This window comes from Paenibacillus sp. BIC5C1 (assembly GCF_032399705.1).
Lineage (GTDB): Bacteria > Bacillota > Bacilli > Paenibacillales > Paenibacillaceae > Paenibacillus > Paenibacillus taichungensis_A.
Map to the genome: position 1 here is coordinate 1,384,119 of NZ_CP135922.1, position 115,343 is coordinate 1,499,461.

General features: G+C 45.4%; 100 protein-coding genes and 1 other annotated feature (2 of these 101 cut by a window edge). Of the genes, 86 read left to right on the forward strand and 14 right to left on the reverse strand.

From position 1 onward, the window contains the following. On the reverse strand, positions 1-475 hold the 5' portion of the coding sequence (locus RS891_RS06215) for a 3'-5' exonuclease (RefSeq protein ID WP_315794783.1). Its footprint begins 197 nt before the window's first position; only the first 475 of its 672 coding nucleotides appear in the window; the start codon lies at positions 473-475; its stop codon lies off the left edge, out of view. Between the two features lie 443 nt (positions 476-918). On the opposite strand from RS891_RS06215, the gene RS891_RS06220 reads away from it, so the two are divergent. Beyond that, positions 919-2,865, forward strand: a complete 1,947-nt coding sequence (locus RS891_RS06220; protein WP_315794784.1) for an FAD-dependent oxidoreductase — start codon at positions 919-921, stop codon at positions 2,863-2,865. A 415-nt stretch (positions 2,866-3,280) separates the two neighbouring features. Then, positions 3,281-5,050: a proline--tRNA ligase gene (locus tag RS891_RS06225; protein WP_315794785.1), complete on the forward strand. Its 1,770-nt coding sequence runs from the start codon at positions 3,281-3,283 to the stop codon at positions 5,048-5,050. 587 nt (positions 5,051-5,637) lie between these two features. Here the strand turns inward: RS891_RS06225 and RS891_RS06230 are convergent. From RS891_RS06230 to RS891_RS06240, 3 genes are all read right to left on the reverse strand, one after another. Continuing rightward, the gene (locus RS891_RS06230) at positions 5,638-7,437 is read right to left on the reverse strand and encodes a 5'-nucleotidase C-terminal domain-containing protein (RefSeq protein WP_315794786.1); all 1,800 of its coding nucleotides are present in this window, start codon (positions 7,435-7,437) and stop codon (positions 5,638-5,640) included. 191 nt (positions 7,438-7,628) lie between these two features. Beyond that, a complete protein-coding gene (locus tag RS891_RS06235) occupies positions 7,629-8,036 on the reverse strand; it encodes an ImmA/IrrE family metallo-endopeptidase (protein WP_113051763.1) in 408 nt (135 codons plus the stop codon). 42 nt (positions 8,037-8,078) lie between these two features. Next, the gene (locus tag RS891_RS06240) at positions 8,079-8,525 is read right to left on the reverse strand and encodes a helix-turn-helix domain-containing protein (protein WP_113051764.1); all 447 of its coding nucleotides are present in this window, start codon (positions 8,523-8,525) and stop codon (positions 8,079-8,081) included. A 790-nt stretch (positions 8,526-9,315) separates the two neighbouring features. Between RS891_RS06240 and RS891_RS06245 the strand changes: the two genes are divergently transcribed. The 34 genes from RS891_RS06245 (at position 9,316) to RS891_RS06410 (ending at position 47,501) form a co-directional block, all read left to right on the forward strand. Further along, positions 9,316-9,798: an ArpU family phage packaging/lysis transcriptional regulator gene (locus tag RS891_RS06245; RefSeq protein WP_113051765.1), complete on the forward strand. Its 483-nt coding sequence runs from the start codon at positions 9,316-9,318 to the stop codon at positions 9,796-9,798. A 95-nt stretch (positions 9,799-9,893) separates the two neighbouring features. Then, positions 9,894-11,564, forward strand: coding sequence for a GAF domain-containing sensor histidine kinase (locus RS891_RS06250; protein ID WP_315794787.1), 1,671 nt, complete (start codon positions 9,894-9,896; stop codon positions 11,562-11,564). 18 nt (positions 11,565-11,582) lie between these two features. Beyond that, the gene (locus RS891_RS06255) at positions 11,583-12,305 is read left to right on the forward strand and encodes a response regulator (RefSeq protein WP_315794788.1); all 723 of its coding nucleotides are present in this window, start codon (positions 11,583-11,585) and stop codon (positions 12,303-12,305) included. Between the two features lie 182 nt (positions 12,306-12,487). Beyond that, positions 12,488-13,063 carry an NADPH-dependent FMN reductase gene (locus tag RS891_RS06260; RefSeq protein ID WP_315794789.1) on the forward strand — a complete coding sequence of 192 codons (576 nt, stop codon included), beginning with the start codon at positions 12,488-12,490 and terminating at the stop codon, positions 13,061-13,063. 18 nt (positions 13,064-13,081) lie between these two features. Further along, positions 13,082-13,552, forward strand: coding sequence for a VOC family protein (locus RS891_RS06265; RefSeq protein WP_315794791.1), 471 nt, complete (start codon positions 13,082-13,084; stop codon positions 13,550-13,552). Continuing rightward, a complete protein-coding gene (locus RS891_RS06270; protein WP_315794792.1) occupies positions 13,549-14,184 on the forward strand; it encodes a VOC family protein in 636 nt (211 codons plus the stop codon). The genes RS891_RS06265 and RS891_RS06270 overlap by 4 nt, the downstream gene beginning before the upstream one ends. 144 nt (positions 14,185-14,328) lie before the next feature. Beyond that, positions 14,329-15,282 carry a hypothetical protein gene (locus RS891_RS06275; RefSeq protein ID WP_315794793.1) on the forward strand — a complete coding sequence of 318 codons (954 nt, stop codon included), beginning with the start codon at positions 14,329-14,331 and terminating at the stop codon, positions 15,280-15,282. 594 nt (positions 15,283-15,876) lie between these two features. Further along, positions 15,877-17,730, forward strand: coding sequence for a DUF4127 family protein (locus RS891_RS06280; RefSeq protein WP_315794794.1), 1,854 nt, complete (start codon positions 15,877-15,879; stop codon positions 17,728-17,730). A gap of 301 nt (positions 17,731-18,031) precedes the next feature. Continuing rightward, positions 18,032-19,135 (forward strand): matrixin family metalloprotease, encoded by a 1,104-nt coding sequence (locus tag RS891_RS06285; RefSeq protein ID WP_315794795.1) that lies wholly within the window; start codon positions 18,032-18,034, stop codon positions 19,133-19,135. A 54-nt stretch (positions 19,136-19,189) separates the two neighbouring features. Further along, positions 19,190-19,549, forward strand: coding sequence for a hypothetical protein (locus tag RS891_RS06290; RefSeq protein ID WP_113051773.1), 360 nt, complete (start codon positions 19,190-19,192; stop codon positions 19,547-19,549). Between the two features lie 384 nt (positions 19,550-19,933). Further along, a complete protein-coding gene (locus tag RS891_RS06295; protein WP_315794796.1) occupies positions 19,934-20,839 on the forward strand; it encodes a hypothetical protein in 906 nt (301 codons plus the stop codon). Positions 20,840-21,036: 197 nt separating this feature from the next. Further along, positions 21,037-21,237 (forward strand): YqzN/YkzM domain-containing protein, encoded by a 201-nt coding sequence (locus RS891_RS06300; RefSeq protein ID WP_083679086.1) that lies wholly within the window; start codon positions 21,037-21,039, stop codon positions 21,235-21,237. Then, positions 21,237-22,700 (forward strand): phage tail sheath family protein, encoded by a 1,464-nt coding sequence (locus RS891_RS06305; RefSeq protein WP_315794797.1) that lies wholly within the window; start codon positions 21,237-21,239, stop codon positions 22,698-22,700. Before RS891_RS06300 ends, RS891_RS06305 begins: the two co-directional genes overlap by 1 nt. Before the next feature lie 243 nt (positions 22,701-22,943). Next, entirely contained in the window at positions 22,944-23,351 is a 408-nt protein-coding gene (locus tag RS891_RS06310) for a phage tail tube protein (protein WP_315794798.1), read from the forward strand. A gap of 180 nt (positions 23,352-23,531) precedes the next feature. Continuing rightward, positions 23,532-23,966, forward strand: coding sequence for a phage tail assembly chaperone (locus tag RS891_RS06315; RefSeq protein ID WP_053783415.1), 435 nt, complete (start codon positions 23,532-23,534; stop codon positions 23,964-23,966). Positions 23,967-24,149: 183 nt separating this feature from the next. Beyond that, positions 24,150-25,943 carry a hypothetical protein gene (locus RS891_RS06320; RefSeq protein ID WP_315794799.1) on the forward strand — a complete coding sequence of 598 codons (1,794 nt, stop codon included), beginning with the start codon at positions 24,150-24,152 and terminating at the stop codon, positions 25,941-25,943. A gap of 54 nt (positions 25,944-25,997) precedes the next feature. After that, the gene (locus tag RS891_RS06325; protein WP_064641062.1) at positions 25,998-26,627 is read left to right on the forward strand and encodes a LysM peptidoglycan-binding domain-containing protein; all 630 of its coding nucleotides are present in this window, start codon (positions 25,998-26,000) and stop codon (positions 26,625-26,627) included. After that, positions 26,624-27,610, forward strand: a complete 987-nt coding sequence (locus RS891_RS06330) for an XkdQ/YqbQ family protein (RefSeq protein WP_315794800.1) — start codon at positions 26,624-26,626, stop codon at positions 27,608-27,610. Before RS891_RS06325 ends, RS891_RS06330 begins: the two co-directional genes overlap by 4 nt. Continuing rightward, the gene (locus RS891_RS06335; protein WP_315794801.1) at positions 27,603-28,013 is read left to right on the forward strand and encodes a hypothetical protein; all 411 of its coding nucleotides are present in this window, start codon (positions 27,603-27,605) and stop codon (positions 28,011-28,013) included. The genes RS891_RS06330 and RS891_RS06335 overlap by 8 nt, the downstream gene beginning before the upstream one ends. After that, on the forward strand, positions 28,006-28,461 hold the full coding sequence (locus RS891_RS06340) for a DUF2634 domain-containing protein (RefSeq protein WP_315794802.1): 456 nt from the start codon (positions 28,006-28,008) through the stop codon (positions 28,459-28,461). Before RS891_RS06335 ends, RS891_RS06340 begins: the two co-directional genes overlap by 8 nt. A 4-nt stretch (positions 28,462-28,465) precedes the next feature. Beyond that, positions 28,466-29,605, forward strand: a complete 1,140-nt coding sequence (locus tag RS891_RS06345; RefSeq protein ID WP_315794803.1) for a baseplate J/gp47 family protein — start codon at positions 28,466-28,468, stop codon at positions 29,603-29,605. Between the two features lie 212 nt (positions 29,606-29,817). Beyond that, entirely contained in the window at positions 29,818-30,408 is a 591-nt protein-coding gene (locus RS891_RS06350; RefSeq protein ID WP_315794804.1) for a YmfQ family protein, read from the forward strand. Beyond that, positions 30,408-31,328, forward strand: a complete 921-nt coding sequence (locus RS891_RS06355) for a hypothetical protein (protein ID WP_315794805.1) — start codon at positions 30,408-30,410, stop codon at positions 31,326-31,328. The genes RS891_RS06350 and RS891_RS06355 overlap by 1 nt, the downstream gene beginning before the upstream one ends. A 12-nt stretch (positions 31,329-31,340) precedes the next feature. Further along, positions 31,341-31,592: a hypothetical protein gene (locus RS891_RS06360; RefSeq protein ID WP_315794806.1), complete on the forward strand. Its 252-nt coding sequence runs from the start codon at positions 31,341-31,343 to the stop codon at positions 31,590-31,592. Between the two features lie 373 nt (positions 31,593-31,965). Next, complete coding sequence (locus RS891_RS06365; protein ID WP_397386901.1) at positions 31,966-32,439, forward strand: phage holin family protein; 474 nt, start codon at positions 31,966-31,968, stop codon at positions 32,437-32,439. 442 nt (positions 32,440-32,881) lie between these two features. Further along, a complete protein-coding gene (locus RS891_RS06370; protein ID WP_315794807.1) occupies positions 32,882-33,829 on the forward strand; it encodes a glycoside hydrolase family 25 protein in 948 nt (315 codons plus the stop codon). A gap of 823 nt (positions 33,830-34,652) precedes the next feature. Next, on the forward strand, positions 34,653-36,305 hold the full coding sequence (locus RS891_RS06375) for an ABC transporter substrate-binding protein (protein ID WP_315796199.1): 1,653 nt from the start codon (positions 34,653-34,655) through the stop codon (positions 36,303-36,305). Between the two features lie 155 nt (positions 36,306-36,460). Beyond that, positions 36,461-37,465, forward strand: a complete 1,005-nt coding sequence (locus tag RS891_RS06380; protein WP_024632912.1) for an ABC transporter permease — start codon at positions 36,461-36,463, stop codon at positions 37,463-37,465. Between the two features lie 24 nt (positions 37,466-37,489). Next, entirely contained in the window at positions 37,490-38,389 is a 900-nt protein-coding gene (gene nikC, locus RS891_RS06385; protein WP_315794808.1) for a nickel transporter permease, read from the forward strand. 1,106 nt (positions 38,390-39,495) lie between these two features. Continuing rightward, positions 39,496-41,376 (forward strand): molecular chaperone HtpG, encoded by a 1,881-nt coding sequence (gene htpG, locus RS891_RS06390; protein WP_315794809.1) that lies wholly within the window; start codon positions 39,496-39,498, stop codon positions 41,374-41,376. Positions 41,377-41,965: 589 nt separating this feature from the next. After that, positions 41,966-43,381 carry a deoxyguanosinetriphosphate triphosphohydrolase family protein gene (locus tag RS891_RS06395; RefSeq protein ID WP_315794810.1) on the forward strand — a complete coding sequence of 472 codons (1,416 nt, stop codon included), beginning with the start codon at positions 41,966-41,968 and terminating at the stop codon, positions 43,379-43,381. 21 nt (positions 43,382-43,402) lie between these two features. Beyond that, the gene (locus RS891_RS06400) at positions 43,403-44,407 is read left to right on the forward strand and encodes an MsnO8 family LLM class oxidoreductase (protein ID WP_315794811.1); all 1,005 of its coding nucleotides are present in this window, start codon (positions 43,403-43,405) and stop codon (positions 44,405-44,407) included. Between the two features lie 362 nt (positions 44,408-44,769). Further along, positions 44,770-46,482 (forward strand): methyl-accepting chemotaxis protein, encoded by a 1,713-nt coding sequence (locus RS891_RS06405; protein ID WP_315794812.1) that lies wholly within the window; start codon positions 44,770-44,772, stop codon positions 46,480-46,482. A gap of 44 nt (positions 46,483-46,526) precedes the next feature. Then, on the forward strand, positions 46,527-47,501 hold the full coding sequence (locus RS891_RS06410) for a TRM11 family SAM-dependent methyltransferase (RefSeq protein ID WP_315794813.1): 975 nt from the start codon (positions 46,527-46,529) through the stop codon (positions 47,499-47,501). A 135-nt stretch (positions 47,502-47,636) separates the two neighbouring features. On the opposite strand, the gene RS891_RS06415 is transcribed toward RS891_RS06410, so the two are convergent. Beyond that, complete coding sequence (locus RS891_RS06415) at positions 47,637-48,593, reverse strand: D-2-hydroxyacid dehydrogenase (RefSeq protein WP_113051789.1); 957 nt, start codon at positions 48,591-48,593, stop codon at positions 47,637-47,639. A 189-nt stretch (positions 48,594-48,782) separates the two neighbouring features. Here RS891_RS06415 and thpR point away from each other — a divergent pair, with 189 nt between their 5' ends. Both thpR and RS891_RS06425 read left to right on the forward strand, forming a co-directional pair. After that, positions 48,783-49,391: an RNA 2',3'-cyclic phosphodiesterase gene (thpR, locus tag RS891_RS06420; protein ID WP_113051790.1), complete on the forward strand. Its 609-nt coding sequence runs from the start codon at positions 48,783-48,785 to the stop codon at positions 49,389-49,391. Positions 49,392-49,521: 130 nt separating this feature from the next. After that, the gene (locus tag RS891_RS06425) at positions 49,522-50,379 is read left to right on the forward strand and encodes a cell wall hydrolase (RefSeq protein WP_315794814.1); all 858 of its coding nucleotides are present in this window, start codon (positions 49,522-49,524) and stop codon (positions 50,377-50,379) included. 277 nt (positions 50,380-50,656) lie between these two features. Here RS891_RS06425 and RS891_RS06430 read toward each other — a convergent pair whose 3' ends face one another. Then, on the reverse strand, positions 50,657-51,877 hold the full coding sequence (locus RS891_RS06430; RefSeq protein WP_315794815.1) for an MGDG synthase family glycosyltransferase: 1,221 nt from the start codon (positions 51,875-51,877) through the stop codon (positions 50,657-50,659). A gap of 357 nt (positions 51,878-52,234) precedes the next feature. Here RS891_RS06430 and RS891_RS06435 point away from each other — a divergent pair, with 357 nt between their 5' ends. The 4 genes from RS891_RS06435 (at position 52,235) to RS891_RS06450 (ending at position 60,956) form a co-directional block, all read left to right on the forward strand. Then, on the forward strand, positions 52,235-52,816 hold the full coding sequence (locus RS891_RS06435; RefSeq protein ID WP_090894209.1) for a TetR/AcrR family transcriptional regulator: 582 nt from the start codon (positions 52,235-52,237) through the stop codon (positions 52,814-52,816). A gap of 207 nt (positions 52,817-53,023) precedes the next feature. Then, positions 53,024-55,306 (forward strand): YhgE/Pip family protein, encoded by a 2,283-nt coding sequence (locus tag RS891_RS06440; protein ID WP_315794816.1) that lies wholly within the window; start codon positions 53,024-53,026, stop codon positions 55,304-55,306. Positions 55,307-55,980: 674 nt separating this feature from the next. After that, positions 55,981-60,579 carry a glutamate synthase large subunit gene (gene gltB / locus RS891_RS06445; protein ID WP_315794817.1) on the forward strand — a complete coding sequence of 1,533 codons (4,599 nt, stop codon included), beginning with the start codon at positions 55,981-55,983 and terminating at the stop codon, positions 60,577-60,579. 221 nt (positions 60,580-60,800) lie between these two features. After that, entirely contained in the window at positions 60,801-60,956 is a 156-nt protein-coding gene (locus tag RS891_RS06450; RefSeq protein ID WP_157258495.1) for a hypothetical protein, read from the forward strand. A 101-nt stretch (positions 60,957-61,057) separates the two neighbouring features. Here the strand turns inward: RS891_RS06450 and RS891_RS06455 are convergent, their stop codons facing one another. Further along, a complete protein-coding gene (locus RS891_RS06455; protein WP_113051794.1) occupies positions 61,058-61,426 on the reverse strand; it encodes a helix-turn-helix domain-containing protein in 369 nt (122 codons plus the stop codon). A gap of 332 nt (positions 61,427-61,758) precedes the next feature. On the opposite strand from RS891_RS06455, the gene RS891_RS06460 reads away from it, so the two are divergent. The 28 genes from RS891_RS06460 (at position 61,759) to RS891_RS06595 (ending at position 90,261) form a co-directional block, all read left to right on the forward strand. Next, positions 61,759-62,193 (forward strand): hypothetical protein, encoded by a 435-nt coding sequence (locus RS891_RS06460; protein ID WP_113051795.1) that lies wholly within the window; start codon positions 61,759-61,761, stop codon positions 62,191-62,193. A gap of 151 nt (positions 62,194-62,344) precedes the next feature. Beyond that, positions 62,345-63,103, forward strand: a complete 759-nt coding sequence (locus RS891_RS06465; protein ID WP_315794818.1) for a tyrosine-protein phosphatase — start codon at positions 62,345-62,347, stop codon at positions 63,101-63,103. 67 nt (positions 63,104-63,170) lie between these two features. After that, the gene (locus tag RS891_RS06470; protein ID WP_315794819.1) at positions 63,171-63,923 is read left to right on the forward strand and encodes a YveK family protein; all 753 of its coding nucleotides are present in this window, start codon (positions 63,171-63,173) and stop codon (positions 63,921-63,923) included. Further along, a complete protein-coding gene (locus tag RS891_RS06475) occupies positions 63,904-64,584 on the forward strand; it encodes a CpsD/CapB family tyrosine-protein kinase (RefSeq protein WP_315794820.1) in 681 nt (226 codons plus the stop codon). Before RS891_RS06470 ends, RS891_RS06475 begins: the two co-directional genes overlap by 20 nt. Positions 64,585-64,830: 246 nt before the next feature. After that, entirely contained in the window at positions 64,831-65,739 is a 909-nt protein-coding gene (gene galU / locus RS891_RS06480) for a UTP--glucose-1-phosphate uridylyltransferase GalU (RefSeq protein ID WP_064640125.1), read from the forward strand. Then, positions 65,736-66,404 carry a sugar transferase gene (locus tag RS891_RS06485; RefSeq protein WP_315794821.1) on the forward strand — a complete coding sequence of 223 codons (669 nt, stop codon included), beginning with the start codon at positions 65,736-65,738 and terminating at the stop codon, positions 66,402-66,404. The genes galU and RS891_RS06485 overlap by 4 nt, the downstream gene beginning before the upstream one ends. A 33-nt stretch (positions 66,405-66,437) precedes the next feature. Then, a complete protein-coding gene (locus tag RS891_RS06490) occupies positions 66,438-67,406 on the forward strand; it encodes an NAD-dependent epimerase/dehydratase family protein (RefSeq protein ID WP_315794822.1) in 969 nt (322 codons plus the stop codon). 11 nt (positions 67,407-67,417) lie between these two features. Beyond that, on the forward strand, positions 67,418-68,356 hold the full coding sequence (locus RS891_RS06495; protein WP_315794823.1) for a GDP-L-fucose synthase family protein: 939 nt from the start codon (positions 67,418-67,420) through the stop codon (positions 68,354-68,356). A 27-nt stretch (positions 68,357-68,383) separates the two neighbouring features. Next, positions 68,384-69,364, forward strand: a complete 981-nt coding sequence (gene gmd / locus RS891_RS06500; protein WP_315794824.1) for a GDP-mannose 4,6-dehydratase — start codon at positions 68,384-68,386, stop codon at positions 69,362-69,364. A 7-nt stretch (positions 69,365-69,371) separates the two neighbouring features. Continuing rightward, positions 69,372-70,796 (forward strand): oligosaccharide flippase family protein, encoded by a 1,425-nt coding sequence (locus RS891_RS06505; RefSeq protein ID WP_315794825.1) that lies wholly within the window; start codon positions 69,372-69,374, stop codon positions 70,794-70,796. 38 nt (positions 70,797-70,834) lie between these two features. Next, the gene (locus RS891_RS06510) at positions 70,835-71,770 is read left to right on the forward strand and encodes a glycosyltransferase family 8 protein (RefSeq protein ID WP_315796203.1); all 936 of its coding nucleotides are present in this window, start codon (positions 70,835-70,837) and stop codon (positions 71,768-71,770) included. A gap of 51 nt (positions 71,771-71,821) precedes the next feature. Further along, positions 71,822-73,015: an O-antigen ligase family protein gene (locus RS891_RS06515; protein ID WP_315794826.1), complete on the forward strand. Its 1,194-nt coding sequence runs from the start codon at positions 71,822-71,824 to the stop codon at positions 73,013-73,015. Positions 73,016-73,027: 12 nt separating this feature from the next. Then, the gene (locus RS891_RS06520; RefSeq protein WP_315794827.1) at positions 73,028-74,149 is read left to right on the forward strand and encodes a glycosyltransferase family 4 protein; all 1,122 of its coding nucleotides are present in this window, start codon (positions 73,028-73,030) and stop codon (positions 74,147-74,149) included. Between the two features lie 11 nt (positions 74,150-74,160). Beyond that, positions 74,161-74,766, forward strand: a complete 606-nt coding sequence (locus tag RS891_RS06525; protein ID WP_315794828.1) for a WcaF family extracellular polysaccharide biosynthesis acetyltransferase — start codon at positions 74,161-74,163, stop codon at positions 74,764-74,766. Continuing rightward, positions 74,763-76,049, forward strand: a complete 1,287-nt coding sequence (locus tag RS891_RS06530) for a glycosyltransferase family 4 protein (RefSeq protein WP_315794829.1) — start codon at positions 74,763-74,765, stop codon at positions 76,047-76,049. Before RS891_RS06525 ends, RS891_RS06530 begins: the two co-directional genes overlap by 4 nt. Before the next feature lie 33 nt (positions 76,050-76,082). After that, positions 76,083-77,459 (forward strand): sugar phosphate nucleotidyltransferase, encoded by a 1,377-nt coding sequence (locus RS891_RS06535; RefSeq protein WP_315794830.1) that lies wholly within the window; start codon positions 76,083-76,085, stop codon positions 77,457-77,459. A 1-nt stretch (position 77,460) separates the two neighbouring features. Next, positions 77,461-78,606 (forward strand): hypothetical protein, encoded by a 1,146-nt coding sequence (locus RS891_RS06540; RefSeq protein WP_315794831.1) that lies wholly within the window; start codon positions 77,461-77,463, stop codon positions 78,604-78,606. A gap of 45 nt (positions 78,607-78,651) precedes the next feature. Beyond that, positions 78,652-79,989 (forward strand): UDP-glucose dehydrogenase family protein, encoded by a 1,338-nt coding sequence (locus RS891_RS06545; RefSeq protein ID WP_315794832.1) that lies wholly within the window; start codon positions 78,652-78,654, stop codon positions 79,987-79,989. 129 nt (positions 79,990-80,118) lie between these two features. Beyond that, positions 80,119-81,039: an LCP family glycopolymer transferase gene (locus RS891_RS06550; RefSeq protein WP_315794833.1), complete on the forward strand. Its 921-nt coding sequence runs from the start codon at positions 80,119-80,121 to the stop codon at positions 81,037-81,039. A gap of 19 nt (positions 81,040-81,058) precedes the next feature. Beyond that, a complete protein-coding gene (locus tag RS891_RS06555; protein WP_315794834.1) occupies positions 81,059-82,147 on the forward strand; it encodes an acyltransferase family protein in 1,089 nt (362 codons plus the stop codon). 48 nt (positions 82,148-82,195) lie between these two features. Further along, the gene (locus RS891_RS06560; RefSeq protein WP_315794835.1) at positions 82,196-82,741 is read left to right on the forward strand and encodes a VanZ family protein; all 546 of its coding nucleotides are present in this window, start codon (positions 82,196-82,198) and stop codon (positions 82,739-82,741) included. 101 nt (positions 82,742-82,842) lie between these two features. Next, the gene (locus tag RS891_RS06565; RefSeq protein ID WP_315794836.1) at positions 82,843-83,361 is read left to right on the forward strand and encodes a hypothetical protein; all 519 of its coding nucleotides are present in this window, start codon (positions 82,843-82,845) and stop codon (positions 83,359-83,361) included. A gap of 527 nt (positions 83,362-83,888) precedes the next feature. After that, positions 83,889-84,797 (forward strand): ABC transporter ATP-binding protein, encoded by a 909-nt coding sequence (locus RS891_RS06570; protein ID WP_113051811.1) that lies wholly within the window; start codon positions 83,889-83,891, stop codon positions 84,795-84,797. Further along, positions 84,790-85,584: an ABC transporter permease gene (locus RS891_RS06575; protein WP_315794837.1), complete on the forward strand. Its 795-nt coding sequence runs from the start codon at positions 84,790-84,792 to the stop codon at positions 85,582-85,584. The genes RS891_RS06570 and RS891_RS06575 overlap by 8 nt, the downstream gene beginning before the upstream one ends. Before the next feature lie 219 nt (positions 85,585-85,803). Beyond that, the gene (locus RS891_RS06580) at positions 85,804-86,877 is read left to right on the forward strand and encodes an AI-2E family transporter (RefSeq protein ID WP_315794838.1); all 1,074 of its coding nucleotides are present in this window, start codon (positions 85,804-85,806) and stop codon (positions 86,875-86,877) included. Positions 86,878-87,100: 223 nt separating this feature from the next. Further along, positions 87,101-87,496 (forward strand): GntR family transcriptional regulator, encoded by a 396-nt coding sequence (locus RS891_RS06585; RefSeq protein WP_315794839.1) that lies wholly within the window; start codon positions 87,101-87,103, stop codon positions 87,494-87,496. 23 nt (positions 87,497-87,519) lie between these two features. Then, positions 87,520-88,620 carry a DUF1648 domain-containing protein gene (locus RS891_RS06590; protein WP_315794840.1) on the forward strand — a complete coding sequence of 367 codons (1,101 nt, stop codon included), beginning with the start codon at positions 87,520-87,522 and terminating at the stop codon, positions 88,618-88,620. A 48-nt stretch (positions 88,621-88,668) separates the two neighbouring features. Beyond that, a complete protein-coding gene (locus RS891_RS06595; protein WP_315794841.1) occupies positions 88,669-90,261 on the forward strand; it encodes an alpha/beta hydrolase family protein in 1,593 nt (530 codons plus the stop codon). A gap of 130 nt (positions 90,262-90,391) precedes the next feature. Here the strand turns inward: RS891_RS06595 and RS891_RS06600 are convergent, their stop codons facing one another. Beyond that, complete coding sequence (locus RS891_RS06600; RefSeq protein WP_113051816.1) at positions 90,392-91,750, reverse strand: hemolysin family protein; 1,359 nt, start codon at positions 91,748-91,750, stop codon at positions 90,392-90,394. Positions 91,751-92,126: 376 nt separating this feature from the next. Here RS891_RS06600 and cls point away from each other — a divergent pair, with 376 nt between their 5' ends. Both cls and RS891_RS06610 read left to right on the forward strand, forming a co-directional pair. Continuing rightward, positions 92,127-93,566, forward strand: coding sequence for a cardiolipin synthase (cls, locus tag RS891_RS06605; protein WP_315794842.1), 1,440 nt, complete (start codon positions 92,127-92,129; stop codon positions 93,564-93,566). A 347-nt stretch (positions 93,567-93,913) separates the two neighbouring features. Continuing rightward, complete coding sequence (locus RS891_RS06610; protein ID WP_053783466.1) at positions 93,914-94,822, forward strand: YitT family protein; 909 nt, start codon at positions 93,914-93,916, stop codon at positions 94,820-94,822. A gap of 59 nt (positions 94,823-94,881) precedes the next feature. On the opposite strand, the gene ligD is transcribed toward RS891_RS06610, so the two are convergent. From ligD to RS891_RS06635, 5 genes are all read right to left on the reverse strand, one after another. Then, positions 94,882-95,772, reverse strand: coding sequence for a non-homologous end-joining DNA ligase (gene ligD / locus RS891_RS06615; protein WP_315794843.1), 891 nt, complete (start codon positions 95,770-95,772; stop codon positions 94,882-94,884). 79 nt (positions 95,773-95,851) lie between these two features. Then, the gene (locus RS891_RS06620) at positions 95,852-96,817 is read right to left on the reverse strand and encodes an ATP-dependent DNA ligase (RefSeq protein ID WP_315794844.1); all 966 of its coding nucleotides are present in this window, start codon (positions 96,815-96,817) and stop codon (positions 95,852-95,854) included. Between the two features lie 70 nt (positions 96,818-96,887). Next, complete coding sequence (locus RS891_RS06625; protein ID WP_181586455.1) at positions 96,888-97,985, reverse strand: GerAB/ArcD/ProY family transporter; 1,098 nt, start codon at positions 97,983-97,985, stop codon at positions 96,888-96,890. Between the two features lie 219 nt (positions 97,986-98,204). Continuing rightward, positions 98,205-99,074, reverse strand: a complete 870-nt coding sequence (locus RS891_RS06630) for a VOC family protein (RefSeq protein WP_315794845.1) — start codon at positions 99,072-99,074, stop codon at positions 98,205-98,207. 314 nt (positions 99,075-99,388) lie between these two features. Then, positions 99,389-100,300: a non-homologous end joining protein Ku gene (locus tag RS891_RS06635; protein WP_113051822.1), complete on the reverse strand. Its 912-nt coding sequence runs from the start codon at positions 100,298-100,300 to the stop codon at positions 99,389-99,391. Between the two features lie 195 nt (positions 100,301-100,495). On the opposite strand from RS891_RS06635, the gene RS891_RS06640 reads away from it, so the two are divergent. The 7 genes from RS891_RS06640 to RS891_RS06670 all read left to right on the forward strand — a co-directional run bounded on the left by RS891_RS06640 (position 100,496) and on the right by RS891_RS06670 (position 107,132). After that, positions 100,496-100,792: a hypothetical protein gene (locus RS891_RS06640; RefSeq protein ID WP_113051823.1), complete on the forward strand. Its 297-nt coding sequence runs from the start codon at positions 100,496-100,498 to the stop codon at positions 100,790-100,792. Positions 100,793-100,797: 5 nt separating this feature from the next. After that, complete coding sequence (locus RS891_RS06645; RefSeq protein ID WP_053783520.1) at positions 100,798-100,974, forward strand: H-type small acid-soluble spore protein; 177 nt, start codon at positions 100,798-100,800, stop codon at positions 100,972-100,974. Between the two features lie 193 nt (positions 100,975-101,167). Further along, complete coding sequence (gene tsaE / locus RS891_RS06650; protein ID WP_315794846.1) at positions 101,168-101,650, forward strand: tRNA (adenosine(37)-N6)-threonylcarbamoyltransferase complex ATPase subunit type 1 TsaE; 483 nt, start codon at positions 101,168-101,170, stop codon at positions 101,648-101,650. A gap of 2 nt (positions 101,651-101,652) precedes the next feature. Further along, positions 101,653-102,501: a tRNA (adenosine(37)-N6)-threonylcarbamoyltransferase complex dimerization subunit type 1 TsaB gene (gene tsaB / locus RS891_RS06655; RefSeq protein WP_113051924.1), complete on the forward strand. Its 849-nt coding sequence runs from the start codon at positions 101,653-101,655 to the stop codon at positions 102,499-102,501. 238 nt (positions 102,502-102,739) lie between these two features. Then, entirely contained in the window at positions 102,740-103,261 is a 522-nt protein-coding gene (gene rimI / locus RS891_RS06660) for a ribosomal protein S18-alanine N-acetyltransferase (RefSeq protein ID WP_315794847.1), read from the forward strand. Next, the gene (gene tsaD, locus RS891_RS06665; RefSeq protein ID WP_315794848.1) at positions 103,258-104,313 is read left to right on the forward strand and encodes a tRNA (adenosine(37)-N6)-threonylcarbamoyltransferase complex transferase subunit TsaD; all 1,056 of its coding nucleotides are present in this window, start codon (positions 103,258-103,260) and stop codon (positions 104,311-104,313) included. The genes rimI and tsaD overlap by 4 nt, the downstream gene beginning before the upstream one ends. A gap of 701 nt (positions 104,314-105,014) precedes the next feature. Continuing rightward, positions 105,015-105,358: a binding site (T-box leader), on the forward strand. Between the two features lie 217 nt (positions 105,359-105,575). Next, positions 105,576-107,132 (forward strand): 2-isopropylmalate synthase, encoded by a 1,557-nt coding sequence (locus RS891_RS06670; RefSeq protein ID WP_079695244.1) that lies wholly within the window; start codon positions 105,576-105,578, stop codon positions 107,130-107,132. A gap of 565 nt (positions 107,133-107,697) precedes the next feature. Here the strand turns inward: RS891_RS06670 and abc-f are convergent. Continuing rightward, positions 107,698-109,656, reverse strand: coding sequence for a ribosomal protection-like ABC-F family protein (gene abc-f, locus RS891_RS06675; RefSeq protein ID WP_113051826.1), 1,959 nt, complete (start codon positions 109,654-109,656; stop codon positions 107,698-107,700). Positions 109,657-109,934: 278 nt separating this feature from the next. On the opposite strand from abc-f, the gene RS891_RS06680 reads away from it, so the two are divergent. From RS891_RS06680 to groL, 7 genes are all read left to right on the forward strand, one after another. After that, entirely contained in the window at positions 109,935-110,573 is a 639-nt protein-coding gene (locus RS891_RS06680; protein WP_315794849.1) for a 5-formyltetrahydrofolate cyclo-ligase, read from the forward strand. A gap of 15 nt (positions 110,574-110,588) precedes the next feature. Beyond that, complete coding sequence (gene moaC, locus RS891_RS06685; RefSeq protein ID WP_309304310.1) at positions 110,589-111,092, forward strand: cyclic pyranopterin monophosphate synthase MoaC; 504 nt, start codon at positions 110,589-110,591, stop codon at positions 111,090-111,092. A 37-nt stretch (positions 111,093-111,129) separates the two neighbouring features. Further along, a complete protein-coding gene (locus tag RS891_RS06690; RefSeq protein ID WP_024630749.1) occupies positions 111,130-111,615 on the forward strand; it encodes a MogA/MoaB family molybdenum cofactor biosynthesis protein in 486 nt (161 codons plus the stop codon). Positions 111,616-111,816: 201 nt separating this feature from the next. Continuing rightward, positions 111,817-112,065 carry a twin-arginine translocase TatA/TatE family subunit gene (locus RS891_RS06695; RefSeq protein WP_064640077.1) on the forward strand — a complete coding sequence of 83 codons (249 nt, stop codon included), beginning with the start codon at positions 111,817-111,819 and terminating at the stop codon, positions 112,063-112,065. A 78-nt stretch (positions 112,066-112,143) separates the two neighbouring features. Then, positions 112,144-112,926 (forward strand): twin-arginine translocase subunit TatC, encoded by a 783-nt coding sequence (gene tatC / locus RS891_RS06700; protein ID WP_063564478.1) that lies wholly within the window; start codon positions 112,144-112,146, stop codon positions 112,924-112,926. Between the two features lie 455 nt (positions 112,927-113,381). After that, positions 113,382-113,663 (forward strand): co-chaperone GroES, encoded by a 282-nt coding sequence (gene groES, locus RS891_RS06705; RefSeq protein WP_024630746.1) that lies wholly within the window; start codon positions 113,382-113,384, stop codon positions 113,661-113,663. Positions 113,664-113,736: 73 nt separating this feature from the next. Further along, positions 113,737-115,343 carry the 5' portion of a chaperonin GroEL gene (groL, locus tag RS891_RS06710; protein ID WP_113051828.1) on the forward strand. Its footprint extends 25 nt past the window's final position, so the window shows 1,607 of its 1,632 coding nt (coding positions 1-1,607); its start codon is at positions 113,737-113,739; its stop codon lies beyond the right edge, outside the window.

Consider the following 115,343-nt stretch of genomic DNA (forward strand, 5'->3'; position numbering starts at 1 on the left):
GGGTGCCATCGAATTCAATACCGCACAGTTCAAGAGCCTGAGCGAGTCCAAGCTGACGGAATTTTCCTTCCTTGCGTACTGTGCGTGACCATTGCTGCTGAATATCATTGTGGTTGGTGATCCAGGCTACATCGAGCTGATGAGTGCGACAATGAGAGAGCAGTTTGGTGCGGTCATCTGGTCCCCAGGAGCACATGTAATAGGATTCAGTCCCCATCCAGGCAATAAATTGATTCAGCGCTTCCGGAAAAAGAGGGGCTGCGTCGATGTCTTTCTGCGTAATCCCCGTAAACTGAATCGTATCGGCGGACAGCACCGATTTATTGGATGGACGAACATAAGTATGGAACGTGTCCGACACGAACAGGCCGTTCTCACCTTCCGTTACTTTGACGGCACCTATATCTATAATTTCAGAAGAGTAACGTGTATTGCGACTTACCGTGAATTCAAGATCATAAATAATATATGGCATAGGACAAACTCCTTTATCAATTAATACATGGTTTCTATTTCTCTATATTACAGGGAACGCACGGCCATGTCAGCCATCGCCCAGCAATTCATGGAGAGTGAGTAAAAACCGTTGGGGAGTGTTGAAGTCTCTTTTTATATGAAGTGTATAGGTTTACTATGCCTTTACATTGCAAAAAGGGGTCTTTATAATGGATAAAGTTAGGATGCAGTCCAAGTTTTTGTTGTCATTGTTATGCACAATCGTAGGATCTTAATCATGACATGAGGCCAATATAATCAACATTTCCTGACATGGTGAAAACCGTTGGGGAGTGTTTTTTTTATGGATATTTTTATGGTTAGAGAGGAGGGCGTAATAGCTTTTTGTTGGAAGAATATACGAGTTAGTGATACATTAATAGCTTTTATGAATTTACATTACATAGTGGAGGATTAATTATTTTGGTTAGCAAAAAAATGAAAGTAACAGTAATTACGGTCGCTGTATTTATTATTTTATTTAGTGTAGCTTATGCTGCCTTTTATATCTGGAACAAGAACTATAAATTCAATAATAATTATGTATGGCAGCCATTGGAGACTGTCCAATCGAGCACAACGCTGTCCGATTCTTATAACGTTATTGTTGCTGGAACTGATCCGGAGGGAATTACGGCTGCGTTATCTGCTGCCCGCAATGGGATGAGGGTATTGTTGGTTGAAGCAAGAGATCGCAACATGCTGGGAGGTTTGATGACCGAAGGGGGGCTTAATACGTTAGATTTGAATTACTCCCCTAATCAGCCACAATGGTTGAGCAGTCTTCGACAGCCTGATTTTCTGAATAAAGGGATTTTCCAGGAATGGTTTGACCAGATTGAGGGCAGTTCATTTGATACCCATACAGCGGCTAACGTTTTCTATCGAATGATTCATTCCGAACCTAATATTGATCTTCTGATGAATGTTAAACATTTGGAGCCCATTACTGAGTCTGTCTCGGGAGGGCAAACTACAATTATGGGAATGAACATAACCAAAGAAGATGGAACCATTATAAAAATTGCAACACGTTCAATCATTGACGCTACTCAGGATGCAGATATTGCGGCGGCTGCTGGGGTTCCATATTCCATAGGAAGACAGGACATTGGAGATGGCAAGTCCAAGATGGTCTCTACGCTCGTATTTAAGCTAAGTGGTGTTACAGATGAAGTATGGCAAAAGTTCAGGGAAAGAGAAGGTACGGGTGTTGATAAAATGAGTGCCTGGGGATACGGTGATGCGCGAAAATATGAATCGACTGATCCGCAACGCATCAAAATTCGCAGTCTGAACATTGGGAGACAAAACGATGATACCATCCTGATCAATACGATGCAGATCTTTGGAGTAGATCCGCTGGATCCGGCATCAGTGAAAGATGGGTTGGAAATAGGGCGGAAGGAAGCACCTTTGATCGTTGATTTTTTGAAGAAAAATTACGAGGAATTTGCAGGGCTTCAATATGCCGGAACGGCGGATGAGCTCTACGTGAGGGAATCACGTCACATCTATGGGGAGTATCGTCTGACACTTGCCGATGTTATGGAGAATCGTGATCATTGGGATGCTATTGGATATGGTTCATACGATATCGATATTCAGAGTACGAGTGTGGGCAATCCTGGCACAATTATGCTGAGTCCGGTTCAATATGGCGTGCCTTTCCGTTCGCTTGTTCCGTTGAAAGTTGATGGTCTGTTAGTAGTGGGACGAGCAGCAAGTTATGACACGATTCCACATGGGAGCGCAAGGGTCGTCCCTCTGGGGATGGCTACTGGAGAAGCTGCTGGAGCAGCGGTCAAACTGGCATATGTGCATAAGGAGTCCTTCAGGGAAATCTCAGCTTCTGAGGAGCGTGCAGCCGAATTGCGTAAGATGCTGGAGAAACAGGGCATGGATCTATCGATGCACAGTTTTGAGAAGCCCGAGTACATGGAGCATAAGGATTATAGGGGGTTACTTGCAGCCGCGAGTATGTACATGGCCTCAGGTAATTATAATAATGATGGTTGGGATCTGGATACGGCTATGAATCCGGAACGCTACTTGAGTAAATTGAAAAGACTGCAAGCCATGTTTCCAACCTTTTATACAGGCAGTGCAGATAAAGTTGTTGTGAGTATGAAGAATGCTTCCGCTTTACCTTTAACTCTGGATCAGGCTGCGTATATGCTATGTTTGGCAATGGGAGTTACTGAAGCTGAAACTACACCTGAATTGGCACTTACTCAATTGCAAAAGCAGAACTTCTTAAGTGAGAAAACGCTTGCTGGTATAGCAAACAAAAACGAGCTTACGAACGGAGAAGCGTACATGCTCATCCGTGATGTGGTGGAATATTATTCGGGGGTAGTATTCGAGTGAATGGTTGACAATTTCTTGTAGATACACTATGTTGATCAAAATGATAACAGCGATCAACGAGGACATAATTACGTCAGCCAGCTTCTACAGAGAGGAAACCGCTTAGTGCAAGGTTTCTGTTGCTGTTTCGTTATTCCTACCTCGCGAGCTGCGAAGGAGAAGGCCTGAACTGGCCTGTAACCTTCGCCGGATGGGCCCGTTATGCCTTAAAGGACTGCACATTCACGTTGCATAGGTTGCAAACGGAGAACCGGTTTATGGCCAATGCCTTGATGTTTTGATGGCAGGTCAGCCAGCAAAGTGCAGTTAAATAAGGGTGGTACCACGACACATTCGTCCCTTGACGGATGTGTTTTTTTGCTGTTTACAACCTGATTTACAATAAAATGATTAAAAGTATAAGGGGTGTGACAAGATGCGTCAAAGTGAAATGCTTGTTCCAACATTACGTGAAGCACCAGCAGAGGCAGATGCAACTGGGCATCGCTGGTTACTGCGCTCAGGAATGATTCGCCAACTTGCTGCAGGGATATATAGTTACCTGCCCTTAGGACGTCGTATCTTGCTGAATGTCGAACGAATCGTTCGGGAAGAAATGGACCGTGCAGGATGTCAGGAAGTATTGCTGCCAATCATGCAGCCTGCTGAGCTATGGGAAGAATCCGGAAGATATACACAGTATGGCCCTGAGTTGATGCGTCTGAAGGATCGCCATGCACGAGAATTCGCCCTGGGTCCAACTCATGAAGAGGTTGTGACTGCACTGGCTCGTGACGAGGTTAATTCCTATCGGAAGCTGCCGTTTACACTTTACCAGATTGGAACCAAATTCAGAGATGAACGTCGCCCAAGGTTTGGGTTACTGCGGGGACGGGAGTTCATCATGAAGGATGCGTACTCTTTTGCTTCCGATTGGGAAGAGTTGGACCGCACCTATCAGGCCATGAATACGGCGTATTCGCGTATTTTGGAGCGTTGTGGACTGGAATATATTCGAGTGGAAGCTGATGCGGGCACCATTGGTGGTCAGGGGGAAACCCACGAATTCATGGCACTTGCTGATGTGGGAGAAGATACGATCGTAACCTGCAAACATTGTGGATATGCCGCAAATCTGGAGAAGGCGGGATATCAGACTTCTGGATCTTCCGTGAATAATTCAGGACAAGCGGAAGCTTCTGCTGAGCTAGAAACGGTTGATCAAGCTGATGAGAATGCCGAAGGGGATACCTTGGTTCGTATCCAAACGCCAGGTGTACGAACAATCAATGAGTTAAGTGCATTTGTGGGCGTGGATGCTCAGCACATAATCAAAACATTGCTTTATCAGGCCGATGGTCAACTGGTCGCTGCGCTTGTTCGTGGGGATCATGAAGTGAATGATATTGCGCTGAAGCAGGTATTGGGTGCAGAGGAGCTGATTCTGGCTGATGAAACAGCCCTTGCAAGTCATCCGAATTTAACTGTAGGTTTCCTGGGTCCTATTGGACTGGATCTGCCGATTGTAGTAGATGCGGATGTAGCTGCAATGGAACGTGCCATTACAGGCGCGAATGAAGTTGATATGCACTATTCCAACGTAGTTCCAGGTAAAGATTTTGCTTTGGACAAAGTAGATCGAATTCGTTTCGCTGCTGAAGGTGACGGCTGCCCAACCTGTGGAGAATCGCTGGTATTCACAAAAGGAATAGAAGTCGGGCATATCTTCAAGTTGGGAACCAAGTACAGTGACGCTATGGGAGCATCCTTCCTGGATCGCAATGGACGGCAGTGCGCACCTGTAATGGGTTGTTACGGTATTGGTGTGTCTCGTCTGATGGCCGCTATTGCTGAACAATATGCCGGAGAGGATGGCATCCGTTGGCCGGCAGCCATTGCACCTTATCATATACATCTGATCCCAATGAGCTGGAAAGATGAACAGCAACGCGAACTCACGCTGGAACTGGAACAACAACTATTAGATGCCGGATACAGCGTATTGATTGATGATCGGGATGAACGGCCAGGGGTGAAGTTCAAGGACTCGGAATTGATCGGATTGCCTGTCCAGATTGTTATTGGCCGAGGTGCGGCCGAGGGACAGGTGGAATTTGGATCGCATGTTCTTGCAGCACGAGGTGAATCCAAACGAATCAGTATGTCGGCACAAGAGGCTGTAAGTCAGGTGAAGGAACAACTATAGTCCGGAATTAAAAACTTATTTCCTTATGAAACCGTGCTACGTGTCTCTATATAATAGACCGATGTATAATAGGTCCGGATATTATGCGATAAGAAATGTTTGTGATTATGTAACGGATTAAAGCATTAAAAAGAGGGCTATAGTCATGTAAGAATGCAACACTATTTGCGTATTGTCATACCAAATAACTAGAATTTGAAAAATTGTATTCTGTATACAGTCGGTTTGTTCATAAGAGCTTCAGATGTGGTGTGCCCGTTACGTATACGTGTGCAAATATGCAAAAGATGGACGAAAAGTATGTCGATTCAAATGTGAAAAATCCGCATGAGAGTGGCAATTATGTGGATTTCTTCTATAGTCCGAGGTTGGAGACAGGCAATAAAGTGGTTTCTCAAAGTGAACCCTGGGATTTATTTTTGCAGCAAAGCTATATTCAGGCAGGCGGGGAATGTTGCACATCTTTAGGTGACCGTTTGTTGATAGGAATGATTGGAAAATAGAAAAGGGTGTCCATCAGCTGTTATGGCTTGAGGGACACCCTTTCTTTGAATTTTAATGGTACAACTATCTGCTCGTCTCTGAACTTAAGAAGCTGCAGGCAGTTTCAATTGTTGACCTGGATAAATCCAGTGTGGATTTTTGATCTTGTTCAGCTTTTGCAGAGCTTGCCAAGTGGTGCCGTATTGTTTGGAGATGGAATACAGGGAGTCTCCGGATTTTACAACATGCACTTTGGCTGGAGCTGGTTTGCTTGGCGTCGGTTTCGACGGTGTTTCTGGTTTTGGTGTCTCTGGTTTCGGTGTAGTTGGAGCTGGTGTTTCCGTTACTGGAGCTTCCGGTTCAACCGCAGGAGCTTTTGCTTCCTTGATCCGACCGTCGGTTTTAATATCTACAGCGCCCAGTTTTTGCATGTATTCGATCAACGCTTCATCCATAGCACCGTACATGCCGGACGTTGTGTATTTCGCAAACATCGTGTACTCGTCACCGCCAACAGCAGTGAAATCATTCGTAGCTAATGTGTATGTTGCTTTTGGATCAAGGGCTTTATCTCCGATCATGACGGAGTGTACACGGCTACCTTTTTCAGCGGAAGAATCAATGCTGAAGGTCATGCCGGATACTTGTGGGAATCCGCCACTTGGTTCTGGATAAGATCCTACACCGTTTTCAAGGGCTGCGAGTACATCGGAGCCTTTTACTTCAAGCGTTACAACCTGATTGCCAAAAGGAAGGACAGTAATGATATCACCTTTAGTTACGATACCTTTTTCAATGGAAGAACGAATACCGCCACCGTTTGTGAGTGCGATATCGGCTTTGCTGACGTCACGGATGGCATCTGCCAGCAGATCACCCAGATTCGTTTCACCTGCGCGTACTTGTTCACGTTTGCCGTCCAGCAGAATCGCTGTATTGGCTACTTCTTCTTTCAAAATGGGTTCTTGTTCTTTTTGAATGGAGTTCACCAATGCGGCAACTTTCTCATTCGGCTTGATGTCTTTTGCTTCCGTTTCATCAATCAGTGTTGCTTGTTTTTTCGTTACTTTACCGCCATCAACCCACAGGTCGATCACGCCTACAAAGTTTGTATACTCACCGGCGCTTGCGATCAGTGTTCCGTTATCGGATACAAGTCCATCTTGCAGAACTGTATGGCTATGACCGTCGATGAAAACATCAATGCCAGGCACTTCTTTTACAACTTTGAAGCTAGTATCGGTGCTGGACGCGTCTTGTCCAAGGTGTCCCAATACAACAACAACATCTACTTTGCTGCGAATTTCGTTCACGAGAACTTTGGCTTCCGCAGTTGGGTCTGTAATATCAAGACCTTCCACATTTTTCGGATTTGTTTTGTACATCGTTTCCGGTGTAGTCAGCGCAATGATACCAATCTTCACACCGTCTACTTCTTTAATGAGGTAAGGATCGAAGAGACGAGTTCCGTCTTTCTTTTTCACATTGGCACTGAGCATAGGGAAGTTCATCATATCCGCAAGTTCGATGAGGCGCTCGGAACCGTAGTTGAATTCGTGGTTACCCGGTACCATCGCCTGATAACCGATTTCGTTCATGACTTTGACAATGCTCTCACCGTTAACGAGTGTAGCAAAGGTTGTACCATGCACTGCATCTCCGGCATCCAGCAGAAGGGTATTTGGGTTTTCGCTACGGTATTTGTCCGCAATTCCAGCAACTTTGGCGAAACCCATCGCAGGTGAGGACTCCACTGCGCGTGCGTGCGTGTCATTCGTATGTAGAATAGTAATGTGCTTACCAGTGCCCGGATTGGTATCCGTTGCAGCAGCGGCAATGCCTACACTGCCGAACAGCAAACAGAGTGTTAGCACAAGCGAAACATAAGTCTTCCAGATTTTCATATGAATCAGTAACCTCCCCGAAATAATAATCTACGTGAGCGTTTGCACAACTCATGTTGTATTTTACCAGACTATTATTAGGAAATCTCGTGATTCACGTAAAAATAGGTAACCTGAATGTGACATCTAATTTTCATAGTGGAAGATTAAGAGAGAACTTCACTTGTAAGGAACGCATGTTCTTAAAATGGCTAAAAAAAATGCCGCACTTCACGTGGCAGTCCAGTACGCAAACAAAATTTCTCCAGTGATTCATCCGGCTCTGGCATGACCCCTGAAGTTAGGAGCTGTATGGCAAAGCGATTGGCCTGTCTTTCCAGCTTGCCTGGGGCAAAATAGGAGTGTTCCTCCAGAAAGAAACGGTTGATACCTTTGTGCAATCGGTCATGTCCAAGTTCATGGGCACACACGAAACGCTGCCATTCCGGCGGTAAATCATTGTGAATGACGATAAATCTGCGACGGAGCTTTCGGAAATACAGTCCTTTGGTAGACTTGCCCAGATTGGTGAACCGGATCTGTATTCCAATGGCTCTGGCAATGCTGAAAGGGCAGTTTGTCCGGTGTTTTCGAATCAGCTTTGTTACAATGTCATCCATATCATCTCACCTGCTGCTTTAGTTTGTTCAGCTTGAAATGCTTCATGGGCGCTCGTCCGGATCGTTCGTTTTTTTGCGCTTGTTCATCTGTTTGGCTTCCCAGAACAGACCTGTCAGGACATCCTTGATTCGTTTCTTGTCCTCATCATCCAGCGGGATGCCGTCAAACATCAGATCATCCTCGTCCTCCAGCATCTTCTTAAAGTCTCGACGGTCCTTGTAAGTTGCCCATTCTGGAGCGTCATGGAGCTGACTTGCTGTATTTCCGTTTTCAAGATATCCGGCCTGTTTCATCATATCCGCGTAGGGAATCGAGAGTGCGTCCGAGATTTTGCGGATGGTAGCAGGCTTGGGAACTCCGCGAACCCCATTCTCAATGCGTGAAATTTGCGAGTTGCTGATTCCTGCTGCTTCGGCGAGCTGATTAATGCTGTATCCCTGTTGCTCGCGCAGTTGTTTCAGATAAGGACCAAAAGCGTGCTCCACAATTCATGCCACTCCTTTGATTCGTACAAGTGCTTGTATTATAAAGAAGATAGTTGGATGGGGGAGGTAGATGTGCGTTCTATGCCCGTTCCGGATTCGGATCGTTCTTTTGATCGCTGTTATTCCCGGATTTCCTTTTTCATTTTCTAAAGGGAGAAATCCGGGGATAAAGGCGAACGCTTCGCTTCTTCAGAATCGATTCCGTCTCCTTCACTACGTATGCACGTGAACATACATCTAGCCCATCGTCCAAAACGGAGTAGCTTCTTTATAAAAATCAAATGACTTATACGAGGATCTTTAATTATCTGTACTATATCGTATATATACCATTAGGTAAAGGGATATGAAACAATTATGCCAAAAGGTAAAGAAAATGAGAGCGCGGGTTTTATTTTATAGTTAAAACGACCCAAAATGGAGGTTTACGCCGATCCCCAGAAAGTGGTATCCTCAAATAGAAATACGAACAAAATACGAACAAAATGTAAAGCTGAGACAAGTTGGATGAGTGAGAAATGAATTATTTCTGCTTCATAGCTGACTTAAATTGATTCCAAAAGGCAACAGAAAAAACTTGAAAAATGCCGTTACTATTTCAGAGAACTGGATAACTCTAATAAAAGGAGTAGTTTGTATTAATCCAAAAAGCGGTTCAAATCAGCAATAGGTAGATCGAAAAGCTTCTATTCGTCTATTTATTGTACCCGCAAGCGACTGGAACCGAATAATACAAAATACTAAAGATGAGATGAATGCGAGTTTAACTGACCCTTTAAGGAGGAGAATGAATATGGAACTGATGCTGCCCGAATTGGACCGACGCAAAACGCAGACTGCTGTTGAAGCCGCGCTGGAAAAATACCGGATTTATAAAACGATTGCTTTTGAGGAACGAGAGGTAATGGTGACGGCGAGTTACGCTGAGCGATTCCATGGTGCAACGAATGTGACCGGGGATTCCACGGCCAGAACGGCAATCTATAATGTGGATGTACAGCGCGCACGTCAGGCGTACTGCGATACGATTGATTTTGTGGTATCTCGACTGAGTGAGAAGGAACGTGTACTTGTGAGAGAACGTTATCTGAAGGATGACGATGTATTTGACTATAAAGTGTATAACCATGTGTTTGACCCTCCTGTCAGCAAGGATACGTATACGAAGATTCGGACACGTGCTTTCTATAAAATGGCGCTGGCTCTGTCGGATCGGGGCCTGATTAATATGGAGCCTTTATCTGCATCACGCAAAGAGCGAAAGAAGTTGGGCTAAAGGGGAAGCAAGAAGTTCATCCTTTTATATCCTTCGCTGATTGTATACAATAATTGAAAACAACACTAAGGATCAGTCAAAGGAGAGGAATCCGCATGACGGAACAAGCCGGAATGCAGGAGATGTACACACTGAAGACGATCGCGGAAACGCTCAACACATCCAACGACCTGAATCTGATGCTGGATACGGTACTCGGAAAGTTGTTGGAACTGACGGGATTGACTACGGGCTGGGTGTTCCTGATCGATACTCAGGGAGATTACTCCTGTGTTGCTGATTACAGTCTGCCTCCTGCTCTGCTGCATCATGACAAGGAGCCGATGCGCTGTGGGTCTTGCTGGTGCGTGAATCGCTTCCGAGACGGGAGATTGGATAATGCCGTCAATATTATTAATTGCAAACGTCTGGAGGATGCCGTCGATCATCAATGGGGAGATACCCATGACATCACCCATCATGCAACGGTTCCGCTTCGCTCGGGGGAGAAGATGCTGGGTCTTCTGAATGTTGCTGCTCCAGGAAAAGAGCATTTCAGTGATAGTGAGCTGGCGCTTTTGCAGGCTGTAGCTTATCAGATAGGTAGTGCAATGGAGCGGATGCGATTATATAGCGCAGAGCAAAGGCGAGCGGATCTGTATGTCAGATTGGGGGAGTTCAGCCGATCGCTGGGCGTGACGGTCAATGATTGCAACAGTGGGGACGATATGGCCAAGACGGTTGTAAAGCTGCTCGGACTACATTACGACTGGCCTTTTGCTGCACTGCTATCCCAGAAGAACGGAAGCTTTATGGTACAGGCGGCTCATGCTCATGGCAAGTCCGAAATGATATCAACATCTGGACTCTCTCCAGAGGTGGAGAATCGCATGTATCGTGTAATCGATTCTCATCGGGCTATGGTATTGTCGACAACGGATATTCAAGATGTTTCTGCCATTTGCAATAATCAGTTCTCTATGTCCGTTTTGGCTTCGGGCTTGGCTGCCCCCATCCCATTAAGTTCTCCTGGCGAAACGGCAGTACTGGTGGTTGGATTGGGCTCGGCCAATGATTTCCTTCAGGCAGATCGTGAGGTTTTCGATGCACTCGCTGAACATATTACAGCCTCGTGGGAGAGTCTGAGACTGGTATACAAACGCCGGGAATTAACCCGACTGGAGGAACGAAACCGACTGGCTCGAGATTTGCATGATTCGGTGAACCAAATTTTGTTCTCCCTGTCCCTGACAGCCAAAGGGGCGGAGAGCATGTTAGCCGGATCACCACAGCTGCATCCCGCTGCGGAAGCGATGAAGGATATACGTTCCTTGTCACAGGAAGCATTGAAGGAAATGCGTGCCTTGATAATGCAGCTTCGTCCGGCCGATTTGGAGTCTGGTCTGCTCAGTGCATTGCAGGAATATGGTACAGGACAGGGATTGCAGGTTGTTGTACATCGGACGGGGATGCGCTCCTTGCCTCAAAGTATTGAGGAAGGCTTATGGCGTATTGGACAGGAAGCGCTCAATAATGTACGTAAACATGCGGGAGTCCCTTCCGCTGAGATATCCCTCCAGTTAAGCGATCAGGAAGCGGCATTAATCGTTACGGATCGCGGAAAAGGGGGAGCCAAAAGGCGTGAGACTTTGCCTTCCAATTCACTGGGTCTGTCCATCATGAGGGAACGGGCCCAATCGTTGGGCGGCAGACTTGAACTTGTGAGTTCATCCCGTAAGGGAACATCGGTAACGGTCGTCATTCCACTTCCGTCCGAATCTGTATAAAATCAGGGGGAAGAAGACATGCCGATTACGATTTTACTCGCTGATGACCATGCAATGGTGAGGCGCGGGTTGCACGTTTTTTTGTCCACACAACCAGATATGGACGTCGTCGGAGAAGCGTCGAACGGACAGGAAGCACTTGAACAAGCAGATCAATTGCATCCGGATGTGGTATTAATGGATCTGCATATGCCCGTGCTTGACGGGATTGAGACGGCGAGAAGGCTTCGTTCGATCTTGCCTGGAATCCGTATTATCGTACTTACGTCCTTTTCCGATCAGGATCATGTCGTACCAGCCGTACGCGCAGGAGTGAAAGGGTATCTGCTGAAAGATATTGAGCCAGAGGATCTTGCCGCTGCCATTCGTAATGTGCATGCAGGTCAGGTAGAACTTCATCCAGCGGCAGCAGGACAATTAATGCATGTGATGGCTTCGTCTGAACTGTCGATGAATGAAGCGCATGGGCGTGCCAATCCACATACGTCTACTCGGCTTCCAGAGCAAGAGCGGGTTGGGCTGGGAAAGGAAACTTCTCATGGACCGGACATGCTCACCCGTCGGGAACGAGAGGTTCTGGGGCTGATCGCACAAGGATTGAGTAATAAGGAGATCGCCATCAAACTAATCATTACCGAGAAAACGGTGAAAACCCATGTCAGTCATCTGTTGGACAAATTGGGACTGGCAGACCGCACGCAAGCTGCGCTTCATGCCGTTAGAAATGGTTGGGTCGTCTGATCCGTTCCGACATATTCTCAGACTAAAGTCGTAGAAACTCAACCCAAAGGTTGAGTTTTTTTGTACTGCAAGTTAAGTCTATCTGCCGACGATTCCGAGGTGTAAGCAAGGTAAGATGAAAGTAGAGAAAGTTGAATCGAAGAGATGGAATGTTTTTATAAAATCGAAGGAGAGTGACATAGATGAATATTATCATTTTGGCAGGCAGTAACCGGAAAAATGCAACCAGTACACGTTTGGGGGAATATGCCGCGGAGGTAATCAGCGGTCAGGGGCATGAAGCCAACTTGTTCGATTTATATCAGACACCTCTCCCATTCTATGCACCGGATGAAAAACAGAATGAAGATCAGAATCTGTCAGATCTGAACAGACGGATGCTCGCTGCAGATGCCATTATTCTGTCAACGCCAGAGTATCACGGCAGCATCAGCGGTGTACTCAAAAACGCACTGGATCACCTGAGCCAGGCTCATTTCAGTGGAAAACCGGTATTGTCCATCAGCTCAGCAGGAGGTGCGGTGGGCGTAAGTTCACTTTTGCAGCTGCAGGCAATTATTCGCAATCTGCACGGTATTAACGCACAGGAGTGGATTTCCATTGGCGGTGCACAGCGCAGAAGATTTGAAGCAACATTTGACGGGTACGAAGAATTTGAAGGCAGTCAGGACATTGAGGATCGGATCAAACGTGTAATTGGTTCATTTTTGCACCTTGCCGAGACGTTAACTGCAGTACGGAAGCCGTCCGAGAGTTAAGAGAAAGAGGTTTTCATCATGATTAAAGGCATATTTGAGACTCATCTGAACGTAACGGATCTGGAGAGATCCCATCATTTTTATGAACAGATCGTTGGATTGCAGCACGCTTATGGGCAGAAGGAACGTGGGAACTCCTTTTATTGGATTGGCGATGAAGGCAATGCGATGCTTGGACTTTGGCAAAAGGACCCTTCCGAGGTGCAGCGACAGCATTTTGCTTTTCAAGTATCGTTGGAGGATATGAAGCAAGCTGTCACTTATTTGGAGGATAAAGGGATCATGACGCATAACTTTTTGGATGATGATATTGGTGATTTGTATGTATTTGGGTGGATGCCGGCTGTGTCCGTGTATTTTACCGATCCGGATGGTCATTCCCTGGAATTTATTTCGATGCTACCGGATGAAGCGAAGCCGGAACTTGGCATGGTGCCATGGAGTGAGTGGGAGAAGATGCACGGTCGGGTGAAGGAGGACACAGCATGATTTTTGAAGAAGTCAAATTATATACAGCGCAATTGGAAGACATCAAGTACTTTTATATCAACACTCTGGGGTTGAACATGGCTGAAGAGTCCGAGCATTCCTTCACGCTACAGATTGGATTGACGAAGATGATATTCATGCGAAGTGAAGCAGACCAGAATCCGTTTTACCACTTCGCCTGGATGATTCCAGCGAATCGTTTTCAGGAGGCCAAAGCATGGGCAGCGGCACGTGTCCGTCTAAGTAGGCATGAAGGTGAGGATGAGACTTATTCAACCAGTTGGAACTCGAATTCGCTCTATTTCGAAGATCCTGTCGGTAACATTCTGGAGCTGATTGCTCATCATACCGTTCTTAACGAGAGTGACCGCGCCTTTTCCGAGAAAGATCTGCTGCAGGTGTGTGAGGTGGGACTTGTCACGGAAGATGTGCTTTCTGCGGTAGATGAACTTGAGCAGATGGGATTGAAACGATGGAGAGCGATTAGTGATACCTTTGCCCCTGTTGGGGATGTGAATGGTCTGTTTATTGTGGTGAAGAAGGAGCGAACCTGGTTCTTTTCGGAGCAAAAAGCAAACATATATCCGCTGGAAGTGTCCATTCGTGAAGTCGGGAGACTTCGAATCGGCTAAAATACGCGGAACAGCAGGCAAAACGGTCATATGTGCATCATTTGAATCATCTTATAGAAGTAAACGCTTTAAAAAGAGTGTTTTGCTAAAAAACTGTTGCTGGTCGAGTGTATATCAGGGTTCGCATCGATGAAGGGTGGTGGCATGTTGGATCGACGTTTGTTGGAAGATGGGCTGGCTGTTATTGTGTCCAGTCGGGAGCGTACAGGAGATTTGTGGCACGCCCACTATGGGGCGGGAGCTATTGCGGCTTATTTTTGGGTGCGTGAAAATCGTCTCACTGCCCTTGCGGCAGGCAGTGTTACGGCTGAAGCAAAAGCCATGCTTCGCCAGCACGGGTTGAATGATGGCTTGACCTCCGGGAATGGAGAGGTTTTGCCAAGGGAAGAGGCCGAAGCGCGTATTACAGAAGCGCTGGATCGAACCATCGGAGAGCTGCACTGGGTTGGCCATCAGGCCATCTATGGTGCCCTTAGTTTAAAAGCCATTCGGGAATTGGATGGTTGGGGCACGGAGCATGACATGAATCAGATGGTTGAACTTATTGATTCTTTTGAACGAACCATTCCAGGTAGATCCTGGGTAAACACAACGGTGAAAGAAATTCGCAGCTTGAAGTTAAGTGAGGCAGACGGATTCCCTGATATAGAACGACCGGAACAATTGTCCCGGCTGATTCTGGATGAGCTTGGCGCATTTCGTACCATCTATCAGGCGGAAGCACATCATGATCTGATCGGCCACATGTTAACCTACGGGCATGCGCTTAATATATTATTTGAACTCGATTATCCTGCTTTGTTCCATAAAGGCATTCCGCCTTTTCTCAGGATGGTCAAAGCGCTGCGACTGAGTCGGGATGTGGATGTTGAACAGGAGATGCCAACGCTGCAATCTCCAGTTGACCGTCTGCCATTGATCCGTGCAGAACGCTCTGTTGCACTTCCACATGAACTGGAATACTGGCTCACCGACAGACGTTCCCGCGATTGGCATGGAGGTCATGTGTTCAAATTTCCATTCAGCTTCTACCATCATGCCAGAAACGGAAATTCGGTTCCGGAAAGCTGGGAAAACTTCCGCTATATTATCGCGTGAGCAAATACTTTTAAGAGAGCACAGCCTGAGAAGGCTGTGTTTTTTTATCTTTTTAACGGGACCAGATTTCAAGGATAAACAGGATCAGAATGACTCTGGATACCAGCATTCGTGGTAATTAATCGACCCTTGCGTGGGTGTAGAGTTAATTTCACATTAAACAGACATTTAACCGCCATGATGGCGACAACAAATAGACGTAATCCATACGGATCACCGTCAGCACGACCGATTTAAACATGTAAGATTGTATTATCGGATCAGTAGCAAGTGACATATCCCGATAAGCACATACGCTAATGTACATGCCGGCCAAGGGCCGGTTTTTTTATGCGGTGATTGCACCCCTGCTCTGATCGGGTACTAAAGAAAGACCGAATATATCATTATAAGTTGAATTTAATTTTTACACCAAAACGGAGAGTGCAGAACCAATCTGAAGAAGCGAAGTGTTCGCCTTTAGCGCCGGATTTTACCCTTGAACTAAGGGATCAAGAAAATCTGGGGATAAGAGCGATCGGAAGATGGTACTGCAATCGCAGTGACAAGGTGTAACATCTCTAGTTCAACTTATCTAACAGGAGGTTTTAGGATATGAAAACAGTATTGTATGTTCCACTGGATGATCGTCCAGCGAATCTGGATGACGTCGTTGTACAAGGAAAAGCAGCCGGTATCCATATCATTACACCGCACCTGGGTGACATTCAAAATCGTCTGGATTCCGAGAAAACGGTAGAAGGCACCACATTGCTTGGAACGTCTACCCCTACGTATGGGAAACCGTCCAACATTCATGATTTCATATTGAAAAATGCCGCCAAAGTGGATGGATTCATCATCTCTTCGGATATGCTGGCTTATGGTGGTCTGATTGGCAGTCGTCAGCTTCGTGAAGATGGAGGTGGCACATATCCTAATTATGATCAGGACACCACCCGTTTGCTCGATGTGATCAAAGCGATTAAAGGGAAATATCCACGCAAACCGGTGTTTGTGATGGATACCATTATGCGACTCGCGACCACCTCATTTGCAGATGGTCTCGCATTGGATGCCTACAATGAGTCACGTGCACTGATGCAGCAACCACGCCAGTCTTTTACGGTATTCGAGGATATTGTGAACGGGTACAACCTTTCTCCAGAGTCTACGGAATATGGGGCAACGACGTATTTTAATAAAGAACAGTACTACAACACCAGACAACATAAATTCAAAACCAATCTGTACATTCTGGATAAGCTTGCTCGCAAAGGATATATTGATTTCCTCGCTGTAGGCGTCGACGATGCGAATACGCAAGGCGTTCAGATTAATGAGATTAATTATGTGGAAGCACGGATCAATGAATGGCTCGGTGGGACGGATGGACAAAATCCCGATCGGGCGATTATTCTTCCCGACGCGGATGGCCTGGGTCATGCTCTGGTGGCGCGTATGGCGAATCAACTGCTTCGTGGTGGGAAGAAGACGCGTTATGCGGTGAAATATTTTGGCCCTCATGGTTCCACGATTATCAATACCTACGAATATATGAATGTGCACGAGAATGTAGTGCGTCATGTGGATATTGTTGGTGGTGTGGTTGTAGCGGATTCCGCTTATCCAGGGCCTGATGTGGTAACGGATACGACTTCCGATGTGGAAAATGGAAATGAATTAACGAATGCTACATCTGTCGATGAAGCTTCTTCGTTTGATATGGCGTCTGAGTTGGATCGCATGACGAACCGTCATCCAGGCAAACCGGGTAAAAAACCGGTGCACATTGAGATTATTGCCATCACGGCGCTGGATCAGGTGCAGACGGCAGTGGCGCAATTGACGAGTAATAGTGAGAAGGGTCTGCCTTCGGTGTTGATTGATTTTGTAGGAAAAGGTCCGGCCAACGTCGATGTAGCCGAAGCACTCCTGAACAGTCCGTATACGGGTCGGGTTCTGGGTTACAGTGCATGGAATACGCCGGGGAACAAAATCGGTATGGCTGTGGGTATGGGACAATCCCGTTATGCTTTGATTACAACAGAAACACATGCCCATGCGTTGCGAGATGCCATGAATGCACAGGGGTCATTGTTGTTCAAACGTTTCCTGAAAGATTACGATTATAAAGCAGTAGCGATTGCAGATATCCGTACGTATTCCAGAGCGCATGCGCTGTATACCAATGTGGCCACCCTCGCGGATCAGAATATGGTGTTGTTTAACTCAGAAGAAGATTATGCTCATTTGCAGACTTTACTCAGGGATCTGATGCAGACCCACACCACGGCACTGGCGGGAAAACCAGCTTTTGCCCAAGGTAATGTGGCGATAAAGCAAATTTGTAATGGCGAAGCAGATTATGCGGAGTATTGCAGTGCACTGCTGGATTATACGAACCCCGATTTCATCTGGGGACGTGCGTTTGAGATTACGTTGAATCCGAAAGTTACGCTGAAATAATCTATTTTTTTATTTGTGTTTTAGGAAGTGAAATGTGGCGAGTCTCATAAATATACTCCGCATTGGTCAGTCCATCGTTTAGAAAGATAGGATGTTATCTTCTGTATGATATGATCAGATATTTAGGAATTAATTCATTTCTTTTGTTTAAATTAATAAAGAATAGCACTTTTCTACTGAATTTCAATCCGAAAAAATCAGTATAAAAGTGCTATTTTTCTGGATTACGTTGACATATTTACATGTTCAAGGTATGGTTTTTTTTTGTGGAAAAAAAATCCAACAAAGAGATGGTGGTTGTATGAAATATTTGAAGAAAGCGTTATTAATATGCGGCTTAGGAGGATTATTGTTTAGTAACATACAAGCTTATGCGACTCCAGTAACTGGTTATTCTTGGGGAAGCAGAAATATAACTTATCAAAACAATGGTTCTAATAATTTCTACATAAACATATGGACAAATGCTAGAGATGAATGGAATCTATCTACTGATGTTTTTCTGAAAGCTGGTACGAATTCTAAATTTACTGCGGGCAATAAATCTGACAGTGGCGTTACTTGGGACGGTCTTGCGGAATGGACATTTAGTATTATAACTGGGAACTATTCCACTATGAAAACATGGGTTAATACATACTACACAACGCAAAGTCATTACAATACAGACAATGTAGAGGGTATCGCAACTCATGAATTTGGACATGCCCTTGGGTTGGATCATGCTCCATATGGTAATCCTACAGTTATGACTCCAAATACATTTGAACGTAAATCTTCTGGAACTTTGGTAGATGGGCGTCCAAACAAGTCACCAACTTCATGGGACATAAATACCGTTAATGTTCTTTATGACAATAACTTTGCTAAAGCCCAGAATCCAGAACTTGTGCTAGATGTTCCCGAAAATATTCTTCAAAAGGCTCTGATAACACAAAAAGAGCTGAAAATAAATCATTATTCCTGGGCTATTGGCTATAGCACACTCGAAGCTCGTGCATATGATGCTGATCTTATTGTGAGTGGGATTGTTAAAAACAAACTTAGTCCTCTCATAAAAAATGATGGTGAAACCGAAGAAGCATTTCACCAATCAGAGGTAGCTATAGAAAATGTCATCAAAGGGGAAGGTTCAAAAGGAGATACAATTATTTTACGCCAAATTGGCGGAGAAACGGATACGTCTATTATTTACCATGAAAATTCAACCGAACTCCAAGAAGGTACAGAAGTATTGATGTATCTAAAAAAGATCGATGATAATGTATACATTCCAATTAATGAGGATGAAAGTATCTTTATTAAACAGGGTGTACAATCGCTTAAAACGGGTGACAGTTCGTTTAAAAACCTTTACGATAATCGTTTAGTTACTCTTGATGAAGCTTCGGCTTCTATTAATTAATAGCCAAGTCAAGGCCTCATCAATTGGGGGCCTTAATCTATTCCTGGAGGTAATATGAAAAGAAAATTTTTATATATACCGGTCGTTTCTTTGATTTTACTTTTGATTGGTTGTTCATCTTCCTCAGGAAGTTTTGCTTCAGATAAAATGATAAAACTAAAGGAAGAAGTCTATATTACAAGCAATGACATCATCTCAGAGGAGGAACTAGCTGAACAAGTAGGTGAGATAGAGGTATCCTCGACCAATGAGAGTGATCACGGTGATGGGAACGTTATTAGTTCCAACACCTACAATGTAGGTACAAAACTATTTAAAATCAAAAACGAAAACAGTAAAGATATGATTGCTGTGGAAGACTCTACAGAGAAATACCTCATTGCCTATAATACCAAATACAAAGAAATAAAATAATGTTAATAAGACGTCTTATACTTCAACCAAATGATCGTCTTTTTTCCACCCAGATGCACCCTTAATCGCACCGAAGTCGTACGAATGACCATCCGCGCTAGGAATGAAAGGGTGTAAGATTATATTATCGGATCAATAGCAAAGGACACACACCGAAAGCGCATACGCTAATGTACAGATCGGCCACAAGGGGCCGGTCTTTTTGTTGCGGTGAATGGTGTCCAGCTATGGCGCCGGTGGAGAACCGTTAGCACAGAGACGTACTGACGATGATTTCCTTTTTCCATTAGCAGATCGGTTAAAGGGGGGGAGTTCGTTGCTGCCACATTGTCGCTGCACAATGCGGGCAGATCGAAACTTGCAGCTGAAGGGGGCGAAATGAATGTGTCTATGCGTAGTGGGTTAAACAACACCGCCAGCACAGGGCAAATGAGTAACGTCATCAGGCGAACGCTGAAGCAGAAGCTGGAGGCTCTTGTCCCGGCATGGAATGGCCGAGTGCAGGATATTCCTGCACCGGGAGAGGTGTTAGCCGGACCCTGTGCCGTGGTTGCTTTTGCAGAAGAAGTACCGAAGTCTGCTTGGGCAGGTTATAGGAGGATCATCAAAATCTCTCCATATGCACGTGCAGAAGATGGAGGTGCTGAACAAGTAGAAAATTGGTCAGCAGCGCTGATGGAAGGACTACATCAGGTCAGGCTGGAGGATGAAGAGGGTGGGGCATTTACCTGTATTTATCTGGGTTCTTCGGATGGTGATCGTGTGGACGCCAGTTCTGGACTGGTTACGCGCAGTCTGCGATTTGGGGTGTATGTTCCGGAAACGGTGGAATACGCTCAGGCTGAAACCACAGATTCGTGGATGGATGCACTTCGTGGTTGGACACGAACTCAGCTCGGACAGGAATGGTCCGTATATGGGGATGTGTGGCCTGGAGGTTATAAGGCCAAGTCCGTACTGTGGCGATTGACGGGATGCAGTACAACCACCGCAGGGACTTCTGCGCTAGAGGTTCGTAAGCAATGGATCGGGCATGTGCTGACTGCGAATGTGGCAGATGTCCGTCAAACGGTCACACATCTGGTTGAACAACTGGCTATGCAGCCCCGTATTGCTCTGACGGATACGGACGGTACGCGATATGTGACGGTGGATGAAGTTTCTGCCGACTTGCAGGCAGACGCCTACTTGAACGGACAGATTCGTCTAACGCTGCAGCAGCGTATTCGCCGTCCGGGTACAGAAGTGCCATTGATCCGTGAGATTCACCATAGCAAGGGGATAGAGTAGCGCTAGTCGAGAGGAACTCTAGATGGAGTTCCAGATCAGAAAGTCGATATCATACTTTAGCTTCAAATTCATAGGTTCATAGGTTCGAAATCGAATAGCTTGTATAGGGTCATAGGGACAAAAATTCATAGGTCAAAATTATAGAACCAAGATCAGGTTCCACGAATTCAGTAGTCAAACAATGAGGTGAGATGGCCATGGCAAGCTCCGTGAAAAAAAACAAACAGGCTGCTCCGCAATATACGCGGGCCGAGCTGATGAATCATGCCGAAGCCCTCTTTGCCGTTAAGGCAGAGGTGCTGTATGGTGCGCTGTATGAAGCAGCGCAAGAGACGTTTTCCATTGAGGAAGCGAAGGAACGCATCAACCAATTTATGAAAGCGAAGGTGAAGGGATAATGGCAGGCGGAACTTGGGAGCAAACGAATCGTCCGGTACTTCCGGGCTTATATATGAATTTTCAGGCGGCAGCGTCTTCGGCCATTCAGGCTGGTAATCGGGGAACGGTGGTTGTGCCGATCAAGGCAAACTGGGGTCCGGTAGGTACTTTTGTTGAAGTTGGCAGTGAAGCTGCAATTGAGCGTATTTTCTCGGCGAATGCCCTGGATAACGGGACAGCCTATACATCCTTGAAACTCGCCCTGCTGGGAGGACCGAAGAAGCTGCTCGCTTATCGGGTAGCCGGAGAATCGGCGAAAGCAGCGACTCTTACGCTGAAAGACAGCAGTGATGCAGCCGTTCTGCAACTGGACGCCAAGTATCCGGGTGACCGAGGTAACGGGTTCTACGTCACCATTCAACCGGGTGTCATTGATAATACAAAGCATGAAGTGCGCTTGTTTGAAGGCAACCGGATGCTGTATGCACTGCTGACTGCGGATATTTCGGCAGCGTCGCTGGCGAAAAAGATCAACGCGGATGAAAGCAACATTTGGATTAACGCGCAGGCGATTGGCGATGGTACAGGTGTCGTTGCAACCGTTGCGGGAGCGGCGTTCAAAGGTGGTGCAAGTGGCAACGATGGACTGACCAATGCCGAGTACATTGCCGTGCAGGGCGCGCTGGAAGGTGAGCAATTTGACGTTTTGGCACTGGATCATGCGGCGGATGCGCCTTTGCTGGCGAGCTTTGCAGCATGGGTGAAACGTGTACGCAATGAGGGGAAACCCGTGATGGCTGTATTTGGCGGTTCTACGGCGGATGACACCTCTGTTACCGCAGCACAGAAGGCGGCGGCACGTTCACTCACATTGAATCATGAGGGTGTAATCAATGTTGGTACGGGTGTGCGCTTGGGAGATGCATTCTACAGCTCGGCGGAAACGTCTGCTTATGTCGCGGGTCTAATTGCCGGACAAAGTCTGAATGAATCCACCACATACGCACCTTCTCCGTTCGATGACGTGACGCGTCGCTGGACTCGTGCAGAACAGGAGCAGGCGGTTCAAAACGGCGTATTTATTTTCTTCCATGATGGACGTCAGGTGAAGGCGCTTCGCGGAGTAAATACACTCGTGACCCCTGCTGCAGGACAGAATAATGCCTGGAAAAAAATCCGATCCATTCGTGTGATGGATGCAATTAATACGGATTTGCAGCGCTCTGCTGAAGATACGTATATCGGTAAAGTGAACAATACGGAAGAGGGCCGTCAGGCGCTAATCGGTGCGATGAAAGCCTATTTGGCGCTGCTTGCACAGAGTAATGTCATTGAAGCTGAGGGATACGATGTCGTTCTCGATCCGGCGTATTATGGTGCTGCACCGATTCTCAAGCCGGAGGCGGATCAGGTATTCCTGCAATGGAACGTGAAGCTGACGGATGTAATGGAGCAGCTGTTTGGAACATTTTACGTGCAATAAGATTGTGTAGAAGAGAAGATCGGTTATTAGATTGACTAAAAATTATTTGAGCTGGTGTTTTACACGATAACGGAGAGGGCAGAAAAAATCTGGAGAAACAAAGTGCTCGCCTTTATCACCGGATTTTCCCTTTTGAAAAGAGGATCAATAAAATCTGGGGATAACAGCGATCGGAAGATTGTTCTGCCCGCGGAGTTATACCGTGTAACAATGATCAGCCAACCATTCCAAGGAGGAATTGTCATGTTGGATGCGTCAAGAGTCATTCTCGGTACTCATGGTCAGCTGCATATCGATGGTGTGTGGCAGACGAATATTAATAAGCTGGAGGCCAGCGTTGAAATTGAGAAGCGTGAGCTGAATCTGGTCGGCAACGACTGGAAAGTGCACAAGAATGGGGCGAAAAAAGGAACAGGTACGATGACAGGTTACAAAGTAACTTCGGACATGATCCAGCGGGGCTTCGCCAAGTTTCAGATTATCTCGAAGGTGGACGACCCTGAGTCCTATGGACATGAGAGTGTTCTGCTGAAAGGCTGCATGGTGGATAAAATCCAGCTTGCCAACTGGACAGCGGGTGAGGAAGTGCCGGAGGAAACAAGTTTTACATTTGAAGGATTTGAATTGTTGAACCCGATTGTAGCGAATTAAAATGGAATGACTTCAAATTTCGGAAAGGCCTCGTAAGCTACTTGTCTAATCAGGCGAACGGGCAACGTGACTTAACAGAAGCAGGATACACAGGCAGGCCGAGAAATTCTCGGTCTCTTTGTTGTCCCTGAATATGGAGATATTTTAACCAATTGTGAAATGAGAAGGAGATCGCACCCCATGAGTATGAACGAGAATATGTCTGAAGAACAAATTTTGGATCAGTTGTTTGAAGCAGCAGAACGTTTGCCGGAAGAGAATGTACGCATTCAACGTTTGGATCTGTTGCTGACCCTGCGTGGATTGACGTCCTCCAAAGTGGATCAGATTCGCGAACGCTGTACGATTCGAAAAACAGTCAAAGGCCGCACTGAGGAAAAGGTGGATACCGAAACATTTAACGCGCTGCTGATCTCTGAAGCCACGGTAAAAATGAATGTCCGCGGACTCGAACTGTCCGGTTGGGGAGACAACCGCATCACGGGTCGCATGAAGCTGTCCGGTGGCGAACAAGCCGTTCGCCGTATGTTGCTCGCGGGTGAACTGGATGCCGTAGGCGATAAGGTACTTGAGCTGTCCGGCTTCGGTGTGGAGATTGAAGACCTAAAAAACTGATTCACTCCGGCGGGATGACCACGTTCCTGTATCACATGTGGGTGCGTCATCATCTCCGGCCCGGAGAGTTCTGGTCTTTGCCACGCGGGGAGCGCTCGCTATTGATTGCTTTTTCAGAAGAGGAAATGGCAGCGATTACCTCGCAAATGAATCGATAACCAGATTGGACAGGGGGTGAAAGAAATGGCAGAAATGATTGTGGGCCTGACCAAATCCAATGCGGAGATGCGGACGACCATCCGGTATCTGGATCAGATCCAGCGTTCTACAGAACGGCTGGGCAGAGTTCGCTATCAGAGTCTAATCAAGGCGAACAATGAGCTGAGAACAACCGAGCGCAGGTTGGAAAGTATGTATAGCACGGCAGTGCGATTAAGTAGGTTGCGGATCACGCCGAAGATCGGGCTGGATGATCAATTGAGCCCGGCACTGGACCGTGCATTAGCGAAACTGAATAGTTTCCGTAACCAGATGGTGAAGGCTTCGGGAACGGTTTCGGTAGAGGTGAAGCAGAAGGTTGAAGTGGCGATGGGGAAATTGAGTCCGGCATCGAGCGGGCCTTCGCTGTCTCTGAACATTGGGAACAATAATAATACGGTAAAGAATGTGGCGAAGGAAGAAGATGCTAAGGGATTCTGGGGGAAAATGCAAGAAGTAGTACAGAACGTAAATGATTATCTAGATGCAGCAAATAATGCAACTGATTTGATTGGAAAGCTTAAAAATAAGTTCGGAGGATCCAAGGGAGATAAGGGCTCTGCCTCCCAATGTTGCTGCTGCTCCGGCGGAAGTTTGGTAGGAAGGCTTTCAAAAGGCGGAGCTAAAGGTGGTAAAACCAAAAGTGCAGGTGGCAGTGCTAAAACTGTAGCCGCAACAGAGGGAGGAAAAAAAGGTCCTTACAAGAGTGGTTCCAAGTCCTACCAAGAACGTGCGACTGCAACTGTGAAAACGCCTGCTTCCGATCCTACGAAAAAAATCATAACCAACATCTCTGATGCTGAACAGAAGAAGCTGAAAGTGGACTTTGATCAAAAACTAAATTCTAATCGATTCGGCTTCAGCGCAAATGCGCCCTCAGGGTCGCCGATGTCCAATATGTCTTCGGGTAATGGTTTGTTCAGCAAACTGAGCGGGGGACTCGCGAAGGGAGCGGGTAAACTTCTTGGACCAATTAGCATGCTAGCCGATGTAGCGAATGTTGCCACTGCTCCTCCAGAGGAACGGAGCAGAGCAGTCGGATCCATGATCGGTGGAACTGCTGGTACCGCGATTGGTAGCGCCATAGGCAGTTTTATTTTACCTGGGATCGGCACGTATATTGGCGGTGCATTAGGTGGATGGGCCGGCAGTTCCGCGGGAGGCTGGATCGGGGATAAGGCCAAAGATATTGGAAACTTCATGTCTAACGCCACAGAAGGTGCAGGCAAAGCATTGTCGACTGCAGCAGATTTTGTTTCTGAAAAAACGAAGAACATGGTGAGTGGCATATCCAATTTCTTCGGTTTTGGTTCCAAAAAAGAAGAAAAAACCGTCTCAGCAAACACGGTTGCTAACCCAACTCCAGTGCCTACTGGTCCATCGATGCCCCCGGCTCATATTCCATCTGCGCTCACCATAACTGGGCCTATGGCTTATGCGAACAGCATGGGCGGTCAATCCACGACTGCCGCTCTTATGGGAACAAGTGTGATGCAGTCCCAGGCGATGGCGCTCGGCAATGGAGCTCAGACGAATGGCAAATCGTCCACGATGACGGTACAAATATCCGAAGACCAGATGAGTAGTCTGTCCGGTTACCTAAAGGATTTTAAAACCGAGACGACCAACCAGATCTCCGTAAACGTACCACAAGGAGCTGTGCAGGTGACCGTCCGTGAAAATGCCATTGATTACGATGCCATCTCACATCAGGTTGGAATGAGATTTGCAGGTGAAGTGCGCCGTGCGATGGAGAATCGCAAAACCATTATGGCCTAAGCAGAAAGGAGGCCGTTGATGACTGTATTTAAAGATAACGTGGAAGGTGTCAAAATGGAATTTACCCTGATCGACGGGAAAACGAAGTTTCAATTTCCGGTGAAACCGGAAGAACTGACGATCTCCCGATCCAAGGGATACGAAACGATTAATATGCTGGAATATGGCGAGTTTGATTTTGCACAGGGGGAGAAGGTGAAGGAGATCACCTTCTCTTCTTTTTTTCCCAAAGAATATGATGCGTCCTATTGCATGTACGAGCCTTTGCCTGATCCGCGTGTAGCGATGAATATGCTGAATACGTTTCTGGTCTCAAAAAAGCCGCTGCGCTTCATCATTACCAACACGGGGGTGAACGTGCCCGTGTATCTGATCTCCCACAATACGACCTTTCGAGGCGGTGAGAGCGGGGATATTTACTTTGACATTACGCTGCGAACGTGGCGGGATTCCAAAGTGGAGAAGGTTGGCGGCGCAACATCTGCGAGCAAGTCGGGTTCCCGTACTGATCTGAAAACGAGCAGCAAGACCTACACCGTCAAATCTGGCGATTCCCTGTCCAAAATAGCAAAGCTTGAGCTGGGCAGCAGTTCCAAATGGAACGAGATTTATAAGCTCAATGTGAAGACCATCGGCAGTGATCCGAACCGGATCAAGCCCGGACAAAAGCTGGTGATGCCATGACCTACAAGGTCATTGTCGACGACAAATATGACATCACCAAGCTGGTGGAGACGATTACGCTGAAGGATTCGCTCGACCAGATTGCCTACCAGGCAAACATCCGGCTGGCGGTGTCTGCGTCTTCGGGTCTGCCTGCGATCTCACCGGGTATGGCGGTGCGGATCAGCGGGATTCCTTTTAGCGAAAAATCAATGGTTCATCTGCTGCACCCTGCGGTCATCTGGGAAGTGGAAAGCTCGAACAGCGGCACCAAGCGGCTGTCTCTGACCGTCTACGACCGGATGATTTATCTGGAAAAATCAGAGGATGAGTTCCTGCTGCCGAAAGACCAGACTGCCACACAGCGTCTCAAAACGTACGCCAAGGAATGGAAAATCCCATACGCCGCGCTGCCGGATACCAAAACGAAGCTGAGCAAAGCGGTATATCGGTCGCAGACGATTTTTTCGATGATGTTTGCCGATCTGAAGGAAACGGTGAAGTCCGGTGGTGATATGTATCATCCGCGGATGACGCCGGGTGGGTTGCAACTTTTTAAGGTGGGCAGTAATGCGAAGGTGCACGAGCTGGATCGGCTGATCGATCTGACTCAGATGCGTACGCTCGAAGGCGCGGTTACGAAAGTTAAAGTGATGGCGGCCTCCGAGTCCAGCAGTGGCAAAGAGGTTCCTTCCAAAGTGCTCGCGATTGAGCAGGATGGTGTAGCCGAACTGGGCACACTGCAAAAGCTGATCGAGGACGATCAGGTCAAAACAGCGACGGCCGCCAAGAAGCTGGCGAAAAGCAAGCTGACGGGTATTCAGGAGACCTTTACCGTATCTGCACCAGATGTGAATACGATTCGTGCCGGAGACGCGGTGCTGCTCAAAGGGCTGAAACTGATCGTCATGTCGGTTAGCCGTGATCTGTCCGCTGGACCTGGAACGATGACGTTGGAGCTGGGGACAGCCGAGCTGGTGAAAAGGAGGTTTTACCTTGAATAAAGATGATCCGTATGGGCATTTTGCCGAGGTCATGCGCGGCGCGATGAGTACCCATACCCGTCAGGCCGTGAGCGGCATGGGCGCGGTGTTGGGTACGATGACCTCGTCCGGTGTGAAGCTGGATGATTTCAAGCACGAAGTGCAGGACTATCTCGTGGCCGAGTTACCGGGCACGCTTGGGTTGCCGGAGCGCGAGGCTGCTGGCGCGATTTCCGGTATACCTGACGTGGCAAACGGAGGAACGACGGGCACGGGACGGTTTCTTTTGCAAAAAGGGGAAGTGGAAGAAGCGGTGTGGGCTCTTGGTAAAGGATTGAAAGCTGGGGACCGTGTGCTGGCGATGCGGGTGAATGGCGGTAACGACATTGTGGTGCTGTGTAAGGTGGTGAGTGCGCATGCCTAGTTTGTTCCCGGAAACGGGTGTGGTCTGGGGAGACGAGGAAGATCTGTCGGGGGCGGCTTCGGAAGAGGTGCGATTTGGACGGAGCTGGCGATTCGATTACGATGCGGGGGATTTTGTGCTGACTCCAAGTGGCAAAGTCGCTGCGGCAAGTGCGCATGAAGCCTGGGTACAGTGGTGCATCAAGGCGGTCAAGACGCCTAGGTACAGACATGTGATCTACTCCCGAAACTATGGCTCGGAGCTGGATGAGTTGGTTGGTCAGGGTGACAGCCGTGGAGTGATGGAAAGTGAGATCACCCGGATGGTTACGGAGACGTTACTAGCTGATCCACGCACGGATTCGGTAGACCAATTTACGTTTGATTGGAATCGGGAGCAGTGCATGTTCTCGTGTCGTGTGGCGAGTGTGCAGGAAGAAATGTTTATTCTGGAAAGTGAGGTGATCTGACGGGATGGCTGAGATTCCGCGTTATTTGGAAGACCAGACGGAGGAACAGATTATGCAGCGCATGCTGGATCGTCTGCCCGCGGATTTGGATAAGTCGGAGGGTTCGTTTCTGTGGGATGCGGAAGCTCCGGTTGCGTTTATGCTGTCTGAAGCGGCGTTGTGGGCGCAGGAATTACTGCGGCGCGGGTTTGCAAGTACGGCAGCGAGCAGTGATCCGAATTTCCGTTCGGAGGAGCTGGATTTGCGGGCGGGGGAGCATGGGCTTACGCGACGGGCTGCGGTGGCGGCACAAGGTTCGGTTCAATTCGTGGGTACGCCGGGCAAGGTGGTTCCTGCGGGTACAGTTGTGGCTACTTTGGCGGATGAAATCTCCGGTGAAGCTTCGCTCGAGTATGAAACGGTTGGTCGTGTGGAGTTGGGAGAAGATGGTCTGGGTAGTGTTGGCGTGCGAGCGCTCGTTGCCGGAAAAGAAAGCAATGTGCCTGCAGGCACCGTGACCGTGCTGTCTACACCCGTGAGTGGCGTTACCTCTGTAACTAACGTTGAGGTGATCAAAGGTGGTGCGGATATCGAGGCAGATATGGCGCTGCTGGAACGCTTTTATGCCAAAGTCCGCAATCAAGGGACAAGCGGCAACAAATCGCAATATGTGCAATGGGCCAGTGAGGTACCAGGTGTTGGTGCAACCCGGGTTATTCCGTTATGGCAAGGGCCGGGCACGGTGGGATTGTATTTGCTGGATACGGACAAACGTGCGGCGGGAACCGATCTGGTGGCGTCTGTACAGAAATACGTGGACCCAACGCAGGATGGACAGGGTGAAGGCGTTGCTCCTGCTGGTCCGGTGGTGACCGTGATGCCAGCAGAGGAAGTACCGATGAACATTCAGGTGAAGCTGACGCTGGCAAGTGATGCGACACTCGCTGATGTACGGGCATTAATCGAACGCGGGGTGACCGCGTATTTGAAGCAATTGGCTTTTGCCGATCCACTCGTTCGTTACACTCGCATTGCCGCGATTCTGTTGGATATTCCGCCGATTATCGACTATTCGGAGCTTACCGTGAACGGTGTGAGCGACCAGAATATCGAGATGAAAGCGAGTCAGGTGGCGGTGCTGGGGGCGGTGGATGTTCATGAGTAGTGTTGGGCAGAAGGTGAGAGCGAAGTGCGGATGTGGAGGCAGCGGTGGTGTGGGATATCGGGAATGTTGTGACCATGCGGCATCTGGTTCAGTTGGAAATGAAGAAAGTGGCGGGCAAGAAGAGTGCGTGGGTCGTGCGGTACGCCGTTCGGGAGCGCAGCTATTGAGTGAAGGTGTTTGCGTCGATGTGAACGGAAAGGAGGATGCTGGTCATGAGTGCACCTTCTGCTGTACATGTTGGACTGACGAGTGAGAAAGGGCGGGAGCTGTTTTCTTATTTGCCAAGCTATTATGAGACTTCCCGCGTGATGCAGGCGGATATGCAGTCCAAAGGAACCGAGATGGATCTGCTATATCAGGCGCTGGATGAGACGTTGGATCAGTTTTTTGTCCGCACGGCGACATGGGGCCTGGATTTCTGGGAGCAGGAGCTTGGCATTGAGACGGATCGTCTCAAACCTGTGGAGCAGCGGCGTGCCGTGGTGGAATCGAAACTGCGCGGTGCCGGAAAATTTTCGGGGAAATTGGTTGCGAATGTGGCTGAGGCGTACGCTGGAGGCAAGGTGGATGTAATGTTTCAGCCGGAAGCGTGGAGCTTTACGGTGAGCTTTGTGGACACGATGGGCATTCCGCCCAATATTGATGATCTCAAACGGGCGATTGATGAACTAAAACCGGCCCACATGGCCGTGGAGTATGAGTATCGCTATCTGATCTGGGACGATCTGGACAACAAACAGATGACCTGGGATGAACTGGATGCTGCGTCCCTGACGTGGAATGAACTGGAGGTGTGGGCGTAATGCCAAAAGAAACGGATCGATTAAAATTGCCTCTTCCATTGGGGAATGAGAATGTAACACGGGAGAGTATTAATGGAGTTTTTGAAAAGATTGATGCAGGTGTTGCGACACGTGATGAAGTGGAAGCATTACGCCAAATGATGGGCGAGATGGATATCCCGGATGCATCCCTTACGGTAAAAGGTAAAGTGAGGTTGTCTGATAAAACGGACGGTAAATCAGAGTCGTTGGTACCAACCGAAAAGGCGCTTGGAGAGGTTATGTCGGTTGCCCAATCAGTGAAATCTATAAGCAATAACCGAGATGGATACGGGACAACTACAAATAGCGGAAACGCTTATGAAGTCTCCCTTTCGCCTTCACCTGCATCGTATGTCGACGGGCTGAGAATCACAATCAAAATTAATTCTGCCAATACAGGGGTGGCGACAATTAATGTAAACGGTCTGGGGGGGAAAAGTCTAATAAAGCCTAATGGTAACCAACTGATTCCCGGATCGTTAAAAGTAAATTCGGTTTATTCTTTCGTCTATAACGGAACGGCTTTTATCTTACAGGGTGAAGGAGGTGAGTACGGAACAGCAGATGCGGGTGATGTGAAGGCTGGTAAAACGATTGGTACGGAAAACGGCATTGTAAGCGGGACACTAAGAGCATATGGTCAAACCGTGAATCAATTTTTTAATGTAAATGTGGCCGCTAGTTCATATCATATGCAATCTCCTCCTTCGGGATTCGAATATGTTGCTGCTAGGACTATAGATGGCCCGAATGGAGTTAGTATAAGGTCTGTTCATAGCGTATTTAGTATAGGAAGCAGTGCAATTTATGCTGTGTTTAGAAGTCAGATTCAGGTATACAATGCTTATACATTCAGTTCTAGTTATGCAGTAGAAACAATAAGCCAAGCCGTATTATAAGGAGGAAACAAAATGACACTTGAACAATGGATACGTAATAGATACTACATTATAGAAATGCCGCTAGGCGCTGAAATGTTTGAGTTTATTGTATGGGGAAATAAGTTGGGACAAACTAATATTGGTATCTTCACTAAGCTGGATTTTTTCTTGTCTGCATACGACGAACACATCGACATGAACAAAACCGATGAAGAAATACTGAAGCAACTGATTGAATTGTATCCAGAAAATCAGTACGGTTACAACGAGTTAATCGTATGAGTAATTACTTGAAAAGTGAAGTATCCTGCACGCCAAACCTTGTAGCGTGTTTTTTTATGCCCTTTGGAGTGGTCAGGGGGCTTTTTACATGAAGGAGGCAGGGGCTAAGTTTAACCGAGGGGCTTATAACCACCAAATATCCGTATGCGTCATTGACCGGGCAGTGCTGACATATCAGGAACTGCTCTAGCTGCTGCAACGATGGAAATGACGGGTTCGGTGGTTATGGATGTGGCTGCCGTTACAAAGTCGGATTTCATTGGGGAGATTACAAAATGTTTTGTCTCATCCAAACGACAGTAGAATAGAATTAGCGTTGTAAGCTGCTAAGGTATCCACTATCAAAAACCAAAGGAGGTGAAACCATGGAACGATGGGACACCCTATGGAAATGGCTCCTCGCTCTAATAACCAGCTCGGAGGTTGGTCAGGCGTACTCGGCGTACTGCTCGTGTTTGTCATCTTCGATTATCTAACCGGCATCGCGGCGGCAGGGATGAATGGCAAGCTGGAGAGTAATGTCGGCATGTTCGGCATCGCGCGAAAGGTATTTATATTTGCAATGGTATCGGTGGCTCATCTGGTGGACGGTGTTCTGGGAGACGGACATTTGTTCAGGGATGCGGTCGCCTTTTTTTATATCGCGAATGAGTTGTTGTCTATCATTGAAAATGGGGGCAAATTGGGCGCACCGATCCCGCCTGCGATCCGGCAGGCTATTGAAGTGCTCAAGGGTAAAGGAGGAAGCGGGGGTATACCCGACAACTATACTCCTGATTCCAGAGAACCTTTTGTACAGTCAGATGGTAAGGACGTTGATCAACAGGCCAGAGATGAAACGAAGTAAGTGCTCAGTATTCATATAAATGTGCTTTTTAGCAAGATAGGGAGCAAATATTTGAATCGATAATCTGATCCATTGGCTACAAGTAGTGAAGGAGACGGAATCGATTCTGAAGAAGCGGTAGCGGTCGCCTTTGTCTCCGAATTTCAAACCTTTAAAAAATAAATTGAGAAATTTGGAGACAACAGCGATCGGAAGAACGATCCGTATCTGGAACGGTCACGTATGCAATCAGTATTTTTTCCTTAGTGAGTTATGAATACTTAGTAGTCTATCGACAGCACCGACATTGAGTACGAAGCCGTTTGACAGCAATTTGGGACATAACCCATAGCCGTCCGGACTTACCTTTTACCAACATCAGGACACGCACACAAGCAACTCCAGATCCCAAAGCATTAACTATATACAAACGGCAATTTGCCGCATAAAGGGTGTGAGAAACATGCAAACGAGAAGCTCGGGCAACACGCAGGGCATTGACGTCTCCCGGTACCAGGGCACGATCGATTGGGCCAAAGTGAAGGCAAGCGGCATGACATTCGTGTTCATCAAGGCGACGGAAGGGCAGACATATACCGATCCGAATTTCCAAACCAATGTGACTGGTGCATTGGCGGCAGGCATACTGGTGGGAACGTATCATTTTTTCCGCGCAACGACTACCGATGGTGCCAAGGCAGAAGCTGCACAATACGCCAGTACACTTAACAAAGTAGGAGGCGCCAAGGCGTTGCAATTACCTCCTGTCATGGACTACGAGAACAATCCGGGTAACCTGAGCAAAGCTCAGATCAACACGGTAGCCAAGGCTTTTTTAACGGAATTGCAACGTCTCACGGGTGTGAAACCGATTATATACACAGGCAATTCATTTGCCGGTAATTTCGACACATCACTCAGTTTATATGATCTATGGATTGCGCGTTACAGCAGCACCCGTGTACCGGACGACCAGCCGGCGTGGAAACGTTGGACGTTCTGGCAGTATACGGACTCGGGCAAGGTGAACGGGATCAGCGGCAACGTGGATATGAACGAGTTTCAAGGATCGGCAGCGGAATTGAAGGCAAGATATGCAACAGCAGCACCAAAGCCGCCAGAGCCATCTGAACCAACCAATCCTACAAATCCCACGAATCCAACCGAACCACCGAAAGGGGGCGAACCGATGACAGCCGAAGAGAAAGCAGCGTTTGATGCGCTGAAATCCCAGGTCGATAAACTGCAGGCGCGCCAGCAGATGGAAGTTCCAGTCTGGGCCAAAGCGGCCGTGGACGCAGCATTGGCATATGACACCAAAAATCCGCTGTTTAGCATCGATGGTGGGGCGAGTTATGATTTTTACCGTTTTATCACGGTCTTGTACCGCAGAGGTTTATTCAAAAAATAAGCCTGACCTAACTTAGAATATAAGTTGGACCCGGTTATAAAAGAAAGAACACAACAAGGGACACACGACGCATTTTGTCGAATAGTGTTCCTTTTTTGTGTTTTATGTAAATGATATTAACATATATAATAAAGTTAAAGACTTATGTCCGTAAATCTCTTGTCTAATTGATGAATGTGATGTAAAGTAAGTTACACGAAATCGATTTTTACCACTGTTTATTTACATAATCCTCCTCATCATGACAAGACTTTAACATCGAAAGTTATTGTAATGTCTCCCTGTTGTAAAATCCAACATCTCTAGATCAATTTCACAACGTATTGAAACAATCCAATCCAACCTGATTGAGAAACCATTAAATTTTACTGTTTACCAACTTTCTGTTCCAGCTAATTACCATCATTAGACTTTGCCAATAACACTTTAGCCATGACGTTTAACTCCAAGTCAAACCTTAAGCCAAACCCCATGCCAAACAACACTACCGTTCTCTCTAAATCAGCCTTTTAAGCCGCCACTAAGTCGGTACCATTCTACTGTTGCTTATTGACCTAAGTTCAATTATTACGCAACAACTACAGGCATTTATAACTCATAACCTCATCCAAAAAAACTAACAAAATGTGTGCGGTTACATCCCGTTTTACATTTCATATATAAATACGCTTTGACTTATCCAGATTTACATGACAGGTATCAAAGGCATCTAAAGCCTTTCATATGATACAAAGCACCAAACCGATCGATTGTAATCATTGGAGTTTTTTCACGCCAGTAGCACACACATTATGAGACAGGGAAGGGTGTTGTACGTATGCGAATGAGAAAAAAATGGTTATCCGGGGTCATGGCTATGGCCATGAGCACAGTGTTGATTCTGTCGGGCTGCTCCAGCACGAGTAACGAAGGTACAGGCAATTCCCCCGCTCCGGCGGAAGGTAGTGAGCCTCCGGCAGAAGTGGCCGCACAGGATACGATGATAATGGGACGTGGCGGAGATTCCGTAGCGCTGGACCCGGCAATCGTTACCGATGGGGAGTCGCTGAAGATTGGACATCAGGTTTTCGACTCATTGCTGGACTACAAAGAAGGTGGAACCGAGGTTGTTCCGGGACTGGCTGAGAGTTGGGAGATTTCGGCGGATGGACTTAAGTATGACTTCAAGCTGAAGTCCGGCGTGAAATTCCACGATGGTACTGATTTCAACGCAGAGGCTGTGGTGTTCAACTTCAATCGATGGAGTGACCCGGCCAGTGAATATAAATTTGAGGGAGATTCCTTCGACTATTATGACTCCATGTTTGGTCCGGAAGACGGACGCGTGATCAAGGAAGTGAAGGCGATTGACGAGACAACGGTCGAGTTCACCCTGAACCAGCCACAAGCACCTTTCCTGCAAAACATTGCGATGACGCCATTTGGCATTGCAAGTCCAACTGCGATTCAGGAGAAAAAAGAGAATTTCAAGAGCGAGCCAGTAGGCACAGGCCCATTTGTATTCAAAGAGTGGAAGCGGAACGACTCCATCACTCTGGAGAAGAATCCGAATTACTGGAAAGAGGGACTGCCGAAGCTGAACAAAGTGATCGTGCGCTCCATTCCGGATAACACGGCTCGCTTCAATGCGCTGCAAAACGGCGAGATTGATATCATGGAAGACCTGAACCCGGATGATCTTTCTATCCTTGAAGGAAATAGCGAGCTGCAAAAAATCGAGCGTCCACCATTTAACGTGTCATACATTGGTTTCAACTTTAAGAAAAAACCGTTTGATAACGTGAAAGTAAGACAAGCCCTCAACCATGCGGTAAACAAGCAGGGCATTATCGATGCTTTCTTTGCGGGACAAGCGCAGGCAGCGGTAAACCCGATGCCGCCAACGCTTTGGGGGTATAACGACAGTATTGAGGACTATGCTTACGATCTGGAAAAAGCAAAAGCATTACTTGCCGAAGCTGGCTATCCTGATGGATTGCCTGACCCGGTAACGTTCTACGCAATGCCGGTATCCCGACCGTATATGCCTGACGGCAAGAAGGTAGCCGAAGCGATCCAGGCCGATTTTGAGAAAATCGGAGTGACCGTAAACATCGAATCACCAGAATGGGCAACGTATCTGGATGATGCCAAAGCCGGGGTGAAAGATGACATTTACATGCTCGGCTGGACTGGCGATAACGGTGACCCGGATAACTTCCTGTACACGCTGCTCGATAAGGATGCGATCCCGGGTAACAACCGCAGCTTCTACGTCAACGAAGAATTGCATACGTTGCTGACGAGTGCGCAGAAAGAAACGGATCAGGACAAACGTGCGGAATTCTACAAGCAGGCGCAAGTGATTATTAAGGAAGATGCTCCATGGATTCCACTGGTGCACACCACTCCTATTTTGGCTGGTAAAGCGAACCTGAAAGATTTCGTACCGTCCCCATTGGGCACGGAATCCTATGCCAATGCTTATTTTGAATAACTTATATATGAGCTGAATTTAGTACTAAATAGGATCCATTAGTTCAAAGCGCTGGCGTACACGCAATGCTTGGCAGAACCCACATCAGGATGTAACGATCTAAAGCATGCATGTCTGCCAGCGCTTTTTATACGTTAAAGGCAGGTGAATGAGGAGTGAACAGTTACATCGTCAAACGTGTACTCGTGTTACTGCCCGTGCTGCTGGGCATGACCCTGATCGTCTTTTCCATTATCCACGCCATTCCGGGTGATCCGGCCGAGACCATACTCGGGCAAAAGGCAACCGAACAATCCAAGCAAGCTCTGCGTGACCAGCTCGGACTGGACAAACCATGGTTTCAACAATATTTCGCTTATCTGGGCGACCTGTTTAAGGGAGATCTGGGCACATCCATCCGCACCAAGGTTCCCATTGCCCAGGAAATTGTGCCATATCTGACAGCGACCCTCGAATTAACGATGGCGAGTATGCTGTTTGCGATCATTATTGGCGTGAATGCCGGGATTGTCAGTGCGTGGAAACATAACTCGTGGTTCGATTACTGCTGCATGGTCATTGCATTGGTGGGCGTGTCGATGCCGATTTTCTGGCTCGGGTTGATGGAACAGTGGCTGTTTGCGAACAAACTGCACTGGCTGCCGTCCATCGGCAGAATGAATGCGCGAGATCCGATCGAAGCCATTACGGGCTTGTATGTGTTGGATACGATGATTGCCGGACGATGGGATCAGCTGTGGACAGTAACAAAACATTTGCTGCTGCCAAGTATAGCACTCGGCACGATTCCGATGGCCGTTATTGCCCGGATGACGCGTTCCAGCATGCTCGAAGTAATGAGTTCGGATTATATCCGAACCGCGAAGGCGAAAGGACTCGGCCCGTTTTTCGTCGTATATGGACATGCGTTGAAAAATGCGTTTATTCCCGTGCTCACCGTCATCGGCATACAGACCGGATCTTTGCTGGGTGGAGCCGTGCTGACCGAAACGATCTTTGCTTGGCCTGGTGTTGGGCGCTATATATATGAAGCAATTAGTTCGAGGGATTATCCGGTGATCCAAAGCGGCATTCTGATCGTGGCATTCTTCTTCGTAGTGATCAACCTGATTGTGGACTTGCTGTACGCCGTATTCGATCCGCGTATTAGTTATAAATGAGTATGAACAGAAGGGAGACGCCGCATGGCCAAATTATCGACTAATACCGGAGCATCTATTGACGCCGCGTCAGCACGTGCATCAGGTCCATGGCGGGAAGCCTGGAGAACGTTTCGGAAAAATCGGCTTGCGCTGGCAGGCTTGATCATTATCGTTTTTTTCATCCTATTGGCCTTTGCTGCCCCGTACATTGCCCCGTATGATTACAAAGAGCAGGTACTCACGGATCGTCTGCAAGCCCCTTCGGCAGAGCATTGGTTCGGTACCGATGATCTCGGGCGTGACGTATTCTCCAGAGTGCTGCATGGAGCGCGCATTTCATTGTGGGTTGGTTTCTTCTCTGTTATTGGCTCTATTATTGCGGGGGCTTTGCTTGGTCTGATTGCCGGATATTATGGAAAATGGGCAGACATGCTCATCTCACGTTTGTTCGATATCTTGCTCGCTTTCCCGGCGATACTACTGGCAATTGCCATTGTGGCGATTCTTGGCCCGTCCTTGCAAAATGCATTACTCGCGATAGCGATCGTGAACATCCCGACCTACGGACGACTAGTGCGTTCAAGGGTACTTAGCTTGAGACAGGAGGAATTCATTACATCAGCACGTACGCTGGGGGCTGGCAATATGCGAATTCTGTTCCGGCACATCTTGCCCAATAGTCTCACCCCGCTCATCGTTCAAGGCACACTGGGGATTGGAACAGCGATTATTGAAGCGGCTGCGCTCGGATTTCTCGGCATGGGGGCCCAACCACCTGACCCGGAATGGGGCAAAATGCTGTCGGATTCCCGCCAGTTTCTGCAAAAAGCACCGTGGACGCTTATTTTCCCAGGACTCTCTATCATGTTCACCGTGCTTGGTTTCAACTTGTTGGGCGACGGCCTGCGCGATACCCTTGATCCAAAGATGGCCAAAAAATAGAGGCTTGAAGTTTGCTTCACTATTTTTATCTCTAACTACGTCTTCGTCGTTGTTCCAACTCTAACGAATCTCGTAGGCCTTATTTTTTTCCGCCAATATCGCAATTTAACGAACTTCACACGCGCTATTTGGTGATAAATAATCTTGCGATTGGGCCCAAAATGTTGGTCAATGGGGAACAATAACGTGTCTACGATTCGTTAAGGTATGTAAACCTTTTAAAAAGGCCGATTAACGTCTGTGCGGTTCGTTAGAGTATGTCCTGTCACTGTTGCCGAAGACGGTCAACCAGCGCGTCAGTCTCTGCACAGCAAGACGGAAGATACTTCAAGATTTGAGACACGTCTGATGTGAATGTTGTAATAATAGACACTGGACCTACATCTCACACATATTTCAATCTTTCCTAATGCCGGTTCGAACTTTGGTTCGAGTCGGCTTTTGTATTGCATGATGTATTGAGCTAAAATGGGTAGAGATGCGCAAAACTTAAAGTGTTACTCGATGATTTTGTTAAAATAACCGCCATCGTATTGACACCCAATTTTCCCATATGTTATATAAAAGGAAGGGTTTAGCACTCCGGTCATCAGAGTGCTAACAAATGATGTTTTTACTACACGACTACATATGGAATGATTGGTTTTTTGAATATGGATTAAGTTAACTTTGAATAGGACATGCAGAGCTAAGGAGACACAATAAACTTGAAGAAGCGGCTCTCCACGTTTAACAACAGATTCACTTCATTGATGATCTCAATCCTAAAAATCAGTTCCTGATCAGATGCAAAAGTAGTGGAGGGGACGAAATCGATTTGGAGGAAGCGAAGCGTTCGCCTTTATCACTGAATTTCTCCCTTTTTAAAAAGGGATCAAAGAAATTCGGGGATAACAGCGATCCGAAAAACGATTCGTAACCGGAACGGCTACATTGCAGAACGTCATGCACTTATTTCTACAATGAGTCATTAGAGTCAATCACAATATCTGTGGACCAGCGCGATTAAAGGTTTTGGAGTCTACTAATCGCCCAAGGATTATTTCAGTTACTTTCTATATTTAACCAAATCATTCTATACCCAATTTGAAAGGAGACACCCATTCATGGCTAAAAAAGAATTCCAGGCTGAATCCAAACGCTTGCTGGATATGATGATCAACTCCATTTACACCCAAAGAGAAATCTTCTTGAGAGAACTGATCTCCAACTCCAGTGACGCCATTGACAAAATATATTACAAAGCACTGACTGACGATACACTCGTTTTCAACAAAGAGGACTACTACATCAAGCTTACCATCGACAAAGAAAACCGTACGCTTACGCTCACTGATACAGGAATCGGGATGACCCAGGAAGAGCTGGAGAACAATCTGGGAGTTATCGCGAAGAGCGGCTCGCTGGCGTTCAAGAAAGAGAATGAAGCCAAAGACGGCCACAACATCATTGGACAATTCGGGGTTGGTTTCTACTCCGCATTTATGGTGGCAGACAAGCTGGCGGTAACGAGTAAAACGTTGGGCAGCGACGAAGCATGGAAATGGGAATCCGAAGGTGCGGATGGGTACACGATCTCGCCAGCCGAGAAAGATTCCGTGGGTACGGAAATCGTCCTGACGATCAAACAAAATACCGAAGAAGATTCGTATGACGAATTTTTGGAAGAGTACCGCTTGAGATCCATCATCAAGAAATACTCCGACTTCATTCGTTACCCAATCAAGATGGATGTGACAGGTCAGCGTGCAAAAGAGGGTACGGAGAACGAATTCGAAGAGTACAAAGAAGAGCAAACCGTGAACAGCATGGTGCCGATCTGGCGTAAAAATAAAAGCGAACTGACCGAAGAAGATTACAACAACTTCTATATGGAAAAACGCTACGGTTTTGACAAACCGCTCAAACACCTGCACATCAGCGCAGATGGCGCAGTGGTATATAATGCGATCCTGTTTATCCCGGAGAACACACCATTCGATTATTATACAAAAGAGTATGAAAAAGGGCTTGAACTGTACTCTAACGGTGTATTGATCATGGACAAATGCGGTGATTTGCTGCCAGATTACTTTGGATTTGTAAAAGGTATGGTGGACTCGGAAGATCTGTCCCTGAACATCTCCCGTGAAATGCTGCAACACGATCGTCAGCTCAGCCTGATCGCGAAGAACATCAAGAACAAAATCAAGAGCCAACTGCAAAGCTTGCTCAAGGACGAGCGTGAGAATTACGAGAAGTTCTATCAAGCGTTTGGCCGTCAGTTGAAGTATGGTGTATACAGCGACTATGGCGTGAACAAGGACACTCTGCAGGATCTGCTTTTGTTCTCTTCTTCCAAGGAGAAAAAGCTGGTTAGCCTGGACGAGTACGTTTCCAGAATGCCTGAAGATCAGAAGTACATCTACTACGCATCCGGTGAATCCATTGAACGAATTGAGAAGCTGCCACAGATCGAGGGTGTACTCGACAAAGGTTATGAAGTATTGTACTTCACCGATGACATCGATGAGTTTGCAATCAAGATGATCACAAACTACAAAGAGAAAGAATTCAAATCTATCTCCAGCGGTGATCTGGGCATCGAGGACAGTACAGACAAAGAAGAAACAGACGCACAGGACAACGACAACAAAGAGTTGTTCGAAGCGATGCAAGCACAGCTTGGCGGCAAAGTAAAAGCTGTTAAAGCTTCCAAACGCCTGAGAAGCCATCCGGTATGTTTGTCCACCGAAGGTGAGCTGACGATTGAGATGGAGAAAATCCTGAAAGCCATGCCGAACAGCGAAAATGTACAGGCAGACAAAGTGCTGGAGATCAACGTAAATCACGATGTCTTCAAATCCCTGAAAGACGCATTTGCACAGGATAAAGAGAAATTGAGCCTGTACACAAGCTTGCTGTATCATCAAGCACTGCTGATCGAAGGACTGCCGATTCAAGACCCGGTAGAGTTCACCAACGATATCTGCAAAGTTATGGTTTAACCTAACCCACTATCTCCACCCGACAGGGCATTTGCCCTGTCGGTTTTTTTATTTTTACCTCATTACCCATACAGGGAGGGGATGGGGAAGACAGACTATCATATCATCAAATTTCATATGGTATTTTTATAAGTTGAACTTGATATTTACTGTTTTTTCGCGAGAAAATGGTGAATACCATTATTGTATTTATGGACAGCCGAAAGTAGTGAAGGGGACGGAATCGATTCTGAAGAAGCGAAGCGGTCGCCTTTGTCTCTGGGTTTTCCCCTTTAAAAAGGGAATTCAGAAAACCTGGAGACAACAGCGATCGGAAGAACGATCCGTAACCGGAACGGCTACTACGCACAGCGAGTACTTATTTGGTTTTCTGTCTGCGGAGTGATGTAGTGTAAATAATAATTTCATTTTATATCATTATCATTAGGTGCACGGATGATAGTCTGGCGGGGTATAATAAGAGAAGTCGACTGTGCATCACAAGTTGATGTGAGAAGAGATGACAATCGCAGACAGGTTTTGCTTTTCGAAACTGTAGAATATGTGTATAATCACTCAAAATAGAGACAGTTGGCTAGGAGTGATCAACATGCAATGGAACGATCTGAGAGAACATAGACAATATCCTGAACTAACAAAACTGGATGGGGCTCGTGCAGCCTATGAGCGGGACTATTCCAGACTGATACATTCACCGACTTTTCGTCGGCTGCAAGGCAAATCGCAGGTGTTTGGTGCAGGAACGGGCGATTATTATCGCACACGATTGACCCACTCCCTGGAGGTGGCGCAGATTGCCCGAGAAGCGGCAAGAAGCTTGCTGCGTCGCTACCCGGAGGTGGAGTTGAATCAGGCGGACAACCCCGGACTGATTATTGATTCGGAAGTGGTGGAATGTGCCGCGATTGCGCATGACTTCGGTCACCCGCCTTTTGGGCATAAAGGGGAAGAAGTGCTGGATGGCATCCTCGATGATCTCATTAACACTGAGGTCAAGAAAATCATGAAGAAAAATCGTGGGGCCAAATCACCTCAACCGGAACCGGAGATTCGTGCAGAGCTAAAGCGGAAATATGAGCACTTTGAAGGTAACGCGCATAACTTCCGCCTCATTATGTATTTGGAAAAACGGGAAGATATCGATGGGCTGAACCTGTCGGATGCGGTGCTGCTTGGCATTAACAAGTATCCGTATCCTGGCACGGAGAGCAAGAAAGGCATGTATCATCATGAATGGCAGTATATCCGCGAGATTCGCAATCGTTGGCACATCCCTGCTGGCAAAAAGACGCTTGAAGCGCAGCTGATGGACCTCTGCGATGATATTGCGTATTCCGCACATGATCTGGAAGATGGCATCAAGGCAGGCAAAATCGAAGTACATGAGCATTTCCTGCAAGATCCGCATATCAATCGATTGATTGTGGATAAGATTACGACACTGGAGGATCTGTTCTGGAACGGATGGACAAGGGAAGCGATTGGCAAAAAAGTTGAAGAAGTCCTCGCTTCGTTCCTACGCATCTGGAATGAAAAGATGCCGTTCTGTGAGAATGATTACTCACGAACCCGCCGTGAGGTCAAGGCTTACTGGGTCAGCCTTTTTGTCGCTAGCCTGGGGGTTATTGATAACGGAGACTGGAAAAAGGTGACGTTTGTCCGTGAAGGCGCCGAGGACCTGGATATGCTCCGTACGGTGAGTGTGCTCAAGAGCTTTGCCTGGGTGACCATGATTCGCGACCTGCGTGTGCAGAGGCTGCAAAAGCGCAGCGAATGGATGATTAAACGTCTGTGGGATGCTTTCCTTGATCCGGAAACGTCCAAATCCATTATCCCGTCCGATTGGCTGCAACGCTATGAGAAGGATCAGGCGAAAGCAAATCCGATCTGGACTTGGGAGCACATGGTGATTGATTATATTGCCGGGATGACGGACGCGTTTGCCGAGAAAATATACAATGAACTGTACGGTCTCAAGGTTGGTTCCATCTACGATCTGGATTAGAGATAAGCTAGACGAAGGGAGATGAGACGCTTGGGCGCGAAGATCAGTGGAAAATACAATCTGGGCGTACTTGACCTTGTCCCAAGGTTGAACGGCGCCACAGCAGAGCAGGCGCTTCAACAATCCGTTACACTTGCGCAGCATGCTGAAGCATGGGGCTATTCAAGGTACTGGACGTCGGAGCACCATGATATGGACGAACTTGCATCAGCATCACCGGAAGTGCTGCTTGCTCATATTGGTGCGCGAACGAACACGATCCAGCTTGGCTCCGGTGCCGTACTGTTACCACATTATAGCCCGCTTAAGGTAGCGGAGTCGTTTCGACTATTGGCGGCGCTCTACCCGGGGCGAATTGAGTTAGGCTTGGGACGTGCTCCTGGGGGCGGTCCCCATGCAACGATGGCCTTGAGTGGCAATTATTTGCAGCATGTATCCAAGTTGCCAGAATCGCTCGCGGCACTGACCGAACTACTGGAAGATCGTTACACTTATGAAGAACATCCGGTGACAGCCCGCCCGATTCCGGAACTTCCATTATCCTTATGGATGTTGGGTACCAACGTGAAGAGTGCTGAGTTTGCTGCACGTTTCGGTATGGGGTATGTATTCGGACAATTCATGAGTGATGCGGATGGTACGGAGGCTGTGCGGCGTTATCGGGAGGGCTTTATCCCCAGCGCCAATAGGAAAGAGCCGGAGGTTATGGTTGCTGTAAGTGTGCTGTGTGCGGAGACGCAGGAAGAGGCGTTGTCCTGGAGCCGCGAAATGGCGGAGAGACGTAGAGCCGCTGGAAAAGAAAACTCAACGCAGTCTGACAATGTCAGCACAAGTACCGGCACCAACGACATGACCGATGCCAATGAGAATGAGGTACAACGGCATTATGCCGGTACACCTGAACAAGTCTCGAAACAGTTGCAGCAGGTGTGCCAAAGGCTGAATACGGATCGGCTGCTTGTCGTGACAACTGGACCAGATTACGAGAGAAGGTTGGCTTCATACAAGTTGCTGGTGAACGCATAAGAGGGCGGCTGCTAGCCGTTCTGATACAAAGAATGGCGGGTTCCATACCGCCTATCTGCATGGATTCAAATCGTAAGAGCTGCAGATCGGATATTTGCCGTATGCTGCAGCTCTTTTTTGCTTCATTTAACTCTGAATTTTACATCATTCGATTGCGTTCAACAGATGATGTGGAATAATCACAAGATTTTACAAAATAAAGCATGACTAAAACAAAAGAATGTTATAATACTTTACGTCTCTTTTCCTATAGATATAATATAGAAAAGAGTAATTTGCAAGATGCCAAAAGAAGGGTAAAACAGCGACAAAAGCACCTAAAATACGGAAGTGGCCGAAGATGGGCACAAGGGGGAAATCATATGTTCAGCAGATTCAGGATCAAGAGTATCGGTCTGCGTATCAGCATCGCGTTCTATCTATTAATCCTCTGTTTAATTCTTCTTAGTGTCACGATTGTTACACAAATGAACTCGATGGAAAGAAACACGAATATGATCACCAATAACTGGATGCCCTCCATCCAGCAGATTAACCGATTGAATTATACAACAGAACATATTTTGTCATTGAGCTATCGTCACTTTGATGCACAGGCAGGGGCCAAAGCGGACCTTGCTGAAGAGCGCACCAAATACATTCGCGAAACGGCTCAGGCTATTAAAATATATGATCAGCAGCAGAAGACGGATGAAGAAAAAGAACATTGGGAAGCTTTAAAGACCAAGTGGGAAGCTTACCTGAAGATTAACACGCAATCCATCAAGCTGAGTGATGAAGGTCAGGAACAACTGGCTAAGGAAGTATCCGAAAAAGGGGCCGCCTCCTTCGATGCCATGCAAGTCCATCTGGACTATCTGGTGGATTACAATCAGGAGCAATCCGATCTCTCAGCAGCTCAGACGATCAGATCCGTACAGGATGGCCGAATCATTATCGTCATTGGTGTTCTCGTGATGATTATCATTACGGCGATTGCGATCCCGATTATCCGTTCACAAGTTGTCAAACCGCTGCTTCGGGTGATCAGTGCTGTGAAGCTGATTGCGGAGGGTCAATTAAATGTTCAGGACATACATACCAAACATGAAGACGAAGTTGGTGTACTTGCCAAAGCCGTGAATGACATGAAAGGTAATCTGACCTCCATGGTACTGAATGTCAGACGAATCGCTGAAGCCGTTAACCGCCAAAGCAGCGAACTGGCCATTTCCTCTGAAGAGGTTAAGATCGGCAGTCGCCAAATTGCCATAACGATGGAAGAGTCGGCAAAGGCGGCAGAGAGTCAGGCGGAAACGGCTGTTGAATCTGCCCGTACGGTCGAGGGATTGAACGCACATATCCAGCAACATTCCGAGCAGGGAAATCAGCTTCGACTAATGTCGGACCTGATTCTGAAACAAGGACAGACCGGTCGCGAGTCCATGGAGCAATCCGTGAACCAAATGTTACAGATTGCCGGCGCAGTTTCGTCTTCCATGAACAAGATGGAACAGCTGGACCGCAAAAACGAAGATATATCACAGTTGGTTCAAGTCATTCATGACATTGCGCGCCAGACCAACCTGCTCGCATTGAATGCCTCCATTGAAGCTGCCCGTGCAGGGGAGAGTGGACGCGGATTTGCAGTTGTTGCAGCAGAAGTACGGAAGTTGTCTGAAGCCGTTCGGACCTCTGTAGAGGAGATTACAGTCATCACGGAGGATATCCAGAAGGATTCTCAGGGTGTTGTTGAGGAATTGCGAACAGGTGTACTGGAAACAGAGCGCGGGCAACAGCAAGTACGTAATTCCGGCAATCTGTTCCGTACCATTAGTGAGTCGGTCGAGGGGATGGTCCAAGTCATTGGTACAATGACGGATGGACTGGAAGGCATGCAGGAAGCGAGCGGACGCATGAATGATTTCAGTCAACAAATTTCGGCAGTATCCGAGGAATCCGCGGCAAGTGTAGAGGAAGTGTCAGCTTCGGCCGAGGAACAGGTGAGTTCGATGGAAACAATTAGCGGCAATATTCAAACCCTGAAAGATCTGTCCGAAGATCTGCTTTCTTCCATTGAAAAATTAAAAATATAAAACATCTTCTTATAATAGAAGAAACATGAAGGACGGCTACCATATTGAGCTCTACAAACAGCAAAGATTCATTTGTCGGAAGTTATGTATATACCTTCGCTTGCCATGAGAATGAACGTGCCCTATGTGAATTGGAATTGGGAACGATGCTCGTTCCTGGGACAGATTTTGGTTCAGGAGTTCACGCCTATGTTCACTCCGATGTTTGTATTCCACCAGGTAGAAGTCCATTTGTCCGGGGCAGATTGGATGTGATGGCTGAAGCGGATACAGTGGCAGGTCTGAAACCTGCTGCTTCGCAAATCGATCTGTCATCTGGTGAAACGTTCAAGGTTGTCTGTTTGAAAGAGGGCGATGACATGCCGGATTATGCGCATTCCCGTCTACTGGAAAAAGAGTTGGGCATGTGCATTCAAGGCAAAGCTATGATGAAACAGCCTGACGTAACTTTTGGACTAATGCATGTGAATGGAAAATGGCTCTTCGGTCAATGGAAAGAAGCCGATCGCTCGTGGCAAACCCATCATCAGAAGCCACAGAATTACTCCACAGGCCTTGGTGTTACGTTAGCCAGAGCGTTGGTCAATATTGCTATTCCACAAGTGGAGGGACATCAGTTGCTCGATCCATGCTGCGGAATGGGAACCGTTGTAATTGAGGCATTGTCGATGGGAATTGAAGCCAAAGGAAATGATTTGAACCCTTTGGCAGTACATGGGGCACGCATTAATCTTCCTCATTATGGGTATGATCCAGCCAGAATTACCCTCGGGGATATGAATGATTTGGAAGGTTTCTACGATGCAGCTATTCTGGACATGCCATATAATCTCTGTTCTGTTCTTCCGGATGAGGAACAACTTGCCATGTTGAAGAGTTTGAAGAGACTTGCAGGACGGGCAGTGATCGTTTCCACCGAATGGGTGGAGGGGCACATTCTGGATGCCGGATGGAACATCGATCAGTATCGAACGGTGAGCAAAGGCACGTTTATACGTCACATTTGGCTGTGCGCTTAGAACGACTGCGCTGAAATAACAGAAAAAACCTCCATACCGGAAAAAATCCATTTTCCGGTATGGAGGTTTTTGATTTTAGTAGGGAAAATACCTTACATGAATTTGTACAATTTCACATAGGAACATCTAGAATTTTTAGTATTTATGACTATAATTCACCAGATTGAGCGGGAGAGTTCTTCCGGCGATATATGCTTCCAAATTTTGAACGAAAATATCAAGTGCCCGCTCGGTGTATTGCTCTGTACTGCCTGCAATGTGCGGCGTAATCAGGACGTTCTCCTTACCCCACAGTGGATGATCGGCAGGGAGCGGTTCTTCCTCGAATACGTCAAGTGCAGCAAAGGCAACCTTTCCACTGTCCAGTGCACCCAGCAGAGCTTCTGTATTCACGCTTGGACCACGTCCAACATTGACGAAACAGGAACCGGATTTGAAATGCTCAAATGCAGTCTGATTATAGATATGATGGGTTTCATCTGTGAGTGGCAAAATATTGATAACGTAATCGCCTTGCCCCAGTGCTTCATATAGGCCGGACATATTGTACATTTGGTCTACATTTGGAACGTCTTTTCCGGAGCGCCGAACTCCAATGACGTTCATGCCTAGCGCTTTGAGAATGCGCGCGGTTTCTGATCCGATCTCGCCCACACCGACGATGACCGCTGTTTTGCCATGCAATTCCGGAAGAGGTTTGCCTGGGGATTTCCATTCCGCCTGCTGCTGGTGCAGCATCGCTTGTCTAAGCCAGCGGCTGTGGGACAACATCATACCCAGAATAATTTCGGTAATGGGAATGGCATGTACGCCATTAGCACTGGTTAACATTATGTTTTTTTGTTCCAAATCTGAGAAAGGAAGGTTGTCCACACCTGCGGACCAAACCTGAACCCATTTTAAAGGGCTGTTTTCTTTCAGTGCATGTTCGGTTACCAGAGGAGACCAGCCTAAGACAATTTCGGCTTCTTTTAACTCCGATGTGTCAATCTCTTTGGCTTTGCCAACCGTAAGTGTATAACCTGGTGCTGCATCCAGAATGCGTTGTTGCTGCTTTGTCGACAAGGATGGGAAACATACAATTTTACCCATAGTTAGTGGCCTCCTGAATTGAAATAAGTTGTGGTATTAGTTTAGCAGAAAAGAAGACGATGTGCGTAAAAGGCAGGAATACAGCCTCATGTGCAAATCCCAAAAATTGTGTCACTCTATACTTAACCAGCTTGAAACGATAGAGACGACTGTGAAATAATAAAACGAACTTTAGAAGAGGTGTATACCATGAATAACTATTCACATTCACATACCGATCTTCCATCCCGACGGGAACGATTATTTATTGCACTCCGTATGCCGGCACATATTCAGAATTTACTTCGGATGTCTGCGGAACAGGTGCAAGGAAAGCTTGATTTTCGCAAATGGACGGACTACCGGGATTATCATATTACACTGCAATTTCTGGGAGATACCCTTGTAAGTGACATTGGACATCTGCGTAAAGCGCTGCGTTCGGCAACGGCCGGGTTCCAGCCTTTTGAACTGCAATTATCCGGATGGGGAACGTTTGGTCTGGAAGAAGCGCCAAAGGTGTTGTGGAAGGGTGTTGAGGGAGAAACGGATCAACTTCATCTTCTGCAAAAACAGATCGTGGGCGCAACTTCTTCCCTTGGATTTGAGGCGGAATTAAGACCTTATTCTCCTCATATTACGATTGCGCGTAAATTTCTGGGCCAAAACCCAGGAAATGAAGATAAAGGGATATTTGGAGTGCTTCCAGGGCAGTTTTTAGGTGTTAATTCTTGGATGGTCCAAGATTTTGTGCTTTATGTGACACAGCCAGGTCAGGCGCCGATGTATGACGTCGTGGATACGTTTTCTTTTTCCTGAAACTCATTGATATGACATAAAATCACATTGACATAACGTTATTCCCTATGTAATATTAGCCATCGTTATTCAAATTCTTTTTTTGTGGTTACTTAGATTAGGGAATTGTTTCGACAGGAGGAATCTTCGAATGGATATTATAAGCAAGAATCGTTGGGTGGCACCGATGTTATCTGTGCTGCTTGTATGTATAGTGGGGGCTAACGTCGTTCAGGCGACTGGAAAATGGAATGAGGCAAGTGATAGCAAACAGATGACCGAACTTGCGGCATCAGCAGAAAATAGCGAAAATTCTTTTAGCGGAGACAGGCGCATGACGGAAGACGGGACAAGTCTATCTTCTGATGCGTCTACACAGACTGATAACTGGACCAATTCGCTTCCGGCCAAGAACTGGCTGACGGCTGCCCAGGAAGAGCAGGAACAGAAAGAAGCCAAGGCTAAACATGCGGCCCGAGCTGCAGCAGCGGCCAAAGCGAAGAAAGAAGCAGCTCTGAAATTGGCCAAGATAGAGCATGCCAAAGCGGTAGCTGCAATTACGACTCCCCCCCAAAAACTTTACTTTACACGGACCAAACTCCTGAACCAGGAAGACTCGAAACTTGCAACCTGGTCATACAGTGTGTCCGATAAAGAGCTGCTTCTGCTGCAAAAAATCGTCATGGCAGAGGCGGAAGGTGAACCGTACGAAGGCAAAGTGGCAGTTGCCAATGTTGTCTTAAACCGGCTGCGGTCAGCCAATTTTCCCGATACCATTTACAAAGTAATCTACCAGAAATCTCAATTCAGTCCTGTAGCGAACGGGCGCTTGAAACGTGTTACTCCTAATGAGGACAGTATCAAGGCGGTTAATGCAGCACTGAATGGGAAAAAGGAAGTCGCCGATGATACGTATTATTTCTTGTCATTGACGCTTGCGGACGATCTGACAGTGGCTCGTTCCCAGAAAAAAGTAAAAACGATCGGGCATCATACTTTTTACAAGTAATTGACCCGTAAATTCTGCAAACAGGCAGGGTAGTTAACTATGTATTCGCTACATAGACCTTGAAAAGCCCTGTAATGCAGTTTTATTTCGTCGTTTTTAATTTGATTGGTGATGAGAGTTTGTTATTTAAATTACCCTTTTTACCAGCTAATCATACAGAAATATGAATGAAATAAAAGAAGGTTCCCTTCCGGATTAATGGAGGGGAACCTTCTTTATGCATGTCTTTAAGAGATGAAACGCCTTCGTAGAACGATTAGAAGGGGTCATAGAGCTGCTAGAATGGGATTCGGGTACCTGACAGCGAAGTTGCTCCAATTCCGGCTGTGAAGCGCTCCTTGGGCGCTGATGTGACTTCCGCTGTGGCCGGGAACAATAAATCATGGACAGCCTGGGCACAACAGGTTGGATCGTAGGTGTTTTTGCTCCCTAATTTGTGGACTGATTTCAGCTGACTTTCAGCTTCACGTGGTGCATAGATCTGCTCACACAAATGCCTGAAGCGATTGGTTATAGCGTCAGCAGAGTGAATCACCTGGCCGTATCCGGCTTGTACAAAATATTCACAGTTCTCTTCTTCCTGTCCCGGCAATGGAGGTACGAATAACATCGGCAAGCCTTTAGCCAATGCTTCTGTACAAGTCATGCCACCTGGTTTCGTAATGAGCACATCGGATACGTCCATCAGTTTGCTGACCTCACGGGTATACCCAAGAATGCGTATATTCGGATGTTGGAAGCAGGACATTTCTTTCAGCTTGGCAATCATTTTCTCATTGCTTCCCAGACAGAACAGCAGCTGTACACGATCCGCCCATGACGTGAGGGCCTTCATATGCTCTTCATCAAAGGAAAGACCCCATCCGCCACCCATTAGCAGAGCAGTGGGCATGTTCTGAAGCCCCATTTCCTGTCGGAGGCTTACCTTGTCTCCTGCTTCCCAGAAGTCAGGATGCACAGGAATACCGGTGATTTGGATGCGAGAGGGCTCAACACCCCTGATCTCAAGCAGAGCCTTTACCTGTGGCGTGGATACCAAATATTTGTTGACCTCGGGATTAATCCACGTTGCATGTACGTCATAGTCTGTGACCAGCGTATATAGTGGAATATTAAGTCCCTGGCGTTTCAGTCGTGAGATGACCGCATTCGGAAATGGATGAGTACAGATCACAGCATCGGGTTTCAATTGGGATACGACTTGAGCCGTCTGTGTGTAGAAAATCCGGTGCAAGGCCAGTTTGGTAAATCCGTTTAGTGATTTGTTGTATTGTGTCCGATACAGCAGACTGACCAGCTTAGGCTGAACAGTTAGCGTCTTGCGGTATGCAGACAGAATAAGCGGAGCCATGGTTGGATTTAAAAATTTGCCGAGCTCAATAACCCGACTATGCACATGTGGACTGACTTTCTTAATGCCGCTTGCGAGCGCATGGGCGGCCTGGGTGTGACCGGTGCCGAAACCTTCGGATAACAAGAGCACTCTTGGTTTTCGCATGAGTTCACCTTTATTCATCAATTTAAATTTAACATTCATAGTCATACCGCACGTTGCATTACTACAAGAATATACAGCGAAGCGGGAAATCATGTTCATTCGTTACATATTTACACTATAGTTAATGTTCTGATACATCAAAACTTCGTCTTAATCCGTGTTGTTGGAGTCATCATACACTATAGACGACGATAGAAGCAGTTTCCACTGCATTTCGGTTAAAAAAAATTAACACAATTTTTTAATGTTAGGGTTGCAATCTGATGATGAGAGTGGTAATCTTGGTTTTGACCGAATGACCGAATTGTATTTTTGGTCATTTAAAGAGGACGATCAATGAAAATGAGGAGGGATATGATGGCTCCGATTGACAGGAGACAGCAGGTCATTCATGCAGCCGCGCAGTCTTTTGCCATGTTTGGATACAAGGCAACCACGATGGATCAGGTAGCGAAGATTGCGAATGTTGGCAAGGGAACGATCTACACGTTCTTTACGAATAAGGAACAATTGTTTGATCAGATTTTGGTGGAAGTAATCCAGGAAATGAAAAACATTGCTCATCGTGAAGTTCATCAGGAAAGTGCTTTTTTTGATAATTTGTTTCGTGTGCTTGATTCATTGCTGGAGTTTCGCCGTGATCACGATTTGCTGGTTAAATTGTCCCAGGAGCTTAAGGATTTTGGAACTCTTCAGGCCAAAGAAGGTTTGGAGAAAGTGGAGAAAGTCATCTCCGATTTTCTGGCACGGGAGCTTGAGAAGGCAAGAGACAACGGAGAGATTCGTGACTGTGATCCACAGGTAGTAGCCTTTATGATGATTCGTTTGTACATTGCCCTTACCTCAGATTGGAGCAAGCAACATGAGCCGCTGAGCAAAGAGGAAATCAAGAATTACTTTCGCCTTTTCTTAATGGAAGGAATTGCTGCTGCAACGTAACCCGAATTTATTCTACTATAATATGGGTTAGTCATACGATTGAAGGCAGTGAGGCTTGTCGAAAGACAGGTTTGTTTTTTTGCTCTAAAGTGACCGTTTGAGGAAAATAGTCATTTCGTATTTCGGTAAATTTTCCGGAAGGAATCAAATTAATTTCATTATGGTTATTCTGCTTAGGAAGCAGAGAGAACAAGGGGAGAAAATAACATGAAATCTTTATCCGTGTTTTTCAAGGATGTGGGATCGGCCGTGAGAAACCCGAAGGTGTTGATCCCCGTTATTGCAATTTTATTTATACCGATTCTATATAGTGGTATCTATTTGGCTGCCTACTGGGACCCATATGGTCATGTCGATGAAATGCCGGTTGCGGTTGTAAACCTTGATAAGGGCGCAGAGCTGGAAGGCAAATCATTGCATGTCGGTAGTGACCTCGTTGATGAACTGAAGAAAAATGCAGATTTTAAATGGGACTTTGTCAGTGCCAGCCAAGCCAAAGAAGGCATGGAAAACGACAAGTATTATATGCAAATTACGATTCCGGAAAACTTTTCATCCCAGGCAACCACGTTGCTTGATGATAAGCCACAGCCGGCTGATCTGATCTACGAACCGAATGGAAATTACAGCTTCGTGGGTGCGCAGATTGGGAAGACGGCCATCAAGGATCTGAAAGCTAAGGTTTCGGCCAAAGTGACAGAATCCTATGCGGAGACCCTGTTCGACAAGTTTTCCGAAGTGTCGGACGGATTGGCAGAAGCTGGAGACGGCGCTGGAGAATTGAATACCGGTGCAGGCAAGCTGGATGATGGAGCTGTGAAGCTCAAGGATAATCTGGAGAAGCTGGCTTCTGGTACATTGGAACTTCAAGATGGCTTGTCTCCATTAAGTGATGGTGTAAATGCACTGCATACGGGTGCAACTAAACTTGAAAGTGGAACATCGAATCTGGTATCCGGTTTGCAGCAGCTGCAAGCAGCGGCGACAAGCCAGCTTCAGAGCGGTGCAGACCAGTTGAAGGACGGCAGTGCCAAGCTGGAAACTGGACTGAAGTCTTCCATGGACGGAGCAGGCAAACTGCAAGCGGGTCTGCAGTCGTCTGAGCAGGGCAGTGCGAAGCTGTCCGAGGGTCTGCAAAGTGCAGTCCAAGGTAGCGGCACTTTGGCCACTGGCCTGCAATCGGCAGTAGACGGCAGCAGCAAGGTTGCTGATGGTGCTCAAGGCGTTGCTGACGGGTTGAAGCAGCTTGCTGCATCCAACCCTGAACTGGCAGCCAGTGAGGATGTACAGAAGCTGCTGGCAGCCAGTGCAGCAGTCGCTGAAGGCAGTAAGCAACTGCATGAGAGCGAACAGAAGCTCGCGCAGGGTGCAGATCAGTTGCACCAAGGCAATCAGCAACTGGCAGCAGGTGCGTCTGAGCTGCATGGAGGCCAAGAGCAGCTTCTGACAGGTGCGAACCAGTTGGTGGATGGTCAGCAGCAATTGCTGGCGGGCGCTGGACAGCTTAGCCAAGGCGGAGCGAAGCTCTCCGATGGTCTGAAACAGTTCAGCGGTAAGCTGGGCGAGGCTGCAAGTGGAGGCACATTGCTGGCAGATGGAGCCAAGCAACTGGGCTCCGGAACTACAGCCCTGCAATCAGGTGTGGGTAAATTGAGCGGTGGTGTGAGTTCGCTAACGGACGGCTCCAAACAACTCGGTGACGGAGCAGGCAAGCTGGCAGACGGTTTAACTGAGCTGAAAGACGGTTCAAGCGAACTGGCTACCAAGCTGAACGATGCGGCTCAGAAAACGTCAGAAGTCAAGAAAACGGACGATGTAGTGAATATGTTTGCTGAACCTGTGAATACGTCCGAGAATACAACAGAGAACGTGAGCAATTACGGTACAGGGTTGACGCCGTTCTTCCTGTCCATCGGTTTGTTTGTTGGATCGCTGATTTCAACGATTGTTTTGAAAATGCGGGAAACTTCCGTACCGGGGGCAACGGGTTGGAACCGTTTTGTAAGCCGTACGCTCGTATTCGGTTTTGTGAGCATTATCCAATCCGTAATCGTGGCAAGCTTCATGCTGTACGGTCTTGGACTGGAAACACACAGCGTACCGCTGTTCTATCTGTTCACGATCTTTACGGGACTGACCTTTATGTTTATTGTTCAGGCCCTCGTAACTTGGCTTGACTTGCCAGGACGTTATGTTGTTATCCTGTTATTGGTCTTCCAGCTTGCAGCAAGTGCGGGAACCTTCCCGGTGGAGCTGATTCCGTCGTGGCTTCAGGCGTTTAGCCCTTGGCTGCCAATGACGCACAGCATCATGGGCTTCAAAGCAGTTGTATCCAGTGGCAATTTCGATGTGATGTGGCATCAGGTCGGTATTCTGTCAATCTATGCAGGTATATCTGTGCTGCTGACCTTGGCTTTCTTCCTTTGGAGCGGCAGACGTCGCAAAAAAGAAGCCGAAGTGGTTGAATCCGGTCAAGTGGTGACGGCATAAGCCGAATTGAACCGGAATAGGACAGAATAGTGAAAATAAACTTTGAACTCAAGTATCAAAATTATGCAATATAGTAGTCAAATAGTGCAAAGAGTCTGCGACCTGAAAATGGGCTGCAGACTCTTTTTGTAAACAAATGCATAAGGATGAAGATAATCGCTGGAGCAAGACATGAGAAATTGGCCCAACTATGGTTAAACGCAGGCCACATATGGAATGATTTTCTTTTGTCAGCAATTAAAATTAGTTGTACTCTGACATAAAATGTGTATAATTATTCGAAAAAGAGATGAATTTTAGCATCAGTACACTAAAGCTGTACTGCAAAACATTTCTTATCAGAGGTATTAAAAAGTTTAAATTGCGCTGATGTTAGGTCGGTGTTAAAATAATAGAACTATATCAAAAAACGTCGCTCCATATCAGCGGCCGTGCCAGCGGTTGCGTGTTGTTATACCAAGCTGTTTACCGGGTGATCCGGACCAGCTCATCTCATGGATGGCCCCTGCCGCAATAGCAGCACTTATAAGATTGACAGCCCTTATTGCTGTCGCCCTCGTTCATCCAGCAGGCAATTTTCATGTTGAAAATGCCCGTTCCTCCCGTTTCATTGTTGCTTGTTGCCTATGTTCTTGATCTTTCCGAAATACTTCATTATAGAAAGGTTGCGTTCCATGAGACACATCGGATTACCTCCTAAACAGGGTCTGTATGACCCGCAGTTCGAAAAAGACGCATGCGGAATGGGTTTTGTCGCCAACATCAAAGGAGTACCTTCACACGACATCGTTAGTCAGGCACTGACCATGCTCAGTAACATGGAACACCGCGGAGGACAGGGCAGTGAGCCGAATTCCGGTGACGGAGCCGGTATCTTGATCCAGATTCCACATCGCTATTTTGCACAGGAAGCGGACCGTCTTGGTTTTGCATTACCTGAACAAGGCTTCTACGGCGTAGGGATGCTGTTCCTTTCACAGGACCCTGTCATTCGGAGCGCGCACGAAGAAAGCCTTAAGAAAATCATCGAAGAAGAAGGCCAGACGTTCCTGGGTTTCCGGGATGTGCCTACGTTTGATGAAATGCTGGGACGATCTGCGCTTGCAGCGAAGCCTTATGTACGTCAGGTGTTCATTGGAAGATCGGCAGATGTTAAGGATGAATTGGGATTTGAACGGAAATTGTACGTCATTCGTAGACGTGCGGAGCTGGCTATTCGTTATTCCGCGGATGAAGCAGAAGGTGGTTCATTCTACCTGCCAAGCTTGTCCTGTCGCAAAATTGTCTACAAAGGCATGCTGACAACGGAACAGGTGGGACAGTTCTATCTGGATCTTCAGGAAGATCTCGTGGAATCAGCAATTGCGCTTGTTCACTCCCGCTTCAGTACGAATACATTCCCTAGCTGGGAGCGTGCTCACCCGTATCGCTTCATGATCCACAACGGTGAGATCAATACGATGCGTGGTAACGTGAACTGGATGCATGCCCGGCAGTCGCTGTTTGAAAGCGAATTGTTCGGTAACGACATCTCGAAAGTAAAACCGGTTATCAATCCGGATGGTTCGGATACAGCGATGTTTGATAACACGCTGGAGTTCCTTTATTTGAGCGGACGTTCATTGCCACACGTGGCCATGATGATGGTTCCTGAGCCTTGGAGTACAGATGAGGGAATGGACCCTGCCAAAAAGGCATTCTATGAATATCACAGCACGATGATGGAGCCTTGGGATGGACCTGCAGCGATGGCTTTTACCGACGGTTTGCAGATTGGTGCAACTCTTGACCGTAATGGTTTGCGTCCTGCACGTTATTATGTAACGAAAGATGACCGTATTATTTTATCCTCCGAGGTGGGGGTACTTGATATCGCTCCTGAAGAAATTCTCTACAAAGATCGTCTGCGTCCTGGACGTATGTTGCTTGTTGATACAGAGCAAGGCCGTATCATTGCGGATGAGGAAGTGAAAGCTCTCATTGCGGCCGAGAATCCGTATAAGGATTGGCTCGATGAGCATCTGATGGATCTGAATGAGCTGCCGGATGCACCGGAACTGCCTGATCCAAAACATGATAACGTGACCCAGCTTCAGCTGGCCTATGGATATACATTTGAAGAATTGCGCAAAGTGTTGGAGCCAATGGCTTCAACAGGCATGGAAGCTACAGGGTCCATGGGTTATGATGCACCACTGGCGGTTTTGTCGATTCGTCCGCAGCGTCTGTATAACTATTTTAAACAAATGTTTGCACAAGTTACGAATCCACCGATCGACGCAATTCGTGAAGAGATTGTAACGTCTACAGCAACAACGATCGGACCTGAGCGTAACCTGCTGAATCCTGAACCGGAGAGTTGTCGTCAGATTCGTTTGGATACACCGGTACTCTCTAATGAGGATTTTGCGAAGATTCGTCACGTTCGTCGTCCGGGCTTCCGTTCGATGACGATTCCGATCTTCTTTACAGCAAAAGAGGGTGCAGAAGGACTTCGCAAAGCGATGGAACTGCTCTTCGAAGCTTCAGACCGTGTCATTGACAAAGGTCACAACATTTTGATCCTGTCTGACCGTGGTGTTGACGCGGAGAATGCTGCAATTCCAGCATTGCTGGCCGTAGCAGGTTTGCATCACCATCTGATTCGCAAAGGAACCAGAACCAAAGTTAGCATTTTGCTGGAATCGGCAGAGCCGCGTGACATTCATCACTATGCCTTGTTGCTTGGTTACGGAGTAAGTGCGGTGAACCCTTATCTGGCGTTTGAAACGCTGGATGACATGATTCAGCAAGGGCTACTGCGTGGCATCTCACATGAGAAAGCCGTGAAGAACTACATTAAAGCCGCTACCAAGGGCGTTATTAAAATATTGTCCAAAATGGGAATCTCGACGATTCAATCCTATCGCGGTGCTCAAATCTTTGAAGCCGTGGGCCTGAAATCGGACTTCGTTGATCGTTACTTTACGTGGACACCTTCGCGAATTGGCGGGATTGGTCTGGAAGAAGTGGCAGCCGAAGCATTGACTCATCACAACCGTGCCTTTACGGACAAAGATGGCAATGACAAAGTACTGGATTCCGGCGGGGAATACCAATGGCGTAACGACGGAGAAGAGCATCTGTTCAATCCGCAAACGATCCATACGTTACAGCATGCAGTACGTACGGGCGACTACAAACTTTATAAAAAGTATTCCAAACTCGTGCAAGGCGAAAATGATCAGTTGCTGACCATTCGCTCCATGCTGAGACTTAAACCGGTCGGTCCTGCTATTCCTTTGGAAGAAGTAGAATCCGTCGAAGACATTATGCGCCGTTTCAAAACAGGGGCAATGTCCTTCGGTTCAATCAGCAAAGAGGCACATGAAGATCTCGCTATTGCGATGAACCGTGTTGGTGGTAAGTCCAATACAGGTGAAGGCGGCGAAGATCCGGCTCGCTTCATTAAAGATAGTAACGGCGATTCTCGTCGCAGTGCGATCAAACAGGTGGCATCCGGACGTTTTGGTGTAACATCGAACTATCTGGTTAATGCCGACGAGATTCAGATCAAGATGGCACAGGGAGCAAAACCGGGTGAAGGTGGACAGCTGCCTGGACGTAAGGTATACCCTTGGGTTGCTGAGGTTCGTGGATCAACACCAGGTGTAGGTCTGATCTCTCCGCCACCGCATCATGATATCTACTCGATTGAGGATCTGGCTGAGTTGATCTATGACTTGAAAAATGCCAATCCACGTGCAGAGATCAATGTTAAATTGGTATCCGAAGTCGGCGTCGGAACGATTGCTGCTGGTGTTGCTAAAGGTCGCGCCGACATTATCCTCGTCAGCGGTTATGACGGCGGTACAGGGGCTTCTCCACAAGGTTCGATTCGCCACGCGGGTATGCCTTGGGAGCTGGGACTTGCAGAAACACATCAAACGTTGATGCTGAACAATCTGCGTGATCGTGTCGTACTGGAAACAGACGGAAAGATGCTGAATGGTCGTGACTTGGCGATCGCAGCTTTGCTCGGAGCTGAGGAGTATGGATTCTCTACAGCACCACTCGTTGCATTAGGCTGTATCATGATGCGTGTCTGCCAGATGGATACATGTCCGGTAGGTGTAGCGACACAAAACCCTGAATTGCGTAAAAATTACACGGGAGATCCTGCTCATGTCGTCAACTTCATGCGATTTGTTGCTGAAGATGTTCGTGAAATCATGGCTGATCTTGGATTCCGTACGATTCAGGAAATGGTAGGTCGTACCGATTGCCTCGAAACGGTAGAGGCTGTAGACCACTGGAAGAAAAAAGGTGTGGATCTGTCCGTATTGTTACATGTGCCTGAAATGCCAGAAGGTTCTGCACGTTACCGTACTCAGCATCAAAACCACCAATTGGAAGAGACGCTGGATATGCAGCAGTTGCTACCATTGGCACAACCTGCGATTGAATCCGGTCAGCCGGTTGAAGCAGTGCTTCCAATTACCAACGTAAACCGTGCAGTAGGTACCATTTTGGGCAGTGAAATCACGCGCAAATATGGCATAGCAGGATTGCCAGAAGATACGGTTCAATTCAAATTTGTCGGCTCCGCTGGACAAAGCTTTGGGGCCTTTGTACCTAAAGGGATGACATTGACCGTTGAAGGGGATTCCAATGACTATGTAGGTAAAGGGTTGTCCGGAGGTAAGCTGATCGTCATGCCTTCACCAAAAGCCACATTTGATGCCGAAGATAACATCATCATTGGTAACACAGCTCTATACGGGGCAACCAGTGGTGAAGCTTATATTCGTGGTATTGCGGGAGAACGGTTTGCTGTGCGGAACTCGGGTGCCAAAGTGGTTGTTGAAGGTGTAGGCGACCATGGCTGTGAGTACATGACGGGTGGACGTGTCGTCGTTCTGGGTGATACAGGTCGTAACTTTGCAGCCGGGATGTCCGGAGGTATCGCTTATGTGTATGATCCGAAAGGCACATTCCTGAAACGTTGTAATCTGGAAATGGTACTTTTGGAGCGCATCGAAGATGTCTCTGAGAGTGCAGATCTGCGAGGCATGATTCAACGTCATGTTGCGAACACAGGCAGTGAGGCGGGTCAGCGCATTCTGGATAACTGGCAGCAATCTGTAGATCAATTTGTTCGGGTTATTCCGAAGGACTTCAAACGAATGACCGAGCAAATCGAACGGATTCAGGCAACGGGCCTGACCGGGGAGGCAGCTTTGCTGGCTGCTTTTGAAGCCAATATGCGTGAACTTGCACGTACAGGAGGTTAAAATATTCCTGTCCGATTGCATGAACGGGTTGTATTAAGAATAATAGGAGCTTTATGGCGGCCAATGCGGCGCTGTAGAGCTCCTATTTGGTTTTCGACAAAATTAGAACCCGCACAAAAAACGCTATCGCCATGAGACGACAACATTGAAGAACTTTCTCAAGTATAATAAGGCTAGTTTTGGAGTGCAGGGAAAGTATAAAGATAAGAGAGGTTAGCGGAATGAATATGAAGCAACCAAACAGGGGCGATCGTAAGCCGAAAGGTAAACCAGTCGAAGCAACCCAGATGGACATCATGAAAGTTTTACTGCAATGCGGAATCGACCCGGAGCGTTGGAACCATTTCGTATCCTCCGACAACAACAAGCGCGCTTGACAACACATCGACAAGCATAGAATAGATGGAGGGAAATCAAGACATAAAAAAGCCCAGCAACCGGAGAGTGGTATTTCTCGGTACTGGGTCTTCTTTGCGGTTTAATCCATACTGCGTTCCATACGGACAAAAGCAATAAAACGACGTGCCTCTTCTTCTGTTAAGGGTTTGCCATCAATCATCAGTCCGAAGCGTTCCAGCACTTCCTTATCCGATAATTCAAGGGCGTCCACGAACTGCCTTACGTCCTCATCCATTACGACATCACTTTGTTTCGTCCGTCCAATGAGATAATCAATGGATACGCCAAAGATGTCAGCAAGTCTCGTTAACACTTCGAAATCCGGTTTTCGTCGGTTTTTCTCGTAGTGGGAGAGAGCAGCTCTCGTAATATGAATGGAGCTCGCAAGTTCTTCTTGAGTAAGTCCCCGCTGTTCCCTTAATTCAGCAATGCGATTTCCGTAGCTCATATGCTATTTCCCCCTGAACGCCATCAAATATATATTAGAACAATCCTGAGCCAAATGTTTGATCAGGGCAGCTTTCCTGCATCATCGTAACGCCTTAGTAGTCCTAGTTGTATATAGGTCTGTCTAAGGACATCTCATATTGTCGTAAATCAAAAGAACCATGTCCAAATACTGCTTGACATGATACAAATTGTATCGTAAATTGGACGTATGGAGTTACAAAATGTATCATTTGGGATATTTTAAGTATGACCACGTTGCCTAGCCAATATACCTGTGAGAAGGAGTATGGGCAACTCTTGCAAGCTAATCCATTCTAAAGGAATGAAGCCATGAATTCAATGATTCAGGAATGGGCGGATCTCAAATTAAATGTCCATATGTACATTCAGGAGTTTCATGGCAAACTGGTAGACCGCAAAAGACGCCCCGTTCTGTTGCTTGGAATGGACACGCGAGCGATCACCTTCCTGAGTGACCTGGACTTGCCGATATCATCAGAGATGCTGATTGGTTTGGATGTAGAAGATAGCCATGTATGTGTACGACTCCACGCAAGGTTGCAATGGAAACAACCCTTCGGTGAGCTCACATTGTATCATTCAAGTTTGCATATTCAGCAAGAGCAGACACTATATATAACGGGACAGTTAAATACAATGATTCGAGAAGTTCAGTTTCCGACGGTTTCCCGGTTTCAATATGAAAAGGCATCGGAGCAACCTGACTTACAGAAAACCTATCATTACATTGATTTTACCATATGAGTTGAACACATTCTAAACATATTCTGAACAAGCATGTACTTAACGCCATTTTACTATATTTCATAGCGTTATGCATTAGTTCTTTAACACCAAAAGCATTTGCGCAATGAATAAAGGGGCGAGGGGGATCATACATTGAGGAAGTTTGGATATGGTTGAAATGCACTGCCACATTTTATCCGGTCTGGATGATGGCCCTGTTCATATGGAACAGTCCATTGCGATGGCTGAGAAAGCGGCAGCCTCAGGAATTACCTCGATCATTGCTACTCCGCATCACCTGAACGGGCAGTACAACAATCAACCCAACGTGGTCAATCAGGCAGTGGACCTGCTACATGCAGAACTTCGCAAACGCAACATTTGCTTGGAGATCCGTCCCGGACAGGAGATCAGAGTGCATGACAACCTGCTTGCAGACTTATACGCAGGAAAGTGCTGTACACTCGCCGGGAGTCGTTACATGTTGCTGGAATTGCCCTTTGGTCATATCCCCTCGCAGTTCCCCGGGATACTCCAAGAACTTAAGTTGGCGGGTATCATTCCTATTATTGCTCATCCCGAACGAAATCGTCCAATCCAGAACAATCCCGATTTATTGGTTGAATATGTTGGGCAAGGTGCTCTATGTCAAATCACGGCTCAATCGGTCATGGGACTTTTCGGGCGAAAAGTTCAGAAATGGTGTTTCCATTTTTGCAAACAAAACGGATTTCATTTCATTTCATCAGACGCCCACAATATGGAAGAAAGAACATTTTCAATGAAGGCCGCATATCACCTGCTTGAACGCCGATTTGGAAGTCGTCTAGTTCAAACTTTGCAAAATAATGCGTGCTCGGTATGGAACAATCAAATCATAGAGCCGGAAGAACCTGTGATGATGAAGCGTAGATTGTTGTTCTGGTAATCGGCTAAATAGTATATAAGACACCGTTCTTCATCATAATTGCTGATCTAAATGGGAGGAATACAAGATGGAGTTAAAAGAGTATATGCAAATTTTACGTAAACGTTTTTGGATCATCATTGCTTTCGTTGCTGTTGCTTGTATTGGAGCAGGTGTTAAAAATTATTTTTTTACCGTACCTGTTTATGAGGCTAGTTCCAAGATAATTGTCAACCAGGCCTACAATGCCCAAGGCGTCCCTAATCTTGACTATGCTTCTATTCAAACCAATATAAAAGTAATCAATTCCTATATGGAAATAATCAAATCATCCGCAATCCTCGATAAAGTTGCCACTACATATCCTGACCTTGGCCTAACGGGCAAAGCACTGGGTGAAAGAATAAAAGTATCAACCGCTAATGAATCCCAGGTCATGAATCTAACCGCGATAGGTGTTTCTCCTGAAAAAGCAGCTAAGACAGTCAATGCTGTAACAAAAATATTCAAATCACAAATCCCCGTAATTATGAAAGTGGACAATATCACCATTCTTAGTGAAGCCAACCCTAATGATAATACAAAACCGGTTAATTATAACCCTTTGATGAATGTGTTAATTAGCTTCATTGTTGGTTTGCTGTTGGCTGTAGGATTAGTATTTCTTTTGGAATATCTGGATGACACTCTCAAAACTGAAGACGAGATTGAAAGAGAACTTGGAATACCTACGCTAGCAGTGATATCCAGAGTGAAAAAAGATGAAGTTCGTTCTTCAAAGCAAACAATATTATCCCAACAACAGGTAGGTGAAAATCAATATGCCACGGTTAACCAATGAAAAGATGAATTTAGTCACAATGGTGAATCCAAAATCAACGAATTCTGAAGCGTATCGTAAGTTAAGAACGAACATTCAATTTTCATCTATAGACAGTCAAATTCAAACCATAATGATTGCTTCAGCTGTTTCTGGAGAAGGAAAGACCACCACGATTGGTAACTTGGCTGTTACGTATGCTCAGGAGGGAAAAAAAGTTTTACTAATGGATACTGATCTGCGTAAGCCGACAGTCCACCGAATGTTTAATGTTCCAAACCATGTAGGGCTCACAAGTGTGATTTCTAATCAGTATTCTGTAAAAGAAGTACTTAGGGAGACTTTTATAGAAGGGCTGCATGTGTTGACTTCTGGGGCGATTCCACCTAATCCTTCTGAAATGATTGGCTCTCGTAAAATGACTTTGATATTAGAAGAATTAAAACAACAATATGACGTGATTCTGTTTGATACCCCACCTGTTTTGTCTGTGACAGATGCGCTAATCATAAGTTCTTTGTGTGATGGCGTGATACTTGTTGTGAATTCAGGAAAAGTGAAAAAGGATGTGGTTAAGAAAGCAAAGGCCCATCTAGAACATGTTAATGCAAGAATATTAGGAGCAGTTCTAAATAACTTTCAGTTATCCAAGAACAGAGCTGCACATTACGGAGAAAGTTAGTCGTATCTGGCAATTAGTTTGGAGGTCATGTCTACTATACCTTTATCAAGGTAGGCACTCGGTCACACTGTGGGTAGTGTACCTTAGACGTATATCGTCAAGGGTGTGATGTGAGGTTGGGTTTAATGCCCTTTTATGAAATTAAAAGTAAGAATTGCATCAATTTATTTCATGATTTCATTGATTTTAATAAATGATCCAACTCATGCTTTTAAACATAAAAAAATAATGGATAGGGTGGTATTTATGACTAGAGTGAGGAAAGCAATCATTCCCGCAGCCGGTTTGGGAACCCGATTTTTACCCGCTACAAAGGCAATGCCTAAAGAAATGCTCCCTATTGTGGATAAACCGACCATTCAATACATCGTTGAAGAAGCTGTAGCTTCCGGAATCGAGGACATTATTATTGTAACGGGCAAGGGAAAACGTGCGATTGAAGATCATTTTGACAGCGCGTTTGAACTAGAGCAAAATCTGCTCGAAAAAGGAAAGCTCAGCTTACTGGAAGAAGTCCGGAAGTCCTCCAACGTTGATATTCATTACATAAGGCAGAAGGAAGCATTAGGACTTGGGCATGCAGTGTGGTGTGCTCGAAACTTTATTGGCAATGAACCGTTTGCTGTATTGCTTGGTGATGATATTGTGGTTTCTGATGTGCCGTGTACAAAGCAACTCATTCAGCAATATGAGAAGGTCAACCAGTCTGTACTCGGAGTGAAAACAGTAAGTCCAAGTGAAACCTATCGCTATGGAATTATTGATCCCCTGCATACAGAGGGACGTTTATCCTCTGTAAACAGTATGATTGAGAAACCCCCGTTGGGTACAGCACCTTCTAACTTGGCTATTATGGGGCGTTACATTTTGACACCTAAAGTATTTGAGTATCTGGAAGAACAAAATGTGGGCGCGGGTGGTGAGATTCAACTCACGGATGCGCTGCAAATGTTAAATCGGGATGAAGGTATAAGTGCATATGATTTTGAAGGTTCACGATTTGATGTGGGTGAGAAGCTGGGCTATATTTTGACCACACTTGATTTTGCTCTTAAAAATAAAGAATTGCGTGCGCCTGTCCTGATGGCGATTGAAGAGATTTTGATGAAAGAACAATTGAACCAAATGCTTGTAGCTGGAGGGGATAGTCTGTGAAACTTTCAGGACCGGAATACTTTGGGAGTGGAGAAGCCATAGCCAAAGAGGGAACGGCGGCAGTGCTTGAGCAGCCTTACTCGCAACGTGTTGGTGGGTATACTGAATTGATGAAACCTTTCATCGATTTTATTATAGCGGCAGTGCTGGTATTAATTACTTCACCAGTCATGCTTGTAGCAGCGATTATGATTAAACTTGATTCTAAAGGACCTGTGATATTCAGGCAAGAACGTTACGGGAAAAATGGAGTCAAATTTAATATTTATAAATTTAGAACAATGCGTACGGATGCTCCGAAGTACAGTGCCTCTCCAACGACAAGTAATGACCCTAGAATTACACGGCTAGGTAGATTACTTCGTAAGACTAGCTTGGATGAGTTACCACAACTGATTAACATCATCAAAGGGGATATGAGCTTTGTGGGTCCAAGGCCTGAACAAAAAAGAATTGTAGAAGAAAGCTATACCGATCTGGAACGCAGAAGATTTTTGGTAAAGCCAGGGATCACTGGTTTGTGGCAAGTAAGTGATGTGAGAAAGGACCCTATACATCATAACTTACAGTACGATTTTCACTATATTTCAAATGTCTCTATTCTAATGGATATTAAAATTCTGTTCAAAACTGTTGTTGTAATGGTAAAGAGTAATACATTCTAGTTAGCCTCAATTACATTTGGAGAGTGATCTTAATTGAAACATATAGTGGTTACTGGAGCAGCTGGCTTTCTTGGCTCGCATCTCGTCAGATCGCTTGTTCAACAAGAAAATCAAGTAACGGGGATAGACAACTTATCTACAGGTGTTTTTCAAAATCTACAAGAGGTGATTAAGAGCCCTCTCTTTCACTTTCATCAAGCAGATGTAACTCAGGCCAGTTCACTTGACATATTCAACCAACAAAATGTTGATGAAGTGTATCATCTAGCCTCTCCAGCCTCCCCTAAATTCTATCAAGCAGATGCTTTTGGTACAATCTGGGTGAATACAAAAGGAACTAATAATTTATTAGAACTTGCTCATAAAAAAGGAGCTAGGCTGGTATATGCTAGTACGAGTGAGGCATACGGGGATCCTGAAGTTCACCCGCAGCCTGAGAGTTATCGGGGGAATGTAAACACCTGGGGCCCAAGGGCCTGTTATGATGAGGCCAAACGTCTTGGCGAGGTTATATGTTATGAATACTTCACTAAACAACAGGTTGAAGTTAAGGTTGCGCGCATTTTTAATACTTATTCTGCCGGATTACGGAATGATGACGGGCGTGTTATTTCCAACTTTGTAACACAAGCTTTAACAGGTACGGATATTACGATTTATGGTGATGGTTCACAGACGCGCTCCTTCTGTTATGTTGATGACAATATTAGAGGACTACAATTACTTATGGCTTCAGAAAGCGCTAATGGACAAATTGTGAATATTGGAAATCCGAATGAATATACCATTCTTGAATTGGCACATTTGGTTAAAGAGTTAACACACTCGAACAGTAATGTTACATTTCTGCCTTTACCGGAGGATGATCCCAAAGTAAGACGTCCTGTGATTGATAAGGCACGAGATTTGCTTGGGTGGGAACCGCTGGTTCCTTTGGATCAGGGACTAAAGCTTACGATTGATAATTATCGTGAATTACTGTTGGAAACTCAATTTGAATGAGAGGTACTCATATGGAGAAGGATAAAAAAATTTATATTGCTGGTCATAGAGGGCTAGTTGGATCTGCAATTGATCGGGCGTTACGTGAACAGGGATATACTTCGATTCTAACTCGTACAAGTTCAGAATTGGATCTACGTGACAATCAGGCTGTAGATGAGTTTTTTGCATCTGAACAGCCTGATTTTGTTTTTCTTGCTGCTGCTAAAGTTGGTGGAATTGTTGCGAATAACGATTACCCGGCAGACTTTATCAGAGATAATTTATTAATTCAAACAAATGTAATTGATGCTTCATATCGATACGGTGTTGAAAAGCTACTTTTTCTCGGATCAACGTGTATTTATCCAAAGATGGCCCCTCAGCCATTGAGGGAGGAATACCTACTTACTGGTGAGCTTGAACCAACCAATAAAGCTTATGCCATTGCTAAGATCGCTGGAATCACAATGTGCCAATCCTATAACAGGCAATATGGTACTCGTTTCATTTCCGTGATGCCAACCAATATGTATGGACCCAATGATAATTTTGATCTGACTACATCACATGTATTACCTGCATTGTTGCGGAAATTTCACGATGCCAGGACACAATCCTTGCCTTCTGTTGAGGTCTGGGGAAGTGGGTCTCCGTTGCGAGAATTTCTTCACGCGGATGATTTAGCCGAAGCCTGCATCTTTCTAATGGATCAATATGAGGAAGATGAAATTATTAATGTAGGCGTTGGCAGAGATATTACTATTAAGGATTTGGCATTGTTAATTCGTTCAATTGTAGGGTATGAGGGAGAAATTATATTTGATGCATCTAAACCAGATGGTACACCACGTAAACTGGTTGATGTTACTAAAATTAACGATTTGGGATGGTTCGCACGTATTGAACTGGAAGATGGTATACGTTCTATTTATGAATTATATATCAGCGATTCGCTAGTTAAGCGGTAACTCAAATATAAGGGTGGAGGAAATCTAATGAAAAAAGCTCTGATTACTGGAATTACAGGTCAAGATGGTTCCTATCTTGCCGAATTACTATTGAATAAAGGATACAAGGTATATGGTATGCGTAGAAGAACGAGTACACCAAATTATGAGAATGTTGAGCACATTAAGGAGCAGATTGAGTGGTTGTCCGGAGATCTTACCGACATGGCTTCTTTAATTGAAGCAGTACGGGTGAGTGATCCGGATGAAGTTTATAATCTGGCTGCACAATCTTTTGTGGCAGCGTCTTGGCCTCAACCACTGGCTACAGGACAGATTACAGCTTTATCCGTTACTAACATGCTTGAGGCGGTCCGTTTAATTAAGCCAAATGCCAGATTCTATCAGGCTTCCAGCAGTGAGATGTTTGGTCGTGTAGTTGAGACGCCCCAAAAAGAAACAACACCGTTTTACCCTCGCAGTCCTTATGGTGTAGCGAAAGTATATGGACATTGGATTACCGTTAACTATCGTGAAAGTTATAATATGTTCGCATGTTCAGGAATATTGTTTAATCATGAATCCCCTCGTCGTGGTATTGAATTTGTTACTCGTAAAGTTACAGACGGCGTAGCCCGTATTAAGTTAGGCATGACCGCGGAGTTGCGACTAGGGAATTTGGATGCAAAGCGCGATTGGGGATTTGCGGGAGATTATGTTAAAGCTATGTGGTTGATGTTGCAACAGGAACAGCCGGATGATTTTGTGATTTCAACTGGTGAAACCCACACCGTTGAAGAATTAGTAGAGGTTGCGTTCTCCTACGTAGGTTTGGATTGGAGAAACCACGTTGTTTTAGATGAGAAATTTGTTAGACCAGCAGAGGTTGACCTCTTACTGGGTAACTGTTCCAAGGCGAAGCAAGTACTTGGTTGGGAACTTGAGGTTAATTTTAAACAACTGGTGCACATGATGGTTGATGCAGATATGACTCGATTGTCACAATCTAAAGAGATGGTTAACATTTAGGCGCGGTATGGGCAAAGGTGTATTGCACTTATTCGGAAGTAATGTATCGATTAAAGTAGTTGCTATTTTATTCTCATTCTATATCGCCAAATATTATGGAGCACACTTTTTGGGGATTTACACTTTATTTTTCTCGATATACGGTATAGGACAATTCACCTGCAAGTTGGGATTGTTCTATGCACTGGAGAAAAGAATCAGTGAGATTCGCAAAGATGAAGGTCAGATTATCTCGGTTACGATCTTAATAAATACGGGGTTGTTGTTACTCTCATTACTGGCAACCTTTGTATTTAGATCATTTCTCAATGGTTATATTGGTGTGGATAATGCTGCATATTACTTGATGTTGTGTATCGTAATTGCTAATTTTGGAAATCTACTTTCGATTTTGATTAAAGCTCAGAAAAATATTGTTGCGTACTCAAGAATTATGTTCATTAAAGAAGTGGTACCTCGTGTGTTCTCAATGATTGTTTTGATATGGATAGGGGATATTCGTGTACTATTTTCAGCAATAATTGTTGGAGAAATCGTTGCTTCATTATATTCGCTTATAGCATTGAAAAAAGTAAAGCTTGAACGTCCTACCAAACATGCTTTCAGTCAATTGTATTCTCTTACAAAATATAATGCTGTAATGGAAGTTAGGACTTTGACATTTAGTTGGATCGATGTATGGATGATTGGTTTTTTCCTTACCAAAGAATTGGTGGGAATTTATCAATTAGCCTGGCAGATTGCTAGCGGGATATTAATTGTTAATAAAACATTGGCAACCGCTTATTTTCCTTACTTCAGCGAATGGGCAGCGAATAATAAACTGGATCAACTAAAAAATTACCTTAATAAAAAGGTTTATATGTATTTACTATTTCCTATTCCAGTATTTTTTGGGAGCTTAATCTATTCCGAGGATATTATGAGGTTATTCAACAATACGTTTGCCGAGGGGAAATGGGTTCTTGCTATATTGGCAGTTTGTGCAATATTTCGGTCAATACAGGAGCTGTACAGCAAGGTTCTTGTAGCCATGGATCATGCAAGACTTTCGTTTATCGCTTCTACCTACTCAGGCATTACAAACATTGTCCTTAACCTGGCTCTCGTACCTTGGATTGGCATTGAAGGTGCTGCAATATCAACATCGTTCTGTGCCATTATTGACTTTATAGTCTGTCGTCACTATTTAAAGAAGGTGTTCAGTTATACCATGCCAAGAATTCAGTACATTCCTAATATTGTAGCATCGTTTATCATGCTCGTTATGCTCTTATTATTTAAATACGGTTTGGAGATAAGAAATATCTTTGTGGGCCTCATGTTGGGTGTATTGTTGTGGTTCATATCTTTGTTGTTTAACCGGACTTACCGAGATGAACTTTTGAGTTTTGCAACCTTTAGGAAGCTTAGGCAGAAATTGAATGGCTAATCGGATAATGTTGAAGTGGAGTGATGGTATTGGACAACATGATTGCGGTTATTGTTACAGATGATAATTATGCTCAGCATCTGGGGGTAACGCTGACTTCATTATTTGAAAATAAAAAATCAAGTCAGCCTTTAAAAACGTATCTGATCAGCAACGGACTCAAACCCGAAAATCATGAAAAATTAAAACGTATTTTTGAGCGTTACCAGTCTGTTTGCGTATTTCTGGATATTGATACAAAAAAGTTTGCCCACTTGTCTGTCAAAAATCACATGAGTCATGCAGCGTATTACAAAATTTCTATTCCTGAACTTATACCGGAGGAGAAAGTCATCTTTCTGGATTGTGACTTGGTAATACAGGAGGATATCTCTGATTTTTGGAATGTGGATATTAAGGATTACCACCTTGCTGCCGTAGAAAATCCTGATTTTAATCGTTTTGACCAACTACGTATTCCAGTAGGCTCCCGTACATTCAATTCGGGTGTAATGCTTCTTAATCTTAAGGCGTGGAGAGAAAACAATATCTCGGAAAAAGTCATGGAATTTCTAGTGAGTAATTCTCATAAGACAGCACTACATGACCAAGATGGGTTCAATTCTGTACTTTATGATAAGTGGCTATCTGTTGCGCCCAAGTGGAATCAACAAACCAAATTTTTTAGTATGAAATTGAATGAATCATCATTTTCTCAAGAAGAATGGCATGAAGCATTAAAGAGACCTGCTATTATCCATTTCACAACTTCTTCAAAGCCTTGGCAATATACAAATATTCATCCGTTTAAAGCGGAGTATTACAGATATCTTAAAATGACAGAATGGAACGATTTTGTTCCTCAAGGTAAAAACCTCAAAAACCAATTGAAAAAGTGGATCATAATGACTCTTCCTGCGCCATTATTGGTCCGTATTCGCAAGAATCTGCAAATCAAAAAAAATAAAATGGTATACGAAGATGTAGCCAAATGATAAGTGATCCTTGGTTCAATGAAAGACACTGAACAAAAGGGGAATATTTGCATGTCCACATACTTGAAAAATATCAATCTGCAGTTATTTGTTGCCACCATGGCTCCATTGGGTTTCTTTTACAAAAAGGGAGAGGGTGGTGGGCTATTAGATATCACACTCTTAATTTATGCCGTCCTTTATGTCATGGTTGTTTATAATATGCTGATAAAAAAAGAAAAGCTGGCTCTTTTTAAATATGACGCAGTCGTTTATCTAGTTCTTATAGTAATGAGTTTCAGTCTGCTGTACACTCCGCAACCCATGGCTGGATTAGTGAAATTTTTGAAATTTACTGTCATGGGAGTAGGCATGATATATATACTGCGGTCCTTTGTTAAAAGAAAAGACGACATAACAAAATTTTATAAGTACTTTATATTTAATAGTTTTGTAATTCAAGTGCTCATTCTTATTGATTTTGCAGCGAATGAATTTCCTGTGGGTAGGTACAAATATCATGGGGTGCACCCAATTGCTACGGCTATGTTAGGGGCCACTTCTCTTTTAATTGTACTCATTTTGTTCTCGGCAAGAAAAGTGAAGTTTTCAACAACGCTGATTCTTTTGCTCACGAGCACTTCCATTTTAATTATTGGTGCCTCAAAAGGCCCAATACTTGCAATTGCGATCACCTTGTTCCTGATGATGAGAGGGCTTAAGAAGGTGAATATCAAGTTAATGCTTTTCCTTGGAGTCATTCTTGTTGTTTTGTTGAATTTAAGTGCAGTACAAAAATACACTGAATTTTTGACGGATCGAATCTCAAATACGGCTGGCTCGGAATCTTCAGCAGTTCGTTTGAACTTGTATGATCAGGCAGAAAGAATTTTTTATGAAAATCCTATATTAGGTGCAGGTATCGGTACACTAAAGGAGTATCCTCATAATTTATTTTTAGAGATACTTGCAGAGAACGGACTTCTATTAGGGTTTATGCTGATTATTGTTCTATTAATGGTTTGCAAATCCTACTTCGGTTTCTTGTTAGATAAATCGTTGGATATTAATTACTCACTTTCATTATCACTTGTCATTATTTCATTTGTAAGCTTGATGGTTAGTTGGACATACGTGGATCAGAAATATTTGTATATGGGACTGGGTACACTTATTATGGTGCACAGCTCTTTGGTCAATCAGCCGAAGTATGAAGTTGAAGCGCTGAAGAGAACAGAGAAATCATTGAGAACAACTACTCTTTAGGGGAGAAAATAAATGTTAAGGACATTATTGATCACCAATCAGATTGCTCCTTACCGAATTCCTGTGTACAACAAAATCAATCAGAGTGACTCAATTGATTTTACCGTTTGGTTTTTACAGGAAAAGGAATCTAACCGTGAATGGAATATTGATTATTCGGAGATGGAATTCGCACATGAGCAAATGCGCGGGTTCCATATTTTTGTGCAAAAATTAGATATGGGTATTCACCTAAACCCAGGATTATTCTGGAGGCTAATTCGCTTTAATCCGGATGTTGTTATGACAACAGGTTATGAGGCACCTGGGTACTGGACAGGAATGTTGTACGCTAAGATATTCCGTAAAAGATTTGTTGTTTGGTACGGCAGTACATTACACAGCAGTAGAGTTCAAAATAAGCTTTTTAATTCAATACGTAAATTCTTCTTTGGCAGAGCTGATGCTTTTGTGTCGTATGGTACTGAATCAGCTAAGTGTATGGAACATTATGGTGTAGATCCTGAGAAAATTGTAATCGGATATAACACAGTGGATGTGAAGTATTATCGGCAACACTATAAAGAAAGCAGGAAGGCATCGCGTCAAAATGAAGCGAGAATACAATTTCTTTACATTGGACAGTTGATCGAACGGAAGGGATTGCTCCAAGTCTTGCAGGCACTGAGTAAACTTGAATCTAAGAACTGGGAATTCAGAATTGTAGGAAGTGGGACGGACGAAGCGATTCTGCGCAAAAAAGTGGAAGAGTATGGATTATCTGATCATGTTTTATTTGAAGGCTACAAACAAAAAGAGCAGCTTGGAACGTACTTGGCCCAAGCAGACTGTCTAATTTTCCCTTCATTAATTGAGGTATGGGGACTTGTTGTTAATGAAGCTCTGGCAACAAATACCTTTGTGTTGGCATCCAAATATGCGGGGGCTACCAAGGATATTATAGCTGACAAACAAAATGGACTTGTAATAGATCCATTGGATCAACGGAACATGATTGAGGCATTCCAGTGGGTGATGGGCAACAAGGAATATATTCAATCTCAACGTTCACAGGGACTGAGTTTATGGCGCAAGCTGCATCCGAACTCTTATGCACGCTCGGTTGAAACTGCAATCAAAAAAGCTGCATTGTGAGGTTAATAGGAATGGAAAATAAAATCAGGCTTGATTTATATGAGCAAACGGAATATTCACGTGGTAGAAATGGAATCATTGTATTGCTATGGTGGTTGATACAGGGAACTGTGTTTCGCTTTTCCCTTCATCAGATGTACGGGTGGCGTAGATGGTTATTAACTCGATTCGGGGCTGAAATTGGCCATGGTGTTAAAATTAGATCTTCCGCCAAGTTCACTTATCCATGGAAAGTGACGATTGGAGATCATAGTTGGATTGGGGATAATACAGAATTTTACAGTTTGGATGAAATCGCTGTAGGAAGGCATTGTGTGATTTCGCAGAATACTTATCTTTGTACAGGAAGTCATCGTTTGAATGATCCTTCGTTTGGATTGATTACGAAGCCAATAGTAATTAAGGATGGAGCTTGGGTCGCAAGTGACGTTTTTGTATATCCTGGTGTCATTATTAATGAAATGGCTGTTGCGGGTGCACGAAGTACAGTGATCAAGAATATTCCTGCAAATGAGATTCACGTAGGCTATCCAGCTGTCTTTATAAAGCGTCGTTTTCCTCAACAGATTGGAAGTACGATACCATTTGATCGGTTAGAAAGTGAGATGATGAAATGAAGCCCAAAATAGTATTTGTCATTAATTACTTTTACCCGGATGTAGTATCGACTGGGCAAATTATGACAGAGTTATGTCTTTATCTTCAAAAAGATTTTGATATAACAGTAATTGCTGCACAGACTGAGGGGACGATTCATGAAAAACAAAGTCGCTTCATTTTAGATCAATTAGAGCAAATCCAGATTATAAAGATCAATCTTCCTGAAGTTAATAAAGAGAATAAATTAAGCAGGCTGAAGTATATCTCAGCTTATTTTGTTTGGGCAACTGTTGCATTACTCAAACAGAAAAAAGTGGATTTAATATACACCATCTCCCAACCACCCGTGTTAGGTGGAGTGATTGGTACAATAGGCAAATTATTAAAAAGAACAAAGCATATCTATAACATACAAGACTTTAATCCGGAACAAGCTGAAGCAGTCGGTTACAGTAAAAAGAAATGGATTGCTAATACGGCTAGATGGGTCGATACGCTAAGTTGCAAATTAGCGGATCATGTTGTGACCGTTGGTGAAGATATGAGAGAGACGCTGGAACGCAGATTCAATAATAGGAAAGTGACTGATAATTCGGTGATTCATAACTGGACGGACGAACAAGAGATTATACCACTTTCCAAAGACCATCCGAAGGTTACAGATTTTTTGAGAGAACATCATCTTGAAGGAAAATTTGTAATCATGTATTCCGGTAACCTTGGGTTATATTACGACTTGGAGAATTTGATTAATATGACGGGGAGATTCGCTGGCTATCGGGATCTAGCATTTGTGTTTATAGGCGAAGGTGCTGTGAAACGAAAAATGCAAGACTATGTTGAGCAACATGGTATCAAACAGGTGTACTTTCTTCCTTTTCAAGCGAAGGAAAATCTGAAATATTCTTTGAATGCAGCTGATGTGCATTTGGTAGTTAACCAGAAGGGGATTAAGGGCGTCTCTGTTCCTAGTAAGATATATGGTGTGATGGCTGCTGGAAAACCTGTTCTGGGAGTATTGGAACAGGGCAGTGAGGGTTATCGAATTATCAGTGAGAGCAAGTGTGGGCGTTTAATGGAACCACAGAGTTATGAAATGTTTGTCAAACATGTGAAAGACTTATATATGCTAAATCGGGATGAACTTAGAAACATGGGTCTAGAAGGAAGGGGTTATCTGGAAGAACATCTTAAACGAAATACCTCCATGGAGAAGTACAAAGTGTTGCTTAGCAGACTCGCATCCAGAACGACGGACCACCAGGTGGTTGGGAATAGGGAGTATGCGGCATCTGAATAATGTCTTGAGCTAACAATTAAAGGAGGAATCGCAATGAAACTTGTACTGCTGTCAGGCGGATCAGGGAAACGACTTTGGCCGTTATCCAATGATGCACGTTCAAAACAATTTTTGCGTGTACTCCAAGATGATGACATGCAAATGGTATCCATGGTTCAACGTGTATGGCGCCAGCTTGAATTAAGTGGGTTGGGTGCTGAAAGCTATATTGCTACTGGTAAATCACAAATAGAAATGATGCAAAGCCAAGTAGGTACAGAAGTACCTTTGATTGTAGAACCCGAACGAAGGGATACATTTCCTGCTATTGCACTTGCCGCAACCTATCTGTATTCAGTAAAAAGTATCGGGCTCAATGAAGTAGTAGCCATCTTACCTGTAGATCCATATGTGGAAAATCACTTCTTCAATGTTGTTCAGCAGTTGGAAGTGGCAATCAATCACAGTGGAGCTCATATTGGACTTATAGGTGTGAAACCAACTTATCCATCTTCTAAATATGGTTATATTATTCCAGGTACCTCTGGGCAATCTCATGGGGAATTGGAGATTCTTCAGGTTCAACGATTCCAGGAAAAACCTACAGAGGAACAGGCTGAGCTATTAATTAGTAATGGAGCTCTTTGGAATTGTGGTGTATTTGCTTTTAAATTGGATTATATCATTAATAAGTTGCAAGAAAAGGGCTTGCCAATACAGTATGAAGAGCTTCTTAAACAATATGCTAACCTACCTGAAATAAGTTTTGATTATGAGGTGCTGGAGAAAGAACGCGAAACCATCGTTATTCCTTATGAGGGATATTGGAAAGATTTGGGAACTTGGAATACGTTAACAGAGGAAATGGGATCCAAGCAAATTGGAAAAGGTATTGTCAGTTTAGATTGTACGAATACTCATTTGATTAATGAATTGGATATACCAGTTGTAGTCCTTGGAGTATCAGATATTGTAGTGGCAACGAGCCCAGATGGTATTTTGGTTACAGACAAGAGTGCAAGTCCCAGGATTAAAGAAACTATTAATTTTAATACAGGGCCTAAATATGAAGAACGTCAATGGGGCTGGTGCAAAACGCTGGACGTGCAACAGTATGAAGACGGGAATCAGGTGACTACCAAAAGGCTGCATGTGATTTCGGGGAAAAATTTAAGTTATTGCCTAAGTCGTAGCTGTCAGGAAGTATGGACAATTGTTAGGGGAAGCGCTGAGTTTATTCACAACGGTAACCGAATGAGCATCAAGGCAGGGAATGTACTCCATATTCCAGCTATGACTATGCATGGTCTAAAAGCAATAACGGACGTGGAATTTATTGTTGTTCAATCAGGACCTTTAATTATGGAGAATGATTTGGTTGAGTTATATACAGATTGGGAAGAAATTGAACAACATTGTGTGAAAATCTAATATGAAATCCAGCCTGAATTTGATTTTTTATGTTACTGATTATGGTTACGGACATGCGACAAGAAGCATAGCCCTGATTAGGGAGCTGCTTCGACCTAAGTATAATATAAGTCAAATAACAATTTGTTCTGGAAAAGTATTACCTTTTATTAGGGAATCTTTACAGTATGATAAACGAATCAACTTTAGAGAACAAGCCCTTGATTTAGGATACGTCCATGAATCGGGGAGTATAGATCTGTCATCATGTCTACTTCATGAGAGATATATGAATTATCATTATTCCTTTTCGAGTATGGTTTCCATGGAAAGGGCTTTTTTGGTTTTACAAAAGCCAGACATGGTTTTATCCGACATCTCTCCAATTCCTTTTTTAGCTGCATCGCAATTAAATGTTATTTCTGTCGGTATTTCCAATTTTACTTGGTATACAGCATATGAGGAAGCGCTAACTCCCGAACTAATACAGTTGTTGGAACAATCCTATCGCTGTATGGACTATTTTGTGAGGCTTCCTGGTGGAAAAACTGAGCCGGATTGGGGAGCCCGCGGTGGTATCGCTGCAGATTTTTACTGCCGGAGAGTAGACTCGACGGAAAAGAAGCGTATTCGCTCACAGCTTGACCCCTTCCATAATAAAACGATTATTTTTTTCGCAATAGGCATGGGTGTTGAGCTCTCAGATATTTCCAAAATGAAGCTGCTCAAGCATGAAAAATTTGTCTTTATTGTCTCATGCAATATGGAAATTTCCGGTCGGAACATCTTCAATATCGAAAAGAATTATACAGAAACACAAAATTTTGTTGCTGCATCAGATATTGTAGTTACAAAACCCGGCTGGAGCACAATCAGTGAAGCCGTTGTTTCCCATAAACCACTGGTTTTATTGGAGAGGGGGAATATTCCTGAAGATCGCAAAAACATTACTGCAGCCTGGCATGCTACGAAAACAGTCACTATTCAGTGGGGTGAGCTTCGGGATATGGAAGATCCTAATTTTTTTGAGGGAATGATTATATCTTCCGATTCCGAGAATGATGAAATAGAAAATCATAAATCTTTTTATTCTGAGGATAGACGATCTGGAGTAAATGTTATTGCTGAATTCATTGAGGATTTATTTAATTTTCGCATAACAACGTGATTAGTATATTTATATAAATAAAAAAGTTGATGGAGGATGGACAATATGAAATTGACAGTGATCGGTACAGGGTATGTAGGTCTGGTATCTGGTGTTTGTTTTTCGGAACTTGGTAATGAAGTAATCTGTGTGGATAAATTGGAAAATAAGATTGAAATGTTAAACGAGGGCTTAGTCCCAATTTATGAACCAGGGCTGGAAGAACTTATTGCAAAAAATAAATTGGCGGGCCGTTTAACCTTCACTACGGATTTAACCAACGCTGTACAGCAAGCAGATATTATTATCATTGCGGTTGGAACTCCTCCACTTCCCAGTGGTGAAGCTAATCTTGCATTTATCCACCAAGCTGCTGAGGATATCGCACTTTCAATGAATGGTTACAAAATTATCGTAACCAAGAGCACAGTACCTGTAGGGACAAATGAGCAGGTTGAGGGAATTGTAAGTAGATACAGTAAGTATCCTTTTGCGGTAGCTTCTGTACCTGAATTTTTAAGAGAAGGTTCTGCAGTGCAAGATACGCTTAATCCAGATCGAATTGTTATTGGTTCTGCCAGTAAAGATGCTTTTGAGAAATTATCTTCGCTGCATAGTGAACTGACATCTAACATTATTTTAACGGATGTTCGATCAGCCGAGATGATTAAGTATGCTTCGAATGCCTTCCTATCCACTAAAATCTCATTCATTAATGAAATTGCCAACATTTGTGAAAAGGTGGGAGCGGATGTCACACGAGTAGCTGAAGGCATGGGATATGATAAGCGAATTGGTGCCTCTTTCTTACAAGCTGGAATAGGTTATGGTGGGTCATGCTTTCCAAAAGATACACAGGCGCTCATTCATATCGCCAATAGTGTTAAATATGACTTTAAGTTGCTTCAATCCGTTGTGGAAGTAAATACGAAACAAAGGTTAAACATAATCGAGAAGCTACATGAAGCGCTTGGCTCTCTGCATGGGATACGTATTGGAATCTGGGGGCTGGCTTTCAAACCCAATACAGATGATGTAAGAGATGCTCCAGCTATTGAAATTATTCATAAGCTCCTTGAATTAGGCGCGATAGTCCAAGTTTACGATCCTATTGCAATGGACAATTTCAGAAGAGAAATTACGGATATACCATTGATTCAATGGTCTGAAAGTGCAATTCAAGCTGCAACAGGATGTGATGCACTTTGTCTGTTGACAGAGTGGGCTGAATTTTCGGAGATTCCTCTGAATGATTTGGCTAACGTAATGAATCAACCCATTTTGGTGGATGGTCGGAATTCATACAGTGCTGAACAAATATTAGATTCTTCTTTTGAGTATTATTCTGTGGGGCGTCCTAATTTGACCAAGATAGTATCAGATACAGTTTCATTAGCAAACTAACAAAATTTTTTTAATTTCGTATATCAAGAGCCGGAAATGGTTCGATTGCAAAAAAAAAAGCATTCGGGTGGTTTCCGGTTAGTGAATTCGTATCATATCATAATTGAACTAAATATGAGGGGATATGTAATGAAGCTATGGCTTAAAATCACTTTAAGTGCATTATCGTTATTTTTAATAGGCATTCTTGGTTACGGTATTTTTGTATATTACACTGTAAAATCGACTGCCAATGATATGTATGAACCCCTTGATCCAGTGAAGCCAGTTAACATTGTGACTGATGTTAGAGGGGGAAATGAAGTCAAGATTAATGAGAAGGATCCATTTACGGTTATGGTCATGGGTGTGGATGAGCGAAGTACAGATGTGGGACGTACAGATACCATCATTGTTCTAAGTGTTAATCCTGCGAAGAAATCAGTGCTTATGTTTAATATACCGCGTGATACAAGGACTGAAATCGTCGGTCATAACACTGTAGATAAAATTAATCATGCTTACGCCTTTGGAGGTGTAAACATGGCGTTAGATACAGTTGAAAAGTTTTTGGATTCACCTATTGATTATTATATCAAAGTTAATATGCAGGGATTCACCCAACTCATTGATTTATTAGGTGGAGTGGAAGTTAATAATCGTTTTGCTTTTGATTATCAAGGTTACCATTATAATGAAGGCACAATCAAGTTAAATGGCAGTGAAGCTCTTGGGTATACAAGAATGCGTTATGATGATCCGCGAGGTGATATTGGTAGGAATAGCAGACAAAGACAAATACTGGAACGCCTTATGCAGACAACACTCCAAGTATCGAATGTCATACATCTTCAAACGATTTTGAGTGAGATTGGCGATAATGTGAGAACAGATATTACATTTGAAGAGATGAAGGGCTTGTTATTAGATTATCGTTCTGATTTGGAAAATATAGAAACGATAGAACTACAAGGTGAGGGTACGAAGATTGACGGGGTTTATTATTATTTGATTGATCAGGAAGAAAGAGATAGGGCTCACGGTTTAATACAAAAGCACTTATCCCAATAATAAATTATGGAGATGGCATATGGATAAGAAGTTGGTTAATGAAATATTTTGGCTTCGGAGTATATCATGCCTGGCTATTGTATTAATCCATGCAATTGAAGCTTCAATTGACTTTCAAACCAAACAATTAGGCTCGACATTCTTTTCTCTCGAGACTCTCCATCTGTTATTACTGTTTGCAACACCTACCTACGCGTTCATTTCGGAGTTTTTATTGGCAAAAGCCTACAGAGATGGTGTGCCACCTGGGTTTCTTATAAAAAGAATGAGAAACCTTCTGATTCCCTATTGTTTTATGGGAATTATATACGCAGTATTTGATATGACAGAAGGATTTACATGGAGTGCAGTCATTGTTGAAACGGTAAAAAATATTGTTATGGGCGATTTTGTAGCCTGGTTTATACTTCTTATTTTTCAGTTTTATATTCTGCATATGATCTTAAGTAGGGTACTAAACCGTATTCCTCCTTTGAGAGCTCTTATTTTTTCGTTTGTTTTAAATGTTTTGTACTTGGCTTTCTTTAATCTGATTCAGCCGATAGCTATAATTCCATTTCATGATTACATTTGGGCCCGTGGCTATTGGATTCCGTGTTTAGGTTGGTTATTTTATTTTACAGTCGGTTATTATGCTGGACGTAATTACGAGTATGTTATTCAATGGTTACAACGTCATAAATTATGGATATTTGGTTCGACTTTATTGATGATGGCTCTTGTTTTTCTGTTCAATAATCTCATTTTTACTAAAACAACTTCGAAGAGACCTGATATGCTTCTATATACTTGCTGTGTTATTGGACTGATTTTTTATGTATCTAACAAGGTACGTCAGATTCCACGATGGGTCTACCAGATAAGCAGTTACTCTTTCAGTATCTATTTGCTTCATAAACTTTTTATGGGGTGGATCCCTTATATACCATTAGTGGGATTTATAGGATATACAATAATATTATTTATATCAAGTTTAACTGGCTCTATTATTATGACGTATCTATTTAATCGAATACCTTTTGGCAGATATCTAGTCGGAGGGATCCAACATGTGAAACCAAAGGAAACAAATCTTCCATTCCAATCCAAAACGGCTATAGAAACATAATAAGGTTTGTTTATATAAATGAATAATGACAAACAAGGGGGAGAACGGATGCGGCGGAGTTCTGTGAGTATTCACAAGAAAAACAAATTGCGGATACGCCGGTCTCTTTGGTTCCTAGGATCTATAATATTTATTTCATTATGGATTTTATTCATATGGTCAATGTCGGCACAGTCATATCAGCAGCAGACAATTCAACCTTTCCTACATAAATTATCTGAGCAGGTGAGGTTGGGTTTCAGTTTACCTGATATATCAATCAACTATGGTGAAAAGCATTATTCACTTCAGAAGAAGCCGTTTGATTTCTTGGAATTTATTATCCGAAAAAGTGGACATCTATTTATCTATGCTGTACTGGCTGCTTTAGTTTATGGGACTTTGCGTCAAAGAAAGTTAAGCAGTAAAACTGCTACCCTATTCGCATTATTTGTTGTTAGTTTGATTGCTTCAACGGATGAGTATATTCAACAATTCAGTCCTAATCGAACTGCTTCCATACGTGATGTTGGAGTAGATTTGGTTGGAGGATGTGTAGGTATTATCTTATTCACATTAAGTAGGAGAGTGTATAAAGGAAAATCGAAAACATAAAATGGACTATAGGATTTCCCAGGAAATGCTGCTAGCGAGTTCCCGCTTCTACTTGCTTGCCATCCATCATAAGTATGGGAGTAGGACAAGGGGGACGGGACATGCTGCGAAGAAGGAACCGGAAAGCGTTATTTAAAAAGATCGGATTCATAGCACTTGTGCTGCTGCTGTTGTGGCTCATAGGCAGAACCATCCCATATCTGTTTCGTGCGGATGCACCAGATGAAGCCGCTGCCATAGCCCAAGAGTTTTACAAATATGAGCAGACGGGTGATTTCGGCAGTTCATGGGAGTTGTTTCATCCATTGATGAAAGAACGCTTTCCCAAAAGCGCCTATTTGCAGTCCAGAGCACATATTTTCATGCAGCATTTTGGGGTGGAAACCTTTGATCTGGAGATGGAGAAACCGGAGCGGGAATTTGACGTTACGGTGATTGATGGTGTTAAACCATTTGCAGAGGCATATCGCATTGGTGTCACCCAGAAGTTTACGGGAACCTTTGGTCAATTTAAAATCGTGCAGAATTGTTATATTGTAAAGGATGGAGACGATTGGACGCTGCTTTGGTATTATCCAAAGAATGGAGATACCGAGACAGAGCACGACAAAACCGAATGATAGTATTAACCCATACTATGTACCGGATTGTATCATTTGTACTTGAAAAGGCTCTATGAATGCGAGACTTTAGTCGCGTTTATAGAGCTTTTTTTGCATTTCATTTCTTTTTATACCTACAAGGGGTTGACATTAGTCCCGGTGTCAAGTAAATTACGAGTTAGATACAAATTGTATCAAAATTCAGCGTCTAACGACAAATAACAGGGACTTCAATGCTCCTTGTGAGGGGAAGGAATATCATTGATCGAAACGGACCGCTTTTACTGTGTCAGTTGTGGGATGATTGTGTCGGTCGCTAGGGGCTCTGTCGAACTAAAGGAAGAGGACTGTGGAGGCAATCACGTATTTCGCACCGGATTTTATCGGAGTGAGATGCCGCTTGGATGCTGTGAAGCGTGTGTAGTTCATACGAAACGTCAAGGGAAATCCCAGTTTGCGGGACAATATACTAAAGATTATGATACACTATCTTCATATGAGAAGCGGGCATGAAGTGAGTGTCCGTTGATGAAGGAGGAAATGGAATGCAGCAGGAGCCGGTCGTCCGTCTTCAGGGCGTCAGTAAAATCATCTCCTCCCGATCATTGGTCAGTGACCTGACTCTGGATATTTCTCCGGGGCAGGTTTTTGGTTTTTTAGGACCCAATGGAGCGGGGAAAACAACAACGATTCGAATGATGGTAGGACTGATGTCCATCAGTCAAGGAGATATCATCATCTCGGGACACAGTGTAAAGAATGAATTTGAGCAAGCCATAGCTCAGGTTGGGGCTATTGTTGAAAATCCAGAAATGTACAAGTTTCTGACTGGATATCAGAATCTCGTTCACTTTGCCCGGATGTCACCTGGTATTACGAAAGAACGCATTGCCGAGACGATTGAACGTGTTGGGCTTACAGCCCGAATTCATGACAAGGTAAAGACCTATTCTCTGGGTATGCGGCAGCGTTTGGGCGTGGCCCAAGCCATATTACATAAACCAAAGTTACTGGTATTGGATGAACCCACCAACGGACTTGATCCGCAGGGGATCCGGGAACTCAGGGATTATTTGCGTCAGCTCTGTCAGGAGGAAGGAATCACCGTCTTTGTATCCAGCCACTTGCTGTCGGAGATGGAATTGATGTGTGATACCGTTGCGATTATCCAAAATGGCAAATTGATTGATGTAAGAAATCTCAGGGCTGAGGCGGGAGCGGACGTACTTACTGAAGTTGCTTTTGAAGTAAATGATGCCCCACGTGCAGCCGAAGTAATTAGCGAGGCTACAGTGCAGGGCAATGCCATTGTAATTCGTTTATCCCGTGAGCAGATTCCGGACTTGAATGCGAGGCTGGTCAGTGAAGGATTCCAGGTATACGGTATCCGTAACGTAACCCATACGCTGGAAGATCAATTTTTGCAGGTGACTGGGGGCGGAAGCATTGAGTAATTTCGGCAATCTCATTATGAATGAAAACATGAAAATTTTCCGTCGTCCGCGTACTTGGATTATGTTATCCATTCTGGCATTGATCTCGCTGTTGATGCCGGTTCTGCTCAATGAAGGCATGGGGTCCAGTGAGGTCCCATACTGGCAAGCAGCTATTACAACCGTTCAGATTGTCTTTTTCCTGAATACCATCTTCTGTGTCGTCATTGCAGCTGAAGCGGTAGCTGGTGAGTTCACATGGGGAACGATTAAACTACTGCTGATTCGTCCGTGGTCGCGCAGCAAAATACTGGCATCCAAATATTTGTCCGTGATTGGATTCAGTGTTCTGAGTACGTTACTTGTTGTTATTCTGGCAACCGTAATGTCGTATATGCTGTTCTCCCATTCCGTAACTCCGGATGGAAGCGGTGCTTCTGCATCACACGCATTTGCACTATGGGGATATCTGTACGTGGACTTGTTTATTACGCTCGCTATTGCCTTTATGGTCTCCTCCGTGTTTCGTTCGGGAGCTCTGGCAATCGGTTTGTCTCTATTTATCATGTTTACACAGAATTTGTTCTCATTAATCTTCAATCCTGTTCGTTACGAATGGGCCAAGTATGTTCTGTTTAATAACATGGATCTCAGTCGCTATATGGATTCAGCGGCGGATTATGGATTGCTTGGCGATGGAAATGCAGGTATGACACTTGGGTTTTCTATTGCTGTGCTAGCTGTATATTATGTCATTTTCATGTTGATCTCATGGGTTGTATTCAACAAAAGAGATGTGGCAGGCTAATCGCCTGCTTCTTTTTTTGCCCAATTTCTCCTTCAGGATGGAAAATAGAGTATATTCAGCATCCGCTGTGGCATGACTAGCATTTAAGGGTACATATAATAATACATGAGCATGCGGCATGGAATGGAACACGCTGCCCAAGCTATATTAAGTTGCAATACATACATATTATCGCCGCAGTCGTATTTGGCAGAGCAGCGTATGGAGGGATCACGTTTCTTGATAAACAACAAGTTTTACCGTATATGCACAGCGATTATTTTGCTGCTGCTCATCGTGTATTTGGGGGATAAAGTCAACTTTATTTTCAGCCCCCTGACCTCGCTGATTCACATCATCATCATTCCGCTGCTGATTGCTGGTTTCTTCTATTATCTGCTGCGACCGCTCGTCGATTATATGGAAAGGCACAAGATTAAACGTGCATTGTCAGTTCTGATTATTTATGTAGTGACTGCATTGATGATTGCAGGTTTCAGCGTACTGGTATGGCCTTCATTGAGAGAGCAACTGATGAATTTTGTGGAGAATGCTCCAGCGTTGGTTACTTCGCTCAGTGATCAGTTGAATGCACTTGAAAAGAGTAATTTTGTTTCCAGATACCTGCCTGATGATTCCAATCTATTCTCACGATTATCCGATGTTCTGAGCCAAGGGATCACACAGGTAACCGATTATGTCTCAGGGTTATTCTCCGTAGTATCGAATCTGGTTATTATTCTGGCGACGTTCCCAATCATGCTGTATTACATGCTTAAGGAAGGCAGCAAGTTTGGAACGAATCTGACCTTGTTGTTGCCAAGGCGTTATCGGAAGGATGGGGAAGAAACCGTCCATGAGATCGATGAAGCACTAAGCAGCTATATTGTTGGCCGGGTAATTGTTAATGTTGCTCTGGGGATTCTGATGTACATCGGTTTTCTCATTTTAGGTTTGCCTTATGCATTGCTGCTGACGGTGGTATCCATTATTCTGAACTTCATCCCTTATGTGGGTGCTTTGCTGGCAGCTATTCCGGTTGTCATTGTCGCGTTTATCGAATCTCCTTCGATGGCGATATGGTCACTGGTTATCATTGTGATTGCTCAGCAAATTCAGGATAACCTGATCTCACCTTACGTTTATGGCAAGCAGCTTGATATTCATCCACTGACTACCGTTATTTTGTTGCTTGTGGGTGCTGACCTGGGAAATATCCTGGGTATGATTATCGTTATTCCGCTGTATATGATTCTGAAAATTATAGTTCGCAAAATCCATTATCGGATTGTCGAAGATAAGACTGAACTTTGAATGAAATTTGAGATACGACTCTGTCATATGATACCACTCACGTTTTCTCGAATCACATGGATAAGCTCAATAGGATAAGCCGCATATCAATGGTGAAGGGTCAGTTAAGTCTGCCCTCGCGATGGATATGCGGCTTTATTTTTTATTTTCATTTTTATTGCTCACTCATGTTATAGCTGTTATACTTGATATATAACAGATAACAAAAAAAGAAGGTGGACCCTTGATTATTCAACTGGATATGCAATCCGAACTTCCCATCTATTCGCAACTTGTTTATCAAATTATTGAAGGCATTGCTAGTGGCGAGTTACAGCTAGGTGAGGCGTTACCATCGGTTCGGAATTTGGCCGCAGATATTGGCGTTAACCTTCATACGGTCAATAAGGCTTATACACTACTCAAGCAAGATGGATACATTTTAATTCATAGACAAAAGGGAGTCGTAGTAAACCCTGATGGAATGCCTGATTTAACGGATGATTTTTTGAAAAAGCAGCAAAGAGAATTAAGACCGGTTATTGCCGAAGCGATATGTCGCGGAATGACCAAAGAGGAACTATCTGTGGTATTAGACCAAATGTATGATGATATAAAGATGGGTGACAACAAACAATAAAGAATTGAGGGAGTGTGTTATGTATGCAACTATTTAGTATATTACCTATCATTTTAATCTTTGCTCCAATAGCCTTACTTCTATCCTTTGCACCTTATGTGACAAGGGAAACAATCAGCTTTGGGGTCACGGTAAGTCAATATAATTACTACACACCAGTCTTACGCAAGCTACGGAGAACGTTTGCTACAGTAAGTCTGATCGGAAACGGGATGGTTGTTCTTGTCAGTTTGTATTTACTCCGATCTGCTAATGAAGAGTCTACCGCAATAATCACCGGTGTTTGCACAATGATATTTGTTGTGTACTGGTCAGCACTACACATCTTATTTCATTTCAAGATGAAAAAGATAAAAGGAACACTTCCAACTGTAGAAGCACCTCATAGGGTTAAAATCGATACCACCTTCCGCCAAAATAAGCTCACCTATTCCAACTATTGGTTTCTCATTCACATTGCTATTATTGTGGTCATTGCCATCATTTCAATCCTGAATTATAAGGCACTACCTAACGTCATTCCAATGAAATATGATCTTCAGGGCAATGTCACTTCCAGTGTGCCTAAAACCTACCTTTCGGTACTGGCTATTAACCTTGTACAGCTAGGAATCATTGCACTTATGATGTTGGTGAACTGGAGTATTAAAGCAAGCAAACAACAGCTTACTACGTCTAATCCTGCCAAATTTGCTGCTGAAAATATTCAATTCCGCCGTAAATGGTCCCTATTTACGATCATAACAGGGTTGCTTCTTACCATTTTATTTGCCTTCATTCAGATCAATATGTTCGTCCCTAATCTGGTCTTGTTAACAGCTATTAGCTTCATCATCCCTGTGCTGATCGTGTTAGGTGCAGTATGGCTGTCTCTCACAGGCAGACAAGGCGGCGGGAAAATTCGTAATCATCAGGAAGAGCGCGAACGATCCAAGGAGCAGCCTGTGAATGACGATGATTATTGGAAGCTTGGTTTTATTTACTTCAATGCCAATGATCCTTCTTTTACCGTAGAGAAACGTTATGGAATAGGCTGGACGATTAACTTCGCTCACCCACTATCTTGGGTCCTGTTGTTATTCATCATTGCTATTGTTGTTATAAGTAGATTTCTGAGCCAATAAATGCTCATAAATCTATGCATATCATAAAAATAATTAGGAGGAATGATTATGATGAACCATTGGAAAAAGCTATTACTTTCTCTTACTTTCGTATGTCTAATCCTGCCGGCGACATCCATCTCAGCAGCAGCTGAAAAACCCGCGGGAAGTGAAAATCTAGTTCCTATTCGTGAGATTGCAGAAAAGAATGGGGCAGAGGTATCTTGGCAACAACAAACAGGACAAATCACCATACGTAAAAATGAGCTTATGATTGTAGTTAAGGTAGGAGAGAAGCAGGCGATTGTGAATGGGCAAGTCATAGCGTTAGACAATCCTGTTCAGTTAACGAAAGGAATTACCTTTATGGATGAGGGATTTCTTACCGAGACGCTGGAGGCAGCACCTGAGGATCTATTCATTTCACTTATAAGTGAGGGTGATGGCAAGGAGGCCGCCAAGTATGTTCATACCTCTGTGAGTGGAGTGTTGTCACCCACGTTGTTGAGTCAGTTATGGGGAGCTTTAGAAGGACAAAACGGCAAAATTACAAGTAAAGCCATAGCTAAACACGTAGAAAATAACACAGTGCATCGCAATGTCACCTATACTTTTAAGACAGCGCTTACTCGTTTAAATATTACAGTCAGAATGAACGATGATGGACTTGTGGATGATTTGTATATTGCTGCCGCCACTCCAGATGTTTATCAGAAACCAAGTTACGACGACGCATCTGCCTATACAGAACAAGACATTACGGTTGGTCAGGGGGATTTAGCTTTACCAGGGACATTAACTTTGCCCAAGGGAGAGGGACCCTTCCCAGTTGTAATTCTGGTACACGGATCCGGGGCCAGCAATCAGGATGCTGCCATTGGTGGTGCAAAGCCGTTTCGCGATCTTGCGGTAGGTTTAGCTTCACAGGGAGTTGCTGTATTAAGATATGATAAGGTCACGTATGAGCATACCTATAAGGTCGCTTCTCAACCTAAATTCACATTAAAACAAGAGAGCGTAGATCAGGTAACCGATGCTATAGATTTACTTGAAAAGAATACACATATTGATTCTACAGCGATTTTTGTAGCTGGACATAGTCAAGGCGGGTTTGCATTACCGCTAATCATTGCTGAGGATAAACAACATGATATTGCAGGAAGTATCCTACTTGCTGCACCAAGTAGTAGCTTTGTGGATGTGCTTACTGAGCAGCAGAACGAATTGGTCGATCGGATGAAGCGGCTTGGTTTAGATACGGAGATCATTAAAGAACAAGCTGATTTTTATAAAAATGTTGCTGCGATCGTTAAAGATCCTAAATATTCTGTAGATCATCTTCCTGAGGCGTTTCCACTTCAACCTGCTTATTGGTGGTTTGAGCAGAGAGATTATGTACCTGCAGAACTGGCTAAAACACAAAATACCCCTATGCTTATTATCCAAGGCGAAAATGATGTGCAAGTGTCTATGAATCAATTCCAAAACTGGAAATTGGCTCTTCAAGATCATTCCAATGTAACGTACAATAGCTATCCAAAGGTAAATCATCTTTTATCCAGCTATGACGGACTGTCGATTGGTCAAGAATACGCTGAGCCATCTAATGTCTCCAAAGCCATTATCGATGATATTGCGAAGTGGGTATTAAAATCAAATTAAAAACGGGACGGTTAGTTCCATTCTTCGTTGAGTGATAACATGGGGAAGTAACACATTCAGCCAGAAATAATAAGAAGGGCACTTACCAAAGTAGGTAAGTGCTCTTCTTATTATATATGAGGTTGTTGCTTTATTTAGCCCAATTGGATTCTTTCTCGTCTTCATCGGTGTAGTCGGACATGGTCAGTGGTTCCTTAGGAACAACGGCGACTTTGTAGAAGCGATTTTTGTCTTTTTCCAGCAAAACGAAGGTCAGATTTTCGAACTCATATTCTTCCTGTTCATTCATCTCTGGACGATGGCTATAGAGCCAGCCACCAATGGTATCCCATTCATCAGCATCCAGGTTTGACGTGAACATGTCGTTAACCTTGGATAGGGACACCTTACCATCCATAATGACATAGTTTTCATTGATGACCTGAATATCCTCGACTTCGTCCGCGTCAAACTCATCCCGAATTTCACCGACAATCTGTTCAAGCACATCCTCAATCGTTACTATCCCGGAAGTACCTCCGTACTCATCGACCAGTACGGCAATATGCACGCCATCCTTCTGCATTTTTTTAAGCAGATCTTTGACTGGCGTCGTTTCGTGAACAGCGGATACCGGCTGAATAAGGGAAGAAAGATCGACAGGTTCGTCGTTTCCGTACAACTCCAGGAAAAATTGTTTGGTATTAATGATACCGATAATATCGTCTTTACTCTCATTTACCACTGGAAAACGGGTGTATTGTTCCTGTCGGATAATATCCAGGTTTTCCTCGTTCGATCTATTGACATAAAGGCAGACCATATCAGTCCGGGGTACCATGATTTCTTTGGCAAGCATTTCATCAAAAGCAAAAATCCGGCTTACATAACCGAACTCGGCTTGGTTGATTTTGCCGCTCTCAAAGCTTTCATTAATGATAATCTGTAATTCCTCTTCGGAGTGCGCATCTTCATGCTCGGATGCAGGTTTAATTCCGAACAACTTGACCAGTTGATTCGCTGAGCTGTTTAACAGCCAGATAAAAGGATACATAATTCGGTTAAACCAGATGATAGGTGTAGACGTCAGCAGTGCAACAGTCTCGGCTTTCCGGATTGCAATCGTTTTTGGAGCAAGTTCGCCAACCACAACATGCAGATACGTGATGGAAGCAAACGCGATAACAAATGATAAGAATGAAGAAACTGCCTCAGGCATGCTCATGCTTTCAAACACAGGGTGGAGAATTTTCTCTACCGTCGGTTCACCCAGCCAGCCCAATCCCAGAGATGTGATCGTGATTCCAAGCTGGCAGGCGGACAAATAGCCATCCAGATTGGCAACTGCCTGTTTAACAGCCAGCGCACGCTTGTTTCCTTCTGCAATCATTTGGTCGATCCGGCTCGGACGAACTCGTACCAGAGCGAACTCCACTGCAACAAAAAAAGCCGAAAGTCCTATCAAAAACGCAACCAATACTAAATTTAACGCATACCTCTCACTTTCCATTCACTGCTCTTCTCCTTTAAGTAATAAGTTTTTAACGAATATTATATCTAATTTTACGTAAGAAGACCACCTTCCGATCAAGAAAAGAGGAAGAGTCTGGAAGGGAGTGTGTGCGAAATGGCGATGGAATGCTGATCCGCAGACTGGAATGAATCATATGTAGAGGGGAACACAGTCAGAATATACAACGCCTAAGTATGGAATGAACTGGCTGAGTGCCGCTATAGATCAGTTGTGTATGTAACATTTTATCTAAGCAAACGTTACGAACAGTGCATACATTGGGTATCTAATGATTAGCTATAGGCTTTATCGTCAAAGCTTGTACAGTGAGAGAGAACGGCAAGGTCACACCTTGCCATGAGGAGGAAGCCGAATGTTTTGGCTGGTCATTATATTGCTCGTATTTACTTTTCAGGCAGCCACCATTCTGTTGCTGGAATTCCGTAATCCGGCGAAAGCTGTGGCATGGCTTTTTATTTTATTCTGTGTACCCTTGATCGGCTTTGTGGTGTATTATTTTGTCGCCCAGGACTACAGCAAACGCAAGAAGGTCCGTAAAGGCGGTTCGCGAATCTTTCGTGAAATACGGGAGACGATCTGGGAGCAGGCTCATATTGTCGAGCATGCCGATCAGATGTCGGGCAGTCGATACAATCATCAGCATCGTTTGTTCAACCTGCTGTCACACCTGTCTGAGAGCCCGATTACAGGCTGTAATCGGAGTCAAGTACTGACGAATGGTGAAGAGACATTTGAAGCCATGTTGAGGGCAATGGAACATGCAGAGCACCATTTGCATGTTGAATTTTATATTTTTCGAGATGATGTCATCAGCACGAAGTTTCAGGATGTGATGATTCGCAAGGCGAAAGAAGGCGTCAAAGTGCGTCTGATCTGCGATGGACTCGGCAGTCACAAGATGAGCTGGAGTTTTATCCGGAAGTTTCAGGAGGCAGGCGTGGAGTTTCATTATTTTCTGCCACCGCTCATTGCAACGATTGACCGAAGAGTGAACTACCGGAATCACCGTAAAATTGTTGTGGTGGATGGAAGGATTGGCTTCGTGGGTGGGATTAATATAGGGGATGATTATCTCGGACAATATCCAGAAGTTGGGTTCTGGCGCGATACTCATGTACAGATTGAGGGAGATGCCGTATATTTCCTACAAAATACGTTCTTGAACGACTGGAAGCTCGCTTCCGGCGAGCAGATTACAGAGCCTCAACTGACAGAACTGTTCCCGCCACATATTTGCAGCGGGAAAGAGCGAATTCAGATTCTGGCCAGCGGGCCGGATCAGGACTGGGATGCCATTCAGGAAATGTGCTTTGGGGCGATTTCCGTAGCAAGCGAACGCATATATATCACGACACCCTATTTCATCCCGGATCCCGCATTGTACGAAGCAATTAAGACGGCTGCCGTCAGTGGAGTGGATGTGAAAATCATCATTCCGTATCAATCGGATTCCCGGCTGGTGCATTTGGCTTCTATGTCCTATGTCGAAGAATTGTTGCGTGCCGGAGTGAAGTTCTATCAATATCGCAAAGGCTTTGTACATGCCAAGGTCTTAATTGTGGATGATTTGCTTGCGACGGTAGGGACAGCCAACATGGATATGCGCAGCTTTTTCTGCAATTTTGAGTTAACCGCAGTATTGTTCGAGACATCATCCATGGAACGGCTGACTGAGGATTTTGAACGTGATCTGAATGATTGCAGCCAGATTGACGTGAAGGTGTTTCAGCAGCGCTCACGGTGGGAAAAAGGGGCAGAAATGCTTTCTCGCATGCTTTCTCCGCTGCTTTAGCCGTTATAAGGCGGATTTCTCAAGATAAGTTCACTTTTTGTGAATTTATCTTCTTTTTGCTAACTATTTTGCTCAAATTTGATCTTTTATGATATAATGTTTATATAAATTATGTCTTGGCGAAGGAGGGGAGTCTGCGGGAAAACAGGCTCCCTTTTGCTCTCTTTTGGAATTGTCAACCGGAATTAAGACATACTTGAATACATTTCATATAGCCTTTAGGTGCTTTTATTACGGGGTGCATATAGCGTTGGAACGGTGTTGTTCCTCTTTATGTAGGGTTCCTCTGGGGTACTTAAATGATTTATGAAATGGATTCACATATTGATCAAAACGGGGGGGATACCATGTCCAATGTATCGGTTAAAGAACTAACATCCAAGCCGGACCGCAATGTGAAGAGCTCGGTGTTTTCACTAAAGCTTCTGCAGCGCATTGTGATGATTCTGGTCGGTGCTGCACTGATGGCTGTGTCACTCGAAGTATTTCTCGTGCCGAATGGCGTTATTGATGGGGGAATAACAGGGATTTCGATTATGGTGTCAGAGCTTACACATCTGCCACTCGGAATTTTCCTAACCTTACTTAACTTGCCTTTCCTGATTCTGGGGTATAAACAAATAGGTAAAACGTTTGCGTTGTCCACACTGCTCGGGATCGTTGTAATGTCCATTGGAACGTCATTGTTACACCACGTTCCTGCACTGACGCCAGGTGAACCACTGCTTGGAGCTGTATTTGGTGGATTGATCTTGGGGGTTGGAGTTGGTCTTGTCATTCGTTCTGGCGGTTCACTGGATGGTACGGAGATTGTAGCCATACTGTTGAGTGAGAAATCACCATTGTCTGTAGGTCAGATCGTATTGTTCATTAACGTATTTATTTTTGCAGGTGCAGGTTTTGTGTTTGGTTGGCCAAATGCCCTGTATTCCATGATTGCTTATTATATTGCAATGAAGATGATTGATATTGTCAATGAAGGATTGGATCAATCCAAATCGGTATGGATTATCAGTGAGAAGTACCGTGATATTGGTTCAGCCTTAACCGACCGTCTGGGTCGTGGCGTCACTTTTCTGGATGGGGAGGGCGGCTTCAGCGGAGACGAGAAGAAAATTATATTTGTGGTTATTACCCGTTTGGAAGAAGCTAAGCTGAAGTCCATTGTTGAAGATTGGGACCCACATGCCTTTGTGGCAATAGGTAACATTCACGATGTGAAGGGCGGACGTTTCAAGAAAAAAGGTATACATTAGCGAATCTCATCGCGAGTAAACGAAAAAATAGCCGGTACCCTTGGTTTGAGGGTGACCGGCTATTTTTGTTTTAAATGCTGGATGATCAGTTCAACAGGCTGGGGGTCGACAGCTGCGATCAGATCCCCGGTCTTCGTCAGGCGTTCCACGATGTTCATCAAGTGGTAATCCTTAACCGAAACGTTGTTCCGAACTTCATCCCATGTGAGAGGAGTGGACACTGTACCGCCTGGTTTGGCGCGGGGAGTGTAGGGAGCTGCAAGCGTTTTGCCACCGTAATGCTGGAGGTAATCAAAATAAATACGATCCCCCCGGTCTTTTTTTAGTCGTTCCAGTGTAAATAGATCCGGATGTTTTTGAGTGACGTATTTGCCTACAAAATAACCAATGTCTCTTAATTCATCGAAGGTTACACCTTGGCGGATCGGAACAATAATCTGTACACCTGTGGCACCAGAAGTTTTCGGTACCGATCTAAGACCAAGCGAAGTCAGCGTTTCCCCCACGATCAGGGCAGCCTGCATGATGCGGGGTTCTTCTTCCTGTGAAGGATCGAGATCAATCATCCACTCACAAGGCAGATGGCTACCTACAGCATGTAAGGAAGGATGAAACTCAAGAGCGGCCAGATTGCCAAGCCATAACAGATCAGGAAGGTCATTCATCACTACATATCGTATCCCATCATGCATCTCCGTTCGTACAAACTCCGGAACGGGCTCTGGAACATTTTTCTGATAGAAAAACTCGCCGCCTGCACCATGTGGATAACGTATCGTAGTGAGCAGCCGATTTCGGGTGTACGTCAGTAGATAGGGAGCCAGCGCCGCTAACTTTTGCAAATAGACAGCCTTGGTTACACCTGCTTCGGGCCATAACAACTTGTCCGGATTGGTCACGGTAAGCTCCATTCCATTAATCGTTATGGTGCCCTTTATTGTATGGGCCATGAACAACACCTCCTGTGGTAAACAAGTATAGTTTTAAATGGGAAGTCATTTTAATGATTCAGGCGGATGGAAAAGAGGTTTATCGTTCATGCATAAGATGACTGATCTGGCTGATCTCACACTCATCTCGCTTTACCGAAGCAAAAGTCTGGATGCTTGGGTGACGTAGGGTAAGATGGTGGGTGAGTTCCATGAATTGCACTTTGACGCCGATCTGTGGTTCAATCCATGTCGTCTCTGCGCTTCTCTCGGGTATGTTATGAAAAGGTCTATCCTTACGAATAAGAGGTTGTACTTCTTCGGTTAGTTTACGCCAGGAGTCCGAGTTCAGCTTACCCGTGCCGACATGACCAATATAGACAAAGTTAGGCCCATCATATACACCGACTGCAATTGCATTGACGATGCCGCTGCGGAAGGTGACCCCTCCAATCAGGGCATATAGGTCGTGGAAAATCTTAACCTTCTGCCAACGCTGATCCTTGCCGTTGATTCCATAGGTACTGGAAAGGTCTTTACATACAATTCCCTCCATCTGGTGCTGTCTCATCACAGAGAGCAGGGCGTCGGGATCTGACGTGTTGGTTACTTCCTGAACATGGGGAGCAGAATTCAGAACTTGATGCAGCAGACGCTGACGATCTGCAAGTGGTTGATCTGTGACCCATGCCCCATCGCAGAAAAGAATATCAAATACCATATAAGTCACCGGAATCTGGTTTACAGCTTGGGCAATGCCATCCGGTCTGCTCATGCGATCTCGCCGCAGCACGTGATAGAAGGATGGTTTCCCCGTATCTGGATCAAGGGCAATAATCTCTCCATCCAAAATATAAGAAGGGACGGAGCACAGATTGCGTGGCTGAACCAGTTCAGGATATTGTGCAGTTCGGTTGTGCAATCTGCGATTAACTAACTGAATTCCCTGGCCGTCCTCGTAAGCAAGCATGCGAACCCCATCCCATTTGATTTGGGCAATCCAATTTTGCCCGGTAGGGATCACATCACGGGATATAGGTTCAAAAGGAACCAAGGGATTGAACATGTGCTTAAAACTCCTTTCCTCTTTCAAATCTGCCTGGAGGTTGATCCTCTATAAGTTGAGTAGGGCAAGTTTAGCTCTTCCGCAGCCGTGCTTTCAGTTTATGTACCGTAATAAGCAGTAAAGGAATCCCGATACCACAAGTCAAATCCCAATCAATCCAATATGGAATAACGACTTTGAGATAGAAATTTTCGTTGGGTGCTAGAACAATGGACATGGACAGAATCAACATAGCGCCAGGCAAAATGAGTGGACGATAGCTGGACAATTTGAAGAGATGACTGATTCCGAGTACAAAGCTATAGAAGAACAGAATGCTCTTGAAAAAGACGGCAATAATCCAGACAGAAGCCATAAATGCCTCAATCCGCTGTAAAAAGTTGCCTATATTGATCTTCAGCGACAGATTAAATGCTGCGAACCAGTGGTGTTGCGTCATAAATGGACCCATGACCAGCAGACAGATGGTTAGTGTGAGGGTAAGCATCAATCCCCCTATGATGGCTGCTAGAAGGATATCCTTTTCCCAATGCGCTTCCTTTTTAGCATAAGGAAAGAGCATAAGAAAGATGCACAATTCACAATAAGGATAGGTAAGCACAGCGACAAAGCCTTTAAAGGGATTCAGAAAGCCTTCTGCAAGAACGGGCTTGATGTTGTCCAGATGTGAATGCGGGAATAGACAGACGGTCAGAATGAGCAGAAACAGCACAATCAGGGGCAGAAGTACCTCGGCACTTCTGCCTATGGGTTCCAGACCGGAGAAAAGTCCCCAGGCAAGAGTACAAACAAAAAGCAAACTCACAATGAAGAGAGGGGATTCAGGCAGGAGCTGGGTCGTCATGAAATCCCCAATTTCTCTTATGAATGCAGAAGTACCCATTAGAAAATAGAATAGATAAAAACAGCTGATGAACGCCCCGATCCAGGGTCCTAGAGTATACAATGCATGTTGGATCAGATTCATACGGGGCTGCAATTTGTATACAACGAGCATGATGGACAGAACCCCTGCTCCCCCGGCAACGCCCATTAATGCAGATATCCATGCATCCTGATGCGCATATGAGGTGACCATTGAGGGGAAGACGATAATCTGTTCACCAATCGTGCATAAGAACATCAGTGAGCCCAGTTGTCTTACAGTTAAACGCCCCTTTTCAATCATGTGGGTTCTCCTTCGCATATCGATCTAGATATTGGTTAGGTTGCGCCAATAGCACCAGTTTTATTAGGAAATGGATAAAGGCATAGATAAATATAAAAAAAGGTAGGCAAAAAAGCCCAGACAACGAATTTCCCCATGTTAGAGCGAGGAAATTGGTGTCCGGGCTAATCAGAACGTAGTCAACTTAACGCACAACATTTAATTCACGGATTCCCCGTCTTAGTTCGTTGAGGTCAAGCGAATACGAATATTCTGTGGGTCTACAGTAAACCAGTCCATACCTTGCTGTTCAATAGATGCGTTGGATTGACGCAGTTGTTCTACAGCTTGTTCTAATTGTTCTTTTCCGTCATAAATGATGGTGAAGTAGTCAATGCCTGTCGCATTGGCCGGATTCACAGGTGCGCCTGTACCAGCCCAAATGTTCAGTCCGATGTGATGGTGATAACCGCCTGCCGATACAAACAGGGCGGACATGTTGGCGAAGTTACCAACGATATCGAATCCAAGTACTCCTGTGTAGAAACGGCGCGACTCTTCCAGACTGCGTACATGGAAGTGAACATGGCCGATGACCGTTCCAGCAGGCAGACCCTGCCAAGGTTCGTTTGTGGCCAGAGCGAACAGGCTGTCTACATCAACAGGATCACTTGACATAATGTAGTTATTATCTGCATCTCGCTTCCAGGTGTCGCGGGCACGGTCTGCATAGATTTCGATACCGTTCTGATCTGGATCGGAAATGTAGAATGCTTCACTGACCAGATGATCACCTTGACCAATTTCGATGCCGGATTCAGCCAGATTACGAAGAGCAAGGCCCAGCGATTTGCGGTCAGGCAGCAGGATGGCGAAGTGATACAGACCTGAAGTGGAGCGAACAGGCATCGTCACTGCATCGGTCAACTGTTCAAGGCGCAGAAGAGACTGCTTTCCATCGGCTGTCAAGGTAGCGACTTTGTCACTGCGTTCAAGCAGTTTCAGTCCGACCACCTCGGTATAAAATTGAATGGATCGATCCAAATTGCTGATTCGTAAACTTACTTCACCCAGATGGGTGGTAGCAGGGATTTGATAAGTAGAAGTCATAAGGAATTCCTCCTGTATAAAATTTAGTTGAATTAGTTGAATTGTTGCGGTTCATTCATTGGCAATGGAATAGGATTATTATAATGTCATGGCTCATGTAGTTATGAGGTTTGACTGTACATTTATAAATAAGTTACTTTTCATAAGTTAATATAAAATATAAATCAACTTTCGTCAATTATATTTTCGATTTTGGTGTATTGAATCTTGGTTGTGCCTTACTTCAATTATGGAATACAAAACAAAAATCCGGCTTCTTGGCCGGATCTTCAATGTTGATGTTAGTGACTTGCGAATCCTGTGCTGTTTGCTGTTTACGCTTTGGGTTTAGGCGCAGCCTTCTTTCTTTTGGCAGGAGCGGGGGACTCTGTTTCTCCTCCAGCCACTGCTTGGACCGAAGTTTTCTTCGGAGCACGTTTCTTGGGTTTGGCTGTGGTGGTTCCGGGATCGGTTGGAATGGGCTTCACAGCTTCAATACTTGCTTGCAGTGCTGCCATGAGATCCATGACATTCGCTTCCGGCTTGGCAGGGGCAATTTTGATTTCTTCACCCGCTACTTTGTGATTGATCAGATCCAGCAGTTTGGCGCGATAGTCGTCTGTATATTTACCAGGTTCAAACGGAGTAGATAACTGATCGATCAGCAATTTGGCCATCGTCAATTCCTTCTCGTTTACGTTCAGAACCTCGGGCAGGTTGGGAACCTGAGAGACGGGACGAATCTCGTCCGGATAGAAAATGGTTTCCATGGAGAGGCAATCGTCCAGCACACGAATGGCGGCCAAACTACTTTTGGAGCGAATGGATATCTTGGCGATGCCAATCTTTCCTGTATCCCGCATGGCTGTCATTAATAGCTGGTAGGCGTTTCCTCCCGCTTGATCGGGAGAGAGGTAATACGTTTTTTGAAAATAAATCGGATCGATCTCCGTTAAATCCACGAAATCCAGAATGGTAATGGTTTTGCTGCTGGAATCATTTAACGCTTCAAGCTCGTCCTTTTCGAACAAGACGAATTTGCCTTTCTCATATTCATATCCTTTGGTGATCTCTTCCCATTGAACCTCAACTTCACAGGAAGGGCATTTACGTACATAAGCAAGTGGACTGCCGCAGACTTTGTGAATGTAACGCATGGAGATGTCTTTGTCTTCGGTAGCCGAAAACATTTTGACAGGAACATGAACCAGACCAAAGCTAATGGCACCTTTCCAGACCGTATGCATAAACGGCTCCTTTCCGAGAACATTTTAGGTATAGTATGGGCATTTCACGGGCGGGATAACCCTATTTTCCCGGATCGGTATGCTTCAGAAAGAGTGGGGGATGATAACAGAAACATCCTTGAAGATTTTCGCTTATAGCGTTGTTTTGAAAGAGGATGATGTTAGTTATTAACTATCACGTCAGGAGGTACCCCAATGAAGAACAAACGAGACGAAGCTGAAGCTCACGCCCATGCGTTCTCTCCGTATCCTCGTGCCGAGTCGGAAGGGTCTGAAGGTTTTCATACACCTGCAACAGCGGTTAACTGGGAGGCTATTACCTCAGAAGAGCTGCCGCTTGACAGGGAATCGTTCATGCTGGACATTGACCGGATGGTGAATGAGGGTCTGGGCGGTGGACAAGTTACAGAAGATAACGGATATATTGGTGAGAGTACAACAGATAGCATGGTGCGGGAATCGCATGATGATCCGGAAGGGGAGTATGAATAACAATGATGGATGTGAAACGAGCAAAAGCCATTTATGATTCCAAAGATACGATTGCTGTTACATTGGAAGGAGATCCGGTCTGGATCGAAAATGTGGATGAAGCCAATGGCATGGCAACGGTGCAGGTTGGCAGCAGACCGGGGAATACCCAGACGGTACGTGTAGACCGTTTGGAAGAGTAAAAGAGAACATCTGGTATAGGATGTCTAGGGAAGGCCGGTGCCGTCAGGTGCCGGTTTATTTGTCATTCGTGTGAATGGTGGCCTATCTTCCGTTCTGCTTCTGATCCTTCGATGTTGCGGGGTGAGAATGGGACCGATATAATAAGGTTCAAAGTGAACTCAGGCGGCTTGACCGCCAAAGGTGGGGCGTATATTGAATCAGACGCATGAGCAGTGGGTGTATCACTCCCATGGCATTGCAGATACAGAAGTACTCGCGTCCGCACTCGCTGAACAGGCAATCGCCGGCATGGTGATTGCACTAGACGGTGATTTGGGCGCGGGCAAAACGGCATTTTCGCAAAAGTTTGCCTGGCATTTGGGTGTACGTGAAGTGGTTAATAGCCCCACGTTTACATTAATTAAGGAATACGAAGGGCGTCTGCCCTTGTATCACATGGATGTGTACCGCATATCGCTGGAAGAAGCGGACGAGCTTGGACTGGATGAGTATTTCTATGGTACCGGAATCAGTCTGGTGGAATGGTCCAGCATCATTCCGGAATTGCTGCCGCAGGAACACCTGCATGTGCAGATCGAGACGACGGGTCCAGAGGATCGAACGATTACGCTGGATGGGTATGGCGAGACTTATGCTGCCATGTGCCGACAGTTCAGACAGAATGGAGTCAAATGATGATGGAAGATTTACAAAAACAGCCGCGCCAGCGGTTTTTGGCGTTGGATACATCGACTGCGGTGATGGCAGCCTCAGTTATGGAAGGCCACGCTCTTCTGGAAGAACGTAATGAACGTGCAGAACGCAACCATTCGGTACATGTCGTGCCTGTAATGGAGCAGCTGCTGGAAGCTAGCAGCACGCAGCCGGGACAGCTGGACGGTGTTGCCGTCGGCATTGGCCCTGGCTCGTACACGGGCATCCGCATTGCGGTGACCGCGGCAAAAACGTTAGCCTGGGCGTGGGACATCCCGGTTGTCGGGGTGTCCAGCCTTCAGGCCCTGGCCTGGGGCGGCTGGCACAGCGGCCTCGCCGCCAAGGCTGAGGCTGCGGCAGAGGATGCCGCAGCGGGGGCTGGCGGAACGCCATCCGCGGACCAGGGCGGCACAGGTGCCGCCCCTGTCCACTGGATCGTTCCGCTTGTGGATGCACGGCGCGGTCAAGCCTATACCGCGCTGTTTGCCTCCGCCGGGAGCGCTGCGCCCCGGCGGCTGGCGCCAGATGCCATCCGTCTGGTGGACGGCTGGCTGGAAGCCCTCGCCGCCCGCATGGCGGAAGCGGCGCCGGAAGAGCGGCCCGCTGCCGTCTGGATTGTCGGCGAGACGGGCCCGCATGCGGCAGCTGCGGCTGAGCTTCGCTGCCCTGCAGGAACGGCGCTCCAGCTCGTATCCTATGAGCTGGAGGGCCGTTGGGTTGGGCGCTTAGGCGCCGAGGCGCTGCTTGCAGGTCAGCGAGATGACGTGCATGCGCTCGTGCCCAACTACACCCAGCTGGCTGAAGCGGAAGCCAACCTGCTGCGCAAAGGCTAAAAGAGGTTGTTCAAAAAGCCGCTTTTGTTACGAAGAATGCCCAGCGGCATCATCAGCATCGAATATGGAATTCAGCCGAAATAAGTGGATGCTTGCGAACAATGTTTCCTTCGGAAACATTGTAGTTGCTCACGTAGTTTTCCCTACGTTTCCACTACTCCATTTCTAGCTTCATCCCATCTTCTCGGTACTGAGAACCGGTCTTTTTGAACACGCACTAAAAGGGGAGGGGAAGCAGATGGACAACGTGGAGAATGACGAGCAGGAAGCAGCGCTTCAGTTCAGGTTCATGACGCTGGATGATATTCCCGATGTAATGATTATTGAACATGAAGCCTTTACCCTGCCCTGGACGGAAGAAGCGTTTCAAAATGAATTGACACACAATCATTTTGCTAAATATATGGTTATGGAATTGGAAGGTACAGCAATCGGCTATGCCGGTATGTGGACAATCATGGATGAAGCCCACATTACCAATATTGCAGTCCGGGAAGCTTATCGTGGACGCAAGCTCGGTGAGAAGCTGCTGGAAGAACTGATGAGAACTGCGGCCTATCTCGGGATGGAGCGAATGACGCTGGAAGTCAGGGTTTCGAATCGAATTGCCCAGAGCTTGTATCAGAAAAAAGGGTTTGAATCGGCTGGTCTTCGCAAAGGGTATTACTCCGACAATGGGGAAGATGCGATGATTATGTGGGCGAATTTGCCGCCTGCGAGCCGGAGCGGCGAAGAGGAAGGAAGCGTAACGGATTCATGAAGGATTTCAATGAAAAGGTAAGTTCAGCACCATCTTATATATTGGCCGTGGAGACAAGCTGTGATGAAACATCCGTAGCAGTAGTTAAGGATGGACGGGAAGTGCTGTCCAATCTGATCTCCAGTCAGATCGAAACGCATAAGGCATTTGGCGGGGTTGTGCCTGAAGTAGCATCGCGTAAACACGTGGAAGTCATTACATTGATGCTGGAGCAGGCTATTGAGCAATCAGGTATCCGTCCGCGTGATCTGAGTGCAATCGCCGTGACACAAGGGCCTGGACTGGTTGGTGCATTGTTGGTCGGCATCGTCGCGGCGAAAACCATGGCCATGGCACTTGGCAAACCGCTCATTGGCACACATCATATCGCGGGGCATATCTATGCCAACAGACTTACCCATGAGCTGCAATATCCAGCAATGGCACTGGTGGTTTCGGGTGGTCATACCGAGCTTGTGCATATGGAATCCGAAGGCAAGTTCAAACTGATCGGACGTACGCGTGACGATGCTGTAGGCGAGGCTTATGACAAAGTGGCGCGTGCACTTGGTTGTCCCTATCCGGGAGGACCGCATGTGGACCGGATGGCTGCTGAAGCAGTGCAGGCGGTACCTTTGCCACGCGTTTGGCTGGAAGCCGATTCCTATGATTTCAGCCTTAGCGGTCTGAAGTCTGCTGTACTGAATGTTTTAAATCAAGCCAAAATGCGCGGAGAAACGCTTGAACCATCTGCTGTGGCACGGGGTTTCCAAGAAGCTGTCGTTGAAGTGCTGGTAGAAAAAGCAGTAAGGGCTGTCCGCGAGTACGGCTCACGTCAATTGTTGTTATGCGGTGGCGTTGCGGCAAACAGGGGATTGCGTTCAGCTTTGCAGGAGCGTTGTGCGAAAGAAGGGCTCGAATTGCTGATTCCGCCGATGGAGTATTGCACCGACAATGCAGCGATGATTGGAGCTGCGGCGTATTTGAAGTGGCAGCGGGGAGAAATCTCGGAATTCGATGCCAAAGCTGATCCTGGACTTTCACTTGAGGCATGGTCTGTTCAATCGGTATAGAATGATTCATGGATTTGCAGGCTTGACAGCCTCAAGGGAAGACTGTATATTAATTACAAATTAAAACAGGAATACAATATGTTCAACTAAACATTTACACGATAGCGGAGAGGACAGAAGTAACCTGAAGAAGCGAAGCGTTCGCCTTTATCACCGGATTTTCCCTTTTAGAGAAGGGAACCAAAGAAATCTGGGGATAACAGCGATCGGAAGGTTGTTCTGTCATCGGAGTGGCAGTGTAAATATTCATTTGTTGAACTTATATAGATTCCTGAACTGAAAACGCAATGAACAGGAACAGTAGGGTATTTCCCGGTCTTAGAGAGCTGCGGGGTGGTGCAACGCAGTCGAAGGAAACCTGAAACTCACCTGGAAGCGGAACGATGGAACACGGTAACTCCCTGGGAGAAGCCGAAAGGCCGATGATGGCCCAAAGTACATGGTTACGGGTTGCCTCCGTGAATGGGCCGTTGTTGATGGAATCCGGATAACATATCGGTAGAAGATCAACAATAACTGAGGGGGCTTTTGTCACTTTGGGCAATGATAAGGTATGGACGCATACAGGATCAGCTCGAGGAAATGAAAGTCAACAAGAGTGGTACCGCGAAGGTGAACAGCCTGTCGTCTCTTGCATTATTGCAGGAGATGGCAGGCTTTTTTGATTCTCAAAATGGTGATGAAATTCATGGTCACATATCATAAATGTAATGAACGGGAGCAGTAAAACGATAAAGTGCACAGAGAGCTGCGGGGTGGTGCGACGCAGTGGCTGGAATCGTTCGAATCTCGCCCGGGAACGGAGCTGTGGAAACAGATGAGACTATGTCTCATCCCTTGTCCTATAACCAACAGGGCATTGTGGTACACAGCAACGGCTAACCTCCGTTATAGGGTGTTTCTCCGGCGGGATCGATTGTTATTGTTGCGTACGCAGCTGCAATGGATCTTGGCTGGAGACGACGAGGTGGATGGTGCCTGGCGCAAGCCTGGACCATCAAGCAAGAGTGGTACCGCGGAGGGATAATAACCCGCCGTCTCTTAGATGAGATGGCGGGTTATTTGTGTTTGCTGCCGGCAGCAGGGTGGGCGATGGGAATCGATAATCATGGTTAAGAAAAAGAAATAAGTCCAAAGTGCAAGTCGACGTGCACTTCGGCATGGAATGCAAAATGAATAAACATAGAAAACGGGAAGTGAACGCCGCGTTCCAATTCCCAAAATAACCAATATACATCCAAATTTGATGGAGGTTGATGAATATGACAACGAACAATAATAAACGCATGATTGAGATTTTTGATACAACACTGCGCGATGGAGAACAAGCACCGGGAGCGAGTCTGCAGCCTGAACAAAAAATTGAACTGGCACATCAGTTGGCTTCTCTGGGCATTGACGTCATCGAGCCTGGATTCCCGATCTCAAGTCCAGGTGAGTTCGCGGCGGTTCAGGCGATTTCCAGACAACTGCAAAACGTGGAGATTTGCGGATTCGCGCGTGCGGTCAAAGGGGATATTGATGCAGCCGTTCGAGCAACGGCTGACGCAGCACGCCGTCGTATTCATCTGTTTATCTCCTCTTCGGACATCCATATAGAGCATCAATTGCGCCGTCCGCGCAGTGAAGTCGTAGCTACCGCCCGGGAGATGGTCTCCTATGCTCGTCAGTTCACGGATATCGTGGAGTTCACCGCCATGGATGCGGCTCGTACGAAGATGGACGATCTGATCGAAATGGTTGAAGTAGCCATTGAAGCGGGAGCAAGTATTATCAATTTGCCAGATACGGTCGGATACGCACTGCCGCATGAATATGGAGAGATGTTCCGTCAGGTACGTGAGGGCGCAAGAGGTGGAGATAAGGTTCGATACAGCGCACACTGTCATAATGATTTGGGCCTTGCGGTTGCCAACAGTCTGGCTGCGATTGCCAACGGTGCTTCCCAGATCGAAGTAACCATCAATGGTGTGGGAGAACGGACGGGCAACTGTGCCCTGGAGGAGCTGATTATGGCTCTGGAGACGCGGGGAGATGTTATTGGCGCAACGACAAATATCAAACTGAACCAGATGTATGAGACATCCCGTCAGATTAGTCGTGCGATGCATTTCCCAATTGCCTACAACAAACCGGTAGTAGGGCGCAATGCCTTCCAGCATGAGTCTGGTATTCACCAGGACGGTCTGCTCAAGAATCGGAGTACGTATGAGATTATGGACCCGGAAGCGCTGGGCATTCCACGCAGTATGATTATTCTGGGCAAACATTCCGGGCGTCACGCTTTGAAAGATCGAGTTCGCAAATATGGCTTTGAACCCGATGAGCAGCAAATGGAACAGCTGTATGAGATATTTAAAGAAACTGCCGATCAACAGAAAGTGGTCAGTGATGACCAGTTATTGCAGATGGTAAGTCAGACCATGAATATTCCTGCGCAGGATTATGAGCTGGTTGAATTGCAGGTTACGGCGGGCAGCATGACGGATCGAATGGCAGCAGTTCGCATTCGCACGAGCGCAGGGGAGCAATCCTATTCTGCGGTTGGCGGTGGTCCGGTAGATGCAACGATTCGAGCGATTGGTCAAAGTATCTCGGACGACATTACGTTTGTCGATATGGAGATGCACGCACTGAGCGGCGGAGAGGCTGCGAGTGCAGAAGCTGCGGTTACCGTAGAACGTGCAGGACGTGAATTCAGAGGAACTGCCACACACAATGATATTGTCATGGCAGCCGGTCTGGCTTATGTAGCAGCATGCAATGCGGCCGGACTGAAGGCGGAGTCTTCTGAAAGTGATGAATCAGTGCACGCGTAATATTACTTCCGCATATCACACCACATAACGTTGTACTTTGTAATCAAAAACAAACCAGAGCAGACCTTGAAATACAGAGGTCTGCTTTTGTCCTTTTATAGGAGTTAAAATGTGAGAGTTAGGATAGGTTTGTCAAGATGTGATTATAGTTATCCACATATTCAGGATAATTTGTGGGTAACTCCAGCAAACCCAAACCAGTAATGTTTTCGAAAATAAAAGTCTTTAGGGGATAGAAGTTCCCTCTTATATCCACAAAGTTGTGGATAACGTGGATAACTTGGTGGATAAATATGGTTTTTGTGCAGAAAAAGCTATTCTACCGCCGTATAATTAAGTTGATTAAGTTGCTTGCTATATTGCTTTCTTGTGGATAAAGTAGAGGGCGAGAAACCGAAAAATAATTTTCATGATTCGATTGAATTTGACAATTATGAAAACACCCTTGTCAAAAACTCTGCGGATATTATCAACAAAAAAGCTGATTCCGTCAAGGAATCAGCTTTTAAAATTGTTAAATGTTCCACGCCGCAGGGCAGCAGAAAAAGCACTGGAATGGTCCGGTTTATTCCAAAGCTAATTCTTCCCACTCTTCATAAGCCTTGGCAAGTTGAAGCTTGTGATCCTCCGCTTTTTCCTGGAGTTCTTGCAGCTTCATGTAGTCCTGATAAATTTCAGGCAGGGCCATCTGAGCCTCAAGCTCCGTAATCTCCGTTTCCAGCTTCGCAATTTGTTGTTCCAGAGCTTCCTGCTTGCGCTGGCGATTACGCTCTTCGCGCTTGGCCTGTTTGTCCGCTTCGAATGAAGCGGCTCCGGATTTTTCGGTTGCGGATAGGGCTGGATCAGATTTGGCCGAGTTTTTGGAAGAGGCAAGGCGTGCTTCAGCCGCTTCGCGAGCGATATCTTCAAGCTCCTGTTTCTTCTCCACATAGTCATCATAATTGCCCAGGTAATGTTCTGTTCCACCCGGATGCAGTTCAACAATGCGCTCAGCCATTTTATTGAGGAAATACCGGTCATGCGAGATGAACAGCAATGTGCCTTCATAGTCCATCAGTGCCGCTTCAAGTACTTCTTTGGCGAACAGATCGAGATGGTTCGTAGGTTCGTCCAGAATGAGCATATTGGCTTCCTTGAGCATGAGCTTGGAGAGGGAGACACGTGCTTTTTCTCCACCGCTGAGCGATGAGATTTTTTTGAGTACATCATCTCCACTGAACAGGAAGTTGCCCAGCACCGTACGAATCCGTGCTTCCTCCATGCCTGGATAGGCGCTCCACAGCTCTTCCAAAACCGTATTGGAAGGATTAAGCCCGGTCTGTTCCTGATCGTAATAGCCAATCTGCACCTTGGTACCCCATTGGATCTCACCGCTTACAGGACGCAAACTTCCGGTGAGGCATTTCAGCAATGTGGATTTACCTATACCGTTTGGACCGATCAAAGCAACCGTTTCCCCGCGTCTTAGATCAAAAGATACATTGCGGAACAATGGCGAAGCCTCATCGTAGGCAACGGAAAGCTGATCCACACGGAGCACTTCTTTACCGGACATGACAGCCGTTTCAAATGAGAAATGAGCTTTCTTCAGATCTCCCATCGGTTTGTCGAGCCGTTCCATCTTATCAAGTGCCTTGCGGCGGCTCTGTGCCCGTTTGGTCGTTGAAGCACGCACGATATTCTTCTGAACAAAGTCCTCCATTTTGGAGATTTCATCCTGTTGTTTCTCGTATTGCTTCATCTGGCTTTCGTACTCGGCAGCTTTCAGTTCCATGTATCGGCTGTAATTGCCCGTATATTTTTTGGAGCGGTGTCGTTCGATCTCCACGATGGTTGTGACAAGCCGGTCAAGGAAATACCGGTCATGGGATACAACCAGCAAGGCGCCTGAATAACCTCTGAGGTAGTCTTCCAGCCACGTGAGGGTGGCGATGTCGAGATAGTTGGTAGGCTCGTCCAGCATGAGCAGGTCAGGGGCCTGAAGCAAAATGCGAGCAAGCGCAAGACGTGTCTTTTGTCCGCCGCTCAGTGTGGCAATCTGGGTATCTGGTGAAAATTCACCGAAGCCCATCCCGTGAAGTACACTGCGAATACGGGTTTCCATCTCATAACCGCCATGATCCTTGAACCAGTCCGAGCGTTTGGCATAACGTTCAAGCAGATCGGCGTATTTTTTTTCATCTTCCATCTGTGCGGGGTCGGCAATATCCTGTTCCATCTGGCGCAAATCCGCTTCAGCCTGAGTCAGATGGGCGAATACGTTCATCATTTCTTCCCATATGGAGCGATCGGATTGCAGTCCGCTGTTCTGGGCGAGATAACCAAGCGTTGTTTCCTTGGATTTGAAAATCTGCCCTCCATCGTAGGACATTTCCCCTGCTACGATTTTGAGCAAAGTGGATTTTCCTGCGCCGTTAACACCAACGAGGCCAATGCGCTCGCGTTCTAATATTTGTAAGTTCACGCCGTCCAGGATTGGATCGACACCAAAACGTTTGATAATTCCGGATACTTGCAGCAGCATAAAATTAAGTTCCTCCATAGGTCCAGTTCTTGATATGACAACTATATCCCAGTTTACATGAAATACAGAGCAAATGCACCGATTAGGAGTGACTGGGGCGTGTAGTCTTTTTGGTCAATCAATGATAAACTGAAAGAAGGCATGTTAATACATGAGGATTTTGCAGAAAATGAATCATTTTAACGATTCCAACACGATGACAACTGGTGCATAACATATAAATGGTTTTAATTGAGAGCTAGTTTACCTTCCCGATCAACAGGAGGTTATTCAAGGACATGCAGGATCATACGGAACAGAAAATCCGTCTTCGTTCCAAGCTGAGACAGAGCCGGGATCTGATGGATGAAAGCATGCGTCAGCAGGCGATGACTGAGATCAATGATGTGACGAAGCGGGAGCTGGAGCGCCTTAGACGGGACAAATGGAAGCTGGGGAACAAGCGGCTTATGATTTTCAGCTATTTGTCTTATGGAAGCGAAGCATCTACGGCTTTTTTATTTGAAGAAGGCTGGGAGCATGGAGATCGGATGCTCGCACCGAAAGTGCTGACAAATCCGACTCGCATGGAGTTGCGGCGTGTCATGGGTGAGCAGGATATTCAGCCGGGAATATGGGGGATACCTGAACCCAAGGAGTCCTGTGAAGTGCTGCAACCTGATCACTGGCCGGATATTGATCTTGTCATCGTACCGGGGCTGGGCTATGACCTTCAAGGAGGACGCATTGGTTATGGCGGCGGTTATTATGATCGCTTTGCCGAGACACTTGCAGCGCAATGTGCGATGACGGACAAAAGACCACGGATGGCTGCATTGGTATTGCCAGGCCAGCTTCAGGATGAAATTCCGATGGACCCGCTTGATCTGCGGATGGATCTGTTGATAACAACCGAAGGTATATTACATATCGAATAAAGGGTTGTGATGTGATTGAATTCAGAAACGAATAGCGACCAGGCTTCCGGCAGTAAACTGACTCATTTTAATGAACAGGGACGAGCCCGGATGGTTGACATCTCGGGTAAGGAAAGTACCGTTCGTACAGCTGTTGCGGTATCCAAAGTGACGATGAATCCGGCTACGCTTGAAGCGATTCGGGAGGGCCGCATCGGCAAAGGTGACGTTCTGGCTGTGGCCCAAATTGCGGGTATTCAGGGCGCCAAGAAAACATCGGACTGGATTCCGATGTGCCATCCATTGGCATTAACGGGTGTGGATATCCGTTTTCATGATAATGGTGTGGATGAATTGCAGATTGAAGTTACGGTCAAAACCGAAGGAAAGACAGGTGTCGAGATGGAGGCGCTCACGGCGGCGTCGGCAGCGGCACTGACGATCTATGACATGTGTAAAGCCATGCAAAAAGATATGATTATCGGTCCAACCATGCTTAATTCCAAAAGTGGTGGCAAAAACGGCGATTTCAGCCGATAAGGGACATTTATTTTCATAGAGGAGAAGGGTGATCTTTATGGTGTGGAGAACAGCAATCCTGACAGCCAGCGACAAAGGGGCCCGCGGGGAACGTGAGGATACGAGTGCCCAAGTGATCCGGGAACTTGTGGAAGAAGAACTGGGTGGGGAAATCGTGGAGTACCGCATCGTTCCGGATGAACCCGATGAGATTATTGCGGCTTTGATTGAAATGACAGATTATTTTCACGCTGATTTGGTATTGACCACCGGGGGTACGGAGCTTGCGATTCGTGATATTACTCCAGAAGCGACAAGGCGGGTTATTGAACGGGAAGTTCCAGGCATGGCTGAAGCCATGAGATACAGTGTCATGGGCAAGAATCGTTCTGCCATGCTGTTCCGGGGCGTATGCGGCATTCGCGGGCGTACATTGATTGTCAACCTGCCAGGTACACCGAAGGGTGTGCATGAGCATTTGGCGGCCATTATGGATCAGCTTCCGGAAGCGCTGCTGATGGTTACGGGTCAGTTTAAGCAATAAGTGTAAAACTTATGGTAGCGAGTGGAAATCAAGCAGGGAAAAATGATTGGATGTCGAGGTTTTTTTTATGAATAATGTGGGTTATGTAAGTGGTTACATCTATGGTATGATTGACATAATTCAAAATGAAGCAAAGACATCCATGAGCCTATGGCCAAGCGTGTGCATCTTTGAAGCTTGAAACGAGGAGGAATAATATCAATGTTTAGTTCCATTGGACCAACAGGTTTTATTTTGCTGGCCGTTATCGCGTTGCTTTTGTTTGGACCTAACAAGCTTCCGGAATTGGGGCGGGCCGTCGGACGCACTTTCCGTGAATTCAAAGAAGGCGCACGTGAGATTATTTCGGATGATGATTCATCCAGTCGCAAGGAGCAGGAAAAGGCGAAGCCGCTGGCATCTGAGACTGCATCTGCAGACAAGCCTGAGGATAAACGCCTGCCGGAATAACTTTGACGGCAATGAAAGAGAAATCCCTTCCTGCCGGAAGGGTTTTGTATTTTAAGCTGGCAACAATGGGGGGCAGGCATGACGCAGCAGAAGGAAGAAATGACGCTTACAGAACATTTGAGTGAGCTGCGCAAGCGGTTAATTTATGTGTTGAGTATTTTTATTTTGGGGCTGGTGGCAGGCTTTCTGGTGGCGGACCCGGTGTATCAATATCTGACGAAGGCAGAGACTGCTCAGGGGTTTGTGCTGCATGCCTTCTCGTTCTGGGACGGAATTGGCATCTACATGAAGATTGCCGGACTGTTCTCGCTGGTCATTACGCTGCCGTTTACGGTGTTTCAGCTCTGGAAGTTCGTCAGTCCAGGTCTGCGCCCGCGTGAGCGAAAAGCCACGCTGAAGTATGTACCTTATGTATTTCTGTTATTTCTGATCGGGTTAGCTTTCTCGTACTACGTTGTTTTCCCGATGGCACTTTCTTTTACTTCATCGATTACGGAAAAAATGGGGCTGGTCGAGACCTACGGAATGAAGCAGTATTTCAGTTTTTTGTTTGGCATTGTACTGCCGGTATCCCTGTTGTTCGAACTTCCGTTAATCATTATGTTCCTGACAGGACTGCGGATATTAAATCCCATCCGGCTTCGCAAAATGCGCAGAGTCGCTTATTTTGTCCTGATTTTCATTGCGGTTGTGGTCACACCACCTGACTTTATTTCCGATTTTCTTGTGATGATTCCCTTGTTACTGTTATATGAGATTAGTGTGTTTCTGTCTGGCTTTGTGTATCGCAAACAGCTTGCAGCTGATGCAGAGGCTGAATCCCGTTACATCCGTGCCGAGGATAAGCAGAGCGCAGTATAACAAGAAAGGTATCATAGGATTTTTGTAACTGTGATAATTTGTATGGTGCCCGTCCCGGGAAAAGGCGACCAGTCCATACCCGGGATATGAAGGGCCACAACTTTTACAGCTTAAATTCTGACGAACGGGACAAGCAGGCATATTATGTTCAACAATGGATACAATGGAAAAGGGCTGCCTGAGAATGGTGCAGGAAGACTTACGGATTCTGTGGAATAAGTTAATAAGGTATTACGGCATTACGGCATTTACGCAGGCCAATCGGGAGTTTTTTGGCTGGGTTGGTGTAAATACAACGTAAAATCTCGCAGGAATTCATGAAAAGGACTTGAAATCATGCTTCAAGTTGAAGTATCATAAAGTTGGTTGTTAGCACTGAACACTGTCGAGTGCTAATACATATGGCTACAACCTACAATGTAACGTTATATAATTTCAAAAGGAGGCTATTTTTCATGATCAGACCTTTAGGTGAACGCGTATTGGTAGAACCACTGGAGCAAGAGCAAACAACTTCTTTCGGGATCGTACTGCCGGACTCCGCTAAAGAAAAACCGCAAGAGGGTAAAATTATTGCTGTTGGCGCTGGAGTATTGAAAGACGGAGTACGTGTAGCTCTGGAAGTGAAAGAAGGAGATCGCGTTATTTTCTCCAAATATGCCGGTACAGAAATCAAGTTCGAAGGTAAAGAATATTTGATTATGAAAGAAAGCGATATTCACGCGATTCTCGACTAATTCAAATTTAATCGGTTAACCGAACCATATAGCAACACCATTTTACACAATATACTAGGGAGGTTTTCTTACCATGGCTAAAGACATTAAATTCAGTGAAGACGCTCGTCGTTCCATGCTTCGTGGTGTGGACGCATTGGCTAATGCAGTTAAAGTAACACTCGGTCCTAAAGGCCGTAACGTGGTTCTGGAGAAAAAATTCGGAAGCCCGCTCATCACGAATGACGGTGTAACGATTGCTAAAGAAATCGAACTGGAAGATGCATTCGAGAACATGGGTGCACAACTGGTTAAAGAAGTAGCAACCAAAACAAATGATGTTGCCGGTGACGGTACAACAACTGCAACTGTATTGGCTCAAGCGCTGATCACAGAAGGTTTGAAAAACGTAACTGCAGGCGCTAGCCCAATCGGTATCCGTAAAGGGATCGACAAGGCGGTTAAAGCTGCTGTAGCTGAACTGCAATCCATCTCCAAACCAGTTGAAACCCAACAATCCATCGCACAAGTTGCAGCGATCTCTGCAGCTGACGAAGAAGTAGGCGAACTGATCGCTGAAGCTATGGAAAAAGTGGGTAAAGACGGCGTTATTACAGTTGAAGAATCCCGTGGATTCGCTACAGAGTTGGAAGTGGTTGAAGGTATGCAATTCGACCGTGGTTACATCTCTCCATACATGATCACGGATACGGACAAAATGGAAGCTGTTTTGGACAACCCGTACATCCTGATCACAGACAAAAAAATCTCCAACACGCAAGAAATCCTGCCATTGCTTGAAAAAATCGTTCAACAAGGTAAACCGCTTGTATTGATCGCTGAAGATATCGAAGGCGAAGCACTGGCGATGCTGGTTGTGAACAAATTGCGTGGAACATTCAACGCTGTAGCTGTTAAAGCTCCTGGCTTTGGTGACCGTCGTAAAGCAATGCTGCAAGATATCGCTGCCCTCACTGGTGGCCAATTGATCACGGAAGAACTGGGTCTGGACCTGAAATCCGCTGTTGTGGAACAACTGGGTACAGCTCGTCAAATCCGTGTAACAAAAGAAAACACAATCATCGTTGACGGTGCTGGTAACAAATCCGATATCGATGCACGTGTAAGCCAAATCCGTACACAACTGGAAGAAACAACTTCCGAGTTCGACAAAGAGAAACTGCAAGAGCGTCTGGCTAAATTGTCCGGCGGCGTAGCAGTAATCAAAGTTGGTGCGGCTACTGAAACAGAATTGAAAGAACGCAAACTGCGCATCGAAGATGCCCTGAACGCAACTCGCGCTGCGGTTGAAGAAGGTATCGTATCCGGTGGTGGTACAGCGCTCATGAACGTATATAATGCCGTTGCAGGCGTAGCACTGTCCGGTGACGAGCAAACAGGCGTAAACATCGTCCTGCGCGCTCTGGAAGCTCCAATTCGTACAATCGCAGCTAACGCTGGCGAAGAAGGTTCCGTAATCGTGGAACGTCTGAAAAAAGAACAAACTGGCGTAGGCTTCAACGCTGCGACTGGCGAGTGGGTTAACATGATCGAAGCGGGTATCGTTGACCCTGCGAAAGTAACACGTTATGCATTGCAAAACGCTGCTTCCGTAGCAGCAATGTTCCTGACTACTGAAGCGGTTATCGCTGACAAACCAGAACCTGCAGGCGCTGCTGGCGTTCCTGACATGGGCGGTAT

Bases quoted from the DNA above. Each gene is read 5' to 3' on its own strand.
- RS891_RS06225 (WP_315794785.1), top strand. From the start codon at position 3,281: ATGCGTCAAAGTGAAATGCTTGTTCCAACATTACGTGAAGCACCAGCA.
- RS891_RS06230 (WP_315794786.1), bottom strand. From the start codon at position 7,437: ATGAAAATCTGGAAGACTTATGTTTCGCTTGTGCTAACACTCTGTTTG.
- RS891_RS06235 (WP_113051763.1), bottom strand. From the start codon at position 8,036: ATGGATGACATTGTAACAAAGCTGATTCGAAAACACCGGACAAACTGC.
- RS891_RS06245 (WP_113051765.1), top strand. From the start codon at position 9,316: ATGGAACTGATGCTGCCCGAATTGGACCGACGCAAAACGCAGACTGCT.
- RS891_RS06250 (WP_315794787.1), top strand. From the start codon at position 9,894: ATGACGGAACAAGCCGGAATGCAGGAGATGTACACACTGAAGACGATC.
- RS891_RS06255 (WP_315794788.1), top strand. From the start codon at position 11,583: ATGCCGATTACGATTTTACTCGCTGATGACCATGCAATGGTGAGGCGC.
- RS891_RS06260 (WP_315794789.1), top strand. From the start codon at position 12,488: ATGAATATTATCATTTTGGCAGGCAGTAACCGGAAAAATGCAACCAGT.
- RS891_RS06265 (WP_315794791.1), top strand. From the start codon at position 13,082: ATGATTAAAGGCATATTTGAGACTCATCTGAACGTAACGGATCTGGAG.
- RS891_RS06270 (WP_315794792.1), top strand. From the start codon at position 13,549: ATGATTTTTGAAGAAGTCAAATTATATACAGCGCAATTGGAAGACATC.
- RS891_RS06275 (WP_315794793.1), top strand. From the start codon at position 14,329: ATGTTGGATCGACGTTTGTTGGAAGATGGGCTGGCTGTTATTGTGTCC.
- RS891_RS06280 (WP_315794794.1), top strand. From the start codon at position 15,877: ATGAAAACAGTATTGTATGTTCCACTGGATGATCGTCCAGCGAATCTG.
- RS891_RS06285 (WP_315794795.1), top strand. From the start codon at position 18,032: ATGAAATATTTGAAGAAAGCGTTATTAATATGCGGCTTAGGAGGATTA.
- RS891_RS06290 (WP_113051773.1), top strand. From the start codon at position 19,190: ATGAAAAGAAAATTTTTATATATACCGGTCGTTTCTTTGATTTTACTT.
- RS891_RS06300 (WP_083679086.1), top strand. From the start codon at position 21,037: ATGGCAAGCTCCGTGAAAAAAAACAAACAGGCTGCTCCGCAATATACG.
- RS891_RS06305 (WP_315794797.1), top strand. From the start codon at position 21,237: ATGGCAGGCGGAACTTGGGAGCAAACGAATCGTCCGGTACTTCCGGGC.
- RS891_RS06310 (WP_315794798.1), top strand. From the start codon at position 22,944: ATGTTGGATGCGTCAAGAGTCATTCTCGGTACTCATGGTCAGCTGCAT.
- RS891_RS06315 (WP_053783415.1), top strand. From the start codon at position 23,532: ATGAGTATGAACGAGAATATGTCTGAAGAACAAATTTTGGATCAGTTG.
- RS891_RS06320 (WP_315794799.1), top strand. From the start codon at position 24,150: ATGGCAGAAATGATTGTGGGCCTGACCAAATCCAATGCGGAGATGCGG.
- RS891_RS06325 (WP_064641062.1), top strand. From the start codon at position 25,998: ATGGAATTTACCCTGATCGACGGGAAAACGAAGTTTCAATTTCCGGTG.
- RS891_RS06330 (WP_315794800.1), top strand. From the start codon at position 26,624: ATGACCTACAAGGTCATTGTCGACGACAAATATGACATCACCAAGCTG.
- RS891_RS06340 (WP_315794802.1), top strand. From the start codon at position 28,006: ATGCCTAGTTTGTTCCCGGAAACGGGTGTGGTCTGGGGAGACGAGGAA.
- RS891_RS06345 (WP_315794803.1), top strand. From the start codon at position 28,466: ATGGCTGAGATTCCGCGTTATTTGGAAGACCAGACGGAGGAACAGATT.
- RS891_RS06350 (WP_315794804.1), top strand. From the start codon at position 29,818: ATGAGTGCACCTTCTGCTGTACATGTTGGACTGACGAGTGAGAAAGGG.
- RS891_RS06355 (WP_315794805.1), top strand. From the start codon at position 30,408: ATGCCAAAAGAAACGGATCGATTAAAATTGCCTCTTCCATTGGGGAAT.
- RS891_RS06360 (WP_315794806.1), top strand. From the start codon at position 31,341: ATGACACTTGAACAATGGATACGTAATAGATACTACATTATAGAAATG.
- RS891_RS06365 (WP_397386901.1), top strand. From the start codon at position 31,966: ATGGGACACCCTATGGAAATGGCTCCTCGCTCTAATAACCAGCTCGGA.
- RS891_RS06370 (WP_315794807.1), top strand. From the start codon at position 32,882: ATGCAAACGAGAAGCTCGGGCAACACGCAGGGCATTGACGTCTCCCGG.
- RS891_RS06375 (WP_315796199.1), top strand. From the start codon at position 34,653: ATGAGAAAAAAATGGTTATCCGGGGTCATGGCTATGGCCATGAGCACA.
- nikC (WP_315794808.1), top strand. From the start codon at position 37,490: ATGGCCAAATTATCGACTAATACCGGAGCATCTATTGACGCCGCGTCA.
- htpG (WP_315794809.1), top strand. From the start codon at position 39,496: ATGGCTAAAAAAGAATTCCAGGCTGAATCCAAACGCTTGCTGGATATG.
- RS891_RS06395 (WP_315794810.1), top strand. From the start codon at position 41,966: ATGCAATGGAACGATCTGAGAGAACATAGACAATATCCTGAACTAACA.
- RS891_RS06400 (WP_315794811.1), top strand. From the start codon at position 43,403: ATGAGACGCTTGGGCGCGAAGATCAGTGGAAAATACAATCTGGGCGTA.
- RS891_RS06405 (WP_315794812.1), top strand. From the start codon at position 44,770: ATGTTCAGCAGATTCAGGATCAAGAGTATCGGTCTGCGTATCAGCATC.
- RS891_RS06415 (WP_113051789.1), bottom strand. From the start codon at position 48,593: ATGGGTAAAATTGTATGTTTCCCATCCTTGTCGACAAAGCAGCAACAA.
- thpR (WP_113051790.1), top strand. From the start codon at position 48,783: ATGAATAACTATTCACATTCACATACCGATCTTCCATCCCGACGGGAA.
- RS891_RS06425 (WP_315794814.1), top strand. From the start codon at position 49,522: ATGGATATTATAAGCAAGAATCGTTGGGTGGCACCGATGTTATCTGTG.
- RS891_RS06430 (WP_315794815.1), bottom strand. From the start codon at position 51,877: ATGCGAAAACCAAGAGTGCTCTTGTTATCCGAAGGTTTCGGCACCGGT.
- RS891_RS06435 (WP_090894209.1), top strand. From the start codon at position 52,235: ATGGCTCCGATTGACAGGAGACAGCAGGTCATTCATGCAGCCGCGCAG.
- RS891_RS06440 (WP_315794816.1), top strand. From the start codon at position 53,024: ATGAAATCTTTATCCGTGTTTTTCAAGGATGTGGGATCGGCCGTGAGA.
- gltB (WP_315794817.1), top strand. From the start codon at position 55,981: ATGAGACACATCGGATTACCTCCTAAACAGGGTCTGTATGACCCGCAG.
- RS891_RS06450 (WP_157258495.1), top strand. From the start codon at position 60,801: ATGAATATGAAGCAACCAAACAGGGGCGATCGTAAGCCGAAAGGTAAA.
- RS891_RS06455 (WP_113051794.1), bottom strand. From the start codon at position 61,426: ATGAGCTACGGAAATCGCATTGCTGAATTAAGGGAACAGCGGGGACTT.
- RS891_RS06460 (WP_113051795.1), top strand. From the start codon at position 61,759: ATGAATTCAATGATTCAGGAATGGGCGGATCTCAAATTAAATGTCCAT.
- RS891_RS06465 (WP_315794818.1), top strand. From the start codon at position 62,345: ATGGTTGAAATGCACTGCCACATTTTATCCGGTCTGGATGATGGCCCT.
- RS891_RS06470 (WP_315794819.1), top strand. From the start codon at position 63,171: ATGGAGTTAAAAGAGTATATGCAAATTTTACGTAAACGTTTTTGGATC.
- RS891_RS06475 (WP_315794820.1), top strand. From the start codon at position 63,904: ATGCCACGGTTAACCAATGAAAAGATGAATTTAGTCACAATGGTGAAT.
- galU (WP_064640125.1), top strand. From the start codon at position 64,831: ATGACTAGAGTGAGGAAAGCAATCATTCCCGCAGCCGGTTTGGGAACC.
- RS891_RS06495 (WP_315794823.1), top strand. From the start codon at position 67,418: ATGGAGAAGGATAAAAAAATTTATATTGCTGGTCATAGAGGGCTAGTT.
- gmd (WP_315794824.1), top strand. From the start codon at position 68,384: ATGAAAAAAGCTCTGATTACTGGAATTACAGGTCAAGATGGTTCCTAT.
- RS891_RS06505 (WP_315794825.1), top strand. From the start codon at position 69,372: ATGGGCAAAGGTGTATTGCACTTATTCGGAAGTAATGTATCGATTAAA.
- RS891_RS06510 (WP_315796203.1), top strand. From the start codon at position 70,835: ATGATTGCGGTTATTGTTACAGATGATAATTATGCTCAGCATCTGGGG.
- RS891_RS06515 (WP_315794826.1), top strand. From the start codon at position 71,822: ATGTCCACATACTTGAAAAATATCAATCTGCAGTTATTTGTTGCCACC.
- RS891_RS06520 (WP_315794827.1), top strand. From the start codon at position 73,028: ATGTTAAGGACATTATTGATCACCAATCAGATTGCTCCTTACCGAATT.
- RS891_RS06525 (WP_315794828.1), top strand. From the start codon at position 74,161: ATGGAAAATAAAATCAGGCTTGATTTATATGAGCAAACGGAATATTCA.
- RS891_RS06530 (WP_315794829.1), top strand. From the start codon at position 74,763: ATGAAGCCCAAAATAGTATTTGTCATTAATTACTTTTACCCGGATGTA.
- RS891_RS06535 (WP_315794830.1), top strand. From the start codon at position 76,083: ATGAAACTTGTACTGCTGTCAGGCGGATCAGGGAAACGACTTTGGCCG.
- RS891_RS06540 (WP_315794831.1), top strand. From the start codon at position 77,461: ATGAAATCCAGCCTGAATTTGATTTTTTATGTTACTGATTATGGTTAC.
- RS891_RS06545 (WP_315794832.1), top strand. From the start codon at position 78,652: ATGAAATTGACAGTGATCGGTACAGGGTATGTAGGTCTGGTATCTGGT.
- RS891_RS06550 (WP_315794833.1), top strand. From the start codon at position 80,119: ATGAAGCTATGGCTTAAAATCACTTTAAGTGCATTATCGTTATTTTTA.
- RS891_RS06555 (WP_315794834.1), top strand. From the start codon at position 81,059: ATGGATAAGAAGTTGGTTAATGAAATATTTTGGCTTCGGAGTATATCA.
- RS891_RS06560 (WP_315794835.1), top strand. From the start codon at position 82,196: ATGCGGCGGAGTTCTGTGAGTATTCACAAGAAAAACAAATTGCGGATA.
- RS891_RS06565 (WP_315794836.1), top strand. From the start codon at position 82,843: ATGCTGCGAAGAAGGAACCGGAAAGCGTTATTTAAAAAGATCGGATTC.
- RS891_RS06570 (WP_113051811.1), top strand. From the start codon at position 83,889: ATGCAGCAGGAGCCGGTCGTCCGTCTTCAGGGCGTCAGTAAAATCATC.
- RS891_RS06590 (WP_315794840.1), top strand. From the start codon at position 87,520: ATGCAACTATTTAGTATATTACCTATCATTTTAATCTTTGCTCCAATA.
- RS891_RS06595 (WP_315794841.1), top strand. From the start codon at position 88,669: ATGATGAACCATTGGAAAAAGCTATTACTTTCTCTTACTTTCGTATGT.
- RS891_RS06600 (WP_113051816.1), bottom strand. From the start codon at position 91,750: ATGGAAAGTGAGAGGTATGCGTTAAATTTAGTATTGGTTGCGTTTTTG.
- cls (WP_315794842.1), top strand. From the start codon at position 92,127: ATGTTTTGGCTGGTCATTATATTGCTCGTATTTACTTTTCAGGCAGCC.
- RS891_RS06610 (WP_053783466.1), top strand. From the start codon at position 93,914: ATGTCCAATGTATCGGTTAAAGAACTAACATCCAAGCCGGACCGCAAT.
- ligD (WP_315794843.1), bottom strand. From the start codon at position 95,772: ATGGCCCATACAATAAAGGGCACCATAACGATTAATGGAATGGAGCTT.
- RS891_RS06620 (WP_315794844.1), bottom strand. From the start codon at position 96,817: ATGTTCAATCCCTTGGTTCCTTTTGAACCTATATCCCGTGATGTGATC.
- RS891_RS06625 (WP_181586455.1), bottom strand. From the start codon at position 97,985: ATGATTGAAAAGGGGCGTTTAACTGTAAGACAACTGGGCTCACTGATG.
- RS891_RS06630 (WP_315794845.1), bottom strand. From the start codon at position 99,074: ATGACTTCTACTTATCAAATCCCTGCTACCACCCATCTGGGTGAAGTA.
- RS891_RS06635 (WP_113051822.1), bottom strand. From the start codon at position 100,300: ATGCATACGGTCTGGAAAGGTGCCATTAGCTTTGGTCTGGTTCATGTT.
- RS891_RS06640 (WP_113051823.1), top strand. From the start codon at position 100,496: ATGAAGAACAAACGAGACGAAGCTGAAGCTCACGCCCATGCGTTCTCT.
- RS891_RS06645 (WP_053783520.1), top strand. From the start codon at position 100,798: ATGGATGTGAAACGAGCAAAAGCCATTTATGATTCCAAAGATACGATT.
- tsaB (WP_113051924.1), top strand. From the start codon at position 101,653: ATGGAAGATTTACAAAAACAGCCGCGCCAGCGGTTTTTGGCGTTGGAT.
- rimI (WP_315794847.1), top strand. From the start codon at position 102,740: ATGGACAACGTGGAGAATGACGAGCAGGAAGCAGCGCTTCAGTTCAGG.
- tsaD (WP_315794848.1), top strand. From the start codon at position 103,258: ATGAAGGATTTCAATGAAAAGGTAAGTTCAGCACCATCTTATATATTG.
- RS891_RS06670 (WP_079695244.1), top strand. From the start codon at position 105,576: ATGACAACGAACAATAATAAACGCATGATTGAGATTTTTGATACAACA.
- abc-f (WP_113051826.1), bottom strand. From the start codon at position 109,656: ATGCTGCTGCAAGTATCCGGAATTATCAAACGTTTTGGTGTCGATCCA.
- RS891_RS06680 (WP_315794849.1), top strand. From the start codon at position 109,935: ATGCAGGATCATACGGAACAGAAAATCCGTCTTCGTTCCAAGCTGAGA.
- RS891_RS06690 (WP_024630749.1), top strand. From the start codon at position 111,130: ATGGTGTGGAGAACAGCAATCCTGACAGCCAGCGACAAAGGGGCCCGC.
- RS891_RS06695 (WP_064640077.1), top strand. From the start codon at position 111,817: ATGTTTAGTTCCATTGGACCAACAGGTTTTATTTTGCTGGCCGTTATC.
- tatC (WP_063564478.1), top strand. From the start codon at position 112,144: ATGACGCAGCAGAAGGAAGAAATGACGCTTACAGAACATTTGAGTGAG.
- groES (WP_024630746.1), top strand. From the start codon at position 113,382: ATGATCAGACCTTTAGGTGAACGCGTATTGGTAGAACCACTGGAGCAA.